We start from the raw sequence: 115,343 nt of genomic DNA, 5'->3' as shown, positions 1-115,343 counted from the left end.
AAGGCTCGAGGCAAACTGCATCCCAAAGTCTAGAGCTGCCTGCTTAAGCTGTTGTTTCCCTTGTAATACTACAGCTTCGGCACGATCGCGCTTCTCGGTAGAGTCGTGAGTCATGATTTTACTCCAGAGATTTGAAGAATCATCAGGTTATTTTTTCACAGTAATACTCAGATCAGTGGCCGCGTAATGGGTGCCTTAACTTGCTTCTACACTAACTCGAAGAATTCTATAAAAAGAGCTAGAACTTCTACCATGCAAACATTTTGAACATTCGTGATGCGAATGCTTAATTTGTTGATTCGGCTAACCAGCGTGGTAATCGACAATTAAACTAAATTAAAGTTTGTCGCTTTTCCTCCAGCATTCATGCAGATCCACATTGAAACCTTCACCGTTCACAAGCGCGTCCCACTTACCATCAGCCGGGGCACAACCAGCGAAAGTACCAATCTTTGGGTGCGTGTGGAACAGGACGGCATCGAAGGATGGGGTGAAGCATCGCCTTTCTTGGTGGGAGACGTGCCGCAAACAACTGAATTGCTGCTGCAAAATCTGCAAGCCCTTAAGCCGCGCCTGGAAAAATTCACCCCCTTCGATCGCCAGCCCATTGAACGCTTACTCCGCACCGTCACCTTATTCTCAGCTGTCAGAACAGCCGTGGATCTGGCACTACACGACTGGATAGGCAAAAAAGTGGGACTTCCCCTCTGGCAGCTTTGGGGACTCGATCGCCGCAAAATTGTCCCGACTTCAGTGACGATCGGCATTAGCTCACCGGAAGCGGCAAAACAGCGGATGCTGCAATGGATGGACATCACCACGGTAAAAGCGGTGAAGGTTAAACTCGGAAGTCCAGCAGGGGTGGAAGCCGATCGGGCGATGCTGCAAGCCGTGAAAAAAGTTGCCCCCTCGGATGCAAAATGGAGCGTTGATGCCAATGGCGGCTGGACCGTTGATGAGGCGATCGAGATGAGTCACTGGCTCAACGACCAGGGCATTACCTATATTGAGCAGCCCCTCGCTGCCGGGCAGGAAGCCGACTTGCCCCAGGTTTATCGCCGATCGCCCCTGCCGATTTTTGTAGACGAAAGCTGCTTTACCAGCCGCGATATTCCTGCCCTTGCCGATCGGGTCAACGGCATCAACATTAAACTCATGAAGTCGGGCGGACTGACAGAGGCATTGCGGATGATTCACACAGCGCAAGCCTGCGGCTTACAGGTGATGTTTGGCTGCTATTCCGACAGCGCTCTCTCGAACACGGCGGCGGCTCAGCTTGCACCTCTAGCAGATCATTTGGATCTGGATAGCCATTTGAACTTGAAGGATGACCCGTTTGTGGGGGCAACGATGCAGGAGGGCTGTTTGATTCCTTCTGATGCGCCCGGCTTGGGTGTGATTCGCGCCTGATCTGAATTTTTCACTCGATCGCCTTTTCTCCTCATTCTTCTATGCTGAAACCGACCGATCGCATTGCCATTTTGCTCCACGAAGGAACCCAAAGCTCGAAGGGAAAAACCGGAATTTCTCTGCTGCGCTACAGCGAAAACCCGATCGTCGCCGTAATTGATCACGCCTGTGCCGGGCAGTCTTTGCTGCAGTTGACCGGAATCGATCGCGATGCACCGATCGTGGCTTCGACCCAGGAGGCGATCGAATATCAGCCAAATGTGCTGGCGATCGGAATTGCGCCATCGGGCGGAGCATTGCCGGAACCGTGGCGGCAGGAGGTGAAGCAGGCGGTTGCTGCGGGAATGTCGGTAATGAACGGGCTGCATACCTCAATGGCGGATGATCCAGAGTTTCAGGCGTTGCTAAAGTCCGATCAGTGGATCTGGGATGTGCGACGAGAACCTGCGAATCTAGCGATCGGAAGTGGTAAGGCGCGATCGTTGTCCTGTCGGCGGGTGCTGGCCGTGGGAACCGATATGAGCGTCGGCAAAATGTCCACAGGTTTAGAACTGAATCGGCTCTCTCGACAGCGCGGCATTCGTTCCTGTTTTCTGGCAACGGGGCAAACGGGGTTAATGCTGGGCTATGACGGCATTCCGCTGGATGCGATTCGGATTGATTTTGCAGCAGGAGCCGTGGAACAAATTGTGATGCGCCATGGCAATGATCACGAGATTGTCTACGTCGAAGGACAGGGATCACTCCTAAATCCTGGTTCGACCGCAACCTTACCGCTTGTGAGAGGGACACAGCCTACTCACCTGATCCTGGTACACCGGGCAGGACAGCAGCATATCCATAATGTGCCGGATGTGCCAATTCCGCCGCTTGAAAACGTGGTGCGACTTTACGAAACCGTTGCCCATGCCGGAGGTTCCTTTGCTCCAGTTAAGGTAGTCGGCATTGCGCTGAATACGTTTCAACTCAGCGAAAGTGAGGCGAAGCAGGCGATCGATCGAGCCACTTCTACTACCGGGCTTCCCTGCACCGATCCAATTCGCTTTGGCGCAGATCTACTGCTGGATGCGATTTTGGCATGAGAGCTCTACCGTTTTGCACTTCCCCGGTAGATGCGATCGGCTTGCTCTGGAGTAAGCCAGGGGGTGTGACTGCTGCCGTTCGTGGCAGATTGAGCATTCGCGGCGGCTGTCGCTGGGGTAACAGAGGGAGTGCCAGAAACCGCGACGGGTCTCGGGACGGGCTGCGACACAGCAATATTGCTGCCATTCGGCAACTCACAAGCAACAGGTGGAGCACTGGTGGATCTGAAGGTGGCAGGTTGGGGCACATCGTCCGGTAGGTACTGGGCCAGTTGGCTTTGGGGAGCGACGTAGGAATGCGTTTCCGGGTCGTAAGCCAGCACTTCGCCCGTTTCGATCAGGTAGACCCAGCCAAAAATCATCAGCTTGCCCTGGAATAGCCGCGATCGCACGACGGGATAGGTTTTCAGGTTTTCGATCTGGGTGATCACGTTTTCGGCGATCGCAATTTCCAGCATCTCGTCTTTGGTGCGGTTGCTATAGTTTTCCTTCACCAAGCGACGGGTGGCTTCGGCGTGGCGCAGCCAGTCATAGACCAGCGGCATTTCTTCTTCCAGGCTGCCTAATTGCAGTAAGCCTTTCATTGCGCCGCAGTGCGAGTGTCCGCAGATGACGATTTGGTCAATGTCCAATGCGTGAATCGCGTATTCGACCGCTGCCCCTTCGCCGCCGTTGGCTGCACCATAGGGAGGAATAATGTTTCCCGCGTTGCGAATCACAAACAAATCGCCCAGATCGGTCTGAGTCAGCATCACCGGATCGATGCGCGAGTCTGAGCAGGTGATAAACAGCACTCTGGGATCTTGCCCCTGAGAAAGCTGTTCAAACAACTCCCGGTGAGTCGAAACGTAGCTGTCTTTGAATTCGCGCAGCCCTTGAATCAGCTTTTTCATCGCAATCCTTCCCTTCCCGTCCGATTGATCAGGCGATCTGTAGTGACCTTTATTGATTGTCTCCCAAAAGCTTGTCGATACTTCATGAAGAAGCGATCGATCGCCCTCAAGACTGTTGACGTTCTCTAATCACAGCAATAACCGGACTTAATCCACCAGTCCTACCTGAGCGATCGCCTTTTGAAGCGGTTCTAGCAGCGGCTCGACATAGCTTTGCCAGCCCACCACGATCGTCTGACGGTGTGCCAGGGTGTCTAGCTTCACGGCATCGGGGGTAAACCGGAGCGGGTTGCCTGCCAGATCGCAGCACACCAGTCCTGCCGCCTTTGCCATTGCCAGCGGTCCTGTAGTATCCCAGAGCTTGACGCGGCGATTGAGATAGAGATAGATTCCTGCCTCGCCGCCAATTACCCGCAGCACCTTCAAACCAAAACTGCCGATATTGTCGAACTTTGCCGCCGGAATCTGCTGCTGAATCGCTTCCCCAAAGCGGCGCTGATCTTTGTAGCCCAGCAAAATCAGACAGTCATCAATCGTCGGGGGAGCGGGTTCCTTCGGCACAAGCGGCACTGCTGCCCGATCGCCTACCACTTCAAATAAGCCCCAATCTTTGCCGCCGTAGTAAAGCCGATCGAAGGCGGGCGCACCGACCCATCCGGCGATTGGCTGATGCTGCTCTAGCAGGCCCACCATCACGGCATAGTGCTGCTTGCGCTGAATAAAATCGTCGGTTCCATCCAGCGGATCGATCAGCCAGAACGGACCCGACTGCTGCGAAAACACCTGCCAGGACTGAGCATTTTCCTCGGTAATAATCCGATCGCCCGGAAACAGCGACATTAATCCGGATGCAAGCTTGGCATCGAGGGCGCGATCGACTGTGGTAACGTAATCTGCCACCCCTTTTTCATAAACTTGAAACGGTTCGGCTGCCATTTTCAGAGCCATCTGTCCACAGTCGCGAATTAAACTGTGAATGCACTGGATTTGGTGCGGGGTAAGCTGCATGGGTTAGAAGCTCTGTTGTACATATTGCAGAATACCGCGAACGATCGCCTGTGCCATGGTGCTGCGGAAATTGCGATCGGCGAGAAGGCGGGCATCTTCTGCACCTGTGACAAACCCTACCTCGACCAAGGCAGCGGGCATTTGCGTGTTTCGCAGCACATAGAAGCGGGCAGATTTGACCCCCCGACTCCGCATTCCCGTTGCCTCAATGATGCTGTTCTGAATCGCCTGCGCCAGCACCCGCCCGCTGTCGGAATAGTAGTAGGTTTCTGCACCGTTGACATCGGGACGGCTCAAGCTGATAGAGTTAGCGTGAATGCTGACAAACAAATCGGCTCTGGCACGGTTTGCTAGACTAACGCGTGGCTGCAAATCGATTTCGCGCTCATCTGTGCGGGTCATTAGCACCTCAACGCCCTGCCGTTGCAGCAGCTCTGCCACCTGTAGCGAAATATCCAGCACGATATCGGTTTCACGAATACCTCCGATGCCGACTGCCCCCGGATCGCGTCCGCCGTGCCCTGGATCGATCGTGATCGTAATTCGACTATCGCTAACGTTGGGCAAAGGGGCAGGGGTTCTAGGGCTAGATGGGGTGGAACCTGCTGGAATTCGTCTGCCCTGCAAACTGAGGGCGACCGTTTGCTGCACCGATCGCAATTCGCCAATCACAATCCCCGCTGCTGGAAGAAACTGGATCACCACGGTCGTTGGGTCACGCTGCTCGGCGCGAAACCGTAGAACCGGGCTATTTTGCTCCAGCCGGGGTTGGGCGGTGTTATCGGCTAATCTGGCGTTGGGAATGACGATTTGATACTCTGCCGTGGTACGATTCCAGCCGCTCTCCAGATTGGTCAGCGATCGATCGGCGCGAATTACAAGCTGTCTGCCGCTATCTGCGAAGTCAATCCCCTGAATGGTGGCGGGTTGATCGGGGGCAGAACGGGTAAGCGATCGAGAGCTGTCGGGACGCTGGGCAGCCGTGATCGAATGGATGGGAATCAGCGCAACGCCGCCCGAACCGGGAGAAAGGCGCCAGTCGGTATCGTTCTGACTGAGAATGAGCGTCACCGTGACATTGGGCGAATCTCCTGCCGCCTGATCCACCTGGATCTGCTCGACCCCGTAGCGATCGATTTCGATCTGACGCTGACTGAAGCTTGGAGAAAGGGCAGTATTCGGCAGTTGCAGGATGAGCCTGCGGCGATCGTCTTCCCATCGCTGCCGGATCTGCGGCGTTTCGCCCCCAGTTCGCAAAAAGAACCCATCTGGCGTGACCCGCAATTCTTCAAGCTGGGACGCAGCGCGAAAATTTCCTTGATTTTCTTGCTCCCCTTGCTCCCCGGATGCGTTTGCGATCTGGACAGGCTGCGGCATCTGAACAGTCCACTGGGTCGGCGAGGCTCCCCGGACGCGCACCTGCTGCGGATCGATCGTGTAGCCGGGGGCAAACTGAATGACGATGCGAGTCGTCTGTCCATCAAATTGGGCAATCCGAAGCGACTGAATCGCGCCTATTTCAGATTGAGTGACGGCAGGGCGATCGAGCCGGGTTTCGGGCAAATCGATCACCAGGCGACTGGGGTTTGCCAAAAGCTGCACTCTGGGCTGCACATCATCATCGGTAGTAAAGCGCAGTGTGGGACTGTCTGTACTGCGGTTCAACTGCCAGGATTGCAGCCTGCCTGCTTCGGCGGGAGAAGACAACAGCAGGACACCGACCATGCCTGCCAAACCAGAAAGAAGCCAGGAAGATTTCACGAATTCAGATCCTCGATCGTCTCAAACGGAAAAAGCTTACTAAAGCGACAGTACCCTATTGCCCGTACAAATCGCGTAACTAAACGGGGAGCATCAGCCGGACTGGCTGCACTTGAGACGGTCACTTGGGCGAGTTCGTTCCGCTAGTTTGTTTACGTATGGTTGCGAAAGCTGCCCTGCCCAGAGATCCTACCAAAAAAATAAAACCCCCCAGTACGAAACCGGGAGGCGATAATCAGGGTGCATCTACCAAATAACTCTTCGGTCGAAAATTGCCCTGATCAGGATGATTTCCAAACTTGATTTAAAGATTGCCAGGCTGCTGCCGCTTCAGAAACGCTCCGTTGCGATCGACATATCGCCACTTGTTGCCCATTTGCACCCAGGCAAGCCCTTCCCGAAAAGAACCGACATTCTCAAACTGCGCCGCGATTATGATTTGGCCTGTGCGATCGATAAAGCCCATTTTGCCGTTTTGCCGCACGGCTGCCAGCCCTTCGGAAAAATCTGAGGCAAGCTCAAACTGGGGCGCGATCGCCATTTGTCCGGCATGGTCTACATAGCCCCACTGGCTGCCCACCAGCACGGCTGCCAGCCCTTCGGAAAAATCTGAGGCAAAGTCATACTGAATGGGGACGATCGGCTTGCCCTGCTGATCGATAAACCCCCACTGACTGCCCTGCCGCACCCGTCCGCGCCCTTCTGAGAAGCTAAATGCTCCGTCAAACTGGGGTGCGATCGCGATGTTGCCCTGTGGATTGATGTAGCCCCATTTCTCGCCCGCCTTCACCACCGCGAGAGCTTCAGAAAAGCTCCAGGCATCGGCAAACTGCGGGGGAATAATCCAGGCTCCGTCTGGCGCGAGGTAGCCATACAAATTGGTCAGCTTTGCCGCCGCTCTCCCTTCGGAAAAGTCTGTCGCCAGCGTATATTGTGGATCGATCGCCAGCGTCCCGTCTGGATTCAAATAGCCGTAAGCTCTGCCCGTTCGCACCACTGCCCGCCCTTCTGAAAAGGGATTTGCGCTGGCATACTGCGGATCGATCACGATGTTGCCCTCCCGATCGATAAAGCCATACAAATCTGCCGTCCGCACCACCGCTCGTGATTCGACAAACGGCGCGACGCCATCCAGGGTTTCATCGGTCTGAATGACGACCTGCCCGGTGCGATCGATAAAAGCATAGCGATCTTTGATCCGCACCACTGCCAGCCCTTCTGAAAAATTAGAGGCAGCATCAAACTCTAGAATGTCTGAATTCATCGCGATCGTCTCAGCGTTTCCTTCGCTATTGTCTCCTTCGCTGGTGCGAATTCGAGGCAAATAATCAGACGATAAATGATCACGCCGCGCAGCATCACGCTCAACAATATAGAGCAACGGGTCTGAAAGGTCTGAGTGGCTGAGCGTTTCGATCTTTTGATAGCCGATCGCCAGCAAACCTGCACCAGCGACAAGCCAAACCCAGGCAGGAAAAGACAGACGCATTTTAGTGGGGGAGGAGCAGGGAATGTATTCCCATGCTAAAGCTATTCTGAAGAATGAAACTGTCTGTATTCACACGAGTTAATCTTGCCAGCTACCTTCACGACCCATTCAAACCCGACCTATGCCCTTGCCCTGCATACTGCCAGCTCCGATTTTGGTTTAGCGATCGATAATTTTCAGGGCGATTACCCCAAAGAGGGAACAGCTTCGCATCGGCGCAGCCAAACCTGGGACTTAGGGCGCGATCTCTCCACGCATTTGCACGTTTACTTGCAGGAATTCCTCTTGCCGCAAACCTGGCGCGATTTGATGTTTCTTGCGGTGGCAAAAGGTCCGGGAGGCTTCACAGGCACTCGCATCGGGGTCGTCACCGCCCGAACCCTGGCACAACAGCTCAACCTACCGCTTTTCCCCATTTCAACCCTTGCTGCCGCAGCCTGGGCAAATCGACCTTCTTTGACCGATGAATCCTCACAACCGATCGATCTGGCGATCGAGATGCCCGCTCAACGGGGGGAAGTGCATACAGCAATCTATACCGTTTCTTCAGCAGCTTCAGGACTTCAACCAACCTTGCAGGATTGTGTGCAGGCGATCGACTCCTGGCAGAATTTTCTCGATCGCTGGGAACGTCCCTACAAGCTAATCAAACTCGAAGACGGACTTGGCGCAACAGCTCCGGCTCTGTTAGAACTCGCTTATCAGGAATGGCAGAAAGAAGAACGTCCTCATTGGGTAGAGGCAGTTCCGTTTTATGGTCAAAGTCCGGTGAGAGAATCAGAGCGATAAAATACAAACGATCGCCCTATCGCTCCTGATAACGATGGTTGATACCCCTTCTCAGCAGAAAGTCACCCCTCCGATGCAGATTCCACCCCTGGAAAGCGGCGATCGTCTGACTCGTCATGAGTTTGAGCGTCGCTATGAGGCAATGCCCCACCTGAAGAAAGCTGAACTGATCGAAGGAGTTGTGTACGTGCCCGCTGCTCTAAGATTTCGGAGTCATGGTCAACCGCATGGGAATTTGATGACCTGGCTGGGCGTTTACCAAGCATTCACACCCAAGGTTCTAATCGGCGATAATCCAACGGTTCGCCTCGATCGGGATAATGAACCTCAGCCGGATGCAGTTTTATTAATTGAGGAAAGCGCAGGCGGGCAAGCTCGGCTCAGTCCTGATGACTATATTGAGGGCGCACCCGAACTGGTCGTTGAGGTGGCAGCAAGCAGCGCATCGATCGACCTGGGAGACAAAAAGCGAGCATATCGCCGGAACGGCGTTCAAGAATATCTAGTCTGGCAGGTGTTCGATCGCAAGATTGATTGGTTTCAGTTAGAGGACGATGATTATTTATCGCTGGCGATCGATGAGCAGGGCATCATTCAGAGCAGCGTATTTCCTGGCTTGTGGTTAGCGACCTCTGCCTTACTCAACGGAGAAATGCAGCAGGTTTTAGCCGTCTTGCAGCAGGGCATTAATTCAGAAGAACACCAGCAATTTGTGCAGCAACTTGCCCAGGCGCGTTAAGGCGGGATAGAAGAATTTAGCACTGCTTCATCTTTAGAAACACTTTCATACCAGACGGAAGCATCCGAACGGATCAGGTTTGAAGTCAATCTCCTGCTTGGTCACAGCATCCATGCCGTTGATGAAGCGAAATGATGCATTAGTGAAGCGTAACGCATCCTACTAGCTGACTCACCAATCAAGAAGAACTGTTCTTCATCTTGTTCTACTTCAAGTGTTACCCAACGTTTGACTTAGCAGGCATGATCTTTGATATACACCGCTACCTTAAGCTTAAGTAACAAGAAATGTTGCGTTTCTCTACAAAGAAGCTAGGTTGCGGATTTCTTGGATTTGCTGTATTGCTCTTGGTGGGAAACACTTATGGTAAATGGGAGCTTCTAACTTTATTGCATGGCAAAGAGGTTGATGCCCTGCTTCGAGCAAATTCAGATGAATGGATGCTGCCTCCAGAGTTCTCTAGAGTAGTCGAGTATGACGACCACCGAATCGTTGCGTTTATGGTCGAAACTGGTGCACAAGATATGCTGGTTGAGTTTAAGAAGGACTCACAGGGGAATTGGGAACGTTCCCGTTATCGTCGATGTATTGTTTCTAATGGAACACCGGGTTGCTTTTTTCCGTGGTATTCGCTCAGGGGGCTAGAGCAGGTAATCTTCAGGTGAAGAGATCTCGTAGGATGCGTTGGCGACAGCGTAACGCATGATTTAATCTTCGCAAAACTTACAGAACACGCTCGTTCGTCAGCCGAAGCAGGACGGGTTTTGGTTTGTCGTGGTGGTGTTGTCAGCGGCAACGGGGTCAAGTTCGCTGCTAGTGAGGATGCCGGGTCGATCGTGACGGAGCCTTCCCTGGTCCCAAAGCCCAGCAGATCGAAGTAAAGGGTGGCGAGGGTATTGGGTTCAACCCCGGTCAGGTCTACGGTAACGGTGCGGGTGTTGTTGGGGTTTTGCCGCACAGTGACACCAGTGCCAGCGAAGGTATCACCGCTCTGTTGCAGGTTGAAGAAGGCATCGGTGTTGCTGAGTCCGCTGATTGAACGGACGATCGGGGTGAGGGTGCGGGCATCAAGCAGGGCGGCTTCAAAGGCATCGCCGGGAGCGTTGTTGCTGCTGTCAAGGTCGGTGCTGACCAGGGTGAATTGCAGTGCTTTTGCGCCTTCGGGAATGAGGAAGGCCTGGGAGAAGTTGGTCAGGAGCGGGGAGTCTTCGCGCAGGACGGCTTGACCTGCAAGGACTTGTGCTGCTCCACGGGTATCCCAGCCAGTGGGGGAGTCGAAGCTGCCGTTCTGAATGCCGATCAGTGCCGGAGCCGTCAGCGGTGAGGTCAGACTCAATTCCCCTGCTCCCTTGCTCCCCTGCTCCTCTGCCCAGGCACGAATCGTTTCCAGAATTTTCAAATTGAGGGCAGAAGGAAGTTTACGAACACCGGGGGCGAGGGTGGTGTTCATCAGGTCGTGGGGGAAGAAGCGGGAGTCGAGGTGGGAGCGATCCGGAGTGAGGGGAGCAGTGAAGCCGTTGCCGACAAAGGTGGGTGTGCCGTTGATCGTTTTGACATGGGCATCGAATCCGGCATAGCCGTTGATGAAGCCTGCGAGGTGGGCGGTTTCGTGGAGAATGGTGGTGAGCAAGTCGTAGCGACCGAAGGCAGCGGAGCCGGGGGTGGCGCGGAAGGCAGTATCGATGAGGGTGGTGGAGAATTCGCTGTTGTCCCAGGGAGTGGAGTCGATAAACCAGCCTAAGCCATTGCCGTCAATGTCAAGGGTGAGGGTGCCGGAGGTGGGGCGACCTGTAGAGTCGTAGCTGGTGAGAGAGGCTTCTGCGAGTTGACCAGATGGGAGATCGGTAATTTTGAAATTAAGGTTAAATGGAGTCGTCTCTCGAAGGAATTCTGTCCAGGTAGGGACAGTAGTGTTTTGGAGACTGAAGTTGTGACTGCTGAGGAATTGTTGCAACGCTACGCTGCTGGAGAAAGAGACTTTAGCGGAGTCAACTTGCGAGGAGCCAAGTTGCAGGATGCCGAGTTGAGAGGTATTAACCTGAACGGGGCTGATTTGAGTGGGGCTGATTTGAGTGGGGCTGATTTGAGTGGATATGGATATGCCCAAAGGATCGAGCCTGCTTACAGTGATCTGTCCGATGCCAACCTGAGAAATGCTAACTTGAGTTGGGCTAACCTTGAATTCGTCGATTTCAATAGATCTGACTTGAGCGGGGCTGACTTGAGCTTCGCTAACTGTGAAGGCACTTACTTTAATGACTCCATTCTGATAGGTGCTGACTTCACCAACGTCAAAGGAGGATATAGTCTGGACGGTGCTGATACTGGGTTCGATATGGAGTCCTAAATGATTAGCAACTTCAGGTTCAGCCATTAAGTTAGCAGTGCGATCGTAGATCTTGTAGGATGCGTTAGCGATAGCGTAACGCATGACCCAAACCCCGAAACACCCACCCCAAAACGATAACAACCCTTAGCGCAACATTCCCCTCATCCATCGCCCCCTTCCAAAAACGGCACCCATTCCCCCTACATCCCCCAATCCTTCGAGTACACCCCCTGCGCCACAAAGCGGTGAAAACTCGAATACTGCCAATCCACTGCCCGCTCGCATAACCCATGCCGCACCGGGTTGTAATGAATATAATCACAGTGCCGCGCAAAATCCGCCTCATCCCGAATCGTATGCTCCCAAAAGCGTCGCTGCCAAAGATTGCCCTCCTGCCGCTTCTGCCGCGATTCACTCCGGCTTGCTTGCACCCCCAGCAAGTCTGACCCCTGCCGCGTCACCTCGCTTTTAATCAATCGCCATCGCGTTGCATAATCGCTATCATTCGGCGGCAATGTCCAAATACAATGCAAATGGTCAGGCAACAGAACGATCGCCTCGATCGTAAATGGATATTTGGCACCAACCTTGAGCAAAGCCGAGCGTAGGAGCGATCGGGCAATCTCGCTACAGAGCCAGGGCTGTCTTTGATGCGTGACCTGGGTAAAGAAATACGTGCCGCCTGCAATTTTGCTTCTGCGGTAGTAGGGCATAGCGTAGGGCGGTTGCTTCGCAGTTCCCCCTTCGGGGTAATCGGGTTTCGTGGAGGAGTATTCCCTGATTCAGCAAATCACGCTTAATTTAATGGGTGCGGACGGTTGAAGAGGCTTTGCAGTTGAGGGCACTCCACAATGGGAAATCATGCGTTACGCTGACGCTAACGCACCCTACGGTACTCAGACCCTAATCCCTTCTAACGCTGCGTATTACGCGGATCAAGCGCATCCCGCAAGCCATCCCCCAGCAAATTAAATGCCAGCACTGTCAGCACAATCAAAATGGCAGGTGACCACACCAGCCACGGCTGCAGCACCAGAATCGAAGCATTAATTGCCAGCGACAGCATATTGCCCCAGGACGGATCGGGCTGCTGAATCCCTAACCCGATCAGGCTCAAAATTGCCTCCGCCACAATAAAGCTCGGAATCGCCAGCGTTGCCGAAATAATCACATAGGTCGCGGTTTGCGGCAGCACATGGCGCAGGATGATATAGAGCGGTCTGCCACCCATCACCTTTGCCGCCTGCACATATTCGCGCTGCTTCAGCGAAAGCACCTGCCCGCGAATTACCCGCGCCAGACCTGACCAGCTCACAAAAGACGTAATCAGCGTAATCAGCAAAAATCGCTGCGAGCTGGTCAATCCCGGAGGCAAAACCGCCGCCAGTGCCACCAGCAGATAAATCGCCGGAATCGTCATCAGCACTTCCACGATGCGCATCAGCACAGCATCGGTAACGCCGCCAAAATAGCCCGAAATGCCGCCCACCAGCAGTCCTAGCGGAAACGAAATCAAAATCCCTACTAGTCCAATACTGAGACTCACCCGCCCACCGTAAATCAAACGGCTAAATTGATCGCGAGCGGCTTCGTCGGTTCCCAATAGATTTAGCCTGCCCAGACCTGCTGTGCCAAACAGGTGCAAATTCCCTGGAATGCCGGGAAACAGCTCGACTTCCTCAATTTGAGGATTCGTGAGGGAGAATCGTGTCGGTAAGGGCAGCTTGACTTGCAAAAAGCGGTACTCATCGCCCTGCACAAACGGCCGCACCGGAGAGGGCTGACTTCGATCGACCTTCAGCAAGCGATCGCCCGTTTTAAGCTCGACCGGACCCTGCGTAGTGGGGTAGACGTGCGGACCGATAAACTGTCCCTGCTCATTGCGCCAGTAGATTTGCGTTGGCGGCAGCAGCGATCCGTCAGCTTGCGAAGCATAAGGATCGTAGGGCGCAACAAACTCAGCAAGAATCACTACCAGATAAAACAGCAGCAGCACCAGTGCGCCAAACCGCGCCAAACCGTTATTTTTTAGCTTGTGCCACCAGCTCATAGCAGTCCCTCCAGTCGCCGCCGAATTTGCTCTAGCTCAGACATGGGCATTTCTGATTCTGCTTCAGCCGGCTCACCCGGAGTTCCATCTTCCTGCCATTCGGGTTGTTCGATACTCGATTCGGGCGGCATCAGCAGCGTTCCTTCAGGAACCAGCCTACAGTCGTAGTCTGCGTCTTGACAGATTTCCTCAATCTCTTCCGAATCAAGCGCCTCAACGTTGGGATTGGGGTAATCTTGTGCTTCTAGCAGTAGCCCAAATCGCGTTGCGTCGTCTTCAGACTCAAACATGAGAACGGTGTTTCGATCGCCTATCCTCAGCGTATGAATTCCCTCTTCGTTGGTTTGAGCATTCAGAAACAGTAAAACAAAAACACGCATAGCGATAAAAGCGATCGAGTTTGGATAATAGACGTTGGGCTAAGGATAATTCTAAGTTTTTGCCCTTTGTTTTGGCTGAATTCTGACCGAAAAGTTTTTATCGCTGGCTTGTCTCCGTATGCTTCGCAGTTTCCCCAAAGCGTATCGCCCATGAATCTCCCCACCTGGATTACGGTTTCTCGTTTGCTGGGTGTGCCGCTGCTGCTGGTGCTGCTGGCTCATCCGATCGATCGCACTCGCTGGATCGCCCTGGCAATTTTTCTGCTGGCAGCCGGAACCGACTGGCTCGACGGTTATCTGGCGCGGCGGCTCAATCAAGTCACCGACCTGGGAAAATTTCTCGATCCGCTGGTCGATAAACTGCTGGTGCTGGCTCCCCTGCTGTCACTGGTCGAACTGGGACAGGTTCCCGCCTGGGGGGTGTTTCTCATCCTGGCACGCGAACTGACGATCGCAGGCTGGCGCGTTAACCAAACCCAAATCTCTGGGGCAAACCTCTGGGGCAAACTCAAAACCGTCACCCAAATTGCGGCGATCGCCCTCCTAATTGCTCCGCTTCCGGCTGCCTGGACTTCCGTTGCGCTGGCTGCTTTCTGGCTGGCGGTGATTCTAACGCTGATTTCAGGCGCGATCTATCTGCTGCCGCAGCCCAAGTAGAGCTTCGCTGATACGGCAGGGCGATCGGGCGATCGTCATGCGCCTGTCACAATTAAAGAAACCGAATTAAATACTTTATCCAACTTACTCTATCCGCTAATGACTTCACCGCCGATTCAGTGGTATCCGGGGCACATCGCTAAAGCCGAGAGAGCCCTGCAAGAACAGCTCAAAAAAGTGGACGTGGTGCTGGAGGTGCGCGATGCCCGGATTCCGTTGGCAACCTGTCATCCGCAGGTCTCGCAGTGGATCGGCAGCAAAGAGCGCGTGCTGATTCTCAATCGCGTTGATATGATTCCGCAAATCGTGCAGCAGGACTGGACGAAGTGGTTTCGCGCCGCAGGCGAACAGCCCTATTTCACCGACGCCCATGGGGGACAGGGCATCTCCGGCGTAGCGCAGGCAGCCCGACAGGTGGGCGCAAAAATCAACCAGCGCAGACACGATCGTGGAATGCTGCCCCGTCCAGTTCGTGCAGTAGTGATCGGCTTTCCCAATGTGGGTAAGTCTGCCCTGATTAACCGATTGCTCAAGCGGCGTGTCGTCGAGAGTGCCCGTCGAGCCGGAGTAACTCGCCAGCTTAAGTGGGTGAGAATTTCCGACGAACTGGAATTGCTGGATGCACCGGGCGTATTGCCTTCCCGCTTAAACGATCAGGACGCTGCCCTGAAGCTTGCCTTTTGCGACGATATCGGCCAGGCTGCCTACGATAATCAGCGGGTTGCGGCGGCTTTGGTCGATCGGATTAAGCAAATTCTTCACCAGTCGCCTAACCTATTTGCAGAAGAACCGTTGCGCGATCGCTACACCCTCGCCCTCCAACCGCGCACCGGAGAGAGCTTTGTTGCTGATCTGGCAGAAGCGCGGTACCAGGGAGACAAAGAGCGGGCAGCCAATCAGATTCTCAACGATTTTCGTAAAGGCATTTTGGGAGCAATTCCACTGGAACTGCCGCCTGCGATCGACTCAACAGCCTTGAATTCTCTGACTACTGGTTTGGATTGACCCCATCTTCGGGGAAGACCCATTTAGGCTGGGATGCGGTCGTGCGGCGACGGAGCGATTCTTCCGCGATCGCCAGCATTTGATCGAGAGACGTTTCTTGAATAAACCTGGAAGCCTTTTCGCGGTGCTCTTTGTTGGGACATTGAGCATCGCCCAGAACGCAGCCATTCACACAGGCTTCAGCGCAGTTGATTTGAGTCGGATTCATTCAGTGTTCTCCTCTTAAATTCACCAAACTCCCTTTGGCAGCAGTTCTGGCTCATTTCAATTAATTTGACAGATCCTGAACTCCGCCAACCCCAAATAGCGAACCCCCTGCGGGGTAATCTCAAACCGACAGGGCAACACCTCTACCCCACGATCGATCGCCTGACGCAAAAGCTGCCCATAAACCGGATCAGCCTGATCGCCCGGTGCAAACTGCGTGCAGTCGCCGCGATTAATGAAGTACAGCATCACCGCCCGTGCCTGCGGAGTCAGAGCCATCAGCTCTTGAAGGTGTTTCTGTCCTCTCGTGGTTACGGTATCAGGAAACAAAGCGAGCGTCCCTCGTGCCCAGGTCGTATTTTTCACCTCGATAAAAATCGGTCGAGCGGTATTTTCGCCAGTTAAAAGGAAGTCGATCCGGCTCTTTTTATCCTGTCCATAGGGAACTTCTCTTTGAATCTGGTCATATTCTCCCACCTCCGGCAAAAGCCGGGCGGTTAGCAGCGACTCAATCACGCGATTTGGCATAGCTGTATTCGTACCCGCCCAAACCCTATCCTCAACCTCGATTAGCTCCCAGGTGTAGGGCAGCTTGCGCGTCGGGCTATTGCTTATCGAAACCATCACCCGATTTCCTGGTAAACAGACCCCGGTCATTGGACCTGTGTTCGGGCAGTGGGCGACGATCGTTTCTCCGGTATCCAGCTCGATATCGGCAAAAAAGCGTTTGTAGCGTTTGATCAGTGTGCCGGGAAGCAGGGGCGGAAAGGGATAAATCCAGTCAGCAAGAGGCATAGGAACAGGAATAAACAGAGAAACGGGCTTGAGCGGCGATCGAAGTCGTGGCAGAAGTGCTTTAGCCCCCTAAAATTTTTATAAACGGGGACTTTAGAGACAGCAAATTTACTTCAAACTCAGGAGCAAGAAGCGATTTGGGAATTTACTGTACATCTAAACCTTTCCTTCTGGGTCGAATCGGATTGTCGAATCTGATTATCCACGCTTTAAGCCTCCTTTCCCTGCCAGAAAACCTCAAACCATTAAGATAAAGGAGAGCCAGGCAGTCTGATTGGCGTTTGTGGAGCGATCGATCACGATGCAAGCACCGTCCCAGGGGTTCAGGCTAGAAGAGTTTTTGCAGCTTCCAGAAACTAAACCTGCCAGCGAATATATTGACGAGTAAACGTGACTGAAACCCATTCCCTCATTTTGGCTCCCTGGCGGGCTGCTCTCACAGGCGCACTGCACCGCAATCGATCGCTAATCTACTCTCGCTATGCCCAGCTTGCCACTGTCCGATCTTCACCAACGCGATCGTCCCCTTCCGAAAATGGCTCAGGCGCGAGTTATCGTCCTGCTAATCGCACCGTCGTGTTTCGCGGCTTTCTGGACGACATGAATCAGCTTAAGTTTATTACCGACGATCGCAGCGATAAGACTGCCCAAATCGAGCAGAATCCGTGGGGCGAGCTGTGCTGGTATTTTCCCAAAACGCGAGAGCAGTTTCGTCTGCTGGGAACGTTGACGATCGTTCGGGCAGATTTTGACGATCGTACTTTGGTGCAGGCACGGCAGACCCAATGGCAGGATTTGTCAGATGCAGCTCGATTACAGTTTACCTGGGCAGCTTCGGGACAGTTACGAACTGCCGAAAGTGATTTTACTCCGCCGCCACCTGATGCGATCGAGCCTCCGCCTAACTTCTGTTTGCTGCTGCTCGATCCGGTTCAGGTCGATCATTTGCTGCTACGCGGCGATCCTCAAAATCGCTATGTTTATCAGAAAACGAACGACGAATGGACCAAGGAAGAAGTGAATCCCTGATGTAGGCTCCAGGAACCTATCGGGAAAGTGTTCAATCGCCTGTCGTGGGATTGCCTAGAGCTTGAAATTCTCCTAAATCCCCGAACCGTCGAGAAATTGCTCGATGATCTTGTCGTTGAGGCGACAGCTTGTTGTTACGGGAACGCGAGTGGAATCTTCAACCTTCACTTCAACTTTAGGCTGTGGGGCAGGAGGCTGTAATGCCTGTACCTGCTGTTCAAGTGCCTCAATCCGATCGAGTAATGCCCGGATCACCTGCGCTTCGGAGTCGGGTAGCTGACCGTGATCCAGCGGATCAACTCGTTCGCCTGCGCGATACACAATGCGTCCTGGAATGCCGACAACAGTGCAATCAGAAGGCACATTTCGCAGCACGACTGAGCCTGCGCCGATGCGGACATTATTGCCAATCTCGATATTGCCCAGCACCTTTGCCCCGGCTCCAACGACCACATTTTCGCCCAGAGTGGGGTGGCGTTTGCCGCTCTCTTTGCCCGTGCCACCCAAGGTGACACCCTGATAAATCAGCGCATAGTTGCCGACGATCGCCGTTTCGCCAATCACCACGCCCATCCCGTGATCGATAAAGACGCCCTGACCGATTTGTGCACCAGGGTGAATCTCAATCCCAGTCAGGAAGCGGGCAATGTGGGAAATCAGACGGGGAATAAACGGGATGTTCAGCTTATACAGCCGATGGGCAAACCGATGCAGCAGCAACGCCTGAAGACCGGGATAACAAAACATCACCTCCAGCCAGTTTCGTGCCGCAGGGTCACGATCGAAAATGATGCGGAAATCAGCCGTGAGCGAAGCAATCGCAGGATTTAGCACAAGCAGCTACCCCGGTTCCAAAAAATCTTTCAAGTTTAAAGGCTAATACATTTTGAGAACGGTTGGATGAGATGCAGGTTATGGAGAGATGAAATTTGCCGATAAAGGATATCCAATCGCGAATGAATCCTACGCTCGATCCTTCAACGCCGATCGCAGACTTTGAAGCTCGGTTAAAATTGCCCGCAGCAGATCGTGGGTGACGTTTTCGCTGGGCTGCTGCACCTCGATCGTCACTTGCTTGATGCCCAGCACATCCTGAGCAAAACGAGCGACTTCGTTGGGGTGAAACAAAAGCGGATCGTCTTTATTCACCCGCAGTTCCGGGTTAAGCTTCCGCGCATCGTAAGACGGATTGAGGTCAGAAGGATTAGTGTTGGCGTAGCGATAGACCGATGCTCGCGATCGATTCAGCGCCTTTTGGACTGCTTCCACCGTCATTAGTCCCTGAGCCGTCGCCTGAGCGTTTAATTGAGCATTCAACAAGTCGTCCATGAATTCACCCTTACCGAGGCAGTTCTTATGCTGCGATTAGCCTGTCCTAGTCTAAGACAAAAATCGCGGCTGTGTCAGGCAGTTGGATAAGTTGCTGATTTCTAAACTGTTCTGTTTTTGAGTGAGCAGGAATATATTGGGTGAGCGGAAATAAGGCGAACAGAGCCAGCCTATTCCTGGTTTAGCCCCAAAAAATCGATCGCCGCTTCCAATCGAGAAGAATATTTTTCAGCTAGCTTTTCAAAAAACAGAGCATTGCCGTTGTGAGGGTGAAGGCAGTTAAGCCACGCTTGCGCTTGTTGTGCGATCGCTTCTTGCCGCTGTTTTTCGGGCTGACGAGTTTCAGAATTTGTCGTGTGGGACGGTTCGAACTGGGGTGCTGGTAGTTGCTTCGAATTCAGCCAGGAGATAATCGATCGGCTTAACCGCAGAAGATTCAATCGGCGGCAGCGGGTTTGAAGATGAGGACGATCGCGCTGCTTCGCCTTGATCAAGCTGCTTTAGTAGCTCATCGATCGGGTCTGCCATATTCCAGATCACATTCTTCAGGTGAATGAATCTATCATTGCTTACGTTGTTTGAATCGACAATTCTTTTGAAGGCTCCTAAACCAGGAAACTGCTCCGGAATCAGGCTTTTGCCCAGAATTAACGTTAACCAGTGCGTTAGTTGAAATTAGCAGCGACTAGTGGCCTAGGCTATCCATGTAACGTTCCCAGCGTTGTCTTTGCTCATGCCTGTACCAGAGGAATGAATTTATTCCTCCCCAAAATCCTCCAATCGCCCAACCGGGAAGCCAAAGAACGAAGAGAATAAAAAGAAAATATGCCCCTTGTCCGAACGGATTTTCTGTATCTCCAGAATTTTTGTACAAGGTAGGCGCGAAGGCAGATGCTAAGGCGACTCCTATGATTCCGCTTGCTGCTAGTCCAAGGAATGTACCAACCAGCATGATTCCTCCCAAGCTGAATGCTTGTTTGACCGACCACCTGATTGACCAATTGAAGAAAGCATTCACACAGCTCAATATCACCGCAATTACCCCCACAATGAAAGCAATTGCCAGACCTAATGCTGCCTGCAATAGCAACACGTATGCTGTCACTACAAAGGTAGATTGAGGATTAGGAGAATTAACAATATGCAACGCCAGATAGATTAAGCTGGCGACACATAGACCTAGCCCAATTCGATTAATCCAGACTCTCCATCGCCTCATTACCGCTGTTGCTGTTTAATCGCCTCAATAATCTGCACGTTCGCCTGCGGAAAGGGAAATTGCTCCAGGTCAGCCACTTCTACCCAGCGCACCTCATCGCACTCGATCGCCTGCGGCTCTCCGCTCACATACTGGCAGTGATGCACGTTGAGCGTGACACGGAAGTGGGTGTAGGTGTGATCAATGGTAATGAGTCGATCGCCTACTGTAATTTCAATCCCGATCTCTTCCCGAATCTCGCGCACAATACAGGCTTCGACGGTTTCGCCTGGTTCGATCTTGCCGCCCGGAAATTCCCAGAGTCCGCCCAAGAGACCTTCCTGTTTGCGGCGATCGATCAAGATTTGTCCGCGATCGTTCCAGATGACGGCAACGCCAATTTGCTTATGAGGAGTCGGGGCACGCTTTTCAGAGACGGGCAGTTCGTTTTGCATATTGGTTTGATACGCCAGACAGTAAGGGTTCCAGGGACAGAGCAAACAGGCAGGATTTTTGGGGGTGCAGATGGTCGCGCCCAGATCCATAAATGCCTGATTAAAGTCGCAGGGCTGCTGGGGGTCGAGCAGGGAGGCTGAAACCTGCCAGAGGGCTTTGATTGCCTGACTCGGCGGAACGTTAATTCCCCTCAGCCGTGCCAGCACTCGCTTTACATTACCATCTAATATCGGTACAGCCTGGTTAAATGCGGCACTGAGAATTCCGCCTGCGGTGGTTTGTCCGATTCCGGGCAGGGACATCACAGATGGAAGATCCTGGGGAAATTTGCCGCCATGCTGAGCCAGGATGATTTGGGCGGCTCGGTGCAGATTGCGGGCGCGGGCATAATAGCCTAACCCCTGCCATGCCTTCAAAACCTGCTGCTGGTCTGCCTGGGCAAGGTGGGCGATCGTTGGAAACTGCTGCATCCAGTGTTCATAATACGGCATCACCGTTTTTACCTGGGTTTGCTGAAGCATAATCTCCGAAACCCAGATGGCGTAAGGATCACGGGTGCGTCGCCAGGGCAGATCTCGCCCCGATTCGCCATACCATCGCAGCAAGTTCTGCCGCAGGTCATGAATTTCGTGATTCGATAAATCCTTCCCAGGCTGATCAGCAGACAAACGAAAACCCGGCAGATCGATCGTTTGACCTACCGGATTGGGATTGTCGTTATAAGTCGGATGAAAAGAAGAGATGGGCATAGCTCCATTTTACGGATGAGCAATTATATTGCTCGGTTGCCTTGCCCGTTCCAGAAAACTTACGCTGCCTCGTCCTCGGTCAGGATCGCGCCTTGCAAGGATCTCTCAAAGTTCATGCGCTGCTCAGCACTGTGAATAAAATAGCCGCTCATCATTGCGGAAGCCAGCAGCCGACCCAGATCCTCACGGCTGGTCGTAATTGTCACGTCGAACTGCTCAGGGGGCAAACCGCCCAGAAGACCAATAATGTTGCGCTCCATCACTTGCAGCACTTCCCGCGATTGAGGTCGAGAAAGTTGAGCAACGGTTTCGGGGCTGAGGGACTGGACATATTGCCACAGTTCATTCGTTGTATTGCTGCCCTCAAAAAATTCTGATAGCCGTTTTGTTGCGTCGTTCACGTTGGGAACCTCATCCATGGTGGACAGTGGCTTGATGTATCAGGGATGCTCTCTGCTTGTTTCACCGATGACATCGCTCTGATGTCAATTAATGTAACAAGTTTTGAGGATCGATCGCAGTGGGCAGAACCGAACCGGAGCAGGGGAAGTTACACGACTTGAGGAAGTGAGAGGAAGTGAGGTCAACGCCATGATGAGTTGAGGGATTCTTCAACCGCATCAGGCAAAACTTGCGGAAGGATTTCATCGACCCTACAGGGACACTGATTCGGGAAAGCAGTGAGAGAAAGCCCGGTTTTTGCGACCACTAGTTCGATCGCTGTTTAGAATCACTCAGAAAAGTCGAGCAAGCCATATCCAGTTCAGCCATCGCCCTTCAGAGTATACAGGCTGCTCATACCCGAATTGCACAAGTTATCTCTGTTTAGAAATGCTGGATTGTGAGCACTAATGGGGAACATTAGCGATCGAAAATTTTAGTTCAACTCAATATAATCGGTTGGAGGTAGGATCATTTACAAAAGTTGAGTATTCAGCAGAATGATCTGGAGCACAGAACGCAATGCTTGTGTAATATCAGCTTTCTGTGACACGATCGAACCGAATCCTGCGAACGATTACCAAAACTTTTAGTAAATTTAACTATAATTAATAGGCTGATACTTACTAGGCTGATAGATTTTCCCGATCGGGACGATCGCTACACCCGTGCATCGAGTGTGAGCCATTCATTCTGAGCCATTTACCTTCCATTCCCTATGCCAGATACGGCACTGCTCCTGAACTCCCAGGATTACAGCCTACTCACCGATCTGTATCAGCTCACAATGGCTGCCTGCTATGTGGGAGAAGGCATCGCTGGGAAATGGGCAAGCTTTGAGCTGTTCACCCGTCGTTTGCCCGAAGACTTTGGCTACATCGTGGCAATGGGGCTGGCGCAGGCGATCGACTATCTGGAGCAGCTCAGTTTTAGCGCAGAACAAATTGCTGCCCTGCAAGCCACCGGAATCTTTGCCCATGTGCCCGATCGTTTTTGGGAGGTGCTGGCAAGCGGACGCTTCACAGGCGATGTCTGGGCAGTTCCTGAAGGCACAGTGCTGTTTGCCAATGAGCCGATGTTGCGGATTGAAGCTCCCCTGTGGCAGGCGCAAATCGTTGAAACTTGCTTGCTAAATCTCCTCAACTACCAAAGCTTGATTGCCACCAAAGCAGCGCGAATGCGAGACGTTGCCGGGTCTGCAAGCTTGCTCGAATTTGGCACAAGGCGGGCATTTGGTCCTCAAGCATCTCTCTTTGCAGCACGAGCGGCACTGGCAGCCGGATTTGATGCCACCTCAAACGTTCTTGCCGCCTTTCAGGTCGGGCAAAAGCCAAGCGGCACAATGGCACACGCTCTAGTCATGGCACTGGCTGCGCTTGAAGGAACCGAAGACGAGGCGTTTCAGGCATTTCACCGCTACTTCCCCGGCGCAACGCTGCTGATCGACACCTACGATTCGATCGCCGCAGCCCAGCGACTCGCTGTGGGCATCCAGCAAGAAAACCTCACCCTCAAAGCAGTCCGGCTCGACTCTGGCGATCTGGTTTCCCAGTCCCAGCAGATTCGTCAGCTTTTGCCCGATACGCGCATTGTGGCAAGCGGTGACCTTGATGAATTTGAAATCGATCGCCTTCAGATCGCAGGCGCACAAATCGACAGCTACGGCATTGGCACCAAGCTTGTCTCCGGCAACCCGATCAACGGCGTGTATAAACTGGTCGAGATCGACGGCATCCCGGTTATGAAAGCTTCCGAAGGCAAGGCCACCTACCCCGGACGCAAGCAGATTTTTCGCCGCATTGAGAAAGGACAGACTGAGCAGGGACAATTTAAGGGCGATCGACTGGGACTGATCAGCGAACCCCCCGAACCAAACGAACAGCCCGTCCTTCAGCCCGTTCTTAAGCAGGGTCAGCGCATCATCCCTCCTGAATCCCTGCAAACGATCGCCGATCGCACCCTCACCAATATCAACAGCCTACCTGAACCAATTCGCCGCATTCACCACCCGGAAACGATCGCCCCCCCAATCTCTGCTGCCCTGCAAGCCCTGATTGAGGAAACCAGGCGGAGAGTTTGAGGCAGAAATGGAATGAGGAGATAAGGAGGCGGAGAGTGAATTGGGTCTTGGGGTTTTCACAGTGGCGAAACAATGGCGAAATATTAGCGAAATAGTGGTGAATGTTGATATTGCAGGATTGAACCTATGAACACCTCCGATCGCTTTTAACGAATCGTTTGATCCATCGACAAATTCCTCCACCCCCATCCCGTCTAGCCCCTTACTCATCCACTCACTTACTCATGACCTCGATCGCCCTTTTCGGAACCAGCGCAGACCCACCAACCGCCGGACATCAGGCAGTTTTGGCTTGGCTGGCAGGTCAGTTTGATCAGGTAGCAGTCTGGGCATCCGACAATCCCTTTAAGTCTCACCAGACGCCGCTTGTTCATCGGGCAGCGATGCTGCAACTTTTGATCGAAGATATTGATCCGCCGCGCCACAATTTGTGCCTGGAGGCGGAATTGAGCCATCCCAGAGCATTGATTACGGTGCAGCGCGCCAGAGAACGCTGGCAGGACGCAGACTTTACGCTGGTCATTGGCTCTGATCTGGTGGCGCAGCTTCCCCGATGGTATTGCATTGAGGAACTGTTGCAGCAAGTTCGATTACTCGTGATTCCACGACCGGGCTATCCTTTAAGCGAGGTAGACTTAGAACCCTTGAGACAAATGGGAGCCAGCGTAACGATCGCCTCTATCCCCGTACCAGACGTTTCATCTACCGATTATCGGAAAACTAGAGACGCTGAAGCCGTCATTCCGCCGATCGAGGCATACATTCATCGAGAACAGCTCTACACATGGCAGGACGCAGCACCAAAAAATCTACCGACCCGTTGCGAAGCAGTTCCCCCAAAGAGGTAATCGCGGGAATTCTAGCCGACTTTAAAGTGGGTGTGGACAACGTGATTTTTTCAGTCGATACCGCGCAAAATCGGTTGCTGGTGCTGTTGGTGATGCGTCGGGAAGAGCCGTTTTTGGGACAGTGGAGCCTGCCTGGAACCCTTGTTCGAAAGGGTGAATCGCTCGAAGATGCGGCATATCGGGTGCTATCTGAAAAGATTCGGGTTGAAAATTTGTATCTGGAGCAGCTTTATACTTTTGGCGGACCCGATCGCGATCCGCGTGAAAGCCAGCATCAGTATGGCGTGCGCTATCTCTCGGTCAGTTATTTCGCGCTGGTACGCTTTGCCGAAGCCAAACTGATTGCAGACGGGGTGAGTGGCATTGCCTGGTATCCGCTTCAGCAGGTTCCGCCTTTAGCATTCGATCACAACCAGGTTTTACAGTATGGTTATCGTCGGCTTCGCAATAAGTTAGAGTACAGTCCTGTTGCCTTTGAAGTGCTGCCCGAACTGTTTACTCTCAGCGACTTATATCAGCTTTACACGACTGTTTTAGGCGAAAATTTCTCAGATTATTCTAATTTTCGATCGCGCCTGTTAAAACTCGGCTTTCTACAGGATACCGGAGTCAAAATCTCACGCGGAGCCGGACGGCCTGCCAGCCTTTATCGGTTTGATGCCGATGCGTTTGCTCCTTTTAAGGACAAGCCGTTAGTCTTTATTTAGCAAAGGTCTTTTTTAGCAAAGATAGAGTAGGAAAAGTTAGGATGAAAATTGAGGAATTCATCAGAGAAAAACGCGAAGAGATTTTAGCAATTGCTGCCCAGCATAAAGCTTTAAATGTTCGTATCTTTGGCTCTGTTGCAAGAGACGAGGCAACAAATCATAGCGACATTGACTGCACTAGCAAGCGACAAAATGTGGCAGGACGCGATCGAGCGAAATTTAGAAGTCATTAGCAAAGCGACTAAAAGAACCTCTCAGACATTAAAAACAGCTCACCCTCAAATTCCCCAGAAACAAATTGCTGGAATGCGAAATCTTTTAATTCATGACTCTGGAAGGGTTGATTTTCAAAAAGTTTGGCAAGTGATTGAACAAGATTTAGCTGAATTTAAAGTGAATCCTCTAGCTATTCTTTATCAGCTAAGCGAGTAATTCTTTTTCCTACATTCTTGTAACTCTTGTAATTCCTATGAAAATTGCCATTGCTCAGCTCAATCCTACGATCGGCGATCTTTCCGGCAACGCCCGCCAAATTCTCGAAGCAGCTCAACAGGCAGCGAGTCAAGGTGTTTCTCTCCTACTGACGCCAGAGCTTTCCCTTTGCGGCTATCCGCCTCGCGATTTGCTGCTTCAGCCTGCGTTTGCACGATCGATGGCAGACACGCTAAACCAATTAGCAAAAGATTTGCCCCCTCAAATCGCCGTTCTGGTTGGAACCGTGGTTCCCAACGATCGCGCTGTTCAAACCGGAGGCAAACCGCTGTTTAACAGCATTGCGCTGCTGCAAGATGGCGATGTTCAGCAGTATTTCCACAAGCGGCTGTTGCCCACCTACGATGTGTTCGACGAAGATCGCTACTTCGAGCCGGGGCAGGCAAGCATGGCATTTGCGATCGACTCGCTCAAAATTGGCGTCACCATCTGCGAAGACCTGTGGAACGACGAAGAATTTTGGGGCAAGCGCAGCTATGAAGCCAGCCCGATCGAGGATCTGGTGGCTCAGCAGGTGAATCTAATCGTCAATTTATCTGCCTCTCCCTTTCATATGGGCAAGCAAAGAATTCGCCAAGCCATGCTGCACCATGCGGCGATTCGCTACCAGACTCCGATTATTTATGCTAATCAGGTAGGCGGCAACGATGATCTGATTTTTGACGGCAACAGCAGCGGCTTCGATCGCCGGGGTGAAATGACCTGCCGAGCAAATGCCTTCGAGCCGGATCTGGTCCTGGTTGAATATGATCACACGCAGCAGGATTTGTGCCTCAATCCCAACCAGATCGCGCCGCAGCCTGAAAATGACGACGCCGAAATGTGGTCTGCGCTGGTGCTGGGCTTGCGGGACTACGTGCGAAAGTGCGGCTTCTCGAAGGTTGTGCTGGGCTTAAGCGGCGGGATTGACTCTTCGCTGGTGGCAGCCGTGGCAATGATGGCGATCGGTGCAGAAAATGTGCTGGGAGTTTTGATGCCGTCGCCCTACAGTTCCAAGCACTCGATCATCGATGCCGTGCAGCTCGCGCAGAATCTGGCGATTAAAACCGAGATATTGCCGATCGGCGACCTGATGCAAAGCTACGATCGCACGCTGGCAGAGCTGTTTGCAGATACAGAGTTTGGGCTGGCGGAAGAAAATTTGCAGTCGCGGATTCGTGGCAATCTGCTGATGGCACTCTCGAATAAATTTGGGCATCTGCTGCTGTCTACGGGCAATAAATCCGAAATGGCGGTTGGCTACTGCACCCTCTACGGCGACATGAACGGCGGACTGGCGGTAATTGCAGATGTGCCTAAAACGAAGGTTTATTCCATTTGCCAATGGCTCAACTCCACTGGGCAAAAGCTGATTCCGGCTCATGTTATCGTCAAGCCGCCCAGCGCAGAACTCAAGCCCGGGCAGGTCGATCAAGACTCGCTGCCGTCCTACGACATCCTCGATGATATTCTGCATCAGTTTATCCACGACAATCGATCGCCCGACGAGATTGTTGCAAGTGGGCACGATGCTGCCACGGTCGAGCGTGTGATCAAACTCGTGATTCGCGCCGAATTTAAGCGCAAACAGGCTCCTCCTGGCTTAAAAGTCACCGATCGCGCCTTTGGCACAGGCTGGAGAATGCCAATCGCCAATCGATGGCTACCCGCGGCTGCTCATCCGGCTGCGATCGCCATCAAACCCTAGCCAAAGAGAGCCTGCGAAGAATTTAGGGAAATCGAAAAAGCGGTACTCCCGGCAATCAAATGGGTCAAATCTCCTTTCCCACTGTGGCGGCTGGGGATAGCTCGAGCTGCGATCGCCGTTTTTCGTTGTCTTTCCAGAATTCAATCCGAACTTTAATCTAGAATTCAATCCGAACTTAAACAAGATATCTTGTCAACAAACTTTCGATGCCATATGGCACTCTTTCTAAAGAGTTGCGAATTTTGCTGCGCGGTTTTGGCTCAAGCAATTGCTGTATTAGGATTCTGCTCCAGAAGCAGCGCTCGCCGTTTCAGTAATTTTTCTAAAAAGCAGAGCCAGTTTAGTGAGAATGAGTTGCAATAAGTGTACAATGAGTCTCCAGCAGCGAAACCGACCACCCGTCAGGCAATCTGCTGCAAATATCACAACTGTGCATACTCTTTTACCTCGACTCTTCAACGGGATATGAACAAAATTACGCGACGCGCTTTTTTGTGTGGGGGTGCTGCAACGGCAGCCGTGGCGATTGGTCAAGCAGGGAAAGCAAAGGCTCAATCTCCGGTGGTTCGCACTGCTCAGGCTCAGAATGTGCTGAATCTTTATTCTGGGCGGCACTATGACACCGACACCGCCCTCTACGAAAGTTTCACTGCTAAAACAGGCATTCGCGTCAACCTGATCGAAGCTGAAGCCGACGCGCTGATCGAGCGGATCAAAAGCGAAGGAGCAAACAGTCCAGCCGATGTGCTGATTACCGTCGATGCCGGACGGCTCTGGCGCGCAGCAGAGCAAGAAAGACTGTTACAGCCGATCGACTCTGCAGTGATTCGGCAGGCAGTCCCCGAAAATCTGCGCCATCCTGATGGACTGTGGGTGGGTTTGTCGAAGCGGGCGCGAGTGATCATGTACGACAAAACCAAGGTCAACCCGGCAGAGCTTTCGACTTACGAAGCGTTGGCAGACGAGCGATGGAAAGGACAAATTCTGGTGCGCTCCTCCAGCCATGTTTATAACCAGTCGCTGGTTGGTTCGATGCTGCAAGCCAATGATGCCGCCAGAACAGAAGCCTGGGCAAGAAGCGTGGTGGCAAACTTTGCTCGTGAACCCGAAGGCAATGATACTGCCCAAATCCAAGCTTGTGCTGCGGGAGTAGGGTCGATCGCCATTGTCAACACTTACTATTTGCCTCGCCTTGCCAAGTCTGAAGATCCGGCAGAAAAGGCGATCGCAGAAAAAATTGGCGTATTCTTCCCCAACCAGCGCGATCGGGGAGCGCACGTTAACATCAGCGGCGGCGGCGTGTTAAAGACGGCTCCCAACCCGGAAGCAGCCGTGCAATTCCTGGAGCATCTGGTCAGCCGCGAGTCGCAGGAAATTTTTGCCAAGAGCAACAACGAATATCCGGTCGTGGAAGGCGTATCCCTTGACCCAGTTCTGGCAAGCTACGGCAGATTCCGCGATGATGCGATCAATGCAAGCGTCTTTGGACGAAACAACCCAGCAGCTCTCCAGATTATGGATCGGGCAGGCTGGAAGTAGTTCTGTGGGTCTTGAAGCCATATCCCCTCGTTCCTACTTCAGACCCATCCCCTCCTGCAAGGGCAAGGGTGGGTCGATGATGCTCAATCACTCTTCAGGAGTGGTAACGGCAAAGCGATCGGTTGCTTTGCAGTAACGCGCAGGAATTATGGCGGAACCTAGAGCGCTCGGTTCTCAGGCACATTCCCCCTTCACAATTCCCCTTCACACCAGCGGAGGGGCTTTTTTGTGCCTTTGCTGCCCGCAGACCTGCCTGAATTTTCTATGGCATCCATTCCAGCCCGATTCCGACCCGGCTATCTTTACGCCGTGGGGCGTTTTGCTGCTGCACATCGGCAGAGACACGCAGGTGCGGTGTGACCGCGTAGCCTACAGAAAGCGTTGTGAGTCCAACTTCTGATTCTGAACCGGGCGCGACCCAGCTTTGGCTCAGCACAACATCAGCGGCTCCGGTTCTGGATAGGGCAAGGATGAGTCGGACTCCCACATTCACGCCGTCGGTTGTGCCGTCAACAGTTTCGATATGGCGATAACCTACGATCGGCGCAAGATTAACATTGCTGCCCAGGGGCAAAACGTAATAGTGCAAATCGGCTCCATAGGATTCGATTGGGCGATCGAAGGCAGTTTGATACTGTGCGCTAAGGGTCAGGGGCGATCGACCGAGAAACACATCTTCCACGCCCACCAGAACCCCGGCTGCCTGTTCGCTGGCAGGATACTGGGAATACAAGAGTCTCAGGCGCGTCCGAAAACTAGGATCGCTGCGAATTTGCGATCGCACATCCGGCACTTCATTTAGCCATCGCTGCAAAACTGGACTATTTTCGATGATGCTGGGATCCAGATCGATGGACTGCTCAGTCCTAGAAGCAGGACTTTCTTCAGGAGACGCAGTAGGCTGAGCCTCGGCTGAAACGACTCCTGCTAGGATGAACCCTATGCTCAACAGCGCAGATTTTAGAAGGGCAGATTTTAGAAGGGCAGACTGAATGCCCACCGTCAGATTCGTCATCGAAACCATCATGCAAGTATTAGTCACTGGAGTTGCCGGATTCATAGGCTATCATCTCGCCGAGCGGCTATTAGCAAACGGCTTTGCGGTTTATGGCATCGATAACCTGAACGAATACTACGATGTCAACCTGAAGAAAGCGAGACTGGCAAGACTGACGGATAAACCAGGATTTACGTTTCAGTATCTTGACCTGAGCAATCGATCGGAAATAGCCAACCTGTTTCAGCAGCAGCAGTTTGATTATGTGATAAATCTGGCAGCGCAGGCGGGCGTCCGCTATTCGCTCAGCAACCCCTGGGCGTATGTAGACAGCAACGTCACAGGGTTCGTAAATTTGCTGGAGGGCTGTCGTCAGAGCCAGATCCAGCATCTTGTTTTTGCCTCTTCTAGTTCGGTCTATGGCATTAATCCCAAAGTGCCTTTCTCCACCAGCGATAACGTCGATCACCCCATTTCCCTCTACGCTGCCACCAAAAAAGCCAACGAACTGATGGCTCACACCTACAGCCATTTGTATGGGCTGCCTACGACCGGACTCCGCTTTTTCACCGTTTATGGAGCCTGGGGACGACCGGATATGGCATATTTCAAATTTGTGCAGGCGGTAGAGTCGGGTCAGGCGATCGATGTTTACAATCACGGCGAAATGCAGCGCGACTTTACTTATATTGATGACGTAATTGAAGGGGTGGTGCGCGTTATGCAAAACCCGCCTCATTCCGGTAACTCTAATGTAGCCAGCCAGGCTCCCTACAAGCTCTACAACATCGGCAATCATCAGCCCGTGTCACTGCTGCGCTTTATCGAAGTGATCGAGCAAACCCTCGGCAAAACCGCCCAAAAGAACTTCCTGCCGATGCAGCCCGGAGACGTGCCCACGACTTACGCTGATGTCGCTGACCTGATGCGCGATGTTGGCTTCCAGCCCAGCACCCCGATCGAAACCGGAATTGCTCGCTTTGTGGAATGGTATCGATCGTATTACGGCAGTTCAGAACGACAGCGTTAAACCAGAAGTAAAACCAGAGACAAAACCAGAAGTAAAACCAGGGATAAGGGAAGGGTCAATTCAAGGGGCTGCCTAACGGGGTCAAACTCAACCCTTTATCCTTGGATTCAGCGGATTCAGCAACGTCGCAAATTTATCCTTGTGTCTTTTCGTCGAGCGTGTCTTCGCTATCTCCTGCACCAATCAGAGTGGCGAGAATTTGGCTGTCCGGGAACGTTTCGAGCGCGAGTTTTTTGATCAGCACGGTCAGCGGCAACGCCAGAAATGCACCGATCGGACCCAGAATCCACGTCCATAAAATGACTGCCAGAAAAGTGGTCAGCGTTGATAAATCCAAGCCGCGACCCAGATAGCGTGGACCCACCACCACATCAAAAAAGTTATTAATCAGGGCATAGCCAATAAACACGATCGCCGCCTTCACAAACCCAAACTCCAGCAACGCCAGCACCAGCGGCGGAACCAGCGCAATCACATAGCCAATGTTAGGAATAAAGTTAAACAAAAACGACAGCACGCCCCACAGCACGGCAAAATCCACGCCCAGAAACAGCAGCAGAATCGTTTGTCCGATCGCCGACATTCCCCCCAGCCAGCTTTTGATCAGCAGATAAACGCTAATGCTGCGGCTAAAGGCAGTCAAGCGAGCCAGCATCGGATTTCTAGCTCCTAAACCACGCTTCAGCTTGTTGGAAAAGCTCGATGCCCCGATCAGCATATAAATAAAGATGAACAGGGTTAAGCCTGCGTTGCTGAGCGTGCCGATCAGTCCGCGAATAAAGGCGATCGTAAGCTGAATAATGCGTCCCGGATTGATCAAATCAAGCTGAAAAATGTCTTCCTGCTGGATACCAAAGCGAGCAAGCTGCTGCTGCATGAGCGCAAACTGAGTTTCCAGCAACGGGCGATACTGCGGCAGTGCCTCTGAGAGCTGAGCGACCGAAATCCCGAGAAACACAACCAGCACCAGCCCGATCGCAATGACGCCCAGAATCACAATCATGTAAGCTAGCCAACCCGGAACTCGCTTATGCCGCAGCCAAGCCAAAAGCGGCGAACACACCAGCACAATAAACAGCGACAGCAAAATCGGGCTGAGCAAACCAGATGCTGCCTTTAAGCCCGCGATCACAATGACCAGACTGGCTAGGCTGACGAGTAGGCGAGTGAGAGAGCGATCGGCCATAGGGAGTGGATGGGGGGATGGGAAGCGAAGTGGATGACGGGATGGAGAGTAGAGCCTAGGATGGGTTAGCGCAGCGTAATGCAGCAGCTTCGGGCGTTGGGCAGCGGTGAAGACCGTGAGGTGAGGACGATAGGGTGAGGAGTGTAGGGTGAGGACTCTATTACGAGCATACGGGCGGAGTGGAGGAAAGCAGAAAGAGAATTGCTATTAGGAATCTTGCCCCGATCGCGTAATGACCAAAACACTCCTGAAAAAGCCTGTTTCGCAGCATTATACGGGAAGGAATGGAGGATACAGGAAGGAATAGAGGCGATCGCAGAATTGTCGCCAGAATTCAAGCACTTCGCGCAAAGCAGAATTAGACGTGAGATAAACTGAAGAATCGAACTTCTGCACGAAAAGGGAACCGATTATGCGACTGTCTCAAATGCTGTTTGTCACCCTGCGGGAAGATCCGGCAGAGGCAGAAATCCCCAGCCACAAGCTTTTGGTGCGGGCGGGCTATATTCGGCGGATTGGCAGCGGCATTTATGCGTATTTGCCGATGATGTGGCGCGTGCTGCAAAAGGTTTCCCAGATTGTGCGCGAAGAGATGAACGCTGCCGGGGCACAGGAAACATTGCTGCCGCAGCTTCAGCCGTCGGAACTGTGGAAAGAGTCGGGACGGTGGGACACTTATACCCAGGCAGAAGGCATTATGTTTGCCTTTCCCGATCGCCAGAAGCGAGAAGTGGCTTTGGGACCGACGCATGAAGAAGTGATTACGGCGGTCGCCCGCGATATGATTCGCTCGTATCGTCAGTTGCCGGTTAATCTGTATCAGATTCAGACCAAGTTCCGGGATGAGATTCGTCCCCGCTTTGGCTTGATGCGTGGCAGAGAATTCATCATGAAAGATGCCTACTCCTTTGATCTGGATGAAGTGGGCATGAAGGAGTCTTATCGCAAGATGCACGATGCCTATCATCGAATTTTGACGCGCTGCGGACTGGAGTTTCGCGCCGTCGATGCGGATTCGGGGGCGATCGGCGGTTCCGGCTCTCAAGAATTCATGGTGCTGGCAGCAGCAGGCGAAGACGAAGTGCTGTACACCGAAGACGGTCAGTACGCCGCAAACGTAGAAAAAGCGGTTTCCCTGCCGCCCGACGCGGAGCCTTCGCCCTTTGAGAAATTTGAAAAGCGCGATACGCCTAACACGCCCACGATCGAAAGTCTGGCAAAATTCCTGAATTGCTCTCCAACGGCGATCGTCAAGAACGTACTGTATCAGGTGGTTTACGATAACGGCAAAACGGTGCTGGTAATCGTCAGCATTCGAGGCGATCAGGATGTGAACGAGGTGAAGCTGCAAAACGAACTGACCAAACTGGCAGGACAGTACGGCGGCAAAACGATCATTGCCCTATCCGTTCCCTCGGCCGAAGAGCAGCAAAAATGGGCAGCGAAAGCACTGCCGCTGGGATACATGGCTCCCGACCTCAACGATGACTACATTAAGCCTCTTAAAGACCTGGAGCCGAAGTTCTTGCGATTGGTTGATAAGACAGCTGTAGATTTGCAGCTTTTTGTTACGGGATCTAATGAAACCGATCGCCACGTTGTCGGCGCGAACTGGGGCACTCAATTCAAACTGCCGCCGCTGCAAGTCGATGTGCGAAAGGCAAGCGCAGGCGATCGAGCCATGCACGATCCCAATCAGACGCTCCAGACAGCGCGAGGCATTGAAATCGGGCATATCTTCCAGCTTGGAACCAAATACTCGAAGGCAATGGGCGCGACCTTTACCAGCGAACAGGGTGAAGAACTGCCCTTTGTAATGGGCTGCTACGGCATCGGCGTATCTCGATTGGCGCAGTCTGCGGTAGAGCAGTCCTATGACAAAGACGGCATCGTGTGGCCCGTTGCCATTGCACCCTATCAGGCGATCGTCGTCATTCCCAATGTCAACGATACAGATCAAGTGTCGGCGGCAAACGTGATTTATACCGAGCTAAGCCGGGCTGGCGTTGAGGTAATGCTCGACGATCGCGATGAGCGGGCTGGCGTGAAGTTTAAAGATGCGGATCTGATTGGCATTCCTTACCGGATTGTGACAGGTCGATCCCTCCAGCAGGGCAAAGTCGAAGTCGTTCGTCGGGCAACTCGGGAATCTCAGGAAATCTCCATTCATGAAGTTGTTCCAACGATCAAACGCTGGCTGGAAGAAGCGGTCAAGGGTTAAGGTCTGGGGTTAATCCACCTTCTGAGCTGAAATCGTTCCGAATCGTTGTTTCCTTTTTTATATCTTTGGGAATGCGCTAAGTTTCTATACCAAGTTGAGCCAGCAAAACATCAGGAGAGTAAAATTCACGCTTTTTTCATCTGCCTAAAGTGTGTAATGTGAACTTTTTTGAGATTCTGTTAGCAATTCTTCTCTAAGCCTCATCTTAGAAATAGAACTTTATTGCTGAACTCAGCAGGTAGGGAAACACCGATCATGTCAGAAACCGCTTTCGACCAAGAGCATTTGCTTCATTGCATTACAAGTCGGATTCGCCAATCGCTTGAGCTGCAGGAGATTTTAACCACAGCAGCCCAAGAGATTCGAGGTTTTCTTGACATCGATCGTGTTAAAGTGTACCGCTTTGAGCCAGATGGAAGTGGGATCGTTATTGCAGAGTCGATTCAGGATGCACGCTTGCCTTCTTTGCTGGGCTTGCGCTTTCCTGCTGGAGATATTCCGTCTCAGGCACGAGAACTTTTTCTCCGAACCCGGCAGCGCGTGATTGTTGATGTTTCCGCACAGCGCAAAACACTCAATGCCCTCGACTGCCAGGAAACCGGGCAACCCCTTTTGATCGAGGATCTGCGGTACGCGCCTGTTGATCCGTGCCATGTGCAGTATTTGCTGGCAATGGGGGTGATGGCATCGTTAGTTTTGCCGATCGTGCATAAGCAGCAGCTCTGGGGTCTGGTGGCAATTCATCATGCTTCGCCTCGCCACTTTTCTAAGCAGGAGTTGCAGATGGTGCAGCTTTTGATTGATCAGGTATCGATCGCCATTGCTCAATCCACGCTGCTTAAGCAGGTTCAACAGCAGGCGTATCACGAAGCGACGATTAATCGCATCAGCAGTTTGCTGCATTGCCCCTTGAGCCAGGCTGAAATTCGTCAGGTGGTTTTAGAGGAAACGGTCAAAGCTCTGGACGGCTCAGGAGGACGGCTTTATCTGGTGGCAGAACCGGGGGGAGAACCAGCACAGCTTTACACCTTTGGCGAACAGCCGAGCGAAGCCTTTATTGAAGAGGGCTGCGGATGGCAGCAGGTAATGGGTGGGCAGTACCCTTTACCCGATCAACCTGTCACAGATTATGCAGTGGCGACGATCTGGAAACCCTCTGGACATGCCCTCATGCCGCTCAGCTTTCTCGGGCAAACGATCGCAGCTCGGGGGATTACAGAACGAAACATGACAAGGCAAACCCTGAGCCAGCAAAATGATCGTGGGCAAGGTTCCAGGGAAAGTGTTTATTCAGAAAATGGAGGACTGTTGCCTCCCGCAATGTTCACCAATCTGTTTCAAGATCCTCAGTTTCGGCCCCTTGCCGCTGCTTTTCAATCGACTCCGATTCGCTCGGTGCTGGTGATTCCGCTTCAGTATCATCATCAGCGTGTGGGTTGGCTGAGCGTGTTCCGCAACGGCTATGACACCGAAATCCTGTGGGCGGGTCGTCAAAATCCTGATGAGCGCAATCAGTTTCCTCGTCGGTCTTTTGAGGCATGGCGCGAGCTGAAAACCGATCAAAGTCCCGAATGGAGCCAGGAAGTCGTCAAGCTGGCACAAACGATCGGGATTCACCTGTACATGGCAACCATGCAAAAACGGGTGGAGGAACTGCTGCGCCACGAAGCCTCCCACGATCGCCTGACCAAGCTGCCCAATCGGCTATTGTTCGACGAACAGCTTTCTCTGGCACTGGTGTCGGCGCAACAGCGAGGAGAAACGCTTGCCGTGGCTTTTCTGGATCTCGATCGCTTTAAGACTGTAAACGACACGCTGGGACACGCTGTAGGAGATCAGTTGCTTCAGCAGGTGACCAAGCGGCTTCAGGGCTGTTTACGCCAGTGCGATACCATCTCACGCTGGGGAGGAGACGAATTTACGCTGCTGTTTCCCCACATCGGCTATGTGGATGATGTGAATAAGCTGACCCAGCGCGTCCTGGATGTGTTGAGTGCACCCTTTTATCTGGAAAGCCAGGAACTCTATGTGTCTGCCAGTTTGGGCATTGCCCTCTTTCCCTACGACGGTGAAGATGTCGAAACCCTGCTAAAACACGCTGATACTGCGATGTACCGCGCTAAGCAGCAAGGTCGCAACAATTATCAGATTTATTCTCCAGAAATGAATCTGCAGGCACGAGAACGCCTGGAACTTGAAACCGACCTGCGAAAGGCAATGATCAAAAACGAGTTTCTGCTGCACTATCAGCCCCAGGTGGATATTTACACAAGCGAGATTTCCAGCATGGAAGCCCTGATTCGCTGGCAGCATCCTCAGCTTGGACTGGTTCCCCCCAATCAATTTATTCCCCTCGCTGAAGAAACGGGATTAATTGGGGCGATCGGAGCCTGGGTGATTGAGACGGCGTGTGCACAACATCAGGCGTGGCGGGCTGCGGGTCTGCCGCCGATCCGGGTTGCGGTGAACCTTTCTGCCGATCAGTTTCAGCAGCGCAATTTGGTGAAAACGATCGTGCAAATCCTCCAGAAAACAAAGGTCGAGCCGCAGTATTTAGAGCTAGAAATCACCGAAAGCATGGCAATGCAGGACGTTAACTTCACCATTTCCGTCTTGCAGGAACTTCAGCGCATGGGCATCCAGATTGCAATGGATGACTTCGGCACGGGCTACTCGTCGCTCAACTCGATCAAGCATCTTCCCCTGAACACGCTCAAAATTGACAAGTCTTTTGTGCGCGATTTGATTACCGATCCAAGCGATACAGCGATCGCCAAAGCAGTTGTGGCATTGGGGCAGGGGCTAAATCTGAAGACGCTTGCAGAGGGTGTGGAAACGGTGGAGCAGCTTGAATTTTTGCGCCTCCTGGGGTGTGATGTAGCACAGGGCTATTTGTTCAGTAAACCCCTCCCTGCCGAAGCAGTCGTTGACTTTGTGCTAAATCATACCAACGCGGTCACCTCACGGATTCAGCTAGAAGCGGCTGAGCTGCCAAAACGGAACAATTCAACCCCACCCAAAGCCAATCCTGCATCCCCCGCCGGATATCCAGAATGCAAACACTGTCCCCATGTAAAATCGCTTCAGGTTTCCGTGAAGGACTTAAAACAGCAGCTCAAGCAGCACAAGAAAATTGAGGGGACGCTTCGTCAGCAGTGGAGGCACCGATCGCGATGAGACTGGGTGCTGTCTTGCTGATCATCGTCCTTTGCGGTGTAACCCCATCCCTGCCCACTGACTCACTTCTCCACCTTTCTAGCAGGGGTCAATTTCTGGTAGCTTAAAGCATGAGTTATTCAGGTGCAGTTCTCGCTGTTGACCTGTCGCTGTACTGGGAGGAAAATCATGTCTATTCTGTTTCAACTTGCCCTCGCTGCCCTCGTGGTGATGTCGTTTGTGATGGTAATTGGCGTTCCGGTCGCCTATGCCTCGCCCCGCAACTGGGAGCAATCTAAGCGGCTGATTCTGCTGGGTTCTGGAGTGTGGCTGCTGCTAGTGCTTTTAGTGGGCGGCTTAAACTACTTTGTGGTTTAGTGGTTTAGCCTAGAAGAAGGCGTTTTGTGCAGGGCGATCGGATTGGAACCGCTCTGATGCAAAGAACCTGTTCACCCCAATTGTTTATACCAGTTGGGTAAAGCTCACGGAAGTTGTTATGGCTGTTTTTGAGGGCACGTTTACCGATACTGCCGCTCTGCGTTTCGCGATCGTCATTGGTCGATTTAATGACCTAGTGACCGGGAAATTGCTGGAGGGCTGCCAGGATTGTCTTAAGCGTCATGGGATCGATGCCGATCCTCATGGGACTCAGGTTGACTACTTTTGGGTTCCGGGCTGCTTTGAGATTCCGCTTATGGCACGTCAACTTGCAATTTCCCATCAATACGATGCCATTATCTGCATTGGCGCAGTGATTCGCGGCTCTACGCCCCACTTTGACTATGTGGCTGCCGAAGTGTCCAAAGGAATTGCTGCTGCCGGATTCCAGACTGGCGTTCCGGTAATTTTCGGCGTATTGACGACCGACACCATGCAGCAGGCACTCGAACGGGCAGGCATCAAGAGCAACAAAGGCTGGGATTATGCAATGGGGGCGATCGAGATGGCAACCCTGATGCGTCAGGTTCGCAGCCTCAACGCTGACCCCAGCGGCAGTCTTCCAGGCAGCAGCGCAGCCCTTCCCGCGACGCTCAAGAACATTACCGCTTCGGCTGAATAGCAGATTGATGTCGCTCCGGTCTCAAAAAACTGTTCAGAAAACCTTGACAAAACCTCAGTTTTTTGAGACATTAGTAAATGTGCTTGATGCGGGTATAGCTCAGTGGTAGAGCGCAACCTTGCCAAGGTTGATGTCGCGCGTTCGAATCGCGTTACCCGCTTACTCAATCCTCAATCAATATTGCTTAATCAATCGCTCTTGATTGATGTTAATGAATATCTTAATTAATAAGAGTTTTTGGGATGAAAGCATTTTTGTGGCTTGCTCCCTGCTGCTCTCTCCACTCCCCTGCCCATTGGAACTGCACTCTGGCGCGACGAGCGGCAATTTCATCTTCTGGACGATCGCCCACATAATAGGTTTTTTCAGGCGTTTGCTTGTGCCGCGCCATTGCCAAATTCAGCATTCCTGCGCCCGGTTTGCGGTACTGCCCTGACCACTGACTTCTGCTGTGGTTATAAACATTGTGGCGAGTCACTCGAAAACACTTTTTGCCGCCGAAGTCTGGACAGAAGTAAATCTCTTTTAGCCGTGGAAAGAGTTCTAGCGTGTATTGCTGTTCTGCGATGCATTGCTGTATTGATTTGTGTCCTGCCGCAACCCCGCCTTGATTGGTAATCCCAACCATAATCCATTCATCGGAATAAGAACGAAGCGCATCTTCAACCCCTGCGATCGCCTGCTGATCTTGGGAATGCTGGAAGTACTGCTCTCCACTGAGCGATTGCCGGATTGTGCCGTCAAGGTCTAGCAGGAGTAGGGACATCGTTCTGCATCAGGGAAGGATAGTATCTGCATCTTAGGCTGGGGCTAGCTCCCTTCCCTCCTGCTAATGGCATGACGGCTGAAACGATCGCTGCCCCTTTAGAAGGAATGATTGATCTAATCGTGACAGCACTTAAAGAACAATAGGCAAAAAACAATATGAATTAGGAAGAGTGTCCATGAGTGATTGAATAGAGAAGTTGTCAACAGAAGTACACTCCGGTGACGGATTATCTACAGGATGTGGCTTCTGCTTCGCCACAGGAGAGGTTAGAGCCGGAGCTGGCGTTGGACACGCGCTACACCGTGTCGAGAAACACTGTGTCAACAAACCAAGTGCCAACAAACTAAGTGCTAACCAAAATTTCAAAAGATGAAATTCGCTCTAGTCTCCGCGCTTCAACGCTGGACGGCATTTTTGCAACGCTTTTTTCTAGCGTGACTGGCGGAGTGCTGATTAGTAATTTTCTCGTCGAGCTGAAGGCAACGCCGCTTCAGATTGGGATGCTGGCTTCGATGCCAATGGTGGCAAATCTCTTGCAGCCCCTTGGGGCTTATTTATCAGATTGCACCACGAGCCGTCGTCGCTATAGTCTCTGGGTTTACGGCTTTTCCCGCTTGCTGTGGCTGCCGCTGGCGATCGTCATCCTGATTTCTAGCCGACATCCTAACCAGTTGCAGCCGATGATTTTCGCGACGTTGGTGGTGATGCTGATTACGCATTTGATAAATGCAATCGGCAGTGCTTCCTGGCTGTCTTGGTTGGCGACACTGGTTCCCCGACAGTTGCGCGGACGGTATTTCGGCTTGCGGAATAGTGCCTTTAGCCTGACCGGTTTGATTGCCCTGCCGCTGCTGGGTGTGGTTGTCTCGCGCTGGACGGGGGGCAGCATTCAGGGATTTGGCGTGATGATGATTGTGGCAGTTGTTGCAGGAGTCATTAGCCTGGGCTTTCAGTCGCGCATGGTCGATGTAAATCCACAGGCGAATATTGGCTCTCAGGCAAATATTGGTTCTCAGGAAAACATTAGTTTTCAGGGAAATATCAATCCGCAGGCAAATGGTTCTGGCCCGGCAGTCTCTCAACCCGAAAATGCGGTGATTTGCGATCGCGCTCAAGAGGAAACTGTGGAGCTTTGTCCTGGAATGCAGGAGATCGAGGAGAGCCAGACGAGCCACCCGGTCGCCAGTTTGCCTCAGACAGCTGACCCCAGCCTTTTCTACAAACTATTCCACAACTCTCATTACGGGCTATTCCTGCTCTACTTCGGCTTGTGGGCATTTGGGATTAACCTCAGTAATCCCTTTTTTAATCTGTATTTACTGAATGATCTGGCTCTGGATTTGAGCTGGGTCACGCTCTACAACGGGATAGGAGCAGGCGCGAATCTGCTGATGCTTCTTCAGTGGGGTAGGCTGGCAGACCGGATTGGCAATCGATCGATTCTGCTGCTGAATGGGCTGCTGGTTGCGGTGACGCCGCTGTTCTGGCTGGGGACGGGTGCAAATTCACACTCGCTCTGGCTCTGGTTTCCGCTTCTGCATCTTTTAGGCGGTGGGACGGGGGCGGCGATCGACCTGTGCATCAACAATCTGCAATTTGCGATCGTTCCGGTGCAGCACCAAACCAAGTATTTTGCAACCACGGCGGCGATCGGGGGTGTGGCGGGGGCAATGGGGGCGTTAGCAGGGGGCTGGCTGGCGCAATCTAGCAATGCAGGTAACATCACAGAACTATTTGCGCTTTCCAGCATTTTCCGGCTCGTTGCGCTGCTGCCGCTGGCCTGGCTCCAGGAACCTCAGCGGCAATCGCTCAGAAACACCCTGCAACGCTGGTCTACCCCGTTCAGGCTGAAACGCGCTCTTTCAGATATCGCCCGATCGCCTGATCGAGATCCGGCAACAGCACCCCTCGTTCACTTGTCAACGCACTGTAAATCGGACGAGGCGCAACCCAGTTGAGTTCTTTAGCAGGACGGGCATCAATGCGAGTGTGATCGAGTCCTGCAAGCCTGGCAGCTTCCCGCGCAAGGTCTGCCCAAGCGATCGCCCCCTCGTTTGCCAGATGCCACAGCCCAAATTCGCCATCAATCAGCAAGTCCAGCGTCACGTTGACCAGATCGGGCACATAGGTAGGCGAAACGATCGCATCCGATGCGGCAATAAACGGTTGTCCGGCTGCCAGGGTGCGAAGGGCGATCGTCAAGAAGTTATAGGCATCCCAGGGGCTAAAGAAGGCACTGGTGCGAATCACTAGAGAATTGGGATGGGCAGCTAGAACCTGCTGTTCCGCGATCGCCTTACTCCGTCCGTAAACGTTAAGCGGCGCGACTTGCTGACTTTCCGTATAGGGTTCAGCGCGGTTGCCGTCAAATACCAAATCCGAGGAAAATTTCACCATTGCAATGCCGCGATCGGCACAGGCTTCCGCTAGAATCGTTGCCCCTTCGGCGTTGACGCGATGGCACAGGTGCGGTTCCCGCTCGGCATCATCGACTCGCACGTATCCTGCTGCATTCACGATCGCCCACGGCTGCAATTCCTTCAACGCTTGCGCTACCGAAGTAGAGTCTGTAATATCCATCTCCTGACGAGACAGCAGGTGATAGGGAATGCCGCGAATTTCACAAAGGCGAGCAAAGGCTTGTCCCAGGGTACCCGTCGCGCCCGTAATGAGCAGTGGCGGCGTGGAAGCGGCAGCAGAATCTTTTCCAATCCGCCTCATCTCGACTGAGCGACAAACCGCCCCTGATTCTGTATCAATCCATCCGCCTGATTTTTGTGAATAGCTAACAGGTGGGTAGAGTAACCGCTGCGATCGCTGCCACCATCCGGGGAGATCCAGTAACGGGTGGGTATATTCCTGCCCTGTGGCGATCGATTGCACCATTTTAGCGATCGCTGTCGGACGGGGCACCGCCGATCGGACATCAAATACACCCGGCTCGTAAAATCCATCGTCGCGAGTCACCAGGCTATTCCAGTCGTAAGTTCCCAGCAGCGACCAGACTGTGACGGCTCGAAAGTCTACCCCTTCATTTCGTACTGCCTGAGCCACCTGCCAGATTTCTTTCAGCCAGCGCAACTGCTCCTCGCGGGTACAGCCCAAATGGGCTTCAGTAATGGCGATCGGCTGCCCATAGCGTTGCCAGACTTCCTTCAGCAGAGCCGCGTGATCGTAAATGCCATCGGCACAGACCCACACCGCTTCCACATCGGCGTATTGATGCTTGCCATTGCCGCCCCGCGTATGTTCGGGATAGCGTTCCATTCGTTCATCAATAAACCGATCGCCGCACACATAACGATTAATGCCGATAATATCGGGCGGACAGGAATTGTCTTCAAACCACAGCAGTTCGTCTGCCTCAACGCCTGCCCCCAGCAGATAGCTCCACAGGGGATGGTCAGGATTGACGCGCCCGCACAGCAAATCGAGCGACAGCCAGCGGCGATCGTTCTCAAGCTGTGCCTGGTATGTCAGCAGAGGCGTGCTAAAGGTTTTGCCCAGATCTTCGGTTTGTACGAGCTGTGCCCGCGGATTAATTTCTCGAATTGCCTGCATGGAAAGCACCGTGGCACGGCACTCGTGAATCAATGCTTTGGCAAACATCAGGTCATCGCGCTCATGCGGATACCAGTGACCATACAGCCCGCTAAATCTGGCAGTCGTTAACGGCTCATTCACAGGCGTGTAATGGCTCAGCCAGGGATATCGCTCGGCAACCGCCCGCGCATATTCTGCCAGCTTTTCTGGAAATGCCGGATCGATCAGGCTGGTATCGCGAGGACCGCTGCCGTGATGCACTAATCCGGCGATCGGACAAATGCCCAACTCATCCAGCATTTTCAGCCGCTCATCTGCCCATGACCAATCTGCCTGTTCTACCCCATTCGGCGCAATGCGTTCCCACAGGATCGGATAGCGGATCATTTCCACACCCAGCGCGGCGAATCGTTTCAGATCCTCAATTCGATTGGCGTGTCCATTCCATTCCATTTGGTCAAAATATCGATCGCCAATTCGATTCACCGTACATTCCAGTCCAGCCCACACGGCTGGCGGGGACATCTTTTGCGTTGAATTCATCGACTTCCTCACTTTGTTCTACTGCGTCAGCTTGTTCTATTGCGTCAACTTGTTCTACTGCATCAATACTTTGTTCAATGCTGCGTAAGCTACTGTGTTCGATCACGTCGTGATGCACTGCCGCGCTGAATGTTCAACCCATCTCTAACGCACTTCCTGAATCAATAAAACTGTCCAAGTGGAGATGAAAAGCAGGGGTAAGACGATCGCAGGCATTTGGGCTAAACGACGAGTCAGCGTTGTACCTTGGATTGGCGGATAATGCTCGGTTGTATCATCCTGCGGATAGGTTTGAAACAGGTTCCGTAATTCAGCCATATAAACCAGGGAAACCAGAATTCCGACATAAATCAGAATGCTTGTGATTAAAGAAATGCCAGGAACGATCCAGAGCAAGAGTTGATGTAACTCTGCATAGCCGCCATTCTCTGGGTCAGGCGGTGAAGTTAAAAGTGTCGCGAACCCGCTAAAGAAGAATGACTGTGAAAGAATGAGCCAGTTTACCCGCTGACTCATCGAGTCATCTTCATTGCTGATTTGCTCATGGATCAATTGGTAAAAATCAGCCGTAGGCAGCGGTTTAGATAAGTCGATCGATTTGGACATTTATTGATTTACAACTAATTGATTTAGAGGTTAAAGATCGATGATCGAAATCCGAACAGCCCCCAATTCCAGGGAAACTGAGCCAGCCTTCCCTAAGTTTCAAAGTTCGCCAAAGTTGGGGAATTTAGAGGGAAATGCAGCCCCTCGAACACTCCTCAAACTCACTTCCGCCATCGATCGCCTGCTATGTGATTCTGACTACTCTAAAACTCCATTCGTTGGAACATCTTGTTTCGCCTGGGAATCGAAGTAGAGGAACAGAACAAATAAGATTGCAAAGGTCAAATCAAACACACCGGACAGCAGATAAAACGGATGAAGACTGCCGATCAAAGTATGATAAGCAAGCAATCCAAAAACGCTAAATTGGGCGAAAATCCCGAGTTTGACAATGCCGCGATTTTGCGTAACGTCCTGGCTCACCCACCAATAACCAATGCCGATGATGAAAACGAAGCCATAGAAGAGCTGCGAGTATTCGAGATTGACGAGTGGTTCTGTATTCAAAAATTCTCGTACCCATCGATCGCCTATCAGAAACAAAACGGCTTCAACCCAGTTGATCACAGCCTTCGTTTGAAACACAAGCTTCCACGGAATTCTATGATTCATATAAACAAACCAGGGTTTTGTGTTGCCACCACCTCTGCTCTGACTCATCTGCGGCTCTAATACAGGGATAGCTCTATGGTGTTCCTGCTCCTGTTCCTGTAACTGACTTTTAGCGGCTTTGAAATCCGTCGCCAATTGTTTCTGCTGATCGTTACTGAGATACTGTTTAATGCGGGGAAAGATATCATTCTCCTCTTGATCGACATGACCTCGAACCGCAAGCCTCACCTGTTCAATTCGTGTTTTAAAGCTGGGGTCGGCAGGATCGATTTGCTTGACCTCATCCAGCAGCTTGATCGCATCATCGGTTTGATCAACAATTTCCTGCATCTGCTCGTAGTAGGGGCTGAGAGCCGGATAGAAAACCTGTTCTTCAGCTAAGCCGTGAACCTTGACATCCCGATAAAGCTGCCCAAAATACTCCTGAATTTTTTGTGGATCATCACTTCCTAAAATTTCGGCAAACAGAATATCTGCCTTGCTGTGATCCATCAAAAGCAGATCGCGGAGGCTCATCTCATCATCCGATCGCGTCACCACACTGCCCACGATGCCTGTGAAAGCTGCAACCGCATCTTCGCCTCTTGCCAATAGTCCCTGAGCCGGATCTTGTCCAGTCAGTTCACGCACCCCCAGCACTTCTAAGATTCCTTTGAGCCGTTCTTGATGAGCGCGGTTTTCAAAGTTGATGGCATGTAAGGGCGCGATCGCTGCTTCAATATCAGCCCCAACTACCTGTGCTGCTTTGTGAATGATCAGTCCTGCCATCGTCTGCTGATGCTTCAGCAATTCATGCTGCAAAACTTTCTCAGACAGGGTTAATTCAGTATCTTCTATCAAGTGTTGGGTGTTCTCAAGACTTTGCTCAACCGTTTCCTTTAACTCACCCGGAACCCCATACTGAACGATGACCGTTTCCAGAATGCCCAGGTTCTTTTCATCCTGTTTTAGCATTTCCTGCAACTCATGATGAATCTCATCATCTTCGATCGCATTCAGGAGTAGCTGATCGTTGTGAATTAGCAGATTTTGCAATGCTTTCATCTCTGCTAACTGCATGGCGATTGCTATTCGTTTTGTATCGTCGATCGCTGCCGTCATTTTGGGTTGCCTTCCAATTGTTTATCAGCGGTTTATTATTTAGCCTGTTAAATGCAATCCTTTTTGGTGCAAACTCTGCTCAACCTGCTGCATCTCCTCTACGGTTTCTCCAGTGACAATGCCGTAAATTTCGGTGTAGATTTTTCCATATTTCACTTTTTCCAGAGCCGAGAGAATCAAGAAATCTCTGCGATCGAGATGCAACTTGAGCGTTGTCAGAATGGAGTCAAGCGTTCCTTCCATGCGATAATCGCTGGAGTATTTTGCGATTGTTTTATTCAGCTTCAATAGCTGATGCCGCTGGAGACAAAGAGGTGTAGAACCATTGATGCGGAAGTTAGCATCGATCGCGTAAAGTTCGCCGTTCCGATTCTCTAATACATCAAAACCAATGACTCCAAAGTATCCTTGCTGATGGGCATATTTTCCAACTGCCGCAATCATCGAGGAAAACTTGCTCAAATCATTGGTGTAGTCAATCACGCCTCCCAAGTATGTCCCTTCAGAGCTGACAAGCTGCTGAGTTACGCCAATTAACGTGATTTCTCCAGCTTTATTAACGTAAAACTGTACACAGTAATTATTTACTTCATGCTTAACAAAATCGGAAACAATAATTGTTTCGAGCAGTTTAATTTTGAGATACTTCTCTAATTCTTCCAGGCAGTAGTTCAGGTCACTCTGAGTACGGATGATATAAGTTCCCTCACCGGAAAGACCATGCGACGTCTTGATTAAGTAGGGGAATTGGGAAGGGAGCGGAATTTGATCAAGACGAACTTCACTTAACTGATAAGTTTGATAAGTAGGGCAGGGCACTCCTAATTGGGAAAGCGTTGCTTTACTGAGCAAGCGGTAATGAATTTCTGGATCAACAGCGTGTCTTTCGGGCAGCAGGTGATCAAAGGGAAAGAGGGTAATGACGCGATCGATTTGGTTACTTTGCAGTTGCCCAGAGGAGTCATTACCCTGACTGAGATCATCCAGATATGTTGAGCAATCCAGCTTCTCTGCTTGTAAATCGCGAAAGCCAAAATGCTCGCGCCAATAGTGGATCAGTGTGTTACTAGGTGGACTGATGACCACACCGCGCAGCCCGTGCCCCAACACTGCTAAATTCTTCCAGGGTTCTTTCTGGCAAATCTTATCGAAGGATGTTTTGGTTGATTCGCCGCTGCCATCTTGCAGAAAGTATTTTTGCGTGTTTGGATAAGCTGCCCAGCTTGCTGTCGCTGGGTAGTTCAAAATCAGCGCGTAGTTTCCGTTGCTAATGTCTTGAGCAAACAAATCAGAAAGTGAATTGCCCTGAAAAAACTGGAAGGAGGTTTGAGAAGCCATAGCGGGGAGGGGGTTAAACAGAGGAGTTAAACAACTGTGAACTTTTGATCCTGACGGGTAAAAAAGGCAGGCTGCTTTAGCTCATCGGACATATAGGCAACTGCCATTTCAGATGAGTTATGTGCCCAGCCAACTTGTCCCTCTCGATCGATCAAAATACAGCCTGCTTCTCCCGCCACTCGATCGATTAGGGTGTCGATCGCATGTTGCGCTGCATCATCGGGATGCTTTCCGGCAACCAAGGCATCGATCGCGGTTTTTGCCAGTACGACTGGAATAATCGACTCACCATCTCCTGTCGTCGAACAAGCTCCAGAGCGGTTATCGGCATACAAGCCGCAGCCGACTAATGCAGTATCGCCGACTCGCCCCTGAGGTTGCCCAGTGGTTCCGCCTGTGGAAGTTCCGGCGACCAGATTCCCATTGACATCTAACGCGACACAGCCCACCGTATTGGGGCGGTCTAAAACCTCAAGTTCCTCTTTCCACTCCTGATACTGTTCTTCACTGACCAAATCTTCTTTAGCACACACTTCTAGCCCGTGTTCTAGCGCAAACCGTTCCCCGCTTCGTGCCACGAGAAATCGGGATTTTTCCTTCATAATCTTGTGAGCAACAGAAATCGGATGGCGAACGCCCTGGACAGCTGCGACGGCTCCCCAGTCTAGTGTTGCCCCGTCCATGATTGCGGCATCGACTTCAACTTCGCCTTCACTGTTCATCGTCGAACCGAAGCCCGCATTAAACGTCTGATCCGTTTCAAGGACACGAATCGCTGCCTCAACCGCTGCGGCTGCACTGCCTCCGGTACGTAACACCTCCCAGCCCGCCTCAACTGCCGCTAAGCATCCCGCTTGATTTGCTGCCACCTTATCTTCTGTAATTGTTTTTGCTCCACCATGAACGATGATGACTGGTTTCATACTTTTTCTTTTCCTCACACAGTATTTTTTAGAGGATTTTTTTAGAGGATATTTGCGGCAAAAAATTACGCCGCTTTGAGCCTTGAAAGCACGTCCAGCTTTCCAATTTTGGAGACTTAAGACAGAGCAGTAATAATCATCCCGAAGCATACCAGCTTGATTTTCTAAGGCATCTCTATCCCAAGAGTCACCTAAGACAATTAGAGGAATGAGATCCGATAACGCAAGTTTGTAATCGGCTGTTTTAGCTTCTGAGCAGCCTGGCTTTGGAGCGAGCCTGTATCCTCTTAGCGTTGAATCCGATCGATCTAAAGCGATACAGCGACAGCAACTTTTCCGCTATATCCTTCCGCCTCTTTACTGGTTTTGATAGAAATTTCTGTTGAAAATTGGTTTTGATAGTTTTCTCTTTCAAAAGATTCGTTAGAATAATCTGTAGAAACAGTTGAGAGAATAATAAGGATTCACTATGGCATTTGAAGTCCCCGCACTGCCCTATAACTTCGACGCGCTCGAACCCTACATCGACGCTCAGACCATGCAGATCCACCACGACCTGCATCACGGCGCATACGTTAAGAACCTGAATACGGCGACCGAATCCCACTCTGACCTGCAAAGCAAGAGCATTGAAGAACTAATTCGCGATCTCAATACTGTTCCAGAAGCCGTTCGGACTGCCGTTCGCAACAATGGCGGCGGACACCTCAACCACACGATTTTTTGGACGCTGATGGCTCCTAATGCAGGCGGTGAACCGACTGGGGCGATCGCAGAAGCAATCAATGACACCTTTGGCAGCTTTGAAACCTTTAAAGAGCGGTTCAACGATTCTGGCGTGAAGCGGTTTGGTAGCGGCTTTGTTTGGCTGGTGCGCTCTAGCGACGGCAAACTCGAAATCGTCAGCACCCCCAACCAGGACAACCCGATCACCGATGGTCACTACCCGATCATGGGCAACGATGTTTGGGAACACGCCTATTACCTCAAGTACCAGAACCGCCGCCCCGAATATCTGAAGCAGTGGTGGAACACGGTGAACTGGGAAGAAGTTAATCGCCGTTTCGCACAGTGTTCTGCTGGTTAATGATTCGCAAATGGCATGACGATCAGGGAGACGATCGCTGGATTGCCTTAAGAAACAGGTGCGATCGTTCATCCTCAGCTTTGTGCAGCGTTAGGCGGCAGAGTTAGGCTGCTCACTTGCCTATTCATTACACCCCTTTCACACCCCTTTAATTAAGTCGTTTAATTAAATCGTTTAGGGCGAAGCAGGTGCGATCGAGTTTTCCATTGAATTGGGGAGGCTCTTTCGCATTGCTTCGTCTTTTCAGGTTGTTTGGTCAAAAGCGGGGAGACGATCGCTAAAGTAAAGAAATCGTTTTGCCATTATTTCTACAGTGACTATGGATATCATCCTCTGTCATACCACGGCTGACTTTGACACCCTGGGCGCGGCGATCGGCTTAACGCGGCTGCATCCGGGAGCGCGAGTTGTGTTGACGGGGGGAAGTCATCCCACAGTGCATGATTTTTTGGCGTTGCATCGGGATGAATATGCGCTGATTGAGCGACGATCGGTAAATGCTGATCAGATTCGATCGCTGATTGTAGTGGATACGCAGTGGCGCGATCGGTTGGGCAAGGCGGCGGAATGGCTGGATTTGCCGGGAATTAAAGTTACGGTGTACGACCATCATCCCGATGGAGATATTGCGGCAGACGAAATGTGTGTGGAGGCGATCGGGTCAGCCACCACGCTGATCGTGGAGCAGCTTCAGGCGGCACAAATCACGCTGACTCCGGCAGAAGCAACCGTGATGGCGTTGGGCATTCATGTGGATACGGGGTCGCTCACGTTTGATCATTCGACTGTGCGAGATGCAGCAGCGTTGACCTGGCTGATGGCTCAGGGCGCAAACCTGCGATCGATCGGGGAATATGTAGAGCCAGGATTATCTCCAGAGCTGCAAGAGCTGTTGACGATCGCCCTGGAGCAAATGCAGACGGAAACCATTCGCGGCAATTCGATCGCCTGGGTGCTGCTGCCCGTGGGAGGTCATGTGGTGGGGCTGTCGAATCTAGCATCGCGGCTGCTGACCCTGACCGAGGCGGATGTGCTGCTGCTGGCGACGCGCTTTAGTTTAGGAGACGGTACGGAAGAACGGTTGACGGTCATCGGACGCTCGCGAGGTGGACTGGGATTAGACGAATTGAATCTGGGTGAGCTGTTCCAGCCCTGGGGGGGCGGTGGACATTCGCGGGCAGCATCGTTATCCCTGAGGGCGGCTGATCCGGAAAGCGAGTTTCAGCAGATTGTTGATCGCTTGACGCAGCAGATTCCCCAGCCGCCAACGGCACGAGAAATGATGTCTTCTCCGGTTCGCACGATTCGCCCAGAAACGACGATCGAGGAAGCACAGCGAATTTTGTTGCGGTACGGTCATGCGGGGCTATCAGTGGTGGATGCGGAAGGGCAGTTGGTTGGCATTATTTCTCGACGGGATATTGACATTGCACTGCATCACGGCTTCAGCCATGCTCCGGTGAAAGGCTACATGACGACGAATCTAAAGACGATCGCCCCCGATGCCTCGCTGCCGGAAATCGAATCGCTGATGACCACCTTTGATATCGGTCGATTGCCTGTGCTGGAGGACGGACAGCTTGTTGGCATGGTGACACGAACCGATGTGCTGCGCCAGCTTCATCAGGATAGGCAGTATCAGGGCAGGCAAAACCAGGCAAGGCAAACGGTACGCGATGCGAAAAAACCCTCACTGCGTCAAGCTTGCCTCCTTCCAGAAGTTGTGCAGGGAATGTTCCGAAGTCGCCTGATTCCAGCTTTGTGGAATGTGCTGATGCAGGCAGCAACACTGGCAGAGCAGCGCGGTTGGCAGCTCTATGTGGTGGGCGGTGCAGTGCGCGATATGCTGCTGTCCCAGAGCGGTGAACCCCATTTGTATGACATTGATTTAGTGGTAGATGGCTTTCATCGATCGGCAGACCAGGCAGCAGGAGTCGAGCTAGCACGAGCATTGCAGGAAAGCTACCCGCAAACGAAGCTGCAAATCCACGGACGATTTCAGACTGCAGCCCTCCTCTGGCACAACGATCCCGAACTTGGCTCGCTCTGGGTGGACATCGCTACGGCTCGCACCGAGTTTTATCCCTATCCGGCGGCAAACCCTGAAGTCGAGGCAAGCTCAATCCGGCAGGATTTATATCGGCGCGATTTCACGATTAACGCGATGGCAATCCGGTTGACTACCCCCCGACGCGGCGAACTGCTCGACTTTTTTGGCGGTGTGATTGACCTGGAAGCAAAGCAAATCCGTGTCCTCCATGCCAATAGCTTTATCGAAGACCCAACGCGCATCTATCGCGCAGTGCGTTTTGCCACGCGACTTGGATTTCAGATCGAACCGCAAACTGAAGGTTACATTCGCCATGCGATCGCCAGCGGGGTTTATGACCGAATCCAGCTCGAAATGGAGAAAACCCCCGCACTGCAAACCCGCCTGAAGCAAGAGTTGAAATACATTCTGGAAGCTTCCTATTGGAAACGGGCGATCGCGCTTTTAGATCATCTGGGCGCAATTTGCTGTATCCATCCTGAGCTGAAACTCACCGATTCCCTCTGGTACCAGCTCCGTTTTGCCGATCGCTGGCTGAAACAATTTGCCCCTTCCAAAACCTTTTCTCACTGGCAAATTTTGCTCGAAGTCATGCTGCTGCACCTGCTACCCGCAGCCCGAGTCAAAGTCGCAACGCATTTTCAGCTTCCTGCCGGCAGCCTCGATCGACTAGGACAGTTTGACGATCGACAAAAATGGGTAAATGAGCAATTGCCTGAATGCGATGCGAAGCACTTCCCTTCTGGGACAACCCGTCTTAGTAAGGTTTATCGGCTGCTGCAACCCTTGGATTTTGAGACGCTGACGCTGCTAGCAATCACCAGTTCTCGCGCAATTCGACGACGTATTTGGCAATACCTCACTAAGGATTCGGCGATCGAACCTTTGCTCAACGGCAACGATCTCAAACAGCTTGGCTTCAAACCCGGACGGCAGTATAAGGAGATTTTAGAAACGGTTTTTGATGCAACGTTGGATGGAGTGGTGCGCGATCGAGCCGAGGCAGTGCGGTTTGTTGAGGAACAGTTTGAAAAGGGAGAGCGGTACAGCAAAGAGACGCATTGAGCACGATCGCTCACTCCAGGCTTTGCAATTGCCAATTCCGAATTCCAAATTATTTACACGGCAGAATGGAAAGGTTGACTCGGACGCTGAGAACCTGTGAATTGGATTGAGACTTATAAGGGTGAAATCGCCGGATTGGGGGCTGCGCTGATCTGGGCGATCGCTTCCTCGATTTATGTGGGGTTGGGGAAACAGATGCCGCCCCTAATTTTGAACTTTACGAAGAGTGGGATTGCGATCGGCTTTATTTTGCTGACGCTGCTGCTGCGGGGCGATGTGCCTGACTTGAGCGGGATGAGTGTCTTGCTGCTGGGGTTGAGCGGGGCGATCGGAATTGGGTTGGGCGATACCGCGTTTTTTGCCAGTTTGAATGCGCTGGGGGCAAGACGATCGCTCTTATTTGAGGCGTTGTCGCCTTCGATGGCAGCAATTTTGGCAGGGTTATTCCTTAGCGAACAGCTAGGGCTGCAAACCTGGATCGGAATTGCCTTAACCCTGGGAGGGGTTGCCTGGGTCGTGGTGGAACGCACACCCAATGAGCCGCGAGATCGATCGCACCGCTGGTTGGGGATTGGCTTCGGATTACTGGCGGCACTGGGTCAGGCAGGCGGAGCCGTTTTGTCCAGAGCAGCGTTAGCCGGAACCACAGTCAGCCCACTCTGGAGTACGCTGATTCGTCTTGCAGCAGGTGTGCTAATTTTGCTAGTCTGGATGGTGGCAAAGCGTCAGCCCCTCCGAGTTTTCCAGCCGCTTCGATCGCCCCGCTTCCTGGCTATCCTGGCACTCACCGCGTTTAGCGGCACGTATCTGGCAATCTGGCTCCAGCAAACTGCCCTCAAATTCACTGCCACGGGCATTGCTCAGGCTCTCACCTCGACCAGTCCGCTGTTTGTGATTCCGATCGCTTTCTGGGCAGGAGAACGAGTGAGTTTAAGGGCAATTTTAGGAGCGACGATCGCCTTAGCAGGAATTTGGTTGCTGTTCGATTAAAAGAGAGCCAATCAAAATTAAGTCGGATTTTCATCTGCGATAGCGTTCTTCGAGCCAGATCCGAACTTCGTTTGCGCTCCCGAAGGTGAGTGATTGATGGGTCGTCGGGTCGTAGACGCTCCAGTAATGTTCACCCGATCGATCGCGCTTCAGCGTAATTTGCGGTTCAGAATAACCGAGACAATATTGCACAAATCGATCCCAGATCCGCTTGAGGCGTCCATTTTGCCAGGTTTGCGGCGATCGTGGATTAACGAGGGGGGAGGATTGCTGAATCGGATTGAAATCAGTTCTCATACCATGACTCCCGGATGCGAAGGGTGAATCAGACGGTTTGCAGGCAGATTACTTCTTTGGTCATGCTCGTGCTGGAGCACGATGAGTAAATTGAATGGCGGAATAAACTCCATCGCCGTAACAAAATTTCATCTGATAGCCCCACTTTAAGTAGCTGCAACGATGAAATCAAAAAGCGCACTGCATCGTTTCCATGAAAAAAATTCATGTTTACCTCTGGAGTCTCCTGAGAATTTAAGCGACAATCTGGGAAGTGCAGGGAAGAGGTGGACGCGATGAATCTTGAAGGCATTAAGCTATCGCAACTGCGGGCACTGGCTACGATCGCCAAGTATGGCAACTTCAGTGAGGCGGCTTTTCAGCTTGGTGTGTCTCAATCCGCCATCAGTCATGCAATCGCGGCGTTAGAAGCTGAATTAGGCGTGGTGCTGCTGTCGCGGGGGCGACATGGGGCTTCGCTAACTCCCGTAGGCGAACGCATTTTGACGCATACTCATACCATGCTGGATAATCTGGAGGCGATCGGCAAAGAAGCAAACCTCGCGAAGGGGCTTCAGGGCGGTCATCTACGAATTGCATCATTTCGGAGTGCGGCGACTCACGTGCTGCCCGGCGTGATTGCAGAGTTTCAGAAGCGGTTTCCGGGCGTGAGTATTACGATTCGCGAATGTCGTTTCGGCGTTTCCGTTGCTCAAGCCCTGCGGCAGGGTCAGGCAGACCTGGGCATTACCATTTTGCCGACGACCGATGAATTTGAATCCTGGGAACTGCTGCGCGATGAGTATCTGGTTCTGTTTCCCCCCAGCTGCAAGCTCAAAGACTCCCTCACCTGGCAGGATCTGTACAGGCTGCCCTTAATTTTGCCTTCGTCGCAGGACGAGTGCCGCATCCTGATTGATGCTCACTTCGATCGCTTTCAGCAGCCCTTAAAACCCACCTACGAAGTAACGGAAGATTCGACCGCTGTGGGCATGGTCAGCCAAGGCTTGGGCATTACGATTATGGGACGATTAGCCGCCGAGCCACTGCCACCCCATGTTCAGGTGAGAAGTCTGCCCGTGAAACTAGAGCGAATTATCGGCGCAGCAATCTTGGCAGAAGGGTTACATTCTCCGGCGGTTTATGCGTTTCTTGACAGTTTGAAAGCATCAGGGTCAGTTCAGCCCGGCTCTGCCTTGTCTGATTTAAGCGCCGTTGTTTAGCGTTCAGCGATCGCCTAATCACAATCTCGTCAGACTAACCTCACTTCACAAAACCCAAAACAAACCCATTAATCCCATCTCCTCCAGGGAGGGAAGTCCGCAGGGCAGGGTGGGGCAAACCTTCGCGATCGAGCCAAGCTCCACCTTTCTGGAATCACCTTTCTGGAATCACCAGATCGACTGCTGTATATCCAGGTGCGTGAACAATAATTGCCCCCATTAAAATAAATCCATCCACTTTAGCCTGAAGAGGAGCGTCAGCCCATGTGTGGAATTGTTGGCTACATCGGAACTCAAGCAGCAAGCGGTATTTTGCTCGAAGGGTTACGCAAGCTGGAGTATCGCGGCTATGACTCCGCGGGAATTGCCACCATCTGGGAAGGCGAAATTCACTGTGTCCGGGCGAAGGGCAAACTGCAAAATCTGCAAGACAAGTTAGAAGGCTTACATATTCCCGCACAGGTCGGCATTGGACACACGCGCTGGGCAACCCACGGCAAGCCGGAGGAATACAACGCCCATCCCCACATGGATACGGTAAAGCGATTGGCAGTCGTGCAAAATGGCATTATTGAAAACTATCGCGAACTGCGCGAACACCTGAAGGCAAAGGGACACGAGTTTCGATCGGATACCGACACCGAAGTGATTCCCCACCTGATTGCCGATTATCTGGCAGAACTCTCTACCAGCCCCAATCCCTTACTCGAAGCGGCACGCCTGGCAGTGAATGACCTTCAGGGCGCGTTTGCGCTGGCGATCGTTTCAGCCGACTATCCCGATGAACTCCTTGCAGTGCGGCAGCAGGCTCCTTTGGCGATCGGGTTTGGGCAGGGCGAATTCTTTTGTGCGTCGGATACTCCGGCTCTGGTGACGCATACTCGCGCTGTGCTGACGCTGGAAAATGGCGAACTGGCAAGGCTGACCCCGCTGGGCGTAGAAGTGTATGACTTTGCCGGGCATCGACTCAAGAAAACGCCGCGAATGCTGGACATGAACCCGATTCAGGTGGAAAAGCAGGGCTTCCGGCATTTCATGGTGAAGGAAATCTATGAACAGCCGGGTGTGGTGAGAACTTCGTTGGAAGCCTATCTGGATAGTGGGTGGACAGCCGCTAGTTCTACTTCCCCAATTCGCTTGAATCTGCCGGATGAGTTTTATGCGGATATTGAGCAAATCCAGATCGTTGCCTGCGGTACAAGCTGGCACGCCGGACTGGTGGGTAAGTATTTGCTAGAACAGCTTGCCGAAATCCCCACACAGGTGCAGTATGCCTCTGAGTTTCGCTACGCACCGCCCCCACTCACGCCCCATACGCTAACGATCGGTGTGACCCAATCCGGCGAAACCGCAGACACCCTTTCTGCCCTGGAAATGGACAAGCGACGCAGAACCGATCTCGATCGCAAATTTCAGTCCCGCATCCTGGGTATCACGAACCGCACCGACAGCACTTTGGGACATTTAGCAAATCATCTGATCGACACTCGCGCCGGAATCGAAATTGGTGTGGCAGCAACCAAAACTTTTACTGCGCAACTCGTCGCCTTCTACTGTCTGGCGTTAGAGTTTGCCTATCGGCGCAAAACCGTTCCGCTCGATCGCCTGGAGCAAATCATTACCGGGCTGCGCCAGCTTCCCTCAGAAATGGAGCTAATTCTTGAAAGCCAGGAACGCTACATCGAAGAACTCGCCCACGATTTCGCCGAAACCCAGGACTTTATCTTTTTAGGACGGGGCATCAACTTCCCGATCGCCCTCGAAGGCGCACTCAAACTCAAAGAAATCAGCTACATCCACGCCGAAGGCTACCCCGCAGGCGAAATGAAACACGGTCCGATCGCGTTACTGGATGCAAAAGTGCCTGTGGTGGCGATTGCCATGCCGGGAGCGGTGTATGAGAAAGTGATTTCTAACGCTCAAGAAGCGAAAGCTCGTGATGCGCGTTTAATTGGTGTGACACCGATGAATGATGCTCATGCGGCGGAAGTGTTTGATGATATTCTGCCCGTGCCTTCGGTCGAGGAACTGCTTTCTCCAATTCTGACGGTCATTCCACTACAATTCCTGGCGTATCATATTGCGTCGCGCCGAGGCTTAGATGTGGATCAGCCGCGTAATTTGGCGAAGTCAGTGACAGTTGAATAGTTTAACGAAGCTGTTCTAACGAAGCTGTTCTCGATGTTTGTATGCAAACAATAAAGTCTTGAACTCGCGCGTAAAGTTCTAAACTCGTGCGTAAAGTCTTAAACTAACTGTCACACTGAAGGAAGGTTGTGGCAGTTAGCTTGTCTATATGGAGAATGTTCTAACCTAGAAGATGAGAAAAACGGTGGCTTGTCCCTTGTGTACGCAATCAGCCCATCAAGTTCGTTTGCCATTCAGATATTTTTTGCGACGCAACACTGTGGCTACATTAGCCTAATTGAGACAGTCCCAATTAAGACAGTGAAGCTGTTCCTATAGTAGATATTACAAACATTATAAATATCACAAACATTGCTAAGCCCGACTACCGTTGTCAGTCGAGAGTTTTTTGTTGGCAGTCTTGCGCCTTGTCATTCCTGTTTAACTCGGTGCAGTTCTTTCCAGTTGGCTATTTAGCGGCTGGAACAGCTTAACAACAAAGGTTGTTCCTTCGCCCACTTCACTCTCTACATCAATTTGCCCGCCATGCAAGTCTAAGCAATGTTTTACGATGGTTAGCCCTAGCCCAGTTCCAGGAATTTTGCCCACATTGTTTGCTCGTTGAAAAGGTTCAAACAAATGCTTTTGAGCATCAGAAGGAATTCCAATTCCCATATCTCGAACTTGTAAGGTGACTTGTTCTTCATGACAGGAAAGGTCAAAATAGACGGGGCGATCTTGGGGAGAGTATTTAATTGCGTTTGAAATTAAATTCGTGAGAATGTGCCTGAGGAGTTTTTGATCCAGACAAGCATTCTCGCAGTGCCCCTGACTGTTGAAAAGGATGCGGTGCTTTGAACCTGTGCTAAATTGGATTTCCTCGACTAGTCTTCGACAGAAGCGATCTAAATTTAAAGAGGCTGGCTTAAACTTCAAGCTTCCACCTGCGGCTTGACCAACAGATAATAAATCATCCAACAATTGATTCATCGATCGAACCGATTGTTGAATTATGTATAAAAACTCGCGTCGTCTTTCTTCGGTTAAATTATGATTTTCCTGCTCCAGCAATTGGGCACAGCCCAGAATTGAGGTCATCGGACCTCGAAGTTCATGAGCTGCCATTGACCAAAACCGAGATTTTAGCTCACTCAACTCTTTCTCTTTTTCTAGAGCGACGCGAATCGCAGTTTCTGACAATTTCCGGCGGAGGGCAACTTCGACTGCAACATGCAAGTCCCGCTCATCAAACGGCTTCACGATATATCCAAAGGGGTCTGTCACTTTGGCTCGTTGCAATGTGGCTTCATCAGCATAAGCCGTTAAATAAATGACAGGCGTATCAAAATCGGCTCGAATTTGCTCTGCCGCTTCGATGCCATCCATTTGACCTTTAAGTCGGACATCCATTAAAACTAACTCTGGTCGTAATTCCGCGACCTTTTCAACTGCTTCTTCTCCAGAGGCGACTGATGCAGGTACACTGTACCCCAACTTTTTCAATCGCTTCTCGATATCACGGGCAACAACTCTTTCATCCTCAACGACTAAAATCCTTTCATTAGCCATTTATTGTTCCCTTCCTATACTTTCTAATTCTGAAAATGTAATTCTAAAGGTCGTTCCTGTTCCTTCTGTTCGATCGAGTTCTATAGTGCCTTCGAGTTGTTCAGTAAAGACGCAGACAAGTTCCAAGCCGAGTGATTCTGTGTTACGGAAGTCTAGCTCTAACGGAAAGCCAATTCCATTATCCTGAACAGTTAATATGAATCGATTGTCAGAAGTGGGGGAAATTTCAATAAGGATTTCATTTTCTGAGGTTGGCGTAGGAAAAGCATGTTTTAAGGTATTGGAAACTAATTCATTGATGATTAATCCACAGGGAATGGCTGTATCAATATTGAGCCAAACGCCTGCTGCCTCAGCTCGTAGCGTTGCTGCTTGCGAATTTGCCGTATAGGACCGAAGCAGATTATTCGCCAAGTCACGAATATATTCATCAAAGTTGATTTTGAGTAAATCACTCGATTGATGCAGTTTTTCATGAATCAGCGCCATTGAACGAATTCGATTTTGGCTGTCCTTGAACAGTGCAAGTACCCTTTCGTCCCTGATGTAGTCCGATTGAAGTCTCAAGACACTTGAAATCACCTGTAGATTATTTTTGACCCGATGGTGGATTTCTTTCAATAGGGCTTCTTTTTCCTTCAATGACAGTTTTAGCTGCTCCTCGGTTCGCTTGCGTTCTTTCAGTTCGTTCTGGACTTGCTGATACAGCTCAGATTGTTGAATCGCGATCGCCATATGAATTGCGAGTTGCTTCAATAAATCAACTTCAAACGATCGCCATTGTCTGGGGCCAGAGCAGTGATAGGCACATAATAATCCCCACAAGTGTTCTCCTTGCAGGATCGGGACAACCAGGCTTGCTCGTATATCGTATAGGACCAGAATGTCAATATGACACTGAGTTAAACCAGCTGTATAAATATCCTCACAAACCTGAGTCCGTCCATTCTTATAAGCTTGGGCATAGTTTTGCCCAAAGCACTTATCCTGGATGCTGCTATTGAGTGCAGGCCTCCAACCGTCTTCGACTGACTCGACCACGACGGTGCCACTCCAGTCTGGATGGAACTGGTAGATAATCACTCGATCTGCTTTGAGAAATTGCCGGACTTCCTCGACACTCCGCTGCAGGATGTCATTAAGATTCAGGGACTCTCGGATGTGGAGTGCCATCGCGGCTAGAATCTGGCTGCATTGCAGCTGTTCCAGCAAGCCTACCGGATTTTCTAGCAGATGAAGAGCCAATTCTGAACCCTGTTCTTGAGCCAATTCACCGCTTGATGCCTCAAACTGCTCGATCGATCGCTGCAGTTGTTCCGCAGCGTCATACATCTCATTAAGAGCCAGAACCTCTAGAAAACTTGTGGGTGAGACAACGCCTAAAAGTTCTCCCTGGGGTCCGTATACCCCAAACCGCTGCACTTTTGCTTGCTGCATCTTCCAGTAAGCAACTAATATCGACTCTGAGGATGGGAAGTGCAGGAATGGGCTGCTCATCACTGTCTGAGCTTGTATCTGCGATAAATCTAGCCCTAATGTCCAAAGCTGAAGCACATGCCGCTCTAAAAGTAATCCCACAGGGTGGGAATTATCCTGCGTATCATCTGCTGCTGTCAGCACGACACAATCCGCTTCACGATCAAGCATTAATTGAGCTAACTGGAGAACTGATGTAGCTGCAGGTGCTTGAACGATCGGCAGAGAAACAATTTCTGCTAACTGCTTTAATTTCAGTAGTTCATCTAGTTGTAAGACACAGCGGAGACTCGCCGGGGTGATGATACCGAGCCACTGCTCCTGCTCATCCACAACAGGAAGATGATAAATCTGATGCTGACGGAGCTGAGCGAGGGCAGTAAAAACGTTTTGATCTTCAGTTTGGGTCAAGGCGATGACTGGTTGACGCACAACGTCAGCAACTTTCACTGCCGTTAAATCTCGCCCTGAAACAATCGCCTGTAGGGCGTCTCTCTCTCCGAATACCCCCAGGAGCCGTACCCCTTCTACAATCAGAATGCCACTTGCTCGCGCTTCGCTCATCAGTACGGTATTGAGCGAGAGTTCTAAACCCGGAAGAACACAGCTGCTCTGCGCTTTGCTCATCATCCTAATCGCGCTGCCCAGGGACGCATCAGGAGCTATGGTCAACGGGCGTCGATCAATTGCAGAATCTAAAGATAAGGAAGGGGCTGATGAATTTTGCGGATGCATGAATCAGTGTTTTTAGCAGCAGGGCTTTAACAAGAGGTTTTATTCGGCAGTAGTTAAGTTAACGTAACTTAACTCAAAATGATGAATTGAGCTAATTCCTATACAAACTATAAGTCATGAATCATAAACTTCTTCTTGGCATGTGGCATTGCTGAACCGGAGTAGGATTAGCCCCCCTAGCCTTCCAAAGTTGGAGGGAACTGGTGCTCAAAGCCCCCCTCGCTCTGGGTGTCGTGCTCCGAGGACTCCGTAGCCCTTTACCCTCTTACCCTTGTGCCCTCTGCCCTTTTTTCTCTTCCCTCTGGCGCGAAGTGCCTCAAAATTTTTTCTAAACATCAGCCACCCGTATGCTTCGCAGTTCCCCAAAGGGGTAATTGCCCCTTCCCCACGCTCCTCTCCCTCCTTCCCTTCTCTCGCTTCACCACAGGCGGTTGTGAAATGCCACCTCTCAAGGACTCTTGGACTGGAAAAATATCAGGTCAGGCGTAAATCCTTTTTCTCCCAACCGCATGACACCATCCCGAACAAATGATCGCTCTCCTATCCACAGCGCCTCGATTCATATTTCAATAGGAGCAAAATTTCAATGGGAGCAAACGTGATCGCCGCAATCGCTAGCCAACCCTGAAGAATCTGTCGCAGCAGTAGTTGGCCACCCACGATTGTACTACCGACAATCAGGTGATCTTCGATCAGTTCGAGCTTGCCCTCCGGTCGGTGGTGCAAGAACGATTCAAAAATTCTTTAGTAGTAGGATACAAGGTACGATCGCCTCCTCATTGTGGGTCGGCTGCCATGTGGAATGTAGTACCTGAAAGCCTTAGTTTACAAAGGCATCAAAAATTGGCAGTTTATTTTATCACAGAGTAGGATCAAGAAATTGCAACAAATGGAGTAAATTGGCAAACCATTTTTTCGTACCGTCTAAAAACTGTACCTAAAGATGAGGGTTCTAGACGACGAGATTGGCAATTCGTTTTATTGCTGTACACATAGTTAGTTCCAGCGATCGATCACTTCCAGCATCTTTTCCTTAGACAGTGTTCCTTTTTCCAGGACACCCAGCACGTCGTTGAACTGCTTAAACTGAGCGTTTGGATGACGCTTGCGATGTTCCTGGAGTTTTTCAATAATCTTAAGTGCCTTTTTCTGGCTTAAAAACTCCAGCTTTTTAAGTACTTGCTGCTGTACTGCCGGTTCCGAGATTCTATTGAATGCCTCCAGCGGCGGTAAAGGCTGCGGCAACTTGCTGTCGATCGTTTCTGTTAAATCTAGCTTTAACCGTTCGATCGAACTGCTGAGATGCTTAAAGCTTTGCTCAAGCCTAGATTCTAAATTCTTCAGCTTAAGCGATAAAGTCCCTTCATCAGAGAGGGCTGGATTTGAAGGGGATGGAGGGCCTGGCAGTGGAGGTTGACGAACGGCTTCAGTTACCTCTAATTGTTTAAGCATTGCGCCCTCAATTTTGGGCTTCAAAATGAATACCGTAATGCGATCGGGTAATTCGGGATCGATTTCTCTTGCTTTGAGGAAAGCATAGTACTCTAAATGTCCTGACACCAGTTCGTATTCATCAATTCTTAGCGCTCGGACGAGAGGAATATCAATCAGCCCTCTTAGCTCAACGATGGTATGAGCTAAGGCTTCAATCTCTGTTGCTTTGTCGTCCAGATTAAACGGTAAAGATGCAGAATTAACCTGAATACTATCCAGATCAACAATTGATGTGAGTAGACTCATTGGAGCTTGCTGCCAAAATTTTCTCAATTTATTATGTCTGGAATCTGCGGAGCAGTGACAATCAAGCGTCAATCAACGCGAGAACTTCTTGCGCCAATTGGCTAAATTCTTCAGCAGATTAGGAATCTGGTTTGTGATCCAGAATTGAACGCGGATCAGGAATATCAAGCTGACCCATTTCAATGGTTCGCTCAATTGCTGATGAGACATCTCGACGTTCAAAAATGCGCGATTTCAGCAGCGGAAAGCCGTATTGGTTCTGCACGATCGCTTCCATTTTGGGCAGCGTGTAGTCTACAAATCGGGCATAGGTCGCTAGCTTGGTTGGCAAAACCCCCAGCACTTTAATTGTATCTCTGCCCATTTCTTCCTTAAAATCGTTGATTTCTGCAACAAATTTCTGCACGTTCCTTAAGCCTTCGTTTGCAAAGGGCTTTAGATCCGACGGGATAAGCAAATAGTCTGCTGCAATTAAAGCAATCCGCGCATAAATATTGAGTGAGGGAGGTGTATCAATCAAGACAATATCATAGCGGTCTTTCACATCCTGAAGCTTTTTCACCAGTCTTGTGCGAGCGTGTTCAGTTTGAACAAATTCCTGTTCACACTCCATCAGCCGAATGTGGCTGGGAATGACATCAAATTCAGGCGATGAAAAACTAGACTGCCGTGCAACTTCAGAAATAGAGAATTTGTTTTTCTCAATAATCACGTGATACACGTATGAATTCTTGATTGTGTCTGTCAGTTCATCCTGAAACTTAACTAATCCTGTAGCAAATGTCGTATTTGCCTAACTATCCAAATCGATCACGAGGACTCGCTTGTTCTGCTTGCTGAGAGCGGCAGCCAGGTTAATCACAGTCGTTGTTTTGCCTACTCCACCTTTATTGTGATAAACCGCGATAACTTTCATGTTTGGCTCCTGCTTTGATGAAGTTTGATTTATTTGCTGCTCTGGATCTGCTGGGTGCAGTTGCGGCGATATCTCTTGAATCAATGCTTCCTGCTGTAGTGTTTCTCGACCAATAATTTGTTTGATGGTTCCAATCTTCTGAGGAACCTCGTGCCCTGGAACTTGCAGCAGTAGGTTTAGCTCTCCATTGCTCTGCTCATAGATTCTGACCAGATGACCGTTCGTTAACAGTCCATAGCGAACATCTAAACTTGTTAGATAGCGGCGAAACTTTCTGACATGGCGATCGAGGTTTTGGCGAGGATGCTTCGCCTCTAAAATTAATTGGAGCTGATTTTGATAGCCTAATAAGTTTGCTGCAACCGCTAAAAAATCAAGGCGAATTCTGCCAAAAGTGACCTCCTGCTGCCAACATTGTGGTGAATAGCCCAACATCGGCAGTAGATAGAGAACAATAAACTTACTCTCTACCTCCGATTCATTACGACATTGCCCTGGATCAAAGAACGTGGACACGCGATTTATGGCATGAGGGTGACAATACGAATCTCTTCTAAAATACCCATCCCAGTCTGGCTACTGCCGGAAAGAGCTAGATCTTTGACAAAGCATTACCCCCATAGCAAGGTTGCGTGAAATGAAATGCGTCAAGCCTGGTTTAGAGCCGCAGCGATGTCCTGATGCCGAAGCACATCTGCGAATTTTGCAGCACCTTAGCCCCACTGCCACCTATCGCATTCTGTTTGATGTGCCGAAACATCATCTACAGGATGTCAGGCAAGAGAGCGATCGAACAATTTGTAAAGCGATCGAATAATTTACCTCAGTCAAACTATAATCGCTGAAGGGGAGTCGATCGGTGAGTTTCCTCAATCTGAAGATATTGTTGAGCAGACGAAAGCGATCGAGTGGTGTTGATCGAAAACAAATTTCCCAACAGAACAATCATGCATCTTTTCTGGGAGAACTGTAAGCGACCGATTCGTAATCGGCTGAAACAAGGTAAAGCGTTTTTACGAGGCTATCCCTTTTATTACACTCGAACGCAAGACCCCGAATTTGCTAACCGCTACGGTTATTTATGGAGTGAATTTAGAACGCCGATTCCCGATCGCGGTACTCCCGAAATTCGTGCCAATCGTCTGTGGAATTTGCAGCTTGCAGCCGAACGGATTCACTGCTTGCGCTTAGCACCGGGAGCAATTTTCAGTTTTTGCGATCGGATCGGTGAACCTACTTTAAAGAATGGCTTTCGAGCCGCTCCAGTCTTTATTCGGGGTAAAGTTTTGACCGATGTGGGTGGTGGTTTATGTTTGATTGCAACCAATTTGTTTAACACATTTTTACAGGCAGGCTGCGAGATTTTAGAACGTCATTGTCACAGCATTGATGCCTACGGCGACGAACGCTTTTATCCGCTGGGGCAAGATGCTGCGGTTGCCTATGGCTACAAAGATTTAGTCGTGAAAAACTCCAGTCAAATTGCTTTGCAGTTGCGCTTTCAAGTTATGGGCGATCGGGGTGAAGTGCATTCCAGCGTATGGGGTGAACAGCCTTACTCGATTCAAATCAAGATTGAATCTAAAGTGTTAGAAGAGATTCCTCCTGCCAAAGCAGACGATTGCTCCGGCTGGATTGTGGAAACAACGCGCTCCGTTCAAAAGACTTCCGATCTGTCCCTGTCCCCTCAATGGCAGTTAGACTATCGCACCGTTAGCCATTATGCCCCCTGTGAACGATCGTAAATAATGAGCGCTCGTTAAAAAAACACTGCTTTCCTGACTGCTCCCATTGCCTCGAACTGTGGCTTAGATATCAAGATTGACGGTGAGGGGAATCGTTTCGGTGTGAATCAGGAGGGTTGTTCTGATGAATCAGCAATCAATGGTAGAAAACGATGGTAGAAAACGATCGACTGCCTTTGTGATACTGGCTACTTGCGATCGTCCCCGCTTGCTGATGCGTTAATGTGCGATCGATGCTGCCTTGGGGTAACAAGCCCTGGAACTAAATTTAGTTATCTAAGAACCTTTTGCGTTTCGCGATCGTCTATCTTATGAGAGGCGCAGTGGAGATCGGGCAGTGCAATTTAAGATTCGTTCGTGGATTATTGAAATTGGGTTTGGTATTGGCCTTTTGCTGCTAGCAAGTCTGGCTCTGCTGCTGGCGATGGAGCATCATCCTCAAATTCCTCAGCCCCATAGCTCGACAAGACAGATCATGCCAGGCAGTTCTCTAGCGAGAACAATTATCCCTTTGGGAAACAGCGAAGCGATCGGCTGAGAGACGTAGAAACTTAGCGACAATTTAGACACAGGGGAGTCCGCAAAATCTGGTATCCTGCTGTCATTTGTGTTGCTCCCTCTCCCAAAGACTCGGCTATAGTGCTTAAGGACAATTTGAGAAAACGATTCTGAAGAAACGGGTAAAATCTTTCGGCAGTTCTGTCCGTCGTGAGGCGGGTTGCGCTGGTGCACAGCCGAAGGACAGCGGTGGGAAAGGCGAGTGGGGTGAGACGGATGACGAATTCTCCCAATGATAATAAAGAGAATCAGCCTGAGCAGCAAACGTCTACAGCGAGGCAAAACCGTACGGGGGGCAGGCGGCGCACGGTAATTCGGGCGGGTTTCGTCGCGGGGGGTCTGCTGCTCGTGGGGCTGGCAGGTGGCGTGTGGTGGGCATGGCGATTTGTGAACGAGGGTTTGTCTCCCCTGATTGCTCGTCAGGTCAGTACGCAGCTCAATCGTCCGGTGCAGGCAGGCGAGGTCGAGCAGATTTCTTTGACGCGGATTGTCTTTGGTCCTTCTGCAATTCCGGCAACGCCAACCGATCGCGATCGGCTAGAAATGCAGCGGGTTGAGGTCACGTTTAACCCGTTTGAAGTGTTGTGGGATCAAACGCTCAGCGTAGATGTGACGCTGGTAAACGCCCAAGCATTTGCCGACCAGAATGCAGAAGGACAGTGGATCACCACAAGGGCAAGAAACAACGAAAATGCACCTGACCCTTTTATTGCCGTTGAAGTCGATGCGCTGCGCGTGCGGGATGGCACATTAACGCTGCTGCCCTATGGAAACGTAGAGGAATCAGAAGTGGTTGACCCGGATGAGCCGAATCCGCAAAACCCGACGCCCGAACCGCGTGACGATGATTCGCCGGAAACCCTTTCCCGCAATGCCGTTGCCCGTCCGCAAATTGTGATCCGAGATGTGGATGCCGCTACGCTGTTTCGGAATCAAAACAGGCTGATTTCCTACGAAGTCACGGGCAGACCCGATACTGGGGGCGAACTGCGAATCGAAGGCGAGTCTAACCTTGATCGCGAACAAACCACGCTCCGCGCCAGAGGTGAAAATCTGCTGGGTCCTGATGTGAATCTGCTGGTTCCGCTGCCTGTGGAAATTAGAGCCGGACGCTTATCGAGCGATCTGGAGGTGGTGTTTCCCCCCGAAGACGAGTCGCTTCAGCTCAACGGAGTCGTGCAGTTTCAAAACGCGACGGGCAAAATTAAGCAGGTTCCACAGCTCTTGACGCAAGTCAACGGCAGGCTGCGGTTTCGCGGTCAGGATGTGTTCTTTGAAAACGTGCGCGGTAGGTATGGCTTAATCCCGACTCGGGTGGGCGGCAGCCTCAACACCCAGCGCAACTACAACCTGAGGGCGCAGGTCGATCGCACCACGATTCGAGATCTCTTCAATACGTTTGACGTGGATTCTCCGGTTCCCGTATCGGGTGAAGTGCGCTCTCAGCTTCAAGTTACTGGGGCGATCGATAAGCCAGTGGTTTCGGGCGTGGCGGAGAATTTAACGCCTATCGTTGCCGATCGCGTGACGTTTCAGTCGGCGCAAACTCGTTATCGGGTCGGGGATAGCGTTCTGGCGTTTGATGGGATTCGGGCAGTGCCGCGTGGGGGCGGCTTGGTTACGGGCAGTGGACGCATTGGCTTTGGCGAAAACAGCAGCGTTGCCTTTAATCTGCAGGGACAAAACCTGCCCGGTGACACGATTGCCCGTCAATATGGCGCGAATCTGAATAATTTTGCGATCGGCTTAGTCGATGCCCAGGCGCGGCTTTCGGGTTCTCCCGATAATCTGGTGACGACGGTAGATTTTCAGGCTCCCCAGGCAACCTATGCAGCACGGGGAAGAGTGCGAATTGCGGGCGATCGAATCCAGTTGCAGGATGGGGCAGCTCTGGTGGCAGGCGGCATTGTTCGGGCAGATGCAGAATCCGTCAACGGACGATTCACCGCAGATGTTCAGACTTCGGGGGTTGCGCTGCGGCAGTTTTCGCCGGATTTGCGGGGCTTGCTGAGCGGTGATTTCCAGCTTGCAGGCAGTTTGAATAACCTGAGTCCAAGGGCGATCGCGGCATCGGGACAGGTGCGGCTATCGGAGGGGCTAGCAATTATTAACTCGCCTTTAACGGCAGATGTGCGCTGGCTGGGCGATCGGCTTCAGGTTCGCAATGCGACGGCGACGGGCTTTCAGGCAGACGGATTGGTGTTTGCGCGGCTGGAAGGCACGCCTGCGATCACCAATCTGGATTTGAATGTGAATTTGCAGGATTATGCGCTCTCTGAACTGCCGATTAATACTCCAGAGCAAATCCGGCTGGCAGGACGCACCAACTTTAGCGGACGAGTCACGGGAACACCCGATGCGCCACGAGTCGCCGGACGGCTGGGCTTAAACGATTTCCGCGTGAATCAGGTTGCCTTTGAACCGCGCCTGACCGGAGACTTTCGCTACACGAATCGTGGTATCAGCCTGGATGTGGCAGGACAGCAGGATCGAGTTGCCCTGACGCTGGACGATCGCAACCGTCCGGTGAGTTTCCTGGTGCAGCAAGGAGAGTCGATCGCGCAAGGACGCACCGCAGGCGACATTCTCACGGCAACGCTGGAAAACTTTCCGCTTCAGGTGTTGGGTCTTGCCCCCGCTGCAGATTACGGCATTGGCATTGTCGCGGGTGAGGCAAGCGGTCAGATCGAGGCGAATATTGCCAATTTGAATAATCCCAGCGTCATCGGGCAGTTGACGATCGATCGTCCGGCGTTAGGCTATATTGCAGCCGAGCGGTTTGCGGGACAGTTCCGCTATGTAGACGGGGTGGCGGTGCTGCAACAGGGCGAACTGCAACAGGGCGGTAGCCGCTATTTGCTATCGGGAACGTTTAATTCGCGATCGGACAATCCGCTGCAAGCTCGCATTGTGGCAGATCAGGGGCGGATCGAAGACATTCTCACGGCACTTCAGTTCTTTAATTTTTCTGACTTTGGGCGTGGGCTACGTTCCCCGGTTTTTGCGACTGCTGCCGAGGTTCAGCCCTTTTCGGTGGGTCAGCCGGATGCCGCTCTCATCAATCAGCTTCGCCGTTACTCAGAAATCAATTTGTTGCTGAGTCAGCAGGCTGCTGCGCGGGAACAGTCTTCGTTTTTTCCCGATCTCTCGAAGCTGCAAGGCGTGTTTACCGGGGCGATCGACATTGCCTCTTCTGCCCAAACTGGCGTGGATGTTCGATTTGACCTCGCTGGGCGAGATTGGCGATGGGAAGATTATCAAGTCGATCAGGTAATCGCACAGGGACAGTTTCAGAATGGCGTGCTGACGCTGCTGCCGCTCCGGTTTCAGTCGGATGAGTCGTTTCTCACGTTTTCGGGGCAGGTGGGCGGTGAACAGCAGTCTGGACAGTTGCTTGCCGAAGGAATTCCGGTAGAGGCACTGCGCGATGTGTTCCGGCTGCCGATCGACATTGAGGGCGATCTAACCGCAAACGCCACCCTGGCAGGCTCGATCGGAGATCCGCAGGTGATCGGGGAAATTCAGCTCAATAATACGATCGTCAACAATACGGAACTGCCGCCGCTTCGCAATTTGTTTGGCTACAACGATGCGCGGCTGACCTTTGATACAGACTTTGTGCGTGAGCAGCCGCAGACCACTGCAAACAGTGCGACAAACAATAATGGGACAAACAATCCAGATGGCTCCAGAAACATCACGCCCGAACCCGCCGAACCCACCTCAACCGACGAGTTTTCACTCACGGGCAGCATTCCCTACAAGTTTCCCTTTATGACAGTGGAGCCAGCGTCGAGTGCCTTTAATGTCAATCTGAATGTGCGAAACGATGGGCTGACTCTGATTAACGCCTTTACCGATCAGGTGGCATGGCGCGAGGGACAGGCAGATGTGCAGGTTCAGGCAAGCGGCATTTTGACCGACACTCAGCAAGATCTGACGATCGGCGGCACGGCTGAATTTGCTAATGCTCGCGTTTCGGCGCAGGCTCTGCCCGAAGATATCACCAATCTCAACGGCACGATCGTCTTCAGAAACGATCAGGTTCAGGTGCAAAACCTGCAAGGTGAGTTTAGCGACGGGCAAATCGTAGCGCAGGGAACGCTGCCGATCCTCCTGCCGCTGACCGTGAATAACCCCGACAACCAGCCGCCGCTCACACTCAATCTGGACAATATCGCGCTCGATCTGCAAGACCGCTACGAAGGTGATGTCGCCGGACGGGTCATTCTCACCGGAACAGCTCTGGCTCCAGAAATCAGCGGCGAAGTTTTGCTAAGCGATGGGCAAGTGCAGTTACCCGAAGACAATGGCTCAACGATCGCCGCCGCCCCAACTTCCCAGTTTGGCAATACAGAGTCCTCGCTTTTCACACCCCCTCTCTTGCAGAGTCTGCGGCTCACGCTAGGTGATGATTTGCGCGTCACCCGCGATCCGCTGCTGAGCTTTGTGGTGACAGGAGATTTAATTGTGGATGGCACGATCGACGATCTGCGCCCGGAGGGAACTGTGCAGTTGCGGAGTGGTCAGGTCAACCTGTTTACAACGCGCTTTAATCTCGATCGCGATTACACCAACACGGTCGTGTTTCAGCCCAGTCGCGGACTCGATCCATTACTGGATGTGCAGTTAGTTGCCTCTGTCCCTGAAATCACCCGATATCCGGTTCCCAATACTTCTCCGTTTGCCGCTGCTGAAGTTGCCGATCTACCCTTAGCTGCCGATTTTGGTCGCCTGGAAACTGTGCGAGTGCAGGCAAGCGTCGCCGGACCTGCCAGCCAGGTGTTCAACAATCTAGAGTTAACCAGTAGCCCCAACCGCAGCGAAACCGAAATTCTCGCGCTGATCGGCGGTGGCTATGTCAGCACCCTGGCTCAACAGGGCGGCGTGACAACCGCGATCGCCTCCCTTGCCGGATCAGCCGTATTAAGCCAGCTCCAAAACCTGATCAGCAACGCCCTCGGCTTAACCGACTTCAGCCTCTTCCCCACTACCCTCGTTTCCGATGATGCCCGCACTTCCACCCTGGCGATCGCCGCCGAGCTGGGCTTTGACATCACTGACAACCTCTCTGTTTCCGCTCTGCAAATCCTCACCGCCCCCGAACCTACCCAATTAAACCTGCGCTACCGCCTCACCGATGAGCTCTCTGTCCGAGGCTCCTCCAACTTCCAGGGAGAAAGCCGCGCCATCCTGGAATTCGAAACTCGCTTCTAACCTCGCCCCTCCATCCCTCTACCCCTCCACCCCCTCCGCATCCCCCACTCGGTAGAATAGAAAAGGAGAACCTCACCGATATCGATCGCCCCCAATGCTGGATTCGCTGCAAACTTTCCTTTATCATCTTGCCCATTCCGCCGATACGTTGGTATCCGATCAGCTCGTTCACCTGAGTCCAGTCAGCGTTGGGGTGATTTTTCTGGCGGGACTGCTTACCAGTCTCACTCCCTGTATGCTGTCGATGTTGCCCATCACGATCGGCTATATCGGCGGCTACGAAGCCAGAAGTCGGATTCAGGCAGCCGTTCAGTCAGCATGGTTTGCGCTGGGCTTGGCGACTACACTGGCAGGGCTGGGTATTGCAGCGGCGATCGTCGGTCAGGTTTACGGTCAGGTCGGGATTGGTTTACCGATCGTCGTCAGCATGATTGCAATTTTGATGGGGCTGAACCTGCTGGAGCTACTGCCATTGCAGTTGCCCAATTGGGGCGGAACCGAATGGATTTCAAAAGAGCTACCGGAAAGCGTGCGATCGTATCTGGTCGGCTTAACGTTTGGCTTAGTCGCTTCCCCATGCAGCACCCCCGTTCTCGCCACCCTGCTGGCATGGATTACCGAAACCGGAAACCCGCAATTGGGCGCAATGCTGCTGCTGGCTTATACGGCAGGCTATGTCTCTCCCCTGGTATTGGCAGGAACATTCACTGCATCGATTAAAAAACTGTTAGAGCTGCGTCGCTGGTCGGGCTGGATTACGCCTGCAAGCGGTGCGTTGCTGGTCGGGTTTGGCTTATTCTCGCTGCTGTTTCGATTATTTCCCACAGGGGTTTAGCACAGCGAATTTCTAAGAGGAGGTTTGAATTACGATCGCGATTCGAACCGTCCCCCTTAACCCCCCTCGATTCTGGAGGAACCGAGCCGTCCCCCAACCTCTCACCAGTTAACCCTTTACCTGTGAAGCATTTCCGATCTAGTTCTCAATTCAAAGCCTCCCGTTTATACCCATCGATAGGGAATTTAGGGGCTGTAGCACTCCAATCCTCACAGACATTTCCTAAACAATAACTTTTCAAATTTCCACGTTTATTATTCTCTGTTTTTTCTGTCCTCAAAACTATCTTTAACTATGTCTGCCGATTCCTCCTTTCGCTCTGCCCTGGCTCAATTCACAAATGTTCCCAAACAATATTTCAAAAAAGAACTATTGCCGTTACTTGCCGATTTGCGATTGGCGATCGTCCTCCTTCTCGTAATTGCCATTTTTAGCGTCTCTGGAACCGTGATTGAGCAGGGTCAAACCCTTGCCTTTTATCAGGCGAACTATCCTGAAGATCCAGCTTTGTTTGGCTTTCTAAGCTGGAAGGTCATTCTCACGCTAGGATTCGATCATGTCTACCGAACCTGGTGGTTTCTGGCACTGCTGATTTTGTTTGGCTCCAGCCTCACTGCCTGCACCTTTACCCGCCAGTTTCCCGCCCTCAAAGCTGCCCGTAAATGGAAATATTATGAGCAGCCACGCCAGTTTGAAAAGCTTGCCCTGAGTGCCGAAGTGGATAAGGTTTCGATCGACTCACTCTCCCACCTGCTGAGCCAAAAACGCTATCGCATCTTTCAGGAAGGCGACAAGCTCTATGCGCGGAAAGGCATTACCGGACGCATTGGTCCGATCGTGGTTCATGCCAGTATGCTGCTCATTTTGGTGGGGGCAATCTGGGGCGCAATGACGGGCTTTTTTGCCCAGGAAATGATTCCCAGCGGCGAAACGTTTCAGGTGAGGAATATCTTTGATGCAGGGCCGTGGGCAGCGGCGCAGGTTCCCAAGGACTGGTCAATGCGGGTGAATCGCTTCTGGATCGACTACACACCAAACGGCACGATCGATCAGTTCTACTCCGATTTATCCGTTCTCGATCAGCAAGGGCAGGAAGTCGATCGCCAAACCATTCATGTGAATAAGCCCTTGAGACACAAAGGAGTTACTTTCTATCAGGCCGATTGGTCGATCGCCGCTCTCAAGTTCCACATCAACAATAGCCCCAGCCTTCAACTTCCGATGGCGCAGCTTGAAACTGGAGGCGCAGGTCGCCTGTGGGGAACCTGGATTCCTACCAAACCGGATTTAACGGCAGGCGTGTCGATCGTTGCCAAAGATCTTCAGGGCATTTTGCTGGTCTACGATATGCAGGGCAAGCTGATCGCAACCGTCCGCGAAGGAATGTCTACTGAGGTGAATGGCGTGACGCTGGCGATCGAGCAGGTGGTTGGCAGTACGGGACTTCAGATTAAAGCCGATCCGGGTATTCCACTGGTTTACACCGGGTTTGGCTTGCTGATGCTGGGCGTTGTCATGAGCTACGTTTCCCACTCGCAAATCTGGGCACTGCAAACTGCAAACAGAACCTACATCGGTGGCAAAACGAATCGGGCACAGGTCGCATTCGAGCGGGAGATGATCGAAGTCCTGGAACAACTTGAAACGCCCCAGCCTGACACGACTGAAGCGTTTGCAGAAGCAAAATCCTGATTGACTGACAAATCTAGATCAAGCGACAGAGGCACATCACGGCGGCTCCCATCTTTCGATTGCTTTTACAGCAGGTTTCCAGCGGCTTTGGCAAGCAAGTTAAATTTACCGGATGAGAGTGAAACCATCGCTGCGACCAAGCTGACAACGATCGCGATCGCCCCAAATGACTCGTTCAGCTCTTTGAGCTTATCCAGTGCCTCTTTTAAGTCTTTGGACGCATCGTTGATCGTCTTTTCATAACTACTCATGCCAGCAATAATCTTTGTTAAAAGAGTACTGTTGAGTTTGGCTCGAAGATTAATCAGCTCAAGTTCCAGGGCGTGAACTGTGGGTTTGGCAGGGCTACTTTTTGCCAGTAGATCTGTCACTTCTTTCACCAGATTTTTCTTTTCTGAATCGGTCAAGCCAGCCCTATCTGCCACTGCTTTCACATAATCCAGAACTGCGGTTTGATCTGCTAACTCCCATTTAACTGTGGAAATCTTGCCTGCTTTGAAGAGTGCTGTTCGTTCAGCAAACGAAGCATCTCCAATTTCTTTGACTGTCGTAATGAGTTCGGCTAACTTTGTTGTGCTTGACATAAGATCTCCTGAAGAAACTTGTTAAAGATCGCTCAATCGAAGACAGGAATTACTGCTTGAAATCAACTCGTTTCATTTTTTCAATCATGGGAGCCGTAGTTCTTTCGTAATCCTTCAAGATGTTGACAATTCTGCTGACATCCGACGGCGTGAGCTGAATCGACACGGGTTCCTGATAACGCTGAGTCGCACGCTCGGCACAAAAAGCATCTCGTTTAAGCGGATCAATTTCTGGCTGTTTCTCCTGATTCAACTTCGTTAAGTCAAGCTTTTCTGCAAAGACTAAACTAATCGATTTGTGGCTCCCACGAGTTGCGTCCAGAACTTTTACAAATTCTTCAGCAAATGCTTTCTTCTCGTTAATCTTGTCGATCGCCTCGTTATATTCGCGATCGAGCCGAAGCAAGCTAAGAGCCTCAGACGGTGTGAAAACAGTGCCTGGTGGTGGCGTCAGGAGTCCGAAATATTGTCGATGCTGGTCTGCTTCTAGCTGAAGCTGATTCACATAAACAACCGACGCAATTTCGATTAATCCCTGGGTGTAGCTGTCAATCGCTTCGTCTGTACAAACCATCACCGGGGGAATTGTGTCTCCGCGAATGTCAGCCGCAACCGCATCAAAAATGACGTTCAGGATACTTGAACCTTGTTCCAGAATTGTGCTGACTGGCTCTGGAACCGAGCCGCTTGTATCGCTCAGCGAGGTAGACAAATCTCCCAACGCGCCCTGTAGCTTTTTCTGATTTTCAGGCGTAATCACGCTGGAGCGATTGTCCGCTAGCATCATCAGATTGTTCAGGTAAGCGATTATCACTTGATTTGCATCTGCGATCGCCATCCCTAACTCACGATCGTTTTGCCGACAAGCCTCTTCTGCCGCCGCTCTAGTATTGGCAATATCTGGAAATGTGTCGATCGGAACCCTGGCACGCCTGAGGCAGGACTGATAGTAATCAGTTGCCATTTCCTGTGATTTTGCCGCAATTTCTTTGGAGTTCTCGCCTAGCTTTCGCACATTGCTAAAGTCTCGGCATCCCACCAGAGACATTCCAACCAAAAAGCAGAGAGAAACTGTCCTGAACCTGAATTTGAATTCTTTGTGACGCATCGAAACGACTCCCATCGAAAAGCACTAGGCTGGCGATCGTCCACCGTCTGACATAGCAAGTTGAGGAGATTGCTTTAGCTGCTGAATGCTATGTACCGAGCGACCTTTGACGATTTCTGCCTTTGTAAGAACTTATCCAGCCTATAAAAGAAAAAACTGAAAGTCAGCTAACAAGCATTAGGAACTTTCAAGGAACTAAGGTAAGAAAGTGAGGTTATACGGTTAGGAAAAAAGAGCGAATGAGCGGTGAGCAGCAGTTTTCTCCAGAAGAAAATCGGATTGGGAAGGTTTATCTGGTGGGTTCCGGCGTGGGGACGATCGACCTGCTTACGGTCAAGGCGTATCGGCTGATTAGTCAGGCAGAGGCGATCGTGTATGATGCGCTGGTGGATCAGGAAATTCTCGATCTTGCGCCCCCAGGCTGTGAAATTTTGAACGTGGGCAAGCGAGGCGGACAGCCCAGTACCCCTCAAGCGGAGATAAACCGTCTCCTAGTCAGCCTTTGCCAGCAGGGAAAGCAGGTGGTGCGGCTCAAGAGTGGCGATCCGTTTATTTTTGGGCGATCGACCAGCGAGATTCAGGCATTGATGGAGGCAAGCTGCCCGTTTGAGGTGGTTCCGGGCATTTCCTCGGCGTTAGCGGCTCCGCTCTTGGCAGATATTCCCCTGACCGATCCGGTGCTGAGCCGAGGCTTTGCAGTGGTGACGGCACATGAACCTGATGCATTGAACTGGCAAGCGTTGGCACAGCTTGAAACGCTGGTCATTTTAATGGGCGCAAAACAGCTCCCGACCATCATTGAGGAATTGGTGCGGCACGGGCGATCGTCTACTGCCCCGATTGCGATTGTTCGCTGGGCAGGACAGCCCAATCAGCAAATTTGGACAGGAACGCTGGAAACGATTGTGCGGCAAACCGATCGCCAGTCTCTCTCGCCTGCGGTCATGGTGATCGGAGAAGTTGTGCGGCTGCGCCCCTATCTTCAGTTCCCCTTAAACAGGCACAATAGTCGTGATCAGTAAGATCAGTAGATTTACATAAAAACAACGATAGCGATAGAACCGTGGTAAACCTTTTTCTTCCCCGACTACCGCTGCCGCTTGCGGGCAAAACCGTTCTGGTTACGCGAGCGGCTGGACAATCGAGCCAGTTTACGCAACTGCTCCAGCAGCAGGGTGCAACGGTGATCGAGCTGCCTGCAATCGAGATCACGCCCCCCTCAAGCTGGCATGGCTTAGACCAGGCGATCGATCGGCTGCACGAGTTCGACTGGCTGATACTCACCTCGACCAACGCCGTCGATTATTTCATAGAACGATTAATGGCTCAGGGTAAATCCCTCAGTGTGCTGTATCAGCTCAAAATCGCGGTGGTCGGGCAAAAAACGGCTGCCTGTCTTCAGCAAAAAGGAATTCAGCCCAATTTTATTCCGCCCAACTATGTTGCTGATTCACTGGTCGAGCATTTTCCCGATCGCGATCGGTTGCCTGAACTAAAGCTGCTGTTTCCCAGAGTCGAGACGGGTGGACGGGAAGTGCTGGTGAAAGAGCTATCTGCACAGGGCGCAACAGTGGTGGAAGTCGCAGCATACGAGTCGGGCTGTGTTCGCACGATCGCTCCTGAAATTGCCCAGGCACTGCAAAAGGACGCGATAACCTCAGGCGAAGCTCCCTTGCACATTGATGTAATCACGTTTGCTAGCTCTAAAACGGTGAAATGCTTTCATCAGCTTGTGCAAAGCATCGCCCCTGCTGCATCTCAGCCGATTCCTTCTCCCCGCACCTGCCTTGCCTCGATCGGGCCCCAAACCTCGATCGCTTGTCAGATGTACTTCAAGAGGGTCGATGTAGAGGCAGCCGAGTACACCCTGGAAGGACTCACGCAAGCGATCGGGCAATGGGTTACCGGAGGAAATTGCTCTAACCGCTATGACTGATTCAAATCAACCATCGGGGAATTCACGTTCAAATTCTGCATCTTCTCGTCAGCGCATTATTGGCATTACTGGGGGCGTTGGCATGGGTAAAACAACGGTTTCGGGCTATCTCGCACAAACCTATCAAATTCCGGTTCTGGACGCCGATCTGTATGCCAGAGAAGCCGTTCATCCCGGATCGCGGGTGCTGCGCGAAGTTGTCGAACGCTATGGAAAAAGTGTACTCCAGTCAAATGGGCAGCTCGATCGCCGTCGATTAGGCGACATCATATTCAGCAGTTCGGCAGAGCGGCTCTGGCTGGAGCAACAGATTCATCCCTACGTGCGCGATCGAATGCAGAGCGATTTACGCCTACTCCCTGCAGACACTTATCCGATCGTCGTGCTGGTGATCCCCCTTTTGTTTGAAGCCCGTATGACTGATCTAGTCACCGAAATCTGGGTGGTGCGAACGTTTCCAGACCAGCAGCGACAGCGGCTTCGGCAGCGCGATCAGCTTGACTCAGTCCAGATCCAGGCACGGATTGATAGCCAAATGGCGATCGAGCGAAAAGTTCAGCAGGCAAACGTGGTGCTGGACAATACCGGAACGCTGGAAGACCTGTATCACCAGATTGATGCCCAGATCTGCAAAGCTCAGGACGGTGCTTAAATAGGTGCTTAAACAGGGGCTCAAACGGGGGCTTAAACAGATAACTGAATCTGCGATCCCTGCTCGGTTTTATGAACTTCGATCCGGGTCTGAAACGCCTCTTTCAGGTGGGGAATGTGGGTGACGGTGAGAATGCAGGCAAAGTCCGGGGCGATCGCATTAATGGCAGCAATTAGCCGATCGCACCCCGCATCGTCCTGCGTTCCAAAGCCCTCATCGATAATCAAGAGCTGTAAGGCAGTGCCCGATCGCTGTGCCAAAAGTCTTGCCAGGGCTAAGCGAATCGCAAAATTGACCCGAAACGCCTCGCCGCCGGAATAGGTTTCATAAGGGCGCGTGCCCTGGGTATCGCTGATCAAAATATCCAGCGTGTCGATCAGTTTATTGGCAGATTGATGATTCCCTGACTGTGCCGATTTGCGGCTACGCTGGGTGACAAACTGTACATGAAGCTGGTTTGCGCTGAGCCGTCCCAAAATTTGATTGGCTTCGGCTTCGAGCTGGGGCAGCACGTTTTCGATCATGAGGGCCTGAAGTCCGTTTTTGCCGAAGGCTTGCGCGAGTTCCTGATGCACCCGGTACTGGCGGTGCAGGGTTTGAAGCTGTTCGACCAGGGCGGTTTGCTGATTGCTGAGTACGAGGAGCTGCTGTCGCTGCTGTTCAAGCTTACCCAGGGCGGCAAATTGGGTATCGAGGCGCGATCGTCTCAGCAGCAAATTTTGCTCGATCGATCGAATGTCTGCTGCAGGATCGGGCGTTTGGGCGAGGGTGTGATCGATCGCCTGAAGCTGGGCGGCAAGGGTTTGAAGGGCCTGGGTGCGATCGTGCCAGAGTTCGGTCAGGTCACGCATTCGCTGACGCAACTGAGGATAGTGCTGCTGTGCCTGAAGCAGTTCCTGATAGCGCAGCGGGATATCCTGCGCCTGTTTGAGCGTTTGCCGCAAAGCCGTATGCCGTTCCAGGTCATAGCCGATTTCCTGAATGTGACGATCGATTGCCTCGATTTGCTGCTGCAAGGGCGAATGGGGAATCTGCTGAAGCTGCTGTTCCAGGGCGGCGATCGTTTTGGCAATGTGCGGTTCGCGTTCGAGGAGCTGGCTTTGTTTGCGCTGAGCCTGCTTTAGCTCTGCCTGCTTGACTTCTGCCCATCGCCAGCGATCGACCTGTCCCCGTGCCAGGGCATGATTGCGATCGTCGTAGCCGAGTTGGGTAAGCCGCTGATCCAGTAACCGCAGTTCTTCCTGAAGGTCGGCGGCGTAATCCTGCTGCTGAAGTGATCGTTCCAGATGGATTTGTTCTGATATCACCTGCTGAAGTCGGGTTTGTGCTTCCGAAACGCCGTAAAGCTGCTGCTGTAACTGTCCGCGCCGCTCCAGAACAGTGCCATACTGCTCTAGCTCGATCTCCACTGCCCGATATTCCTGCCGCAAGACGCGAATTTCACGATCGGAGGTCGTGAGCTGCTCCCGAATTACCCAGAGCTGATTGCGGATTTCCTGCTGTTGTGCCTGATGCCGCTCGATCACCAAATGCCAGTGATCCTCATCCAGAGGACGATCGCACAACGGACAGGGCGGAAAGGCGGAAGGGAATCGAGATTCAATTGCTGCCACGACCGAGAGTTGCGCGTCTTCGCCGTCGTGGATTGCGGGTCTACTCGCCTGAAGCAATTGCTGAACGCCTGCTTGAATCCCAGATTCGGCGGCATCGTGCTGAAGCATTCGCAGTTTGTGATCGAGTTCGGCGAGTTCTCGTTCGCATTTGCGCTGCTGTTCCTGCAAGCGTTCCATAAAGGTGCGCCGCTCCATGCCTTTCTCGCGAACCTGCTGCTGATAAAGGCGGCGTTTTTCCAGATAGCTGATCTGTTCGGAAACCGTCAGGGTTGCTTTTTGCAGGTGAGGCTGGGTTTGCTGCTGTGCTTCTAGCTGCTGCCGTAAGGATTGGACTTCCTCAAGACGGGCTGTGAGCTTTGCTTGAGCGCGATCGAGCTGAGTCTGCACTTGCTGTCTGCGCTGTGTCAGCGGAGAAGCCTGCATCTGTATTTGATCAAGCTGTGCGAGGTGCGATCGCGCCTGCCGGAGTTGTTCCAGTGCCGCTTCGATTTCGGGTGCTCGGCTGAGAATCTGTCCAATTTCTTGCTGCTGTTGGGCGATCGTCTCTTGCTGTAACTGTGCCTGCCGAAGCTGGTCTTTAATCTGCCCCAGGGCTGCTTGCTGCTGTTGCTGGAGTTGGCTCCGCTGTGCCAGAGCATTCTGATGCGCCTGAAACTTTGCCGTGAGCTGCTCTTCTTCGCGCTGAAGCTGCTGATATTGGGCGTACTGTGCGCCGATCGCCTCCCCGTTTTGCAAAAGCGACTCAAGCTGAAGCTGCTGCTGCTGAAGGGTTTTTAGCTCCTGCTGAAGCCGCTGGCAGTCCTGCTTTAGGGGATGAACCTGCTGCTGCTGAAGGGTTTGCTGCTGCATCCACGCCTGCCGCTGCTGCTGCAACTGACGCAGTGCTGAGAGCCGATCGCCATCCTGCTGCTGTTCGGTCTGCAACTGCTGAATGGTGTCGCGTAGGCTGGCTTCGTCTGCTTCTAGACTGGGCTGTGCCAACTGAGCCGCGATCGATTCTAGCGTGCGTTCCAGCACGGTCATTTCCGCTTTGAGCTGGCGCGATCGTTCTTTTGCCTGCTCGGCTAAATCATCGTACTGTTCTAGCTTGAGCAGATCGGCGAGAATTTGCTTGCGATCGGTAGGACGCTTGAGCATAAACTCGTCTGCCCGTCCCTGACGCAAATAGGCGGAGTTGATAAACGTTTCATAGTCCAGCTTCAAATGCTGCAAAATCAGCTGCTGCGTTGCCCGAATTCCCTTTTCCGTTAAGGTGCGAAATCCATTGGGCGTTGAAATCTGAAACTCTAGCGAACTGGCTTGCCCTCGCCGCCGGGTGCGAATCACGCGATAGGCGTGCTGCTGATACTCAAACACAAAATCCACCTGGGCCTCGATCGCTCCCTGGTGAATTACATCATCTTCGCTCAATGCCCGACTCGCGCCCCAAAGTGCCCAGGCAATTGCTTCTAAAAGCGATGATTTTCCGGCTCCGTTTGCACCACAAATACAGGCAACATTTAAGCCGCGAAAATCGAGCGTTGCCTCGCGGTAGCTCAGAAAGTTTTTGAGAGTAAGCTGCTGCGGAATCACGGAGAGCAAGCCATACGCATATTCATAAGATAACAGTACGACTGCACTTTAATACAGCCGAACTTAAGTTGATTAGGAGGATTTGTTGTGATTTGGAAAGTGATTTTTGGGGAAATGAGGGCGGCTCAGTGATTAAATAGTGCGCTGCGGCGAGTTTATTTTGAGGGGGATTAAGGAATTGGGCGATCGTGGGTTGAATTTAATTAGGGCTGGTATCCGAGTTGCCTGACTCGATTGAAACTCGATGGAAAAGGAGTGAAGAAAACTAAGGGCGTTGCTGAATCATGCAATGAATTTGACTTGAAACGCTCACTAGGGCAAAACTTTCAACGCTCAAAATCTGCCAGAATTGACCGATTTAGGGAGCTGCCCAGCATAGTCAAACCCAACCGTTTATCCTTTAATTCAGCAACGCCAAATAATTCAGCAATGCCAAAGCAGGTTCTTTTCCTGCCGAAACTTCCACCCCTGCTCGATCGTCACTTGTCATGTCATCCGAGATCAGCTGGATTGCAACTCGGAGTTCCTGAAAATATCACGATGTTCAAGATGTTCACGATGTTTAAGTCTTCTCTTCGCAATAGATTTCTTTTAGGGTTAGTCACCGTCGCAGGTTTAACGGCTGCCGTCACGCCTACGATCGCCGCTCAGCTTGAAGCAACGGCTCCCCGGCCTCAAAGGGTAAAAGTTTTCTTTCCCAAAAATCCGCAGCAGCAAAGCGACCTGAGCTATGTAGAACCTGTGTGGCGACAGGCTCAAACTGCAAGCGTGGCTCGGTTTGCCGTGAGCCAGGTGGTGGCAGGGCCAACTCGCCAGGAAAGACAGCAAGGGTTTATCGCACCCCTCACCTTACAGGGCAATTCTAACTGTGGCGGCAGAGACTTCACGCTGTCGATCACTTCAGCAACAGCAAGGCTCCAGTTTTGTCGGCAGGTGGTGTCAGCCGGAGTGGGGGATGATGCGCGGATAATGAGTTCTCTAAATGCCACGCTCAAACAATTCCCAACGGTTCGATCGGTAGTCGTTCTCGACCAAAACGGAAACTGTGTGGGAGATATGAGCGGAGAAAACCTTTGCCTGCGCCGCTAAGCCTGCGAAGAACGACGCAACGCCTGCAAACTTTCACGCAAAAAGGGCAGTGTGCTCACAGCAATAAAGGCAGCAGCAAGTAAGCTCACGATCGCATCTGCCCATTCCCAATGAAACACCAAAATTAATAGAGCGGAGATAACGACGGCGATCGAACTCACGGTATCGGCGAGAATGTGTAAAAACGCGCCGCGAACATTCAAATCAGAATGGCTGTGAGCATGAAAAAGACGAACAGTGAGCAAATTAAACAGCAACCCAACGATCGCCGTCAGCAGCATCGCTTCGCTCACGATCGCAGTATGGCTCTGAAACCGATCAATCGCTTCCCAGGCAACCCAGCCTGCCAACACCAGTAGCCCAATCCCATTGGCGATCGCAGCCAGCACTTCCGCCTGTCGAATATTCAGAAAAGACGGGTGACGGTTTGCTAACTGCGCCACACAGGTTGCCAGCAGCGATAGCCCCATTGCCAGACAGTCAGACAGCAAATGACCTGAATCGGCAACCAGCGCAAGACTGTGGCTCCACCAGCCCATGCTGTATTCAATCAGGGAAAATCCGCCTGTTAAGATCAGCCCCAGCGTCAGCAGTTGCAGCTTGGCGGCAGGGTTAGAATTTTCTTCAGGAATGGGTAATTTTCCTTGAAGCGGGTCACAGTTCAGGCATTCACAGGGCTGCATCATGGTCGGTAAAGTCACGCTCTCCTCATTGCTGGACGAATTTACTGACGAATCCACTGACGAATTGAATTTGCGTAAAGTTGCGCTGCTCAAAGGTTAGCCTCGATCGGTTCGTCTGGCAATGGTTGGTCTGGCAATGATTGGTTTAGTAACAGTGGATTTGGAATGGGTTGATCTGGCAGAGGGTTGCTTTGCCGGACGTTGCTGAATCAGGCAATGAATTTCACTGCACAAATTCTTCCCCGTTTCCTACGATTAAACGACGGGGTGTGGAAAAAATCTGGCGCATCGTTTAGCAAAGAGCAGTCTTGATGCAACTGGAGGCAGCGGGCTTCAGGGCGTTTTGTATAATAAGTTAAATCAGGGGAGCTAAGCCGTTGATTGGGGTTTGTTTTATCCCGCTAATTTTTAAACGCAGAATGAAAGGGGCATTTTTTGTCTCATTACGAACTAATCATTCCTTGGAAAGGCAACATAAGCATATTAGTATCGCCGCTTGCTGTTTAGGTTTATTGTTTATTGATTCACTGTTTAGGTTCTATCATTTGGGTTCACTGTTGTAAAAGTTTGGGTTCGCTGTTGTAAAAGGGTCATTCGCCAACTGAAAATCTTGTGGCACCTGCAAATTCGGGCTCCTCGCTTTCGCTTGAGAAGATTCTAGAGAACATTTCCGCTCTTGCCCTTCAGATTCAACAGTGCAGGGATTTAGAGGAGATTCTACAGTGGGCGATCGCTGATACCAGAAGCCGACTGCAAACCGATCGCGTCTTGATCTACTGCTTGCGAGAAGATGGGAATGCTGTCATTGCCTATGAGTCTGCTGGTGCGGAGTGGACACCGCTGATCGGGCAGGTGATTTGTGATCGCAGTTTTAATGAAATCTGGGTCGAACGATACCGCCAGGGCGAAGTCGCAGTGATTTGTGACATTCGAGCAGGAGATTTGCCAGCCAGCTCGGCTGAACGGTGGGAATGGTTGCAGGGGCAAGCCAATCTGGTCGCGCCGATTGGGAGCCAGGGCAACTTGTGGGGACTGCTGATTGTTCATGACTGCCGCAGCCCGGGTGAGTGGCAGCCGATCGAAATGCAATATTTGCAGCAGGTCGCGCTTCATCTGGGCATTGCGGTTCAACAGGCAAATTTGCAGCAATCTCAGCAGGGGCTAGTCGCTGAGCTAGACGATCGCCAACGGCAAATCTATCAGGCATTGCAGACCAGTGAAAATCGTTTGTCACTTGCCTTGAAAGCAGCAAACGCGGGGATGTGGCAATGGGATCTGATAACCAATCAAACGTTTTGGTCAGAAGAGAACTACCGCTTGTTGGGCTATGAGCCGCAGATCCATAACCCCAGCTATCAAAACTGGCTTAACGCGATTCATCCAGACGATCGAGAAGCTGCCGATCGGTTTGTGACCCAGGCATTAGCAGAAAAACGGAACTGCAGCATAGAATATCGCGTGCTCTTGCCGGATAACCAAGTGCGCTGGTCTGCTGATATAGGTGAAATTCTATATGACGCAGACGGCAACCCCACGGGCATCATTGGCATTCAGATTGACATTACCGAGCGCAAGCGGGTCGAAAACGAACGCAAACAGGCTGAGCTTGCTCTGCAACAGCTTAACCAGGAACTCGAACTTAGGGTGCAGAAACGCACGCTCGCCCTTCAGCAAAGCGAGGCTTGCTGGCAGTTTGCGCTAGAAGGGGCAGGCGATGGCGTGTGGGATTGGAATATTCAAACCAATCAGATCGCCTTTTCCTGGCAGTGGGGAGCGATCTTGGACGATGCTGAGCCTGGGGGAATCAAGACACTGGAGGAATGGAATCGTCGAATTCATCCTGATGATCGCGCCTCGTGCAACGACAAACTGGCTGACCATCTCAGCGGCAAAACTCCGATTTATCAGAATGAATACCGGGTTTACTGCAAAGACGGCAGCGAAAAGTGGATTCTCGATCGCGGCAAGGTCGTGGAGTGGACGGCAACGGGCAAACCGCTAAGAATGATCGGCATTCATACCGATATCACCGATCGCAAACAGGCAGAGGAACAGCGACAAGCCCTAGCCAATCGCCTTAAGCTGGCGGTAGAAGCAGCCCATATGGGGGTTTGGGATTGGGATCTGGTCAACGATTGCCTCGTTTCAGACGATCGCATTCATGAACTTTATGGCATTCAGCTGCCTGGAGCAGTCGACTCCTACGCAGCCTGGGAAGCCTGTGTTCATCCTGATGATCTACCGACCCGCCGTGCGGCTATCCAGCAAGCTCTTGTAGAAAAAACAGCGGTTAAATCAGAGTTTCGGGCAATTTTACCAGACGGAACCCTGCGCTATATCGAATCCTGTACGCTGGTGCTGCGCGATGCAGCGGGCACTCCGATTCGGATAATTGGCATCGATCTAGATATTAGCGAACGCAAGCGCGTTGACAACGAACGAAAAGCTGCCGAAGCCGCCCTGCGAGAACAGCAGCAGTTAACTGAGCAAATTGCGGAATCGACTCTGGCAATTTTGTATATCTACGACTTGATTGAACAGCGCAACGTCTACTGTAGCCAGCAGGTTGAAGCGGTATTGGGATACTCCTCCGCCGAGGTTCAGGCAATGGGTGATCTGCTGTTTGTGCTGCTGATTCACCCCGATGATATGCCCAGAGTCATCCAGAATCAGCAGAATTTTTCTCAAATGCAGGAGAATGAGTTTCTCGAAACCGAGTACCGAATGCGGCATAAATCGGGAGACTTTCGCTGGCTACTGGGTCGAGACAAAATTTGGAACCGCACTCCTGCGGGAAACCCCAGACAGGTGGTTGGCGTTGCCGTTGACATTACTGCGTTAAAGGAATACGAAGCAACGCTGCATCAGCAGGCAGAACGGGAACGGCTTCTGACCACAATCGCCCAAAATATTCGTAAAACGCTGGATCTAGAGCAAATCCTCGACACGGCGGTCATAGAAGTTCGGCGGCTGCTTCAGGTCGATCGCGCGATTATTTATCGCTTTGAAGCCGGCTGGAGCGGCTTGGTTGTGGCTGAATCCGTGGCGGAAGGATGGCAATCGCTGCTGGGCAGGCAGATCACTGATACCTATTTTGCAGAAACCCAGGTACAGCTGTACTTTCAGGGACAAATCACTGCCGTCGATGACATTTACCGTGCCAGCCTGACTCCCTGCTATCTCGAAATGCTGGAACAAATTCAAGTGCGGGCGTTGCTGGTGGTGCCCATTCTTCAGAACGACCATTTGTGGGGGCTTCTGGTGGCACATCATTGCCACAACACTCGCCAGTGGGAATCCTTTGAAATGGCATTGCAGGAGCAGTTGGCAACCCAGCTTGCGATCGCTATTCAGCAGTCAGAACTGCATCAGCAGGTGCAAATTCTCAACGCTGAATTAGAGTTGCAGGTGCAGGAGCGAACCGCTCAACTTCAGCAGTCTCTCCACTTTGAGGAATTGCTGAAACGCATTACGGATAAGGTGCGAGACAGCCTGGACGAACAGCAAATCTTGCAGGTAGTTGTCGAAGAGTTAGCCAAGGATTTACCGATCGAAGCCTGCGACACTGGAATTTACAACGCCGAGCAGACGCTTTGCACCATTGTGTACGAGTTTACCAATACTCTCTCTCCGATTCAGGGACAAACCTTTGAGATTGCCAAGGCTCCTCACAGCGAGATTCATCTCTCTCTTTTGCAAGGACAACTCTGCCAATTTTGTGGGCTGACGACCAATACCCTTCGCTCCGGGCAGCAATTGTTGACGATTCTGGCTTGTCCCATTCGGGATGAAAAAGGAATTTTGGGAGAGATCTGGCTGTTCAAATATTCGCAGGAACTGTTTAACGAGCTAGAAGTGCGGCTTGTGCAGCAGGTTGCCAATCAATGTGCGATCGCCCTGCGTCAATCTCGGCTTTTCCAGGCAGCGCAGCAGCAGGTGCAAGAACTGGAGCGGCTCAATCAGCTCAAAGACGACTTCCTCAGCACTGTTTCCCACGAACTGCGAACGCCAATGTCCAATATCGGTATGGCAACCCATATGCTCGGAATTAGCTTGGAGCAGTTGGGCATCCTCACCAATGAGTCAAATCCGATCGCTCGCTACTTCAATGTGCTGCGAACTGAGGGACAGCGCGAGATTAGCTTAATTGACAATCTGCTCGATCTCACCCGTCTGGACGCGGGGACTGACCCGCTCAATTTCACAAGCATTGGGCTTCAGTACTATCTTCCCCATCTTGCTGAAAGTTTTGTTGAACGTGCCCGCCAGCAACAGCAGCAATTCGCCATCCACATCCCGTCCGATCTGCCTCCCCTCATCACCGATATGTCCTATCTGGGGCGCATTCTCAGCGAACTGCTGAACAATGCCTGCAAATATACCCCCTCTGGAGAAGCGATCGCCCTTGCTGCCCAAGCCACACCAGAACATTTAGCAATTCGGATTAGCAACTCTGGTGTCGAAATTCCTCCAGCGGAACATGAGCGGATCTTTGACAAGTTCTACCGTATTCCCAACAGCGACCCCTGGAAATACGACGGGACAGGACTGGGATTAGCGTTAGTGAAAAAGCTTGTTCAGCGATTAGGCAGTAGAATTCGCGTGGAAAGTGCAGCTGGACAAACTGCCTTTATTGTCGAATTTAAGATTTCTGCTTAATGTGTCCACCGGGCACGATACCCTCGCGCATCCAGATGGCAGAGAGCCGGAAAACTGCTGTAGCGTCCTAATCCGCCTGTCCACCAGGGGTCGAGTGCCCGATAAACCTGATCACCCGTCAGCCCATCGCAGTAAAAATCGATCGCATCCCCAATGAGGTGACGGCTAAACGAAGCTCCGCCCACGTCCTGATTAATTGCCGGAGGACGATACCAGCTTGTTACCCGAAATGGACGACCAATGCGGTCGCGGGCTTGCTGGGCTAAAGCTGCAATTCGCACAATGCCGTCTACCGTCGCCTGATTGGGTGGCATTCGGGTTCCGCCGTGGGTGGCTTCTGCCCAGGTAAAGCTGCCGTTGGGCATAATTGCCGCATAAAGCTGAATATTCTCCGGTGTCCAGCGGGTCGGACGGGGAGGCAGAGGCGCAGGTTCAGGCGCAGGGGCAGCGTCGGTTGATCCACGCCCAGCCGTTTCCATTCGCCGCACATCTTGCAGTAAAGACTGAAGTGCCTTTTCGCGGGTATCCAGTCCTCGCCAGAGCTGCACCAGTCGAATCAGCGCCTCTCGCTGCTGGTCAGTTTCGCGATAAGTAACGGGCACACGGCGCATAAAGTCCAGCAGAGCGCGATCGAGCTGAGTCGCCGCATTGATGAGCTGTGTGCGATCGGGATTGCTGGCGGTCAGAATCTGCGAATTCACGCCCAGAGCCGTCAGAGCCGAGGTGCGCGAGTCTAACCCTGCCCAAAGGCGATAGGTTTCTGTGAGTGCGTTGCGCTGATCGCCCCGTCCCTGATAAAACTGCGGAATGCGCTGCACAAACGCCATCAACGCCGGATCAACAATTTGAATATTCGTTTCTGCCGAGAGATTATTTTGCAGCGCGACGATCGCCTCTTCCCGCGAATCGAGCTGCCGCCAGAGCTGCACTAATCGCACCAATGCCTCTCGCTGATGAGGGTATCCGGCAAAAAAAGGTGAAACCTGCTGCATAAACTGAAGCAAAGGCTGATCCAACCGGGTCGCATCCAGGGTCAGCAAAGCCGGATCGTTTTCCGGGATTCGGAGCAAGCCTGCGATCGTCGCCTCACGAGTATTCAGCTTGCGCCAGATTCGTACCGCTTCCAGCAAAGATTCCTGCTGATAGCTCAGTCCCAGATAATAGCGCGGCAGTCGTTCCACAAATCGCAGCAGCGCATTGTCGAGATAATCTAAGTTCTGCGGCAACTGGCTTCCGCTAAAGTCGATCGCCAAATCTGCAATCAAAGCCTGCTTTAGTGCATCCCGATCGCCGGGTTCTAATCGAGCAGAAGTCGGCTCACTCACCGGCGGAATGTAGCCCAGCGCAACCGTTTGAATGAATCGATCGCTATACCGCCCCTCTGCCCCATTCCACAAATCCGCCCCCTTCCACCCCTGAGCCGTCAACTTATCCGTCAGGCTGCGAATCGTATTTGCTGCAAACTGTACCTGTTCTGGAAACGTATCCACCTGCTCCGGCGGAATCCGATTGGCAGGCGAAATGCCCAACCCCGTTTCTCCATCGCTCAGTGCAGGACGACGCTGGACAGCATAAAGGGCGGCAAGAATGGGTTTATGAATCCCAGTGCGGGCGGCTTCGAGGAGATAGTAGTAGTTGCGCTGCTCTGGGTTGAGTCCTGCCATAGCGATCGGTGGGGGGAATCAGATGGTCTGTTTTATTTTGCCTGATTCGGGGGTGAGTGGGTGAGTGCAGGGTGGTTTTGGGAGGCGATCGGGAGAATAGGGCGATTGGGTGGATTACGGCAGTGGCAGGTAAGGACGATCGCCAAAGTCGGGCAAGGAAACATCCTGCTGCTCAAGCTGAGCCAGAGCGACCTCGATCGCCTTTTCGAGCTGAGAGTCTTTGCCCTGTCGCCAGTCTTGCGGGGTGATTTCGACTTCAATATCGGGATCAGTGCCGTAGTTTTCAACATTCCAGCCCACATCTTTGAACCAGAAAGAATACTCAGGCTGCGTCACCGTGCTGCCATCCACCAAGGAGTGAGTGGGTGAAATGCCAATGACTCCGCCCCAGGTGCGTTTGCCGATCAGCGTACCGATTTTCATCAGCTTAAAGCAGTGGCTGAAGATATCTCCGTCTGATCCGGCTTGTTCGTCAGTCAGGGCGACGACCGGACCCAGAACGGAATCGCTCGGATAAGGTTCTGGTTTGCCCCAGCGCGGCACATCGTAGCCAACTCGCTCTCTCGCCAATTTTTCGAGCAAAAGCTGAGAAACATGACCGCCGCCGTTATAGCGCACGTCTACAATTAAGCCCTGTTTGTGGACTTCTGCGAAATAGTAGCGGTGAAACTCTGCATAGCCACCCGCGCCCATATCCGGGATGTGCAGATAGCCAACTCTGCCCTGGGTTGCTTCTGTCACCTGGCGATGGTTGCGCTCGACCCATTCTCGATAGCGAATATGGGTTTCCCGGTTCAGCGTTTTGACTGAGACAGTGCGAGTCGTCGGTTTCGATTCGCTGGCTGTGTTATCTGTTGAATTATCGGGTGAGTTCTCTGGGGGTGCAGCTTCAGTAGGTACAGCTTCAGTAGGTACAGCTTCAGTAGGGGCAGTTTCAGTAGGGGCAGAATTGGTTTGGGCGGTTTCGGCATCGGTTTCAGCCTCTTCAGGACGGGCGGCAAAGGTAAGGCTTACTTCACAGCCCGACTGGTGAACGAGCAATTCCTGGGGCGATCGGTGTAACCCCACCCGTTGCCCGTTGATCGCCAGCAAAATATCGCCTTCCTGCACATTCAGCCCGACCTGATTCAAAGGTGAATCGTGCTCGGTCCAGGAGTCTCCCTGCACGATGTGGGTAATGCGATAGCCGTCTGTATCTGAGTCGTACTGGAAATCTGCACCCAAAAAGCCTAGGTGATAGTGGGGTTCGTGGCGATAGTCGCCGCCGTATTCGTAGGCATGGGACGTGCCCAGTTCGCCCTGCATTTCCCAGATCAGGTCAGAAAACTCCGATCGCGTTGAAATCCGATCGAGCAACGGACGATAGCGATCGTACACGCGCTCCCAATCCACGCCGGACATATCTGCCGTCCAGAACTGCTGCTGCTGAAGCCGCCAGATCTCTTTAAACATTTGCTGCCATTCCTGGGCAGGCGTCACAGAGACCCGAATGCGATCGAGCTTGAGCCAGCCGCTTTTCTTACCCGGTTCTTCTTTGGCGCGTTCCTTATCTTGGGGATTGGTGGAACAGACCCGCAGCCGATGACCCGATCGATAAATCACCGTCTTGTGATCTCTTGAAACTCGGAAGCTCGACACTTCACAGGCGAGACGTTCCTGCTTTTGTGCTTCAAAGTCATAGAGTTCCAGCGTTGCTTTGCCGTTGCCATTGCCGTTGCCCTGCTCCAGGCTGCCCGTGACCGGATATGCCGTAAACAGCACTTTCCCTTCTACGCCCCAGATTTGCCCGTAGCGTCCTTCGCTGACCGGGAATCCCAGAATGCGGCGATCGATTCCTTCAAGGTCAACTTTGACAGGCTGAATTTTCTTTTCTGCCTTCTCTGAATCTTTCTCTTTTTCTTCTTCTTTCTTATCGTTTGTCTTGTTCTCTTCCTTTCCATTTAGCAGCTTTGACTGCATCACAAACGGATTCGGTGTCTCTTTTTGCAGCGAGATTAGGAACGGACGCATTCCCTTTGGAAAGCCCAGATCAAAGTAGATTGAGTCATACACCGGATTAAAGTCGCGCACTGAAAGGAAATAAATAAACTTACCGCCCGGATCAAAAGCAGGCTGTACATCCCGGAAGCGGGGCGGTGTTAGGCGATGCAAGGTTCCGTCTTCCAGGTGACAGAGCTTGATCGAGAAAGTGAGCTGACTCTCGGCGCAGCTATAGGCAACCCATTGTCCATCTGGCGACCAGGAAAAGCCCTGGATCCAGGCAAAATTGCTGCGATCAAGGATTCGATGCTCCCTGGTATTCAAATCAATCCAGATCAGCTCGTGTCGATGGTTAGTCAAAATTACCTGATCGGCGGTCGGCGATACCTCTAGCCCGTTCACCCGCCCAATATCCAGCCCTTCCAAAACTTCTGCTTCTGTATCCAGATTCAGTGACAGGATTTCCAGTGCCTCAACTCCAGTGCAATCGCTCACCGATACCAATCGCTTTTTGTCATTTAGCCAGCGCGTTAATCGATAGCGTCCGGCTTCAGATTGCCCCAGCGACAGCACTGCCCCTTCCCAATTGCTCAAGGCAAACGGTTTGCCTCTGGTGCTCAGCGTCGTGGAATGTCCTTTTGGGTGCAGGTCATAGCTGTCAAGAAACTCGCTTGCTTCGACAAATTTTCGCTGTCGCTGCACTCTGGGACTGTAGAAGTCAACTTCAATTCGAGTGTTAGTGTTGGCTGCGGGATCAAAGCAGTACAGCTCTGCTCCTGCATGGTAGACAATGCACTGTCGATCGGTAGAAGCGTGGCGGGCATAGTATTTGCCGTGATCCGTGTGACGCTGCAAATCTTCCCCTTCAGGGGTGCAAGAGTAGATATTGCCGATGCCTTCGTGATCTGAAATGAAATAAATGCGATTGCCTACCCACATGGGCGCAGCCAGATTACCGTTGAGCTGAATCAGCAGCCGAAAGTTACCGTCCCCCTGCACATCAACCCACAACACGCCCACAGTGCCGCCTCGATAGCGTTTCCAGCGTGCCGGGTCCGCAATATTTCTGCCGATGACGACACCCCCGGCACGACCAAAGCTCACTGCATTCGCCACACCCCAGGGAAGCTCTTTGGGTAGACCGCCCTCAGGCTCGATCGTGTACAGCCGGGGCATTCGAAAAAAGGGCTGCGTTGCGCTGCTGCAAAACACAATCTGGCTGTCGGGAGTCCAGCCTACGGTTGAAGCGGAACCCGTAAACGTGAGCCGAGTGGCTTCGCCCCCGGTTGCGGGCATACAGTAAACCTCTGGGTGTCCTTCTTCCCGTCCGGTAAACGCCAGCAGCTCGCCATTGGGAGAGAGAACAGGATGCCTCACTTCACCTAGATTTGCCGTTAACCGGACTGCCGCACCGCCCGATCGCGGAACCGTCCACAGGTCATCTTCGCAGACAAACACAACACGATCACCGCTCAGGGTGGGATAGCGATAGTAACCAGCTTGATTCATGGAATTCGATCGGCTAAGAGAGGCAATTTCCTGATTTTAGACAATCTCCGCTAATTTGAGCGATTTATTGTTTCTCTGGGTACTTGACAAAAAGTAAAACAAATTCACCACAGTTTTCTTTTAGTCATATCCTCACTCGTATAGCTGAGTATCGTTTAAGTTTACTTAGGCTTCAATTTGCTACCGTCTCAATCACACTTCCCCTATCCCCATTGCTCGCCTGTTGTTCAATGCCTTCAGCAGCCATAGTTCACGCAGGAGGATTGATTAAAGTTTTTACAGAAGTTGTTTCTGATACTGACGTAAACCGTGAATTTGCGGTTTGAGGTCGAGTAAGTGAGGTCGAGAAATCAATAAAGTTTCTACAAAGACGATCGATTCTCTCGGTTATAGGCAAACACAAGCATTATTCAGACTCTCAAAGTACTGTGAGGCAAGCTTTTTAGTAGGGTTAGCAACCTTTGTTCTCCTTATCCTTCAGGATCACTCAGACGGAGGCGTAATAAAGTTTTTACGAAGACGACCGTTTCATGCCTTTTTCTCTAGGGGAGATCAAGTATTATCTTTAGTTCAATTGCATTAAGAGACGCTGAGGCTTTCTTAGAAAGGTACTGCTCTTAACCACCGTGCCTTGATTTTTTTGGAACGTCCGTAACGTGAGGTTGGAGACTGAATTGAACATAATTAAATCGAAATTAAATCGAACACTGTAGCTTCATAAATTCCAGATTGGTTTTGATTGGCTTAATTAGTTTCTATTGCTTACCCTGAATTCCCTTACCAAGCTATTTGCAGCACGGAGATACTGAATATGCTTCTTACAGATCGCCTCCGGGAGCTATCTACTCAAAATCCTTACTTCACGGTTACAGAAAATTTCTTCAAGCCCTTGCCCTATCCTGTCTATTTCGTAACCAAAGACCCCAAATGGCTTCCCTTAATTAATAACCCCGATTTGGCGTTTGATGATTCGTTTTATGAACTGTGCGTCACTGGACATGACATGTGGTCGGCTCAGGCATATCTTGATCTAAAGCGGCGCGGCTTTGATGTTCATCTGGTATCAGAGCCAGTACCAGGAAAAATTTGTATTATTCCTTACTATTACCTTCAACCTAAAGATTGGCTATTTAAAAGCTATGTTATCGGCTGCCGATACGATACTCCTCACCCCCAACTTTGTAATCACCGAATTGTTATCAACCCGCTACAGGTTCGAGATCAAACTCATCACTACTTACCCCATCGACCTCAGCCCAATCTTCGACCTCGTGATGCTTTGCGGGGCATAACGCTCAAAAATCTTGTCTTCAAAGGACACTCTTATAATCTTGCAGAACCGTTCAGAACTCCAGAGTTTCTATCAGCATTGGAAGCAATGGGAATTACTCTGAGAATGAGTACCGAAAATTTAGATTCAAGTTTTGCGGATTGGGCAAACTACACTGAGGCGGATGCCGTAATTGCAGTGCGGAATAACACCGTTTACGATATTTCTCTAAAGCCAGCTCTGAAGTTGATCAATGCTTGGTTTGCAGGATGTCCAGCTATTTTGGGTCCAGAGCCAGGATATCAACAAATACGCCGATCGGAACTGGATTACTTTGAGGTACGCACCCCCGAAGAAGCGATCGCAGCTCTCCAGCGGCTCCAGCAAGATCCCGAACTTTATCTAGCAATGGTTGAAAACGGCTTTAAGCGCGCTCAAGAATATACCCTCGATCGCGTCATCTTGGAATGGCATCACTTCTTAACTGGACCGATCGCTCAAGGATACGAACAATGGCTGCGTCGATCGGCGATCGAAAAACAGTTTGGGCGCCCCCTGCGCTATGCAGGGCAAATCGTTCGCCAGAAATTGGCAGAGAAAGAGTATAAGCACAAGATTCATCACGGACCTCGAATCCTTGAGGGAGCGCAAAGCAGCGTCTAAATTTTGCCTGCTCCTAACTTTTGCGTCTGACTTTTGCTTCTAACTTTGCGAGTGATGTCCCTTGCCCTGTTGGTTTCCAAGAATAGGGCAGGGAAACCTCGTTTAGCGATCGAGTTTACGAAAGCAGCTCAAAGTCCCCTACTCTTAGGGAGCATCCCGTAAAGCAACAAAAAAGGCGGCAGAGCCGCCCCAGTTGTTTTATCGGAGGTTTACCAGATCACTTGCACTCCACAGGAGTTCTAACTGGCTTACTTGTCTTCTGTGAATTCGGCATCGATCACGTCATCGCCGCTGGGAGCCGAACCGCCCGTGCTGCCGCCATCATCGCTCGGACCTGCGCCCGGTGCGCCTGCGCCCTGATACAGATTGCTACTGATGTTATAGAGCAATTGCTGCATTTCGTTCGGCAGGGAGCGCATCTTGTCGTAGTCTTCGGCGTTGATCGCCTGACGCAGCTCTGCCACCATGTCTTCCAGCTTGGTTTTGTCGTCTGCGGGAATTTTATCGCCCAAATCCTTGAGCTGCTTTTCAGTCTGGTATGCCAGCGATTCAGCCTGGTTCTTGATGTCGATCTTCTCGCGTCGCTCTTGGTCAGCCGATGCATTCATTTCGGCATCGCGCACCATTTGCTCAACCACATCCTTCGGCAGCGTCGAAGCACCCGTAATGCTGATCGACTGCTCTTTGCCCGTGCCCTTATCCTTCGCGCTCACATTCAGAATGCCGTTAGCGTCGATGTCAAAGGTGACTTCGATTTGAGGCACGCCCCGGGGAGCCGGGGGAATGCCATCCAGACGGAAGGTTCCAAGGCTCTTGTTGTCGTTTGACATCTGACGCTCGCCTTGCAGAACGTGAATTTCTACGTTGGTTTGACCGTCAGCTGCCGTCGAGAAGGTCTCAGATTTCTTGGTGGGAATGGTGGTGTTGCGCTGAATGATCGGGGTCATCACGCCGCCAAGGGTTTCAACGCCCAGCGAGAGCGGAGTCACGTCCAGCAGCAGAATATCTTTCACTTCGCCTGCCAGCACGCCTGCCTGAATTGCCGCACCGACTGCCACCACTTCATCCGGGTTCACCGACTGGTTGGGGTCTTTGCCCAGCACGCGCTTCACAACTTCCTGCACAGCGGGAATCCGGGTTGAACCGCCCACCAGGACGACTTCATCGATCTGGCTCTTGTCCAGCTTCGCGTCGCGCAGCGAGTTTTCAACGGGAATGCGGCAGCGATCGATCAAATCAGAGCAAAGCTCCTCAAACTTGGCGCGGGTCAGGGTGACATCCAGGTGCTTGGGACCGTCCTGCGTTGCGGTAATGAAGGGCAGGTTGATTTCGGTCTGAGTCACACTGGAGAGTTCGATTTTGGCTTTCTCGGCTGCCTCAGTAAGACGCTGGAGTGCCTGCTTATCTTTGCGAAGTTCAATGCCTTCGTTGCGCTTAAACTCTTCTGCCAGGAAGTCTACGATCTTCTTGTCGAAGTCGTCGCCGCCCAGGTGGGTGTCACCGGAGGTCGATCGCACTTCAAACACACCGTCGCCCACTTCCAGGATCGATACGTCGAACGTACCACCGCCTAAGTCGAATACCAGAACCGTCTCGTTGGTCTTCTTATCCAAACCGTATGCCAGTGATGCAGCAGTCGGCTCGTTGATAATTCGCAGCACTTCCAGACCTGCGATCTTGCCTGCGTCTTTGGTTGCCTGACGCTGGGAGTCGTTAAAGTAAGCAGGAACGGTAATCACTGCCTGAGTAACGTCTTCGCCCAGATACTTGCTGGCATCTTCCTTCAGCTTCCGCAGCACTTGGGCGGAAATTTCTTCGGGGGCGAACTGCTTGCCCTGTGCCGTACAGTCAATCTTGACGTTGCCGTTGATGTTCAGCACTTTGTAGGACACTTCGGTCATCTCGTTGCCGACTTCATCAAAGCGACGACCGATAAACCGCTTCACCGAGTAAAAGGTGTTCTCTGGGTTCATCACTGCCTGACGCTTTGCAATCTGTCCGACAAGACGATCGCCATTCTTTGTATAAGCAACAACCGAGGGTGTCGTGCGGAACCCTTCTGCGTTTGCAATAACGGTCGGCTTACCCCCTTCCATCACTGCCACACACGAGTTGGTTGTTCCTAAGTCAATTCCAACAACTTTAGCCATATACCTTTCAAATCTCCGGTTCTAGAGTTCTCGATGATCTGGTTGCTCACAAACCAAATGGATTGGGGTGTCCGTCCCTCGGCTGCCGGGTGTCCCGGTCGTCCTTTGTTCTAAGCAACGAAACTGCAACAAACAGCCAAACGCCGCCACAGCTCGGGATGCAGCACTACCTCTATAGTGTGTATTTTTGCTCATTCCTTGAAGGCGGGTTTACCGAACAAGGGGTGGGACGGTTCGATAATTCGGGATTGATGAATGAGTTTGTCTATTCTGTAGAAGATCCAATCTGTAGAAGATCCAAACGGCAAGGATGCTGATAGAACAGAATCGCGATCGATCGCAGAACAGATAGGCTTCATCCGAAATTTCAAATCCCAAGCTCACATGGTCTTAGTGTAAGAATTTCGATCGGGTGGCGCGTGGGGGCGAACCGTAAAGGGCAGGTGGTATTTGCCGTGCAGAGATAGATTTGGCTTCCGAGAAGAGAGCCATAGTTTCTATAAGGGCAGGTTTTGCCAGAGGAGTAATGTTGGTCGCGCTTTGTTGTTGCGATCGATTTTATCTGTAGAAGACAGTCTCCCTGGTGTTTTTGTTTACTCGTCTGGTAGTTCGTGATAATCAAGCATCCTTGCTCAACCGGACAAACCTTATGAAGTTTCTAAGTAGAGTCTCGGTGTCATTTTCAACTTTTATGTAGAATCTACGTAGGCTCTATATTTTTTTGCAGAAATAAGTAAACTGTGAACAGTTGACCCAGAAATGAAAACGTTAGCGGGGCATCTTTACTCGCTTTGCTCCAATCACTCCCGTCTCATCAGATTGCATCAGGGAATGTTGGGATGCCAGGGGTGGTTTGTCAGAGCACCTGTAGAATCAGGCTTTTTGCAGCAGAATCACAGTTTGTTTGAGTTGACTTCGCAGCGTTAGCTCAAGGTAAGCGATCGTCTTATTTGTGCGATCGTCTTGTTTCTGGCGGTTCAATCTTCAGGGACTCCTACCATTCATTCATCTTCCACTTTAGGAGTAACTTAATGACAACTCTTTCCATGTCTCGCCAACTCTCCCTTGCAATTGCCGGAACAGTTTTGGCAGCTTTGGGGACTGCGAATGCTGCTCAAGCTCTAACTATCGGTATAACCGATCGAACTGCTTTAGGGGCAAATGAATCTGTTGATTGGAGTGTGCTTGGGTCGAATTTCACTTCTGTTTCTAACCCCTTTACTGTAAATGGCTCTAGTGGAACTGGAGTCACCGGAAGCCTTGCAAGTGGTGGCTTTGGGCGACTAGATCAGGGTTCTGGCTGGGCTGGCAATTTTGCGCCGGGTGATGCGCTCCTTTGGAATCAGGGGAATGGAACTGTACGATTTGCTTTCTCCAGTCCGGTGCGGGGAGTTGGTACACAGATCCAAGCAAACATCTATGATTCTTTCAACGCTATCATTGAAGCCTTTGACAGCAATGGCATCAGTTTAGGCAGTTTTAACCGGGGCGGCATTTCCACTGGAAATGCAGATAATTCTGCTATCTTTATCGGGCTATTGAGTGATCAGTTGGATATTGCCAGTATCACGTTTAGTGTTAATAGTATTGGGGGTAATGATTTCGCAATCAATCAACTTTCTCTTAATTCTTCCGCAACTGCTATTCCTACTCCTGCTCTGTTGCCAGGACTGATTGGCATGGGTATAGCAACCCTCCGCAGGCGGAAAGAGGAAGCGGCTCAGGAAAGCAGCGAGGCTTAACTTGCATTAACCCATTGAGTCTTGAGTCGGAGGATTAAATTCCACTTCGGGTAAACGCCTGGATGTCGAGAGCCAACCTCCGGCTTTTGTTTTGCGGAAAATCTTTCATAGAAAAGCGATCGTCCCCCATTCCCTAAACTTTTGCGACGCAGTGGTTACGCGATCGAAGCAAACAAACCCGACCAATCGATCGCCGCAGGACGATTCCCCTTATTCACCATCTCAAAAATCTTGTTTGCCGCATTCGGGTCATGCAGGCATTCCACGCAGGCAGCCGCCACATCGATTCGGCTAGTTTGTCCAGAGAGGGTGTCGCCGGTGCCGATCGTGATTCCCTTTTTGCCGCCTGTCGTCGCTTTCATCAGCGTATTCAGATCGTAGGACGTAAAGGGACCGTCGATGAGCTGTCCGGGTCGGATAATGGTGTAGGGCAGACCGGATTGCAAGATCGCCGCTTCGCCCTGCTGTTTTGCATCCAGGACACCAAAGGCATTGAGAACGGTGTAGGGAAACTGGGTTTTGTGTTCCACGCCGCAGGAAGAAACAAAGACAAATCGCTGAAGATAACTTGGAGCTGCCTCAACCACATGGCGCACGCCGTCCACATCGACAATTTGGGGACTATTTTTGGCGTGAGCATCCCGGTAGCCTTTGTCCAGGAGAATCTTGCTCCACTGCTGGAGCGTTTGCAGCCCTTTCGCTTCGGGGAGGTCAAACTGCCAGCGAGCCGAAGGAAACGCGGTTGTTCCAGTGGCGCAAATCAGATGGGTAATGCCCAGCATGGCAGACGGCAAGGTTTCAGGCTGACGAATATCCCCGATCGCCGCTTCTACTCGATCGCCAAACAGTTTTTCTGCTTTCTCTGCACTGCGCGTCAAAACCCGAACCGGAATTTCTTTTTCCAGCAGCTTTGCTACCGCTAACTGTCCCACGCCTCCGGTTGCACCCACCACCAGCACCAGATCTGCCACAATCGCCTTCCTCCTGAAATTTTGGTTTCTAATTCTTCGATCTACGTCAGCTTAGAAGGATTGCTCCAGCGGCGAATCTGCTGAACGAATTAAGTTTTGCCGGATGAAACCCTGAAGGATTTGTAGGATACGTGCGATCGATCTAGCACCTATCGAACTTTCTCACCGGAATGACTAATCTTGTTGCCCTTGTGCCCGTCGAGCATGGTAATGGGCTGCGGCTCCCGAATTGATGGTTCGCAAAAATGTAACGAGAGAACCTAGTGCCGGAACATTGCCAGAAAATAAGGAATCAACCCCCTTGCAAGAGTAATCACAGCAGTAATCAGCTCTACGTCTCAACTTAAAGTCCCCCTCGCTCTTTCAAAGCAGCAATTTACAGATGGGGGATGCAGGAGGCAATGTAGAGACTCCAAGACTCCTCAAACAACCTTTTTTCACCTCAATTCATTTGCGACCCATCCATGCTGACTCCCTTCGATCGCCAAACTCAATCCCACCATTTCAGCCCATTCGCTTTCCTCACTAGACCCAAACGCCTCATGCTATGGGGACTAAGTGGAATCACCTTACTGCTGGTGAGCTGTCAATCTGCGCCTCGCCCCCTCCCGGCTCCCGCTACTCCTTCAGAAACACCAATCCAAACCGATACGACCTCGTCCACTTCCAGTCCATCTGCGTCGAAGCGGTATGCGTTTCCGCAAGCAGGGTTCGGCTTTGTCTATCCCGCAGATTTTGCGATTGCCGATCCGGTCGATAATGCTTCTGATGGACTCGTGCTGCTAGAACTCTGGCAGCAGAAAGTGTATGACGACATCGTGGCCGGAAAGTATGAAGGCGGAACCGAATATCCGTCCAGTGTCCAAGTCGTCGTCGATCGCAATCCCGATAACCTGGATTTACAAGCCTGGGTTGAAGGTCACTCCAGCCGCTTCTCGCAGCCAAAAGACTTTCAGGCGCGATCGATCGCTGGTCAAAACGGGCTGAGCTTTCGTTCTACTGGCTTATATGAACATGAAAACGTAGTGGTTGCTCATCCCAGCGGGGAAGCAGTAATTGTCATCAGTCTGGCGACGATCGGCAATCCAGAAGTGGATGAACCCAATCGACGAGCATTCACCGAGATTGTGAACAGCTTAGAGCTTGTCTCACCGATTCAATCCTGAGCCAGAATATTCAGGAGATTTGGCGCGAAACATCAGCAGCGGTGGACGAATGCAAAGATACAGCAGCGGTCCAAACAGGGGAATGAACGCAACCAGCCCATAAAGCTGTGAGTCATTACGTAGCCCCCGTCGCGCCATATCATCGGTCAGCAACGTGGGATAGGGAAACAGCAAACAGAGAATGCCAAATGCCAGCGTCATTGCGTGGATAAAGCGATCGCTCTGAAAAACTTGAACAAACGCTCCCCAATCGCCAAAGAACAGGGCAAATCCCAGCAAAAACAGCGTACTGCCCGTCAAAATCAGCCCTGTGATTGGAGAATCGAGCCACTTTAACCAGGCATCCTTTTCACCGGAAAACTGCTGATTGGGTTCGCGCAGTGCCAGATAGGGAACCAGGGATAGAAATCCAGTTCCAACTGAACCCAGCATAAATGCCCAGGCGGGTAATTTTTGCATTCTACCGTCTGGGAAGATCAGACAGCTATAAATCAATAGCCAAATGCCAATCATGCTAAACAGCGAAATCGTCACCGGATTGATCGCAGGTATCTGTCCCTTGAGAAGCGTTTGCACGGGTTCTAACAAATTGACCCGCAGCGGCGGCGCAAACAAAAACACATAGGCAGGAAAACCTAGCTCAATCAACCAGAGAATCAGTCTACGTAGCATTATCCTCCTCCCTTTTCATCGTCCTCGATGGCTTGCTTCTCAGATGCTTCGCAGTTTCCCCTGTGGGGTAATTGCTTTCCTTATTGTTCAGAGTTTATGCGACGAAAAACACTGCCAGAGGGAAGACGTGCAGGCTCTTTGATAACCCATTAAGAGGACTGTCTGAGGGAATGGTAACTGCAATTTTATTCGGCGATCGATCATCAATAAATACATCAATAAATTATCAATAGAATATGTATAATTTTTGCTGTCACATTAATAATTGGTGATTTATTGATACCCTGGCTTTGAATTTATTTATTAGAATCATCACAAAAAAACCTATCAATTTTGTCCATCTATTATTGTTGGTGTGTTAATGTATTTTACCTTCAATTGTGGTTAACGAATCACCCAGAAAATTCTCTGAAAATCACTTTTGCATAAATTTAGTGAATTTTAATCGAGCACTAGGGTTTACAGACTTTGATGATTATCTGTAAATAGAGCGATCGCTTCTCTAGCGATGCGTTTGGTCGGGCAATCGAGAGATGCAGTAAAGTAGGGAGTTGAACCTGACCATCTACCTGGTCGATCGCCTGCTGTGCGTCAGAAGAAATTCAAGACAAACTATGGAGAAGACGGAGAAGAGTTTGGAGAAGGACTCGGAGCGGCTGGACTTGCAGGAGACGCTTCAGGACTCGGAGAACTTGCCGAACTCGGTGATGCATCGGGGGATGGATCAGGTGACGGCTTTGGAGATGCTTCAGGACTCGGAGAAGATGCACCGGGAGATGGGCTGGGAGACGCTGCGGGTGCAGCCTGCTTTTCCGCTGCTGTTTGTTTCCATTCTGCTAAAGGACGATTGACTGCATTCTCAAAGCTGGGAGAAACCAGGCTTACTTTTAGATCGGCATTGGCGTCGGTGGATGGATCAGCTAGCGCGTAGAGAAAACTGCGGTTAAAGTCATATTCCCCTACAATCAGGCGATGGGTTTCCTGGTTGTCGAGCGTGACTTCGATCGCTGCAAACGGCTGATGAAATCCATACTGTTCTCGCTGTGCTGCCGGAACTGTAAACGTCCGATCGCTCGTGCCCGATGTCATTAGATCCAGCAGAAAGGCGATCGAGGCGGCACTGGCAGGGGTTTGTTCAGGTTGCTGCATTTGCCAGATTCCCTCAGCGTCACGCTCAAACTTAAGCGACCGAAGGGGCGTCGTGAGCGACAGCGTTTTAACCTGCTTTTCGGTGAAGGCAAAGAGATCGCTAGGTTCGCTCTGGGAAGCCTGCTGACCCTGTGATTGATTTTGAGGCTGATTTTGTACCGCCACCAGCGTTACGCCACCCAGCAGTAAAGCAGTGAGCAGCAGCAGAAAAGTAGAGGGTTTGATCTTCATTGCTTCTGCAAGTTCAAGGAATCGGATCTTAGAGAACAGTTATCGCCGCTTCCACCACACCAGTCCGGCAGCAGCAAAAGCGATCGCAGGCAGCAGCGCAAGCGCAGTTCCGGCGGCAGACATCTGCTGTTGAGGAGACATCACAATCCGGCGATTTTTCACTTCTCGCGGACGAATCGCCAACACCTGATCGTCTTGCTGACTCAGCCAGCCCAGCGAGTTCAAAAACACATCGCTGTTAAGCTGCTGGGCAAATACGCCGTCTGTTGCGAAGCCAGAGTTGCCAATCACCACCAGGCGAGATTGTCCCTTATTTTCGCTGGCTGCTGGATTGGGGCTGGGACTGGCTGCTGGACTAGGGCTGGCTTCCGGGCTAGGACTCGAACTGGAACTGGCACTGGCTTCCGGGCTAGGACTGGCACTGGGGCTGGCACTGGGGCTGGCACTGGGACTGGCACTGGGACTGGCACTAGGACTGGCACTGGGGCTGGGACTGGGACTCGGAGCAGGGCTTGGAGCTTCTGCCTGTACCCCCCGGCTCAGGGCATAGCCGATCGCAAATGGACCCTTTGGATCGGTCGCTGCATCGAACTGAAGTTCACCATTTTCGGCAACGCGCTGGGCGGTGGTGCGATCGCTGGTAATCAGAAGACCCGTGGCTTCGATGCCCTCGACCTGCCGCTGCTGCACCGGACGCGCTAGAGGATAAAAGGAAATGCCGTTGCCAAAGCTGCGTGTGATCGGATGATCGCCATATTGATTAATAATCGTCACGCCCGGACCCAAGCCAGAAGCTTCTCCGGCGGGGTCAATGACAATGCGATCGCTCATCTGAAGTCCCCACTCCTCCAGCAGCGGATTGAGCTTGGGGTCGGTTTGCGGATCGATCAGCAGCATTAAGCCGCTCTTGCGCTTCAGATACTCCCTGAGGGCTTTGACTTCTGATTCGATCAAGGGACGCTGGGGACTGGCAATTACCAGCACAGCAGCATCTGCCGGAACCTGCGGATTTTCTGCCAGGTTGAGCGGCGCGCCTTCATAGGCTTCTTCAGTGAGCCGCTGGGATGCCTGCAAAAAGCCGCCCTGTCCTGCTTCTAGCTTGCGTTCACCGTGTCCCTGCAAGAAGTAAACCTTTTGCGGCTGGCTGTTGGTGATTTGGGCAATGCCGTTGGTCAGCCGTCGTTCTGAAAGTTTTTGCTCTGGAGTCACGGTCTGCACAGGTCGGCGGTTCGTTCCCGATTCAACAAATACATCGCCGATCGTCTGCACTTTGTATTCTCGCGCCAGTCCCGGTTCGCGCTGGGGGTCGATGTACTGATAGCTGAAATTAGAGTTGATTCGCCGATAGTTATCGAGCAACTGCTGATCGATCGGATTGGGTGTGGGCGAAAAAATCGTGGCTTTAACGGGCTGTTGAAGCTGCTGCGCGATCTCCTGCGACTGAGGAGCAAGGGTAAAAATCTGGTTTTCCGTCAGGTCAACCCGGCTGTTAAACCGCACTGCTAGAAAGTTCACCATGCCCAAAATGGCTAAAACGGCAAGGGCAGACAGCAGCGCATTGGTGCCAATTTGAGTCGATCGCCTACCCCAAAAATTTGGCTGCTGATAAATCAGAAATACTAGCCACAGTCCGAGGAGAACAAATCCAGCGATCATTAGTCCAGATGGAATGCCCGCCCAGTTTCCCGCTACGATTCCTGCGGTCGCACCCACAATCATCAGCACAGGACCAAGCCAAAATAGCCACTTGAGATGGTTCCAGTTCAGTTGCTTCCAGTTCAGTCGTTTTGTCAGCTTCATGGACATCTGAGGAAATAGGGAGAGACAGAGAAATAAACCTGTTTGTATGGATGAGCCGGAGGGAAACTGCGATCCCCCAACTAGCTACGCTGGAATCGAAATGCCTCGATCGACTGTGCCGTGAGAAATAGCCCCAGCACAATGTAGCTGAGAAACACAATCAAGCTACTGCTGTCTACAATGCCCTGCGTCAGGTTCGTGTAGTTTTTCACCAGAGACAGATGACCCAGCGCATTACCTACTGGACCACCGATCGCGTTAGCGACCAGATCTACGACCCATAGGAGCAAAATCAGCCCGAACGTGAGAATTGCCGCCAGAATTGTGCTGTCCGTCAGCGAAGAGATAAACATCCCCAGCGACAAAATCGCCGCCCCCATCAGAATCAGGGCAAAGTGGCCCAGCAGCATCACCGTGGGCGACACAGGCGGGTCAGCAGCACTCAGGGCGATCGCTTGATACACTAGCAACGGCAGCACCAGCGTTGTAAAAAACGTGACCACGCCCAACAGCTTGCCCAGCGCGACCGCCCAGTTTGTTACCGGAGAAGTTGCTAGAAGTTCGATCGTGCCCCGCTTGCGCTCTTCGGTGTAGAGCCCCATCGACAAAATCGGCAGCACAAACAGAGCCAGCGAGCCCAGTACCCCCAAAAACACCGTGAGAAACTGATAGGCAACGTCGATCGGCGGTTCTGTAATTCCTACCTGATCGCGCACTGCTACTTGAGCAATTAACCCTTCGGGGCTAAGCAAAATCGACACAAAGAAAAAGCCGCTCAGCAGCCAGAACACGCCTGCAATGATGTAGGCAAAGGGAGAAGCAAAATAGCTTTGCAGTTCCCGCCGATAGATTGCGATGATGTTGCTTAATACGATTCCCATTGCCGCTTCTCCTTATATCGCCGTACCCGTTGCCGAATTAGACTCGCTCTGTGCTGCTGCTTCTCCGAGGGCTTCTTCTGAAATCGTTTCTTCGGTCGTCAGTTCCAAAAACACTTCTTCCAAACTCACCTGCACTCGCCGCATTTCGTGTAGCCCCCAGCCTGCGGAGACGATCGCCGCTGCAATATCGCGTCCTACATGATGTCCAGCCTGGAGTTCTGCGTCTAATGTCAGACGATATCGGCGGTGCGTCCCCGGTAAAGCCTCGTCTGCAATGACCTCAACTGCATTAATCGGGGGCAACTGCTGAAGCTGCTGCTGGATCAAAAGTGGATCGCCTTCGACCTCTAGCTCATAACCCGCCCCGCCCGTGAGCTGTGCCATGAGCTGATCGGGTGTGTTCATCGCGACTACCTGCCCCCGGTTGATAATTGCCACCCGGCTACAAGTCATACTTACTTCTGGCAGGATATGGGTCGAGAGAATAATCGTATGCTCTCCCGCCAGGCTCTTAATCAAATTGCGAACTTCGATAATTTGACGGGGATCAAGCCCAACCGTGGGTTCATCTAGAATAATCGCGGGCGGATCATGCACGATCGCCTGGGCAATGCCGACTCTCTGACGAAATCCCTTCGACAGCTTGCGAATTAAAACCTGTCGCTTGTCCAACAAGCCGCACCGCTTCATTGCTAGCTTTACCCGCGTGGGACGATCGCCTGCCGAAACCCCCTTAAGCCGACCGACAAAATTCAGATAGCCCTCCACCGACATATCCGGGTAGAGCGGCGGATTTTCGGGCAGATAGCCAATGCGCTGACGCACTGCCATCGAGTCTTCATGCACCTCAAAGCCAGCAATTCGGGCTGTGCCGCTGGTCGCAGGCAAATAGCCTGTCAAAATTCGCATCGTCGTGGTTTTCCCGGCTCCGTTTGGTCCCAGGAAGCCCAGAATTTCGCCTTTCTCCACGGAAAATGTGATGTCCTGGATCGCGGAAGTCGTGCCGTAAATCTTACTCAGATGGTCTGCTTCAATCATTCTGCTTTTGTTGTGCTTCAGATGGTTCTGCTTCAGATGGCTTGCTTTGGTTATTCTGCTGCAATCATAAGCGACATGATCGGGAGGGTCGGAGATCGCCAATTCAGGTCAATTCGCATTTGTTCGGCATCTATAAGGAGATTTGAGAAGGGTTCCAGGTTCTGCATTGTCCCCTAAATTCCTGACAGGTGGGAAACTTTGAGCGTTAAAACCGATCGGCTCGGTTTTCCTAGAATTAGGGGTTAGGGGGGCGGATCGAGTTGCAGATACAACGCTTCAAACATCCTCTTTAGACGGAATTCTCCAGAAATTCCCTGAAATCTTCCCGGAAAAGAACTGCACCGCTAATCATAAGGCGATCGGACAAGTTCTAACCAAAGGGAATCCAACCGTGTCAGATCTTAACGATATTTTCCTGCAGTTGACTTGACGAAGTTTTGATAACTTTGTTACGATTAGCAATAGAATAAAGTATTCTTAACACAAGTTCGCAGCGCAAGCTTGCAACACAAGTTCGCAGAAAGGATCTTCTTTTCCTATGGGTCTGGCAAATCAGTCTTACTTTTATTGGTTTAGCTTTACCACGGCTCACCGGGGGTAATTCCACTCAGTTAGGGAACCTCTCGATGAGCCGCAGAACTTGAAAGTCTGCGGTTTTTGTTTTATCTAGCTTCTTCGATTAATCACACTCGATTCGCACCGATGACGACTATGCCCTACACTGTTTGGTTTTTTGGCTTTTACTTTTGGACCAGGCTCACGTCCGGGTAAAGTCGTCATGCAAAAGTCGAACCCTACCCGGACAGCCTCAAGGCTCCGGGTTTTTTAATGCTCCTTCAGTCCCATCTCTCACTCAATCCCCAAAACTCCACCATGCAGAAAGCAAAACTTGTCCTCAAAACTTCCGCTCAGCCTCAAACAATCGTCCATTTAAGCGAAACTGTCACCGTTGGCGGTTCTGATTTGCTGATTGTCGGCGGACCCTGTGCCGTCGAAACCGCGGCACAAATGGAAGCAGTCGCCTGTCGCCTCGCTACGGGTCCAATTCAGGCAATTCGCGGCGGGGTGTACAAGCCCCGGACTTCGCCCTATGACTTCCAAGGACTCGGCATCGAAGGGCTGAAGATTCTGGCATCGGTGCGCGATCGCTACGGACTGCCTGTGATTACCGAAGTGATGGCAATTTCCCAAATCGAAGAAATCGCAGCTTATGCCGATGTGCTTCAGGTTGGCAGCCGCAATATGCAAAATTTCGATTTGCTCAAGGCACTGGGACAGGCAAACAAGCCGATTCTGCTGAAGCGCGGTTTGGCAGCGACGATCGAAGAATTCGTCATGGCAGCCGAATACATCATGAGCCACGGTAACCCGAACGTCATCCTTTGCGAGCGCGGCATTCGCAGTTTCGATACCTACACTCGCAACGTGCTGGATCTGGGTGCAGTCGTCGCATTGAAGCAAATCACTCACCTGCCCGTGATCGTTGACCCTAGTCATGCTGCCGGAAAGCGCGAACTCGTTCCCAATCTAGCAAAAGCGGCGATCGCTTGCGGTGCAGATGGCATTATCGTTGAGTGCCACCCGGAGCCGGAGCAGTCTGTTTCGGATGCGCGTCAGGCACTTTCGCTTGAGGAAATGGTGAATCTGGCGCGGAGTCTGGAGCCGATCGCTCAGGCTGTGGGTCGTACGATAGTTTCTGGAACCGGGAATGTACCCCGGTTTTCTTTTGTCTAAATCGCTTTTGTCCAAATCGCTTTTGTCTAAATTTCTCTTGCTCAAAAACAACTGCCAGAAATAACGAAATGAAGGACGTAGGGCGATCCATCTCTGTCTGAATTAAGATGCGGAGCGATCGCAACACTGATATCCTACTGAGAGTTTGCAGGGTTGGATTTGAACGATATCTGACACTCTGCGCCTCGCCCAAACGCTTCAACTCGCCCCTTTCGGCATGATTGACTTCGGTAAATTAATGCACCAGCAAGCCGATACCATTGTTCAGCAGTGGGTCGAAGCGGTGCGTCAGGATGAGCAAATTCAAACTACTGGCGAACTCACCTACAAAGCCATTCAAAATAGCTTGCCTAAAGTGCTAAATGCGCTGGCAACGATTTTGTCTGAGGAAGAACGCAGCGACGTGCAAACCCTGATCGAAACAACGCTAGAACATGGCATAGTCCGGGCGGATCAGGGGTTCGATCCGGGTGAGATTGCGCGGGAATATCGCCTGCTGCGATCGATTATTTTTGAGGTGATTGAAGCCGAGCTGCTTCAAGCTTCGGCTGCCGAACTGCTGCGTGCGGTCAGGTTAATTGACACGGTGATTGATGAGGCGATCGCCCGCTGCTTTCAAAGCTATACCGAGAGTCGGCTGCATGAGTTAGAGCAGCTTCAAAGTCAGCTTAAGTTGACGAATCAGGAATTGACCCGCCTCGTTCGCGCCAGCAAAGCTAATCTTTCAGAGCTTGCCCATGAGCTAAGAACGCCCCTCACTTCGATTATTGGCTACTCGGATCTGTTTTTGCGGCAGCATCGACAGGACGGTAGCACCAGAGACTCGGTTCCTAATCTAGAGAGTATCGATCGTGTTTTACAGGCAGGACGACAGTTGCTCCGCCTGATCAATGATTCGCTGGAAATCTCGCGCTACGATGCAGGACAAATGCAGCTTCAGCTCAGTCCGGTGAATATTTGTGAGCTGGTGCAGACGACGGTGGACATGGTGCAACCTCTGGTGGCGGCTAGAAATTTACAGCTCCAGTTTGACTGTGATCCCGCTCTAAATCATATTTTGACTGATTCTCTACGGCTTCAGCAAATCGTCACTAATCTGCTGAGCAATGCCATTCGCTACACCGAGCAAGGTGAAATTCATGTCATTTGTCGGGCGGAGGCGATCAATCTCCTAAAAGGGAAAGCGGATTCTCCCTGTTGGAGCCTGACAGTTGCAGATACCGGGTTGGGCATTGCCTCAGAGGAGCAGCAGCGCATTTTTGAACCCTATGTACAAAGCAATTTGCAGAAGCTCCGCGACAGCGAAAGTACGGGGTTGGGATTGGCAGTTGTTTCCCGATTGGTGAAGCTGTTCCAGGGCGAAATTCACCTCGAATCTCAGTTCGGCATTGGCTCTACCTTTATCCTGACTTTTCCGCTTCTGTCTCCCGATGGCTCTACTTTAGCTTCGATGTCTTGACCCTGCCGCGACAGCGATACATCCGATAACGGTATCCATCAACTGATTCTGGCTCTGTTTTTGCCGCACAACGCTGCTTTTTAAGCACTCGATCGACTAACCCTGGCTCTACCTCATGAAAATTAATTAGCCATAGATCGATCGGTGTTGTGACTTCGCTTAAAGTTTTGTCCAATGTTTCTGCAACTGTGCTGGTGCTGCGCGGAGTATCGTGCGCCAGAAGAAACCGCAGATCGATCGGCAGCGTTTTTCCTGCTGAAGTCGCCTGGGAGCCAGCCTGTTCAACTGCCAGAGCAACTCCCATCAACCGCCCGGTTTGCCCATGGGTGCGGTGGGGAATCGCAATCAAAGTGCTCTGCGAGGAGTGCCGCAGAATATCCTGTGCAACCACATCCGGGCGATGAACTTTTTGATAGCCCAAATTGAAAACAACGGTCAGTCCACCGACTAGACTCAAAAGCCCGATTAAAAGAATGGTTTTGCGTCTACTTACGCGCAGCAGCTTGAGTAGGGCGATCGACACTTGATCAGCACGGGTTTGGGCAATCTCACGAACAACATTCCACCCTGCCGCCAGACCTGCCGCGATCAGGGCAACCGTCCCCGGAAAGTAAACAAAGTTGTAGCGAAACGCGCCGGTCAACTCTGCCTCAAAAAGATAGGTGATGCTAAAGAACAGTAAAATTGCACTGATGACAAAGCAGCCCAGCACCCAAACGGAAAGTCGGGTATCCCGATCGACACACTGCACGTTTAGCCCCCAGAAGACTTTGGGCAGTGTCCACAGGGTCAACATCAACAGCCCTGCTCCCGATAGGACAGCGATCGTCTCTGAAGGGGACTGGATTGGTAACAGATAAATCATCGAAATCCAGCCTGCCACTGCCTGACCGACCGGCTCTAACCAGGCAAATCCACTGCGCTCGCCTCGATAAATCCAGCGCGTTAGCTCCCCATCCTGAATATTCAGCAGCACCGGAAACCAAACGATTCCCGTGCCCGCAGTTCCGGCTGCCACAAGCCAGATGCGTTGCCAGTGGACTGAAGGATGCCAGATTCCTCCTTCTCGCCAGCTCTGCACCAATCCCAGACAGGCAATGACGACGGCTTCGGCAATCAGGGTAAAGGTAAAAAAGTAATGGCTCGCAATGCCCAACCCGTTGATCAAAATCCAAACCCAGCACACCCAGTAGGGCAACGCAATCCGATCGCGAATCGTGCGGGTAGCCACAATCAAACAGCAAAGGGAAGCAATAATCCAAAGAATTGGCAGCGTATAGTGCCGCGCTTCTTGAGCGAGATAAACGGCAAACGGTGAAACTGCCATCAGCCCGGCTGCTACCTGTCCCACAATCCGCGATCGAAACGCCAGCCGGCCTAGCCAATAACTTGCCGGAATCGAAGCAACGCCAAACAAAACCGACAGTGATCGAGCTGCCCAGGCGGAAACCGTTCCAAGCTGATTCGTCGGAAAAAGCTTCAGCCAAAAGTGGCTCAGTATGAAATACAGGGGCGGATGGTTACTCTCGCTCAGCAGCGATTGCACGACCTGATCCACGCCGGTTCTAGATTGCGGGCGCAGGGGCTGCAAAAGCTGATCGGCTGTAATCACCTGATCGAGCGGCACGGTCAAAAAACGATTGCCCAGGCTAAAGACGATCGTAGAAAACTCATCTGTCCAGAGCGGCTTTGCAGCAAGCTGAATCAGACGCAAACCCAGCCCCAATGCTATTAGAAACAGCAAAAGCCAGAGATGCTGCCGACCATGATTAAACGCCGCTTTCACGCTACGCGGGCTCCTTTAATGCGATGACTGCCCCAACCATGAAAACTTTTCCTGAAACTTCTCCCTTAAACGGGTTTGGGTTGACTCGATGCGGATTCTGCCAGCAGCGTCAGCAAGGCTTCAGCGAGACGATCGTAGTCCGCCAAACTGTTATAAAGCTGAGCTGAGATGCGAATCAGAGCGTTGCTTTGCAGTTCCCCCACGAAAGAATCGGCTTTACCCTGCCCGAAAACACGCTGCCAGGGAATCAAGGGCACTTCAATCTGAAAGCGATCGAACAACTGATGCTGTACCCCTGAGGCCAATTTCCCAGGTAAAGGAATCGCTGCCATTGAACCAACCAGGGTGTCGGGACAGGGAGGCGACACACTCAAGGCATGACAAAGAAGTTGACGCGCCCTGATTGCCATTTGATGATTGCGCTCTATGACGGCATTCCAGCCCCCTGGTAAGAGGGAGTCCATAAACTCAACTGCACTTGCCACACAGCAATAGGCGGTTGGGTCGTCTGTGCCTGTCCAATCAAACTCCAAATGAAAGCGCGATCGATCGGTCCGAACTGAATTTGCACCATGACTGATCACAAGCGGGCGAATCAAGGACTGCTTTGCTTCGGAAACATAGAGAAAAGCAGCTCCTTTCGGCGCACATAACCATTTATGACAGTTCCCTGTGTAGTATGTTACCCCTAATTCCTTCAGGTTGAGTGCCACCATTCCGGGGGCGTGTGCCCCATCGACCAAAACATCCACCCCTGAACCGCGAAGCTGCTGTGCGATCGATTGAATTGGAAAAATCAGCCCGGTCTGGCTGGTAATGTGATCCAGCAGCACAATTCGAGTTTTGTCAGAAACTTGTGACATAACAGCGGTGATTACCTGCTCAGCAGACGCTAACGGAAAGGGAACTTCTGCAACCACCACCGTTGCCCCAGATCGCTCCGCTATAAAATCCAGCGCATTGCGGCAGGCATTGTACTCATGATTCGTCGTCAGCAGCTCATCCCCCGCCCGCAAAGACAGCGATCGCAGCACTGTGTTCACGCCTGTGGTGGTATTGGGAACGAAGACCAGCTCTTGTGGCGTTGTTCCGATGAACTCGGCTAGCCGCTCACGCGATCGATCCAGCAATGGCTCATAGGCATCCTCAAAAAAGCGCAATGGCTCTGCCTCAAGCTGCTGTCGAAAAATTTGCTGCTGTTCCAGAACGGCGATCGGACAGGCTCCAAAAGAACCGTGGTTCAGAAACGTGATATTGGGATCGAGTGACCAATGATGGCGCCAGGGGGATTGAGGTTGCGTACCCAAATCTATCCCTGTCTGTCTTTTGTCGATTGATTTCATGGATGGCGATCGTCAACTTTAATCGTCAGCTTTAACTTTAAGTTGACAACCTATCATCCTTCTCTCACTGATCTAGCAAAACTTAACTGATCTAGCGAAATTTATTTTGATTGAATTGACTTAACTCCCCAGGCTGGATTCGAACCAGCGACCAATCGGTTAACAGCCGACCGCTCTACCACTGAGCTACTGAGGAATGCTCACGCGAATCTAATAATAGCCAGAAAAGCCTGAATTTGGCAACCACTTTTCTAAAATTTTTTGCTGAATGCAGCGGAGGCAACCAAATCAGAGCGAGAACCCAGCTTGATTCAGACAAATTTACAGACAAACTTATTCAAACAAATTCATCTAAGCAAAGCTTTCATCCAGGAAAACTAGCTTTTTTTCCGATCTTTGCCAAATCTCAGGTCGGCAAGACGCTGCTGAGCGGCAGGATCAAGCCCACTCGCTAAGAATCGACTGGTCGATTGCTTTTGTTGCCTGTGGGTTGTGCGATGCTGCCGTCGAACTCTGGCAAACATTAGCTCAACTTCTGTCTGAAGCTTTTGCGCTGACATCCACTCTGCCCCATAGCCGACCACGGTCAGCTGCTGAGCGCGATCGGAGGTTGCCACAATTAGCCTCTGACTGAGTTTACGCGGGTCATTGCGAAACAAGGCACAGGTTTTCTCAATATAGGAGTCTGCGGTTTGGCGATAGTCGGTGTAGCAGATACAAAGATAGCTGGTGATGACCTCGCGACTGCCCGGTGTGTCTTGATACTGAGCATCAAACACAACATGAGTATCAAAGCTGTGATAGGAGCTGTAGTCCATCAGGCTATGCAACAGCTCACGCCGCGCTTCCTCTAACCCATGTCGATCGCGGGTCTGCTTTAAGTCTGACCAAGCACCGATTACGTTATAGCCGTCAACTAGGAGCAGGGCTTGGGGAGGGGAAGAAGGCATAATTTACATTGGAGGGCAATGGGTAGAAGCTATTTTATATTCTTATATATTGTCATTCATGATTGCAAATTGTAAACCAGGAAGAGAACGACCCGCTTCGATTTCTTCTCATCATTCATTACAAATCGTTTTTGGGAATTGCTTGCCGAAGGGTGCTTGCCGTAGAAAGGGTCTGACCGAAGGCTAGAAGAATACTTGAAAAGCTTCTTACTTAAAATCTTCCTCAGAATCCGCGCTCAGCTCCTCATGCTAGTCTGCATCAGTCTTTGTTTCAGCCGAGTCGGATCGCCCTGATCCGCCACTTTGCCTGCTTCTAATAAAAATGCGCCATCACAATAGTCAAGCTCATCTAAACGGTGCGTTACCCAGAGTGCCGTCATGCCTCGGCTCCGCACCAATCCCTGAACTTGCCGCACCAGATCAAGCTGGCTATCAGGGTCAAGTAAAGCGGTCGGTTCATCGAGCAGCAGCACTTCACAATGGCGGGCGATCGCTCCTGCAATGGCAATCCGCTGTTTCTGTCCGCCGCTCAAAGCATAAATAGGGCGACGCTGAAGTGGCAAAAGATTCACAGCGTTCAATGCTTCCTCAACCCGCTGCCGCACTTGCCTAAAAGACAGCTTTTCTTCAACTAGACCAAAGGCAACATCTGCCCCCACTGTCGGCATCACGAGCTGATGATCAGGATTTTGAAAGACAAATCCAACCGGAGGCTGCACTTCAACGGTTCCAATCTGGGGCTTTAGTAGCCCGGTCAAGAGTTTCAGCAAGGTTGATTTGCCGCTGCCGTTTGTGCCCAGCAACATCCAAAATTCGCCCTGCGGCACTTCCAGCGAACAGGCTTGCAGGACGGGAGCTTCCTTGAGCCACTGAAAAGAAACGTCCTGAACAACGATCGAGGGTTTACCCATAATTTGGCTTGATACTTAACGTTACCTAGTTACAAGGAGTGGGGTGGCGATGTGAAGCAATTTCTCTTCGAGGTAATCGCTCTCGCCTAATTCCCCACTTGTCCCTATGGCTTACTCAGCTAAGGCAAAAAAGCCGGGAGGTCTACCCGACGAAGTTGCACTGCCCGATTTTTCCGCCATTTGTACCGCAGCAATTTCGCTCACTAAAACACAAACGGTTTTTCCAGCTTGCTGTTCGCAGGTGAGTTCGATCGAAACCGGATTGCCAGAGCGCATTGCTTCTGAAATTTGCTGGTACAGAGCTTTTGCGTCATCACCGGATTTTCGCTGAACCGATATCGGTACGGGGTTATTCTTGAGAGCCACGTCAACAATAAACATGAGGCTGCCTTTACCACTGAACTTGTGAACTTACTTCTTTAGTATCTCTCGTTCAGCCCAGCAAGTGTTTTCTTTATCGGTACGGTCGCATCCGCACTAGCTGATCCCTGCCTAAATAACCCCACCGACAAAACTGCTTCGCATTGTTAAGGAAAATTCAGATTTAGGGGATGAAAAATTCTAGAGGGTGTCTGTATAATGAGTGATTAGTAAAGAAAAGTAAACTCTGTTCTCATTCCCTTGCGTTTTCTGCCTCTTTATCTCATATCTCAGGGCGCGATCGCGAGGCGACTGTGAATCAGGCGAACTCATTTTGATCAGATAATTTCTAATTTCTTGGAGATTGTGCAATGACCATAGCAATGGGGCGCGCACAAGCCCAGCGAGGATGGTTCGACACCGTCGACGACTGGCTGAAGCGCGACAGATTCGTTTTCATCGGCTGGTCAGGACTGCTGCTCT

85 protein-coding genes, 2 tRNA genes and 6 pseudogenes (1 of these 93 running past the window's edge) are annotated in these 115,343 nt (G+C 51.6%); 44 read left to right on the top strand and 49 right to left on the bottom strand.

Annotated elements, in window-relative coordinates; translation table 11 throughout:
* Window positions 1-114, bottom strand: partial view of a hypothetical protein gene (locus tag NDA02_RS14195; protein WP_190791043.1) — the beginning only. Its footprint begins 150 nt before the window's first position; the window shows 114 of its 264 coding nt (coding positions 1-114); its start codon is at window positions 112-114; its stop codon lies off the left edge, out of view.
* 252 nt (window positions 115-366) lie between these two features.
* Here NDA02_RS14195 and NDA02_RS14190 point away from each other — a divergent pair, with 252 nt between their 5' ends.
* Both NDA02_RS14190 and NDA02_RS14185 read left to right on the top strand, forming a co-directional pair.
* Window positions 367-1,410 (top strand): dipeptide epimerase, encoded by a 1,044-nt coding sequence (locus NDA02_RS14190; RefSeq protein WP_190791044.1) that lies wholly within the window; start codon window positions 367-369, stop codon window positions 1,408-1,410.
* 41 nt (window positions 1,411-1,451) lie between these two features.
* Complete coding sequence (locus NDA02_RS14185; RefSeq protein WP_348255160.1) at window positions 1,452-2,492, top strand: DUF1611 domain-containing protein; 1,041 nt, start codon at window positions 1,452-1,454, stop codon at window positions 2,490-2,492.
* 5 nt (window positions 2,493-2,497) lie between these two features.
* Here NDA02_RS14185 and NDA02_RS14180 read toward each other — a convergent pair whose 3' ends face one another.
* The 4 genes from NDA02_RS14180 to NDA02_RS14165 all read right to left on the bottom strand — a co-directional run bounded on the left by NDA02_RS14180 (window position 2,498) and on the right by NDA02_RS14165 (window position 7,643).
* Window positions 2,498-3,385 (bottom strand): carbonic anhydrase, encoded by an 888-nt coding sequence (locus NDA02_RS14180; RefSeq protein WP_190791068.1) that lies wholly within the window; start codon window positions 3,383-3,385, stop codon window positions 2,498-2,500.
* 147 nt (window positions 3,386-3,532) lie between these two features.
* Entirely contained in the window at window positions 3,533-4,393 is an 861-nt protein-coding gene (locus NDA02_RS14175) for an inositol monophosphatase family protein (protein ID WP_190791069.1), read from the bottom strand.
* 3 nt (window positions 4,394-4,396) lie between these two features.
* A complete protein-coding gene (locus NDA02_RS14170) occupies window positions 4,397-6,154 on the bottom strand; it encodes an N-acetylmuramoyl-L-alanine amidase (RefSeq protein WP_348255159.1) in 1,758 nt (585 codons plus the stop codon).
* A gap of 304 nt (window positions 6,155-6,458) precedes the next feature.
* Window positions 6,459-7,643, bottom strand: coding sequence for a WG repeat-containing protein (locus NDA02_RS14165; protein ID WP_348255157.1), 1,185 nt, complete (start codon window positions 7,641-7,643; stop codon window positions 6,459-6,461).
* A gap of 84 nt (window positions 7,644-7,727) precedes the next feature.
* Between NDA02_RS14165 and tsaB the strand changes: the two genes are divergently transcribed.
* The 3 genes and pseudogenes from tsaB to NDA02_RS14150 all read left to right on the top strand — a co-directional run.
* On the top strand, window positions 7,728-8,432 hold the full coding sequence (gene tsaB / locus NDA02_RS14160) for a tRNA (adenosine(37)-N6)-threonylcarbamoyltransferase complex dimerization subunit type 1 TsaB (protein WP_348255156.1): 705 nt from the start codon (window positions 7,728-7,730) through the stop codon (window positions 8,430-8,432).
* Window positions 8,433-8,466: 34 nt separating this feature from the next.
* On the top strand, window positions 8,467-9,171 hold the full coding sequence (locus NDA02_RS14155) for a Uma2 family endonuclease (protein ID WP_190791072.1): 705 nt from the start codon (window positions 8,467-8,469) through the stop codon (window positions 9,169-9,171).
* Window positions 9,172-9,353: 182 nt separating this feature from the next.
* Window positions 9,354-9,452: pseudogene (locus tag NDA02_RS14150) on the top strand (transposase family protein); the annotation flags it as partial.
* Window positions 9,453-9,745: 293 nt separating this feature from the next.
* On the opposite strand, the gene NDA02_RS14145 reads toward NDA02_RS14150, so the two are convergent.
* The 4 genes from NDA02_RS14145 to NDA02_RS14130 form a co-directional block, all read right to left on the bottom strand.
* Window positions 9,746-11,602: a hypothetical protein gene (locus NDA02_RS14145; RefSeq protein ID WP_348255154.1), complete on the bottom strand. Its 1,857-nt coding sequence runs from the start codon at window positions 11,600-11,602 to the stop codon at window positions 9,746-9,748.
* A 98-nt stretch (window positions 11,603-11,700) separates the two neighbouring features.
* Window positions 11,701-12,213 carry a transposase gene (locus tag NDA02_RS14140; RefSeq protein ID WP_348246688.1) on the bottom strand — a complete coding sequence of 171 codons (513 nt, stop codon included), beginning with the start codon at window positions 12,211-12,213 and terminating at the stop codon, window positions 11,701-11,703.
* 200 nt (window positions 12,214-12,413) lie between these two features.
* A complete protein-coding gene (locus NDA02_RS14135) occupies window positions 12,414-13,550 on the bottom strand; it encodes an ABC transporter permease (protein WP_190794151.1) in 1,137 nt (378 codons plus the stop codon).
* Complete coding sequence (locus NDA02_RS14130) at window positions 13,547-13,930, bottom strand: DUF3110 domain-containing protein (protein ID WP_190794152.1); 384 nt, start codon at window positions 13,928-13,930, stop codon at window positions 13,547-13,549. The genes NDA02_RS14135 and NDA02_RS14130 overlap by 4 nt, the downstream gene beginning before the upstream one ends.
* 150 nt (window positions 13,931-14,080) lie before the next feature.
* Between NDA02_RS14130 and pgsA the strand changes: the two genes are divergently transcribed.
* Both pgsA and ylqF read left to right on the top strand, forming a co-directional pair.
* Window positions 14,081-14,587 carry a CDP-diacylglycerol--glycerol-3-phosphate 3-phosphatidyltransferase gene (gene pgsA, locus NDA02_RS14125; RefSeq protein WP_348255152.1) on the top strand — a complete coding sequence of 169 codons (507 nt, stop codon included), beginning with the start codon at window positions 14,081-14,083 and terminating at the stop codon, window positions 14,585-14,587.
* Window positions 14,588-14,686: 99 nt separating this feature from the next.
* Complete coding sequence (ylqF, locus tag NDA02_RS14120; RefSeq protein ID WP_190794154.1) at window positions 14,687-15,592, top strand: ribosome biogenesis GTPase YlqF; 906 nt, start codon at window positions 14,687-14,689, stop codon at window positions 15,590-15,592.
* Here ylqF and NDA02_RS14115 read toward each other — a convergent pair.
* Both NDA02_RS14115 and sfsA read right to left on the bottom strand, forming a co-directional pair.
* Window positions 15,576-15,800 (bottom strand): hypothetical protein, encoded by a 225-nt coding sequence (locus NDA02_RS14115; protein WP_190794155.1) that lies wholly within the window; start codon window positions 15,798-15,800, stop codon window positions 15,576-15,578. The genes ylqF and NDA02_RS14115 overlap by 17 nt on opposite strands.
* Window positions 15,801-15,856: 56 nt before the next feature.
* Complete coding sequence (gene sfsA / locus NDA02_RS14110) at window positions 15,857-16,594, bottom strand: DNA/RNA nuclease SfsA (RefSeq protein WP_190794156.1); 738 nt, start codon at window positions 16,592-16,594, stop codon at window positions 15,857-15,859.
* A 301-nt stretch (window positions 16,595-16,895) separates the two neighbouring features.
* Between sfsA and NDA02_RS14105 the strand changes: the two are divergent.
* Both NDA02_RS14105 and NDA02_RS14100 read left to right on the top strand, forming a co-directional pair.
* Window positions 16,896-16,976: pseudogene (locus tag NDA02_RS14105) on the top strand (Uma2 family endonuclease); the annotation flags it as partial.
* Between the two features lie 8 nt (window positions 16,977-16,984).
* The gene (locus tag NDA02_RS14100; RefSeq protein ID WP_348255150.1) at window positions 16,985-17,623 is read left to right on the top strand and encodes an Npun_F5749 family FMN-dependent PPOX-type flavoprotein; all 639 of its coding nucleotides are present in this window, start codon (window positions 16,985-16,987) and stop codon (window positions 17,621-17,623) included.
* A 72-nt stretch (window positions 17,624-17,695) separates the two neighbouring features.
* On the opposite strand, the gene cysE is transcribed toward NDA02_RS14100, so the two are convergent.
* The 6 genes from cysE to NDA02_RS14070 form a co-directional block, all read right to left on the bottom strand.
* Window positions 17,696-18,457, bottom strand: coding sequence for a serine O-acetyltransferase (gene cysE, locus NDA02_RS14095; protein WP_348246693.1), 762 nt, complete (start codon window positions 18,455-18,457; stop codon window positions 17,696-17,698).
* Window positions 18,458-18,586: 129 nt separating this feature from the next.
* Entirely contained in the window at window positions 18,587-18,952 is a 366-nt protein-coding gene (locus tag NDA02_RS14090; RefSeq protein ID WP_348255148.1) for a resolvase, read from the bottom strand.
* Between the two features lie 170 nt (window positions 18,953-19,122).
* Window positions 19,123-19,446, bottom strand: coding sequence for a hypothetical protein (locus tag NDA02_RS14085; protein WP_348255147.1), 324 nt, complete (start codon window positions 19,444-19,446; stop codon window positions 19,123-19,125).
* 191 nt (window positions 19,447-19,637) lie between these two features.
* Entirely contained in the window at window positions 19,638-20,099 is a 462-nt protein-coding gene (locus tag NDA02_RS14080; protein ID WP_348255145.1) for a hypothetical protein, read from the bottom strand.
* A gap of 71 nt (window positions 20,100-20,170) precedes the next feature.
* On the bottom strand, window positions 20,171-21,355 hold the full coding sequence (mutY, locus tag NDA02_RS14075; protein WP_348255143.1) for an A/G-specific adenine glycosylase: 1,185 nt from the start codon (window positions 21,353-21,355) through the stop codon (window positions 20,171-20,173).
* Between the two features lie 59 nt (window positions 21,356-21,414).
* On the bottom strand, window positions 21,415-21,756 hold the full coding sequence (locus tag NDA02_RS14070) for a DUF760 domain-containing protein (protein ID WP_190794177.1): 342 nt from the start codon (window positions 21,754-21,756) through the stop codon (window positions 21,415-21,417).
* Between the two features lie 758 nt (window positions 21,757-22,514).
* On the opposite strand from NDA02_RS14070, the gene NDA02_RS14065 reads away from it, so the two are divergent.
* From NDA02_RS14065 to NDA02_RS14035, 7 genes and pseudogenes are all read left to right on the top strand, one after another.
* The gene (locus NDA02_RS14065) at window positions 22,515-23,876 is read left to right on the top strand and encodes a nicotinate phosphoribosyltransferase (RefSeq protein ID WP_190794160.1); all 1,362 of its coding nucleotides are present in this window, start codon (window positions 22,515-22,517) and stop codon (window positions 23,874-23,876) included.
* A gap of 224 nt (window positions 23,877-24,100) precedes the next feature.
* Window positions 24,101-24,724, top strand: a complete 624-nt coding sequence (locus tag NDA02_RS14060; protein WP_190794161.1) for a nicotinate-nucleotide adenylyltransferase — start codon at window positions 24,101-24,103, stop codon at window positions 24,722-24,724.
* The gene (locus NDA02_RS14055; RefSeq protein WP_190794162.1) at window positions 24,661-25,431 is read left to right on the top strand and encodes an NUDIX domain-containing protein; all 771 of its coding nucleotides are present in this window, start codon (window positions 24,661-24,663) and stop codon (window positions 25,429-25,431) included. Before NDA02_RS14060 ends, NDA02_RS14055 begins: the two co-directional genes overlap by 64 nt.
* A gap of 41 nt (window positions 25,432-25,472) precedes the next feature.
* A pseudogene (locus tag NDA02_RS14050) lies at window positions 25,473-25,604 on the top strand (nucleotidyltransferase domain-containing protein); the annotation flags it as partial.
* A 19-nt stretch (window positions 25,605-25,623) separates the two neighbouring features.
* Window positions 25,624-25,863: a HepT-like ribonuclease domain-containing protein gene (locus NDA02_RS14045; protein WP_190794164.1), complete on the top strand. Its 240-nt coding sequence runs from the start codon at window positions 25,624-25,626 to the stop codon at window positions 25,861-25,863.
* A gap of 37 nt (window positions 25,864-25,900) precedes the next feature.
* A complete protein-coding gene (locus NDA02_RS14040; protein WP_190794165.1) occupies window positions 25,901-27,610 on the top strand; it encodes an NAD+ synthase in 1,710 nt (569 codons plus the stop codon).
* 465 nt (window positions 27,611-28,075) lie between these two features.
* Window positions 28,076-29,149 carry a Fe(3+) ABC transporter substrate-binding protein gene (locus tag NDA02_RS14035; RefSeq protein ID WP_190794166.1) on the top strand — a complete coding sequence of 358 codons (1,074 nt, stop codon included), beginning with the start codon at window positions 28,076-28,078 and terminating at the stop codon, window positions 29,147-29,149.
* Window positions 29,150-29,411: 262 nt separating this feature from the next.
* Here NDA02_RS14035 and NDA02_RS14030 read toward each other — a convergent pair whose 3' ends face one another.
* Window positions 29,412-30,164: a hypothetical protein gene (locus NDA02_RS14030; RefSeq protein WP_190794167.1), complete on the bottom strand. Its 753-nt coding sequence runs from the start codon at window positions 30,162-30,164 to the stop codon at window positions 29,412-29,414.
* A gap of 10 nt (window positions 30,165-30,174) precedes the next feature.
* On the opposite strand from NDA02_RS14030, the gene NDA02_RS14025 reads away from it, so the two are divergent.
* Window positions 30,175-31,176, top strand: a complete 1,002-nt coding sequence (locus tag NDA02_RS14025) for an NAD-dependent epimerase (protein ID WP_190794168.1) — start codon at window positions 30,175-30,177, stop codon at window positions 31,174-31,176.
* A 133-nt stretch (window positions 31,177-31,309) separates the two neighbouring features.
* Here NDA02_RS14025 and NDA02_RS14020 read toward each other — a convergent pair whose 3' ends face one another.
* A complete protein-coding gene (locus NDA02_RS14020; RefSeq protein WP_190794169.1) occupies window positions 31,310-32,362 on the bottom strand; it encodes an AI-2E family transporter in 1,053 nt (350 codons plus the stop codon).
* Window positions 32,363-32,774: 412 nt separating this feature from the next.
* Here NDA02_RS14020 and NDA02_RS14015 point away from each other — a divergent pair, with 412 nt between their 5' ends.
* The 5 genes from NDA02_RS14015 to NDA02_RS13995 all read left to right on the top strand — a co-directional run bounded on the left by NDA02_RS14015 (window position 32,775) and on the right by NDA02_RS13995 (window position 38,959).
* On the top strand, window positions 32,775-34,583 hold the full coding sequence (locus tag NDA02_RS14015; protein ID WP_190794170.1) for a proline--tRNA ligase: 1,809 nt from the start codon (window positions 32,775-32,777) through the stop codon (window positions 34,581-34,583).
* Window positions 34,584-34,838: 255 nt separating this feature from the next.
* A complete protein-coding gene (locus NDA02_RS14010) occupies window positions 34,839-37,760 on the top strand; it encodes an EAL domain-containing protein (protein ID WP_190794171.1) in 2,922 nt (973 codons plus the stop codon).
* A gap of 168 nt (window positions 37,761-37,928) precedes the next feature.
* Window positions 37,929-38,117 carry a photosystem II reaction center protein PsbZ gene (gene psbZ, locus NDA02_RS14005; protein ID WP_190794172.1) on the top strand — a complete coding sequence of 63 codons (189 nt, stop codon included), beginning with the start codon at window positions 37,929-37,931 and terminating at the stop codon, window positions 38,115-38,117.
* Window positions 38,118-38,235: 118 nt separating this feature from the next.
* Window positions 38,236-38,799 (top strand): 6,7-dimethyl-8-ribityllumazine synthase, encoded by a 564-nt coding sequence (ribH, locus tag NDA02_RS14000; RefSeq protein ID WP_190794173.1) that lies wholly within the window; start codon window positions 38,236-38,238, stop codon window positions 38,797-38,799.
* 88 nt (window positions 38,800-38,887) lie between these two features.
* A tRNA-Gly gene (locus NDA02_RS13995) sits at window positions 38,888-38,959 on the top strand.
* A 60-nt stretch (window positions 38,960-39,019) separates the two neighbouring features.
* On the opposite strand, the gene NDA02_RS13990 is transcribed toward NDA02_RS13995, so the two are convergent.
* Complete coding sequence (locus NDA02_RS13990; RefSeq protein WP_190794174.1) at window positions 39,020-39,565, bottom strand: HAD-IIIA family hydrolase; 546 nt, start codon at window positions 39,563-39,565, stop codon at window positions 39,020-39,022.
* 350 nt (window positions 39,566-39,915) lie between these two features.
* On the opposite strand from NDA02_RS13990, the gene NDA02_RS13985 reads away from it, so the two are divergent.
* Complete coding sequence (locus NDA02_RS13985; protein WP_348255141.1) at window positions 39,916-41,526, top strand: MFS transporter; 1,611 nt, start codon at window positions 39,916-39,918, stop codon at window positions 41,524-41,526.
* Here NDA02_RS13985 and NDA02_RS13980 read toward each other — a convergent pair.
* From NDA02_RS13980 to NDA02_RS13960, 5 genes are all read right to left on the bottom strand, one after another.
* Window positions 41,411-43,654: a family 1 glycosylhydrolase gene (locus NDA02_RS13980; RefSeq protein WP_348255139.1), complete on the bottom strand. Its 2,244-nt coding sequence runs from the start codon at window positions 43,652-43,654 to the stop codon at window positions 41,411-41,413. The two genes, NDA02_RS13985 and NDA02_RS13980, sit on opposite strands and share 116 nt — an antisense overlap.
* Window positions 43,655-43,798: 144 nt before the next feature.
* A complete protein-coding gene (locus tag NDA02_RS13975; protein WP_190790078.1) occupies window positions 43,799-44,260 on the bottom strand; it encodes a hypothetical protein in 462 nt (153 codons plus the stop codon).
* Between the two features lie 198 nt (window positions 44,261-44,458).
* Complete coding sequence (locus NDA02_RS13970) at window positions 44,459-45,973, bottom strand: hemerythrin domain-containing protein (protein ID WP_348246705.1); 1,515 nt, start codon at window positions 45,971-45,973, stop codon at window positions 44,459-44,461.
* A 39-nt stretch (window positions 45,974-46,012) separates the two neighbouring features.
* Window positions 46,013-47,311 (bottom strand): carbamoylphosphate synthase large subunit, encoded by a 1,299-nt coding sequence (locus NDA02_RS13965; protein ID WP_348246706.1) that lies wholly within the window; start codon window positions 47,309-47,311, stop codon window positions 46,013-46,015.
* Between the two features lie 26 nt (window positions 47,312-47,337).
* Entirely contained in the window at window positions 47,338-48,234 is an 897-nt protein-coding gene (locus tag NDA02_RS13960; RefSeq protein ID WP_348246707.1) for an isoaspartyl peptidase/L-asparaginase family protein, read from the bottom strand.
* Between the two features lie 469 nt (window positions 48,235-48,703).
* Between NDA02_RS13960 and NDA02_RS13955 the strand changes: the two genes are divergently transcribed.
* The 3 genes from NDA02_RS13955 to NDA02_RS13945 all read left to right on the top strand — a co-directional run bounded on the left by NDA02_RS13955 (window position 48,704) and on the right by NDA02_RS13945 (window position 53,426).
* Complete coding sequence (locus tag NDA02_RS13955; protein ID WP_190790852.1) at window positions 48,704-49,321, top strand: superoxide dismutase; 618 nt, start codon at window positions 48,704-48,706, stop codon at window positions 49,319-49,321.
* Window positions 49,322-49,640: 319 nt separating this feature from the next.
* Window positions 49,641-52,436, top strand: coding sequence for a CBS domain-containing protein (locus tag NDA02_RS13950; RefSeq protein ID WP_190790851.1), 2,796 nt, complete (start codon window positions 49,641-49,643; stop codon window positions 52,434-52,436).
* A 96-nt stretch (window positions 52,437-52,532) separates the two neighbouring features.
* The gene (locus NDA02_RS13945; RefSeq protein WP_347277838.1) at window positions 52,533-53,426 is read left to right on the top strand and encodes a DMT family transporter; all 894 of its coding nucleotides are present in this window, start codon (window positions 52,533-52,535) and stop codon (window positions 53,424-53,426) included.
* A 30-nt stretch (window positions 53,427-53,456) separates the two neighbouring features.
* Here the strand turns inward: NDA02_RS13945 and NDA02_RS13940 are convergent, their stop codons facing one another.
* The gene (locus tag NDA02_RS13940) at window positions 53,457-53,723 is read right to left on the bottom strand and encodes a hypothetical protein (RefSeq protein WP_190790850.1); all 267 of its coding nucleotides are present in this window, start codon (window positions 53,721-53,723) and stop codon (window positions 53,457-53,459) included.
* 275 nt (window positions 53,724-53,998) lie between these two features.
* Between NDA02_RS13940 and NDA02_RS13935 the strand changes: the two genes are divergently transcribed.
* Both NDA02_RS13935 and glmS read left to right on the top strand, forming a co-directional pair.
* On the top strand, window positions 53,999-54,925 hold the full coding sequence (locus tag NDA02_RS13935; protein ID WP_190790849.1) for a LysR family transcriptional regulator: 927 nt from the start codon (window positions 53,999-54,001) through the stop codon (window positions 54,923-54,925).
* Window positions 54,926-55,189: 264 nt separating this feature from the next.
* Window positions 55,190-57,073 carry a glutamine--fructose-6-phosphate transaminase (isomerizing) gene (glmS, locus tag NDA02_RS13930; protein WP_348255137.1) on the top strand — a complete coding sequence of 628 codons (1,884 nt, stop codon included), beginning with the start codon at window positions 55,190-55,192 and terminating at the stop codon, window positions 57,071-57,073.
* Window positions 57,074-57,493: 420 nt separating this feature from the next.
* On the opposite strand, the gene NDA02_RS13925 is transcribed toward glmS, so the two are convergent.
* The 4 genes and pseudogenes from NDA02_RS13925 to NDA02_RS13910 form a co-directional block, all read right to left on the bottom strand.
* Window positions 57,494-58,621 (bottom strand): ATP-binding protein, encoded by a 1,128-nt coding sequence (locus NDA02_RS13925; protein ID WP_190792604.1) that lies wholly within the window; start codon window positions 58,619-58,621, stop codon window positions 57,494-57,496.
* Window positions 58,622-60,724, bottom strand: coding sequence for a histidine kinase dimerization/phosphoacceptor domain -containing protein (locus NDA02_RS13920; protein ID WP_348255136.1), 2,103 nt, complete (start codon window positions 60,722-60,724; stop codon window positions 58,622-58,624).
* 1,104 nt (window positions 60,725-61,828) lie between these two features.
* Window positions 61,829-62,572 carry a hypothetical protein gene (locus NDA02_RS13915; protein WP_348255134.1) on the bottom strand — a complete coding sequence of 248 codons (744 nt, stop codon included), beginning with the start codon at window positions 62,570-62,572 and terminating at the stop codon, window positions 61,829-61,831.
* A 118-nt stretch (window positions 62,573-62,690) separates the two neighbouring features.
* Window positions 62,691-63,923: pseudogene (locus NDA02_RS13910) on the bottom strand (AAA family ATPase).
* 202 nt (window positions 63,924-64,125) lie between these two features.
* Between NDA02_RS13910 and NDA02_RS13905 the strand changes: the two are divergent.
* From NDA02_RS13905 to NDA02_RS13880, 6 genes are all read left to right on the top strand, one after another.
* Entirely contained in the window at window positions 64,126-64,305 is a 180-nt protein-coding gene (locus tag NDA02_RS13905) for a hypothetical protein (protein ID WP_348255132.1), read from the top strand.
* 130 nt (window positions 64,306-64,435) lie between these two features.
* Window positions 64,436-65,233: a VanW family protein gene (locus NDA02_RS13900; protein WP_348255131.1), complete on the top strand. Its 798-nt coding sequence runs from the start codon at window positions 64,436-64,438 to the stop codon at window positions 65,231-65,233.
* Window positions 65,234-65,570: 337 nt separating this feature from the next.
* Window positions 65,571-65,771, top strand: coding sequence for a hypothetical protein (locus tag NDA02_RS13895; protein WP_190792600.1), 201 nt, complete (start codon window positions 65,571-65,573; stop codon window positions 65,769-65,771).
* A gap of 236 nt (window positions 65,772-66,007) precedes the next feature.
* A complete protein-coding gene (locus NDA02_RS13890; RefSeq protein WP_348255129.1) occupies window positions 66,008-71,008 on the top strand; it encodes a translocation/assembly module TamB domain-containing protein in 5,001 nt (1,666 codons plus the stop codon).
* Window positions 71,009-71,102: 94 nt separating this feature from the next.
* Window positions 71,103-71,843 carry a cytochrome c biogenesis protein CcdA gene (locus tag NDA02_RS13885; RefSeq protein ID WP_190792598.1) on the top strand — a complete coding sequence of 247 codons (741 nt, stop codon included), beginning with the start codon at window positions 71,103-71,105 and terminating at the stop codon, window positions 71,841-71,843.
* A 294-nt stretch (window positions 71,844-72,137) separates the two neighbouring features.
* Window positions 72,138-73,535 (top strand): cytochrome c biogenesis protein, encoded by a 1,398-nt coding sequence (locus NDA02_RS13880; protein ID WP_190792597.1) that lies wholly within the window; start codon window positions 72,138-72,140, stop codon window positions 73,533-73,535.
* A gap of 65 nt (window positions 73,536-73,600) precedes the next feature.
* Here the strand turns inward: NDA02_RS13880 and NDA02_RS13875 are convergent, their stop codons facing one another.
* Window positions 73,601-74,119, bottom strand: a complete 519-nt coding sequence (locus tag NDA02_RS13875; RefSeq protein ID WP_348246715.1) for a hypothetical protein — start codon at window positions 74,117-74,119, stop codon at window positions 73,601-73,603.
* 49 nt (window positions 74,120-74,168) lie between these two features.
* Complete coding sequence (locus NDA02_RS13870; RefSeq protein ID WP_348255127.1) at window positions 74,169-75,167, bottom strand: hypothetical protein; 999 nt, start codon at window positions 75,165-75,167, stop codon at window positions 74,169-74,171.
* Window positions 75,168-75,502: 335 nt separating this feature from the next.
* Here NDA02_RS13870 and cobA point away from each other — a divergent pair.
* Both cobA and coaE read left to right on the top strand, forming a co-directional pair.
* Window positions 75,503-77,163 (top strand): annotated as a pseudogene (gene cobA, locus NDA02_RS13865) (uroporphyrinogen-III C-methyltransferase); the annotation flags it as partial.
* Window positions 77,156-77,815, top strand: a complete 660-nt coding sequence (gene coaE, locus NDA02_RS13860; protein ID WP_190792591.1) for a dephospho-CoA kinase — start codon at window positions 77,156-77,158, stop codon at window positions 77,813-77,815. The pseudogene cobA and the gene coaE, both read left to right, overlap by 8 nt.
* Before the next feature lie 32 nt (window positions 77,816-77,847).
* On the opposite strand, the gene NDA02_RS13855 is transcribed toward coaE, so the two are convergent.
* The gene (locus tag NDA02_RS13855; RefSeq protein WP_190792606.1) at window positions 77,848-81,000 is read right to left on the bottom strand and encodes an AAA family ATPase; all 3,153 of its coding nucleotides are present in this window, start codon (window positions 80,998-81,000) and stop codon (window positions 77,848-77,850) included.
* Between the two features lie 558 nt (window positions 81,001-81,558).
* Between NDA02_RS13855 and NDA02_RS13850 the strand changes: the two genes are divergently transcribed.
* Window positions 81,559-82,089, top strand: coding sequence for a GerMN domain-containing protein (locus NDA02_RS13850; protein ID WP_190792590.1), 531 nt, complete (start codon window positions 81,559-81,561; stop codon window positions 82,087-82,089).
* Here the strand turns inward: NDA02_RS13850 and NDA02_RS13845 are convergent.
* On the bottom strand, window positions 82,086-82,790 hold the full coding sequence (locus NDA02_RS13845; RefSeq protein ID WP_190792589.1) for a cation diffusion facilitator family transporter: 705 nt from the start codon (window positions 82,788-82,790) through the stop codon (window positions 82,086-82,088). The two genes, NDA02_RS13850 and NDA02_RS13845, sit on opposite strands and share 4 nt — an antisense overlap.
* Window positions 82,791-83,384: 594 nt before the next feature.
* Between NDA02_RS13845 and NDA02_RS13840 the strand changes: the two genes are divergently transcribed.
* On the top strand, window positions 83,385-87,431 hold the full coding sequence (locus NDA02_RS13840) for a PAS domain-containing protein (RefSeq protein ID WP_190792588.1): 4,047 nt from the start codon (window positions 83,385-83,387) through the stop codon (window positions 87,429-87,431).
* Here the strand turns inward: NDA02_RS13840 and NDA02_RS13835 are convergent.
* Window positions 87,428-89,095, bottom strand: coding sequence for a D-Ala-D-Ala carboxypeptidase family metallohydrolase (locus tag NDA02_RS13835; protein ID WP_190792587.1), 1,668 nt, complete (start codon window positions 89,093-89,095; stop codon window positions 87,428-87,430). The genes NDA02_RS13840 and NDA02_RS13835 overlap by 4 nt on opposite strands.
* Before the next feature lie 114 nt (window positions 89,096-89,209).
* Window positions 89,210-92,584 carry a S41 family peptidase gene (locus NDA02_RS13830; RefSeq protein WP_348255126.1) on the bottom strand — a complete coding sequence of 1,125 codons (3,375 nt, stop codon included), beginning with the start codon at window positions 92,582-92,584 and terminating at the stop codon, window positions 89,210-89,212.
* A gap of 811 nt (window positions 92,585-93,395) precedes the next feature.
* Between NDA02_RS13830 and NDA02_RS13825 the strand changes: the two genes are divergently transcribed.
* Window positions 93,396-94,517, top strand: coding sequence for a glycosyltransferase (locus NDA02_RS13825; RefSeq protein WP_348255125.1), 1,122 nt, complete (start codon window positions 93,396-93,398; stop codon window positions 94,515-94,517).
* 248 nt (window positions 94,518-94,765) lie between these two features.
* On the opposite strand, the gene dnaK is transcribed toward NDA02_RS13825, so the two are convergent.
* Window positions 94,766-96,667, bottom strand: a complete 1,902-nt coding sequence (dnaK, locus tag NDA02_RS13820; protein WP_348255123.1) for a molecular chaperone DnaK — start codon at window positions 96,665-96,667, stop codon at window positions 94,766-94,768.
* Between the two features lie 1,031 nt (window positions 96,668-97,698).
* Here dnaK and NDA02_RS13815 point away from each other — a divergent pair.
* Window positions 97,699-98,409, top strand: a complete 711-nt coding sequence (locus tag NDA02_RS13815) for a PTPA-CTERM sorting domain-containing protein (RefSeq protein ID WP_348255121.1) — start codon at window positions 97,699-97,701, stop codon at window positions 98,407-98,409.
* A gap of 155 nt (window positions 98,410-98,564) precedes the next feature.
* Here the strand turns inward: NDA02_RS13815 and NDA02_RS13810 are convergent, their stop codons facing one another.
* A complete protein-coding gene (locus NDA02_RS13810; RefSeq protein ID WP_348255120.1) occupies window positions 98,565-99,380 on the bottom strand; it encodes an SDR family oxidoreductase in 816 nt (271 codons plus the stop codon).
* Between the two features lie 464 nt (window positions 99,381-99,844).
* On the opposite strand from NDA02_RS13810, the gene NDA02_RS13805 reads away from it, so the two are divergent.
* A complete protein-coding gene (locus NDA02_RS13805) occupies window positions 99,845-100,546 on the top strand; it encodes a hypothetical protein (protein WP_190790866.1) in 702 nt (233 codons plus the stop codon).
* Here the strand turns inward: NDA02_RS13805 and NDA02_RS13800 are convergent.
* From NDA02_RS13800 to NDA02_RS13780, 5 genes are all read right to left on the bottom strand, one after another.
* Entirely contained in the window at window positions 100,529-101,218 is a 690-nt protein-coding gene (locus NDA02_RS13800; protein ID WP_348255119.1) for a hypothetical protein, read from the bottom strand. The genes NDA02_RS13805 and NDA02_RS13800 overlap by 18 nt on opposite strands.
* Before the next feature lie 612 nt (window positions 101,219-101,830).
* On the bottom strand, window positions 101,831-102,598 hold the full coding sequence (locus NDA02_RS13795; protein WP_199296421.1) for a DUF4340 domain-containing protein: 768 nt from the start codon (window positions 102,596-102,598) through the stop codon (window positions 101,831-101,833).
* A gap of 39 nt (window positions 102,599-102,637) precedes the next feature.
* Window positions 102,638-104,398 carry a Gldg family protein gene (locus NDA02_RS13790; protein ID WP_348255118.1) on the bottom strand — a complete coding sequence of 587 codons (1,761 nt, stop codon included), beginning with the start codon at window positions 104,396-104,398 and terminating at the stop codon, window positions 102,638-102,640.
* 80 nt (window positions 104,399-104,478) lie between these two features.
* A complete protein-coding gene (locus tag NDA02_RS13785) occupies window positions 104,479-105,279 on the bottom strand; it encodes an ABC transporter permease (RefSeq protein ID WP_190790863.1) in 801 nt (266 codons plus the stop codon).
* A gap of 12 nt (window positions 105,280-105,291) precedes the next feature.
* Window positions 105,292-106,317, bottom strand: a complete 1,026-nt coding sequence (locus NDA02_RS13780) for an ABC transporter ATP-binding protein (protein ID WP_190790862.1) — start codon at window positions 106,315-106,317, stop codon at window positions 105,292-105,294.
* Window positions 106,318-107,145: 828 nt separating this feature from the next.
* Between NDA02_RS13780 and NDA02_RS13775 the strand changes: the two genes are divergently transcribed.
* Together NDA02_RS13775 and NDA02_RS13770 are read left to right on the top strand one after the other, a co-directional pair.
* Complete coding sequence (locus NDA02_RS13775) at window positions 107,146-108,051, top strand: bifunctional 3-deoxy-7-phosphoheptulonate synthase/chorismate mutase (RefSeq protein WP_190790861.1); 906 nt, start codon at window positions 107,146-107,148, stop codon at window positions 108,049-108,051.
* Window positions 108,052-108,268: 217 nt separating this feature from the next.
* On the top strand, window positions 108,269-109,510 hold the full coding sequence (locus tag NDA02_RS13770; RefSeq protein ID WP_190790860.1) for a HAMP domain-containing sensor histidine kinase: 1,242 nt from the start codon (window positions 108,269-108,271) through the stop codon (window positions 109,508-109,510).
* On the opposite strand, the gene NDA02_RS13765 is transcribed toward NDA02_RS13770, so the two are convergent.
* The 6 genes from NDA02_RS13765 to NDA02_RS13740 all read right to left on the bottom strand — a co-directional run bounded on the left by NDA02_RS13765 (window position 109,488) and on the right by NDA02_RS13740 (window position 114,881).
* Window positions 109,488-111,296: a glycosyltransferase gene (locus NDA02_RS13765; RefSeq protein ID WP_190790859.1), complete on the bottom strand. Its 1,809-nt coding sequence runs from the start codon at window positions 111,294-111,296 to the stop codon at window positions 109,488-109,490. The two genes, NDA02_RS13770 and NDA02_RS13765, sit on opposite strands and share 23 nt — an antisense overlap.
* A gap of 65 nt (window positions 111,297-111,361) precedes the next feature.
* Window positions 111,362-112,639 carry an aminotransferase class V-fold PLP-dependent enzyme gene (locus NDA02_RS13760; protein ID WP_190790858.1) on the bottom strand — a complete coding sequence of 426 codons (1,278 nt, stop codon included), beginning with the start codon at window positions 112,637-112,639 and terminating at the stop codon, window positions 111,362-111,364.
* Window positions 112,640-112,763: 124 nt separating this feature from the next.
* Window positions 112,764-112,835, bottom strand: a tRNA-Asn gene (locus NDA02_RS13755).
* Between the two features lie 181 nt (window positions 112,836-113,016).
* Complete coding sequence (locus NDA02_RS13750; RefSeq protein ID WP_190790857.1) at window positions 113,017-113,589, bottom strand: NYN domain-containing protein; 573 nt, start codon at window positions 113,587-113,589, stop codon at window positions 113,017-113,019.
* 236 nt (window positions 113,590-113,825) lie between these two features.
* Entirely contained in the window at window positions 113,826-114,500 is a 675-nt protein-coding gene (locus NDA02_RS13745) for an energy-coupling factor ABC transporter ATP-binding protein (RefSeq protein WP_190790856.1), read from the bottom strand.
* A 111-nt stretch (window positions 114,501-114,611) separates the two neighbouring features.
* The gene (locus NDA02_RS13740; protein WP_348255116.1) at window positions 114,612-114,881 is read right to left on the bottom strand and encodes a hypothetical protein; all 270 of its coding nucleotides are present in this window, start codon (window positions 114,879-114,881) and stop codon (window positions 114,612-114,614) included.
* A 350-nt stretch (window positions 114,882-115,231) separates the two neighbouring features.
* On the opposite strand from NDA02_RS13740, the pseudogene NDA02_RS13735 reads away from it, so the two are divergent.
* Window positions 115,232-115,343: pseudogene (locus NDA02_RS13735) on the top strand (photosystem II D2 protein (photosystem q(a) protein)); the annotation flags it as partial.

The sequence above is a fragment of the Leptolyngbya sp. ST-U4 genome (assembly GCF_039962215.1).
Classification (GTDB): Bacteria; Cyanobacteriota; Cyanobacteriia; order Elainellales; family Elainellaceae; genus Leptolyngbya_A.
The sequence above is the reverse complement of the archived record's forward strand: the minus strand, read 5'-3'. Positions and strand labels throughout refer to the sequence as shown.

Bases quoted from the DNA above. Each gene is read 5' to 3' on its own strand.
- NDA02_RS14180 (WP_190791068.1), bottom strand. From the start codon at position 3,385: ATGAAAAAGCTGATTCAAGGGCTGCGCGAATTCAAAGACAGCTACGTT.
- ribH (WP_190794173.1), top strand. From the start codon at position 38,236: ATGGCTGTTTTTGAGGGCACGTTTACCGATACTGCCGCTCTGCGTTTC.
- NDA02_RS13750 (WP_190790857.1), bottom strand. From the start codon at position 113,589: ATGCCTTCTTCCCCTCCCCAAGCCCTGCTCCTAGTTGACGGCTATAAC.
- NDA02_RS13965 (WP_348246706.1), bottom strand. From the start codon at position 47,311: ATGGCTTCTCAAACCTCCTTCCAGTTTTTTCAGGGCAATTCACTTTCT.
- NDA02_RS13960 (WP_348246707.1), bottom strand. From the start codon at position 48,234: ATGAAACCAGTCATCATCGTTCATGGTGGAGCAAAAACAATTACAGAA.
- NDA02_RS13850 (WP_190792590.1), top strand. From the start codon at position 81,559: ATGTTTAAGTCTTCTCTTCGCAATAGATTTCTTTTAGGGTTAGTCACC.
- NDA02_RS13975 (WP_190790078.1), bottom strand. From the start codon at position 44,260: ATGTCCAAATCGATCGACTTATCTAAACCGCTGCCTACGGCTGATTTT.
- NDA02_RS13875 (WP_348246715.1), bottom strand. From the start codon at position 74,119: ATGTCAAGCACAACAAAGTTAGCCGAACTCATTACGACAGTCAAAGAA.
- NDA02_RS13890 (WP_348255129.1), top strand. From the start codon at position 66,008: ATGACGAATTCTCCCAATGATAATAAAGAGAATCAGCCTGAGCAGCAA.
- NDA02_RS14130 (WP_190794152.1), bottom strand. From the start codon at position 13,930: ATGCGTGTTTTTGTTTTACTGTTTCTGAATGCTCAAACCAACGAAGAG.
- NDA02_RS13940 (WP_190790850.1), bottom strand. From the start codon at position 53,723: ATGAGAACTGATTTCAATCCGATTCAGCAATCCTCCCCCCTCGTTAAT.
- NDA02_RS14185 (WP_348255160.1), top strand. From the start codon at position 1,452: ATGCTGAAACCGACCGATCGCATTGCCATTTTGCTCCACGAAGGAACC.
- NDA02_RS13780 (WP_190790862.1), bottom strand. From the start codon at position 106,317: ATGATTGAAGCAGACCATCTGAGTAAGATTTACGGCACGACTTCCGCG.
- NDA02_RS13970 (WP_348246705.1), bottom strand. From the start codon at position 45,973: ATGACGGCAGCGATCGACGATACAAAACGAATAGCAATCGCCATGCAG.
- glmS (WP_348255137.1), top strand. From the start codon at position 55,190: ATGTGTGGAATTGTTGGCTACATCGGAACTCAAGCAGCAAGCGGTATT.
- NDA02_RS13785 (WP_190790863.1), bottom strand. From the start codon at position 105,279: ATGGGAATCGTATTAAGCAACATCATCGCAATCTATCGGCGGGAACTG.
- NDA02_RS13870 (WP_348255127.1), bottom strand. From the start codon at position 75,167: ATGTCTCTGGTGGGATGCCGAGACTTTAGCAATGTGCGAAAGCTAGGC.
- NDA02_RS13740 (WP_348255116.1), bottom strand. From the start codon at position 114,881: ATGTTTATTGTTGACGTGGCTCTCAAGAATAACCCCGTACCGATATCG.
- NDA02_RS14015 (WP_190794170.1), top strand. From the start codon at position 32,775: ATGCGACTGTCTCAAATGCTGTTTGTCACCCTGCGGGAAGATCCGGCA.
- NDA02_RS13950 (WP_190790851.1), top strand. From the start codon at position 49,641: ATGGATATCATCCTCTGTCATACCACGGCTGACTTTGACACCCTGGGC.
- NDA02_RS14010 (WP_190794171.1), top strand. From the start codon at position 34,839: ATGTCAGAAACCGCTTTCGACCAAGAGCATTTGCTTCATTGCATTACA.
- coaE (WP_190792591.1), top strand. From the start codon at position 77,156: ATGACTGATTCAAATCAACCATCGGGGAATTCACGTTCAAATTCTGCA.
- NDA02_RS13825 (WP_348255125.1), top strand. From the start codon at position 93,396: ATGCTTCTTACAGATCGCCTCCGGGAGCTATCTACTCAAAATCCTTAC.
- NDA02_RS13925 (WP_190792604.1), bottom strand. From the start codon at position 58,621: ATGGCTAATGAAAGGATTTTAGTCGTTGAGGATGAAAGAGTTGTTGCC.
- NDA02_RS13920 (WP_348255136.1), bottom strand. From the start codon at position 60,724: ATGAGCAAAGCGCAGAGCAGCTGTGTTCTTCCGGGTTTAGAACTCTCG.
- NDA02_RS13880 (WP_190792597.1), top strand. From the start codon at position 72,138: ATGTCTGCCGATTCCTCCTTTCGCTCTGCCCTGGCTCAATTCACAAAT.
- ylqF (WP_190794154.1), top strand. From the start codon at position 14,687: ATGACTTCACCGCCGATTCAGTGGTATCCGGGGCACATCGCTAAAGCC.
- NDA02_RS13775 (WP_190790861.1), top strand. From the start codon at position 107,146: ATGCTCCTTCAGTCCCATCTCTCACTCAATCCCCAAAACTCCACCATG.
- NDA02_RS14055 (WP_190794162.1), top strand. From the start codon at position 24,661: ATGGCAGGACGCAGCACCAAAAAATCTACCGACCCGTTGCGAAGCAGT.
- NDA02_RS13770 (WP_190790860.1), top strand. From the start codon at position 108,269: ATGATTGACTTCGGTAAATTAATGCACCAGCAAGCCGATACCATTGTT.
- sfsA (WP_190794156.1), bottom strand. From the start codon at position 16,594: ATGCCTCTTGCTGACTGGATTTATCCCTTTCCGCCCCTGCTTCCCGGC.
- NDA02_RS14155 (WP_190791072.1), top strand. From the start codon at position 8,467: ATGGTTGATACCCCTTCTCAGCAGAAAGTCACCCCTCCGATGCAGATT.
- NDA02_RS13955 (WP_190790852.1), top strand. From the start codon at position 48,704: ATGGCATTTGAAGTCCCCGCACTGCCCTATAACTTCGACGCGCTCGAA.
- NDA02_RS14035 (WP_190794166.1), top strand. From the start codon at position 28,076: ATGAACAAAATTACGCGACGCGCTTTTTTGTGTGGGGGTGCTGCAACG.
- NDA02_RS13830 (WP_348255126.1), bottom strand. From the start codon at position 92,584: ATGAATCAAGCTGGTTACTATCGCTATCCCACCCTGAGCGGTGATCGT.
- NDA02_RS14140 (WP_348246688.1), bottom strand. From the start codon at position 12,213: ATGCCCTACTACCGCAGAAGCAAAATTGCAGGCGGCACGTATTTCTTT.
- NDA02_RS13915 (WP_348255134.1), bottom strand. From the start codon at position 62,572: ATGAGTCTACTCACATCAATTGTTGATCTGGATAGTATTCAGGTTAAT.
- NDA02_RS13935 (WP_190790849.1), top strand. From the start codon at position 53,999: ATGAATCTTGAAGGCATTAAGCTATCGCAACTGCGGGCACTGGCTACG.
- NDA02_RS14115 (WP_190794155.1), bottom strand. From the start codon at position 15,800: ATGAATCCGACTCAAATCAACTGCGCTGAAGCCTGTGTGAATGGCTGC.
- NDA02_RS13900 (WP_348255131.1), top strand. From the start codon at position 64,436: ATGCATCTTTTCTGGGAGAACTGTAAGCGACCGATTCGTAATCGGCTG.
- NDA02_RS14065 (WP_190794160.1), top strand. From the start codon at position 22,515: ATGCCAGATACGGCACTGCTCCTGAACTCCCAGGATTACAGCCTACTC.
- NDA02_RS13905 (WP_348255132.1), top strand. From the start codon at position 64,126: ATGAAATGCGTCAAGCCTGGTTTAGAGCCGCAGCGATGTCCTGATGCC.
- pgsA (WP_348255152.1), top strand. From the start codon at position 14,081: ATGAATCTCCCCACCTGGATTACGGTTTCTCGTTTGCTGGGTGTGCCG.
- NDA02_RS13835 (WP_190792587.1), bottom strand. From the start codon at position 89,095: ATGGCAGGACTCAACCCAGAGCAGCGCAACTACTACTATCTCCTCGAA.
- NDA02_RS14165 (WP_348255157.1), bottom strand. From the start codon at position 7,643: ATGCGTCTGTCTTTTCCTGCCTGGGTTTGGCTTGTCGCTGGTGCAGGT.
- NDA02_RS13990 (WP_190794174.1), bottom strand. From the start codon at position 39,565: ATGTCCCTACTCCTGCTAGACCTTGACGGCACAATCCGGCAATCGCTC.
- NDA02_RS14175 (WP_190791069.1), bottom strand. From the start codon at position 4,393: ATGCAGCTTACCCCGCACCAAATCCAGTGCATTCACAGTTTAATTCGC.
- NDA02_RS13760 (WP_190790858.1), bottom strand. From the start codon at position 112,639: ATGAAATCAATCGACAAAAGACAGACAGGGATAGATTTGGGTACGCAA.
- NDA02_RS13745 (WP_190790856.1), bottom strand. From the start codon at position 114,500: ATGGGTAAACCCTCGATCGTTGTTCAGGACGTTTCTTTTCAGTGGCTC.
- NDA02_RS14145 (WP_348255154.1), bottom strand. From the start codon at position 11,602: ATGCGTTACGCTATCGCTAACGCATCCTACAAGATCTACGATCGCACT.
- NDA02_RS13790 (WP_348255118.1), bottom strand. From the start codon at position 104,398: ATGAAGCTGACAAAACGACTGAACTGGAAGCAACTGAACTGGAACCAT.
- NDA02_RS13805 (WP_190790866.1), top strand. From the start codon at position 99,845: ATGCTGACTCCCTTCGATCGCCAAACTCAATCCCACCATTTCAGCCCA.
- NDA02_RS14060 (WP_190794161.1), top strand. From the start codon at position 24,101: ATGACCTCGATCGCCCTTTTCGGAACCAGCGCAGACCCACCAACCGCC.
- NDA02_RS14030 (WP_190794167.1), bottom strand. From the start codon at position 30,164: ATGACGAATCTGACGGTGGGCATTCAGTCTGCCCTTCTAAAATCTGCC.
- NDA02_RS14135 (WP_190794151.1), bottom strand. From the start codon at position 13,550: ATGAGCTGGTGGCACAAGCTAAAAAATAACGGTTTGGCGCGGTTTGGC.
- NDA02_RS13795 (WP_199296421.1), bottom strand. From the start codon at position 102,598: ATGAAGATCAAACCCTCTACTTTTCTGCTGCTGCTCACTGCTTTACTG.
- NDA02_RS14090 (WP_348255148.1), bottom strand. From the start codon at position 18,952: ATGGACGACTTGTTGAATGCTCAATTAAACGCTCAGGCGACGGCTCAG.
- NDA02_RS13885 (WP_190792598.1), top strand. From the start codon at position 71,103: ATGCTGGATTCGCTGCAAACTTTCCTTTATCATCTTGCCCATTCCGCC.
- NDA02_RS13815 (WP_348255121.1), top strand. From the start codon at position 97,699: ATGACAACTCTTTCCATGTCTCGCCAACTCTCCCTTGCAATTGCCGGA.
- NDA02_RS14025 (WP_190794168.1), top strand. From the start codon at position 30,175: ATGCAAGTATTAGTCACTGGAGTTGCCGGATTCATAGGCTATCATCTC.
- psbZ (WP_190794172.1), top strand. From the start codon at position 37,929: ATGTCTATTCTGTTTCAACTTGCCCTCGCTGCCCTCGTGGTGATGTCG.
- mutY (WP_348255143.1), bottom strand. From the start codon at position 21,355: ATGCCCATCTCTTCTTTTCATCCGACTTATAACGACAATCCCAATCCG.
- NDA02_RS14020 (WP_190794169.1), bottom strand. From the start codon at position 32,362: ATGGCCGATCGCTCTCTCACTCGCCTACTCGTCAGCCTAGCCAGTCTG.
- NDA02_RS14045 (WP_190794164.1), top strand. From the start codon at position 25,624: ATGTGGCAGGACGCGATCGAGCGAAATTTAGAAGTCATTAGCAAAGCG.
- NDA02_RS13800 (WP_348255119.1), bottom strand. From the start codon at position 101,218: ATGCTACGTAGACTGATTCTCTGGTTGATTGAGCTAGGTTTTCCTGCC.
- dnaK (WP_348255123.1), bottom strand. From the start codon at position 96,667: ATGGCTAAAGTTGTTGGAATTGACTTAGGAACAACCAACTCGTGTGTG.
- NDA02_RS13980 (WP_348255139.1), bottom strand. From the start codon at position 43,654: ATGAATTCAACGCAAAAGATGTCCCCGCCAGCCGTGTGGGCTGGACTG.
- NDA02_RS14190 (WP_190791044.1), top strand. From the start codon at position 367: ATGCAGATCCACATTGAAACCTTCACCGTTCACAAGCGCGTCCCACTT.
- NDA02_RS14040 (WP_190794165.1), top strand. From the start codon at position 25,901: ATGAAAATTGCCATTGCTCAGCTCAATCCTACGATCGGCGATCTTTCC.